The 115,343-nt window shown below is 72.4% G+C and carries 96 protein-coding genes and 1 pseudogene (1 of these 97 running past the window's edge); 49 read left to right on the forward strand and 48 right to left on the reverse strand.

Going from position 1 to position 115,343, the window contains the following annotated elements; translation table 11 throughout:
- Both J3486_RS29840 and J3486_RS29845 read right to left on the reverse strand, forming a co-directional pair.
- Positions 1-325, reverse strand: a pseudogene (locus J3486_RS29840) (hypothetical protein); the annotation flags it as partial.
- Positions 326-725: 400 nt separating this feature from the next.
- Positions 726-1,865, reverse strand: coding sequence for a nuclear transport factor 2 family protein (locus tag J3486_RS29845; RefSeq protein WP_207825853.1), 1,140 nt, complete (start codon positions 1,863-1,865; stop codon positions 726-728).
- Between the two features lie 105 nt (positions 1,866-1,970).
- Here J3486_RS29845 and J3486_RS29850 point away from each other — a divergent pair, with 105 nt between their 5' ends.
- Complete coding sequence (locus J3486_RS29850) at positions 1,971-2,870, forward strand: LysR family transcriptional regulator (protein WP_207825855.1); 900 nt, start codon at positions 1,971-1,973, stop codon at positions 2,868-2,870.
- Between the two features lie 812 nt (positions 2,871-3,682).
- Here J3486_RS29850 and J3486_RS29855 read toward each other — a convergent pair.
- Positions 3,683-5,131, reverse strand: a complete 1,449-nt coding sequence (locus J3486_RS29855; RefSeq protein WP_207825857.1) for an MFS transporter — start codon at positions 5,129-5,131, stop codon at positions 3,683-3,685.
- A 107-nt stretch (positions 5,132-5,238) separates the two neighbouring features.
- Between J3486_RS29855 and J3486_RS29860 the strand changes: the two genes are divergently transcribed.
- Entirely contained in the window at positions 5,239-5,805 is a 567-nt protein-coding gene (locus tag J3486_RS29860) for a TetR/AcrR family transcriptional regulator (protein WP_207825859.1), read from the forward strand.
- Between the two features lie 13 nt (positions 5,806-5,818).
- On the opposite strand, the gene J3486_RS29865 is transcribed toward J3486_RS29860, so the two are convergent.
- A complete protein-coding gene (locus J3486_RS29865; RefSeq protein ID WP_207825861.1) occupies positions 5,819-6,418 on the reverse strand; it encodes a DUF6461 domain-containing protein in 600 nt (199 codons plus the stop codon).
- Complete coding sequence (locus J3486_RS29870) at positions 6,415-7,290, reverse strand: MerR family transcriptional regulator (protein ID WP_207825862.1); 876 nt, start codon at positions 7,288-7,290, stop codon at positions 6,415-6,417. The genes J3486_RS29865 and J3486_RS29870 overlap by 4 nt, the downstream gene beginning before the upstream one ends.
- A gap of 447 nt (positions 7,291-7,737) precedes the next feature.
- On the opposite strand from J3486_RS29870, the gene J3486_RS29875 reads away from it, so the two are divergent.
- Both J3486_RS29875 and J3486_RS29880 read left to right on the forward strand, forming a co-directional pair.
- Positions 7,738-9,798 (forward strand): NAD(+) synthase, encoded by a 2,061-nt coding sequence (locus J3486_RS29875; RefSeq protein ID WP_207825863.1) that lies wholly within the window; start codon positions 7,738-7,740, stop codon positions 9,796-9,798.
- Between the two features lie 63 nt (positions 9,799-9,861).
- Positions 9,862-10,071, forward strand: coding sequence for a hypothetical protein (locus tag J3486_RS29880; protein WP_207825864.1), 210 nt, complete (start codon positions 9,862-9,864; stop codon positions 10,069-10,071).
- 142 nt (positions 10,072-10,213) lie between these two features.
- Here J3486_RS29880 and J3486_RS29885 read toward each other — a convergent pair whose 3' ends face one another.
- A complete protein-coding gene (locus J3486_RS29885) occupies positions 10,214-11,107 on the reverse strand; it encodes a GlxA family transcriptional regulator (RefSeq protein WP_229378860.1) in 894 nt (297 codons plus the stop codon).
- A gap of 252 nt (positions 11,108-11,359) precedes the next feature.
- Between J3486_RS29885 and J3486_RS29890 the strand changes: the two genes are divergently transcribed.
- The gene (locus J3486_RS29890) at positions 11,360-12,337 is read left to right on the forward strand and encodes an NADP-dependent oxidoreductase (RefSeq protein ID WP_207825866.1); all 978 of its coding nucleotides are present in this window, start codon (positions 11,360-11,362) and stop codon (positions 12,335-12,337) included.
- Between the two features lie 140 nt (positions 12,338-12,477).
- Positions 12,478-13,359: an SAM-dependent methyltransferase gene (locus J3486_RS29895; RefSeq protein WP_207825867.1), complete on the forward strand. Its 882-nt coding sequence runs from the start codon at positions 12,478-12,480 to the stop codon at positions 13,357-13,359.
- 3 nt (positions 13,360-13,362) lie between these two features.
- Here the strand turns inward: J3486_RS29895 and J3486_RS29900 are convergent, their stop codons facing one another.
- Positions 13,363-14,424 (reverse strand): rhamnogalacturonan acetylesterase, encoded by a 1,062-nt coding sequence (locus tag J3486_RS29900; protein WP_207825868.1) that lies wholly within the window; start codon positions 14,422-14,424, stop codon positions 13,363-13,365.
- A gap of 228 nt (positions 14,425-14,652) precedes the next feature.
- On the opposite strand from J3486_RS29900, the gene J3486_RS29905 reads away from it, so the two are divergent.
- Positions 14,653-16,317: a rhamnogalacturonan lyase B N-terminal domain-containing protein gene (locus J3486_RS29905; RefSeq protein ID WP_207826238.1), complete on the forward strand. Its 1,665-nt coding sequence runs from the start codon at positions 14,653-14,655 to the stop codon at positions 16,315-16,317.
- A 15-nt stretch (positions 16,318-16,332) separates the two neighbouring features.
- Here the strand turns inward: J3486_RS29905 and J3486_RS29910 are convergent, their stop codons facing one another.
- The 3 genes from J3486_RS29910 to J3486_RS29920 all read right to left on the reverse strand — a co-directional run bounded on the left by J3486_RS29910 (position 16,333) and on the right by J3486_RS29920 (position 20,358).
- Positions 16,333-17,763, reverse strand: a complete 1,431-nt coding sequence (locus tag J3486_RS29910; RefSeq protein WP_207825870.1) for an RICIN domain-containing protein — start codon at positions 17,761-17,763, stop codon at positions 16,333-16,335.
- Between the two features lie 220 nt (positions 17,764-17,983).
- Entirely contained in the window at positions 17,984-19,039 is a 1,056-nt protein-coding gene (locus J3486_RS29915) for a family 43 glycosylhydrolase (RefSeq protein ID WP_207825872.1), read from the reverse strand.
- A complete protein-coding gene (locus tag J3486_RS29920) occupies positions 19,036-20,358 on the reverse strand; it encodes an MFS transporter (protein WP_207825873.1) in 1,323 nt (440 codons plus the stop codon). Before J3486_RS29920 ends, J3486_RS29915 begins: the two co-directional genes overlap by 4 nt.
- Before the next feature lie 254 nt (positions 20,359-20,612).
- On the opposite strand from J3486_RS29920, the gene J3486_RS29925 reads away from it, so the two are divergent.
- Complete coding sequence (locus tag J3486_RS29925; protein WP_207826239.1) at positions 20,613-21,440, forward strand: oxidoreductase; 828 nt, start codon at positions 20,613-20,615, stop codon at positions 21,438-21,440.
- 77 nt (positions 21,441-21,517) lie between these two features.
- On the forward strand, positions 21,518-22,513 hold the full coding sequence (gene mmuM, locus J3486_RS29930; protein WP_207825874.1) for a homocysteine S-methyltransferase: 996 nt from the start codon (positions 21,518-21,520) through the stop codon (positions 22,511-22,513).
- A gap of 55 nt (positions 22,514-22,568) precedes the next feature.
- Here mmuM and J3486_RS29935 read toward each other — a convergent pair whose 3' ends face one another.
- A complete protein-coding gene (locus tag J3486_RS29935; RefSeq protein ID WP_207825875.1) occupies positions 22,569-23,234 on the reverse strand; it encodes a DUF4389 domain-containing protein in 666 nt (221 codons plus the stop codon).
- A gap of 99 nt (positions 23,235-23,333) precedes the next feature.
- Here J3486_RS29935 and J3486_RS29940 point away from each other — a divergent pair, with 99 nt between their 5' ends.
- Positions 23,334-23,702, forward strand: coding sequence for a VOC family protein (locus J3486_RS29940; protein ID WP_207825876.1), 369 nt, complete (start codon positions 23,334-23,336; stop codon positions 23,700-23,702).
- Between the two features lie 66 nt (positions 23,703-23,768).
- Here the strand turns inward: J3486_RS29940 and J3486_RS29945 are convergent, their stop codons facing one another.
- The 3 genes from J3486_RS29945 to J3486_RS29955 form a co-directional block, all read right to left on the reverse strand.
- On the reverse strand, positions 23,769-24,485 hold the full coding sequence (locus tag J3486_RS29945) for a DUF6250 domain-containing protein (protein ID WP_207825877.1): 717 nt from the start codon (positions 24,483-24,485) through the stop codon (positions 23,769-23,771).
- A 184-nt stretch (positions 24,486-24,669) separates the two neighbouring features.
- A complete protein-coding gene (locus J3486_RS29950) occupies positions 24,670-25,371 on the reverse strand; it encodes a helix-turn-helix domain-containing protein (protein WP_207825878.1) in 702 nt (233 codons plus the stop codon).
- Entirely contained in the window at positions 25,368-26,318 is a 951-nt protein-coding gene (locus J3486_RS29955) for an AraC family transcriptional regulator (RefSeq protein WP_207825879.1), read from the reverse strand. Before J3486_RS29955 ends, J3486_RS29950 begins: the two co-directional genes overlap by 4 nt.
- 80 nt (positions 26,319-26,398) lie before the next feature.
- Between J3486_RS29955 and J3486_RS29960 the strand changes: the two genes are divergently transcribed.
- On the forward strand, positions 26,399-27,283 hold the full coding sequence (locus J3486_RS29960; RefSeq protein WP_207825880.1) for an NAD(P)H-binding protein: 885 nt from the start codon (positions 26,399-26,401) through the stop codon (positions 27,281-27,283).
- Positions 27,284-27,856: 573 nt separating this feature from the next.
- Here the strand turns inward: J3486_RS29960 and J3486_RS29965 are convergent.
- Positions 27,857-29,008 (reverse strand): YihY/virulence factor BrkB family protein, encoded by a 1,152-nt coding sequence (locus J3486_RS29965; protein ID WP_207825882.1) that lies wholly within the window; start codon positions 29,006-29,008, stop codon positions 27,857-27,859.
- 432 nt (positions 29,009-29,440) lie between these two features.
- Between J3486_RS29965 and J3486_RS29970 the strand changes: the two genes are divergently transcribed.
- The 7 genes from J3486_RS29970 to J3486_RS30000 all read left to right on the forward strand — a co-directional run bounded on the left by J3486_RS29970 (position 29,441) and on the right by J3486_RS30000 (position 40,138).
- Positions 29,441-31,864 carry a Pls/PosA family non-ribosomal peptide synthetase gene (locus J3486_RS29970; RefSeq protein WP_207825883.1) on the forward strand — a complete coding sequence of 808 codons (2,424 nt, stop codon included), beginning with the start codon at positions 29,441-29,443 and terminating at the stop codon, positions 31,862-31,864.
- A gap of 5 nt (positions 31,865-31,869) precedes the next feature.
- Positions 31,870-33,879: an amino acid adenylation domain-containing protein gene (locus J3486_RS29975; RefSeq protein WP_374194788.1), complete on the forward strand. Its 2,010-nt coding sequence runs from the start codon at positions 31,870-31,872 to the stop codon at positions 33,877-33,879.
- Between the two features lie 13 nt (positions 33,880-33,892).
- Entirely contained in the window at positions 33,893-34,891 is a 999-nt protein-coding gene (locus J3486_RS29980; protein WP_207825886.1) for a TauD/TfdA family dioxygenase, read from the forward strand.
- Positions 34,888-35,907 carry a 2,3-diaminopropionate biosynthesis protein SbnB gene (gene sbnB, locus J3486_RS29985; RefSeq protein ID WP_207825887.1) on the forward strand — a complete coding sequence of 340 codons (1,020 nt, stop codon included), beginning with the start codon at positions 34,888-34,890 and terminating at the stop codon, positions 35,905-35,907. Before J3486_RS29980 ends, sbnB begins: the two co-directional genes overlap by 4 nt.
- A 41-nt stretch (positions 35,908-35,948) precedes the next feature.
- The gene (gene sbnA / locus J3486_RS29990) at positions 35,949-36,923 is read left to right on the forward strand and encodes a 2,3-diaminopropionate biosynthesis protein SbnA (protein ID WP_207825888.1); all 975 of its coding nucleotides are present in this window, start codon (positions 35,949-35,951) and stop codon (positions 36,921-36,923) included.
- A gap of 28 nt (positions 36,924-36,951) precedes the next feature.
- Positions 36,952-38,580 carry an acyl-CoA dehydrogenase family protein gene (locus tag J3486_RS29995; protein WP_207825889.1) on the forward strand — a complete coding sequence of 543 codons (1,629 nt, stop codon included), beginning with the start codon at positions 36,952-36,954 and terminating at the stop codon, positions 38,578-38,580.
- Positions 38,581-38,830: 250 nt separating this feature from the next.
- The gene (locus J3486_RS30000; protein ID WP_207825894.1) at positions 38,831-40,138 is read left to right on the forward strand and encodes a helix-turn-helix domain-containing protein; all 1,308 of its coding nucleotides are present in this window, start codon (positions 38,831-38,833) and stop codon (positions 40,136-40,138) included.
- Between the two features lie 4 nt (positions 40,139-40,142).
- On the opposite strand, the gene J3486_RS30005 is transcribed toward J3486_RS30000, so the two are convergent.
- A complete protein-coding gene (locus tag J3486_RS30005; RefSeq protein WP_207825896.1) occupies positions 40,143-40,757 on the reverse strand; it encodes a LysE family translocator in 615 nt (204 codons plus the stop codon).
- Between the two features lie 198 nt (positions 40,758-40,955).
- Between J3486_RS30005 and J3486_RS30010 the strand changes: the two genes are divergently transcribed.
- On the forward strand, positions 40,956-41,624 hold the full coding sequence (locus J3486_RS30010) for a DUF1266 domain-containing protein (protein ID WP_229378844.1): 669 nt from the start codon (positions 40,956-40,958) through the stop codon (positions 41,622-41,624).
- A gap of 33 nt (positions 41,625-41,657) precedes the next feature.
- On the opposite strand, the gene J3486_RS30015 is transcribed toward J3486_RS30010, so the two are convergent.
- A complete protein-coding gene (locus J3486_RS30015) occupies positions 41,658-42,710 on the reverse strand; it encodes a M4 family metallopeptidase (protein WP_207825898.1) in 1,053 nt (350 codons plus the stop codon).
- A 200-nt stretch (positions 42,711-42,910) separates the two neighbouring features.
- Here J3486_RS30015 and J3486_RS30020 point away from each other — a divergent pair, with 200 nt between their 5' ends.
- From J3486_RS30020 to J3486_RS30065, 10 genes are all read left to right on the forward strand, one after another.
- Positions 42,911-43,477 (forward strand): GNAT family N-acetyltransferase, encoded by a 567-nt coding sequence (locus J3486_RS30020; RefSeq protein ID WP_207825899.1) that lies wholly within the window; start codon positions 42,911-42,913, stop codon positions 43,475-43,477.
- Entirely contained in the window at positions 43,462-43,887 is a 426-nt protein-coding gene (locus tag J3486_RS30025) for a hypothetical protein (RefSeq protein WP_207825901.1), read from the forward strand. The genes J3486_RS30020 and J3486_RS30025 overlap by 16 nt, the downstream gene beginning before the upstream one ends.
- Positions 43,888-44,278: 391 nt before the next feature.
- Positions 44,279-45,976 carry a nitrite/sulfite reductase gene (locus tag J3486_RS30030; RefSeq protein WP_207825904.1) on the forward strand — a complete coding sequence of 566 codons (1,698 nt, stop codon included), beginning with the start codon at positions 44,279-44,281 and terminating at the stop codon, positions 45,974-45,976.
- Positions 45,973-46,152 carry a hypothetical protein gene (locus tag J3486_RS30035; RefSeq protein WP_207825906.1) on the forward strand — a complete coding sequence of 60 codons (180 nt, stop codon included), beginning with the start codon at positions 45,973-45,975 and terminating at the stop codon, positions 46,150-46,152. Before J3486_RS30030 ends, J3486_RS30035 begins: the two co-directional genes overlap by 4 nt.
- Positions 46,149-46,859, forward strand: coding sequence for a phosphoadenylyl-sulfate reductase (locus tag J3486_RS30040; protein WP_207825908.1), 711 nt, complete (start codon positions 46,149-46,151; stop codon positions 46,857-46,859). Before J3486_RS30035 ends, J3486_RS30040 begins: the two co-directional genes overlap by 4 nt.
- Positions 46,860-46,863: 4 nt before the next feature.
- Entirely contained in the window at positions 46,864-47,430 is a 567-nt protein-coding gene (gene cysC, locus J3486_RS30045; RefSeq protein ID WP_207825910.1) for an adenylyl-sulfate kinase, read from the forward strand.
- Positions 47,427-48,362: a sulfate adenylyltransferase subunit CysD gene (cysD, locus tag J3486_RS30050; RefSeq protein ID WP_207825912.1), complete on the forward strand. Its 936-nt coding sequence runs from the start codon at positions 47,427-47,429 to the stop codon at positions 48,360-48,362. The genes cysC and cysD overlap by 4 nt, the downstream gene beginning before the upstream one ends.
- A 2-nt stretch (positions 48,363-48,364) precedes the next feature.
- Positions 48,365-49,726 carry a sulfate adenylyltransferase subunit 1 gene (locus J3486_RS30055; protein WP_207825922.1) on the forward strand — a complete coding sequence of 454 codons (1,362 nt, stop codon included), beginning with the start codon at positions 48,365-48,367 and terminating at the stop codon, positions 49,724-49,726.
- 43 nt (positions 49,727-49,769) lie between these two features.
- A complete protein-coding gene (locus J3486_RS30060) occupies positions 49,770-50,540 on the forward strand; it encodes a sirohydrochlorin chelatase (protein WP_207825924.1) in 771 nt (256 codons plus the stop codon).
- A 122-nt stretch (positions 50,541-50,662) separates the two neighbouring features.
- Positions 50,663-53,020 carry a GTPase-associated protein 1-related protein gene (locus tag J3486_RS30065; RefSeq protein ID WP_207825928.1) on the forward strand — a complete coding sequence of 786 codons (2,358 nt, stop codon included), beginning with the start codon at positions 50,663-50,665 and terminating at the stop codon, positions 53,018-53,020.
- Positions 53,021-53,065: 45 nt separating this feature from the next.
- Here J3486_RS30065 and J3486_RS30070 read toward each other — a convergent pair whose 3' ends face one another.
- Both J3486_RS30070 and J3486_RS30075 read right to left on the reverse strand, forming a co-directional pair.
- Positions 53,066-55,297 (reverse strand): DUF4132 domain-containing protein, encoded by a 2,232-nt coding sequence (locus tag J3486_RS30070; protein ID WP_207825931.1) that lies wholly within the window; start codon positions 55,295-55,297, stop codon positions 53,066-53,068.
- A 69-nt stretch (positions 55,298-55,366) separates the two neighbouring features.
- A complete protein-coding gene (locus J3486_RS30075) occupies positions 55,367-56,353 on the reverse strand; it encodes a DUF5937 family protein (RefSeq protein WP_207825932.1) in 987 nt (328 codons plus the stop codon).
- Between the two features lie 98 nt (positions 56,354-56,451).
- Between J3486_RS30075 and J3486_RS30080 the strand changes: the two genes are divergently transcribed.
- Positions 56,452-57,723: an MFS transporter gene (locus J3486_RS30080; RefSeq protein WP_207825935.1), complete on the forward strand. Its 1,272-nt coding sequence runs from the start codon at positions 56,452-56,454 to the stop codon at positions 57,721-57,723.
- A gap of 9 nt (positions 57,724-57,732) precedes the next feature.
- Here J3486_RS30080 and J3486_RS30085 read toward each other — a convergent pair whose 3' ends face one another.
- The 3 genes from J3486_RS30085 to J3486_RS30095 all read right to left on the reverse strand — a co-directional run bounded on the left by J3486_RS30085 (position 57,733) and on the right by J3486_RS30095 (position 60,091).
- Positions 57,733-58,338 (reverse strand): DsbA family protein, encoded by a 606-nt coding sequence (locus tag J3486_RS30085; RefSeq protein WP_207825944.1) that lies wholly within the window; start codon positions 58,336-58,338, stop codon positions 57,733-57,735.
- An 88-nt stretch (positions 58,339-58,426) separates the two neighbouring features.
- A complete protein-coding gene (locus tag J3486_RS30090; protein WP_229378845.1) occupies positions 58,427-59,008 on the reverse strand; it encodes a TIGR03086 family metal-binding protein in 582 nt (193 codons plus the stop codon).
- A 69-nt stretch (positions 59,009-59,077) separates the two neighbouring features.
- A complete protein-coding gene (locus J3486_RS30095) occupies positions 59,078-60,091 on the reverse strand; it encodes a ketopantoate reductase family protein (RefSeq protein WP_207825946.1) in 1,014 nt (337 codons plus the stop codon).
- Between the two features lie 109 nt (positions 60,092-60,200).
- Between J3486_RS30095 and J3486_RS30100 the strand changes: the two genes are divergently transcribed.
- On the forward strand, positions 60,201-61,070 hold the full coding sequence (locus tag J3486_RS30100; RefSeq protein ID WP_207825948.1) for an aldo/keto reductase: 870 nt from the start codon (positions 60,201-60,203) through the stop codon (positions 61,068-61,070).
- On the opposite strand, the gene J3486_RS30105 is transcribed toward J3486_RS30100, so the two are convergent.
- Both J3486_RS30105 and J3486_RS30110 read right to left on the reverse strand, forming a co-directional pair.
- Positions 61,051-61,617, reverse strand: a complete 567-nt coding sequence (locus tag J3486_RS30105) for a DUF1697 domain-containing protein (protein ID WP_207825950.1) — start codon at positions 61,615-61,617, stop codon at positions 61,051-61,053. The two genes, J3486_RS30100 and J3486_RS30105, sit on opposite strands and share 20 nt — an antisense overlap.
- 75 nt (positions 61,618-61,692) lie before the next feature.
- Positions 61,693-62,898 carry a S8 family peptidase gene (locus tag J3486_RS30110; RefSeq protein WP_207825952.1) on the reverse strand — a complete coding sequence of 402 codons (1,206 nt, stop codon included), beginning with the start codon at positions 62,896-62,898 and terminating at the stop codon, positions 61,693-61,695.
- Between the two features lie 323 nt (positions 62,899-63,221).
- On the opposite strand from J3486_RS30110, the gene J3486_RS30115 reads away from it, so the two are divergent.
- A complete protein-coding gene (locus J3486_RS30115; RefSeq protein ID WP_207825954.1) occupies positions 63,222-65,522 on the forward strand; it encodes an MMPL family transporter in 2,301 nt (766 codons plus the stop codon).
- Between the two features lie 48 nt (positions 65,523-65,570).
- Here the strand turns inward: J3486_RS30115 and J3486_RS30120 are convergent, their stop codons facing one another.
- The 6 genes from J3486_RS30120 to J3486_RS30145 all read right to left on the reverse strand — a co-directional run bounded on the left by J3486_RS30120 (position 65,571) and on the right by J3486_RS30145 (position 72,253).
- A complete protein-coding gene (locus tag J3486_RS30120) occupies positions 65,571-66,575 on the reverse strand; it encodes a CDP-alcohol phosphatidyltransferase family protein (protein WP_207825955.1) in 1,005 nt (334 codons plus the stop codon).
- Between the two features lie 236 nt (positions 66,576-66,811).
- Positions 66,812-68,047, reverse strand: a complete 1,236-nt coding sequence (mgt, locus tag J3486_RS30125; RefSeq protein WP_207825957.1) for a macrolide-inactivating glycosyltransferase — start codon at positions 68,045-68,047, stop codon at positions 66,812-66,814.
- Between the two features lie 39 nt (positions 68,048-68,086).
- Entirely contained in the window at positions 68,087-68,935 is an 849-nt protein-coding gene (gene erm / locus J3486_RS30130) for an ErmE/ErmH/ErmO/ErmR family 23S rRNA (adenine(2058)-N(6))-methyltransferase (protein ID WP_207825959.1), read from the reverse strand.
- A 266-nt stretch (positions 68,936-69,201) separates the two neighbouring features.
- Positions 69,202-70,473, reverse strand: coding sequence for an ABC transporter substrate-binding protein (locus tag J3486_RS30135; protein ID WP_229378846.1), 1,272 nt, complete (start codon positions 70,471-70,473; stop codon positions 69,202-69,204).
- 20 nt (positions 70,474-70,493) lie between these two features.
- Positions 70,494-71,327 (reverse strand): carbohydrate ABC transporter permease, encoded by an 834-nt coding sequence (locus J3486_RS30140; RefSeq protein WP_207825963.1) that lies wholly within the window; start codon positions 71,325-71,327, stop codon positions 70,494-70,496.
- Positions 71,324-72,253: a carbohydrate ABC transporter permease gene (locus J3486_RS30145; RefSeq protein ID WP_374194789.1), complete on the reverse strand. Its 930-nt coding sequence runs from the start codon at positions 72,251-72,253 to the stop codon at positions 71,324-71,326. The genes J3486_RS30140 and J3486_RS30145 overlap by 4 nt, the downstream gene beginning before the upstream one ends.
- A 216-nt stretch (positions 72,254-72,469) precedes the next feature.
- Here J3486_RS30145 and J3486_RS30150 point away from each other — a divergent pair, with 216 nt between their 5' ends.
- The gene (locus J3486_RS30150; protein ID WP_207825965.1) at positions 72,470-73,345 is read left to right on the forward strand and encodes a phosphotransferase enzyme family protein; all 876 of its coding nucleotides are present in this window, start codon (positions 72,470-72,472) and stop codon (positions 73,343-73,345) included.
- Positions 73,346-73,370: 25 nt separating this feature from the next.
- Here the strand turns inward: J3486_RS30150 and J3486_RS30155 are convergent, their stop codons facing one another.
- From J3486_RS30155 to J3486_RS30170, 4 genes are all read right to left on the reverse strand, one after another.
- Positions 73,371-74,096 (reverse strand): 3'-5' exonuclease, encoded by a 726-nt coding sequence (locus J3486_RS30155; protein ID WP_207825966.1) that lies wholly within the window; start codon positions 74,094-74,096, stop codon positions 73,371-73,373.
- Positions 74,097-74,196: 100 nt separating this feature from the next.
- Positions 74,197-75,465, reverse strand: a complete 1,269-nt coding sequence (locus J3486_RS30160; protein ID WP_207825968.1) for an SAV2148 family HEPN domain-containing protein — start codon at positions 75,463-75,465, stop codon at positions 74,197-74,199.
- A gap of 115 nt (positions 75,466-75,580) precedes the next feature.
- The gene (locus tag J3486_RS30165; RefSeq protein ID WP_207825970.1) at positions 75,581-76,909 is read right to left on the reverse strand and encodes a copper amine oxidase; all 1,329 of its coding nucleotides are present in this window, start codon (positions 76,907-76,909) and stop codon (positions 75,581-75,583) included.
- Between the two features lie 61 nt (positions 76,910-76,970).
- Entirely contained in the window at positions 76,971-77,720 is a 750-nt protein-coding gene (locus tag J3486_RS30170) for a Tat pathway signal sequence domain protein (RefSeq protein WP_307804994.1), read from the reverse strand.
- A gap of 204 nt (positions 77,721-77,924) precedes the next feature.
- Between J3486_RS30170 and glgX the strand changes: the two genes are divergently transcribed.
- Positions 77,925-80,045 carry a glycogen debranching protein GlgX gene (gene glgX, locus J3486_RS30175; RefSeq protein ID WP_207825974.1) on the forward strand — a complete coding sequence of 707 codons (2,121 nt, stop codon included), beginning with the start codon at positions 77,925-77,927 and terminating at the stop codon, positions 80,043-80,045.
- Here glgX and J3486_RS30180 read toward each other — a convergent pair.
- Positions 80,020-81,282, reverse strand: coding sequence for an MFS transporter (locus J3486_RS30180; protein ID WP_207825976.1), 1,263 nt, complete (start codon positions 81,280-81,282; stop codon positions 80,020-80,022). The genes glgX and J3486_RS30180 overlap by 26 nt on opposite strands.
- Positions 81,283-81,363: 81 nt before the next feature.
- On the opposite strand from J3486_RS30180, the gene treY reads away from it, so the two are divergent.
- On the forward strand, positions 81,364-83,748 hold the full coding sequence (gene treY / locus J3486_RS30185; protein WP_207825977.1) for a malto-oligosyltrehalose synthase: 2,385 nt from the start codon (positions 81,364-81,366) through the stop codon (positions 83,746-83,748).
- 81 nt (positions 83,749-83,829) lie between these two features.
- Positions 83,830-84,174 carry a DUF5713 family protein gene (locus tag J3486_RS30190; RefSeq protein ID WP_207825978.1) on the forward strand — a complete coding sequence of 115 codons (345 nt, stop codon included), beginning with the start codon at positions 83,830-83,832 and terminating at the stop codon, positions 84,172-84,174.
- On the opposite strand, the gene J3486_RS30195 is transcribed toward J3486_RS30190, so the two are convergent.
- Positions 84,120-85,355, reverse strand: a complete 1,236-nt coding sequence (locus J3486_RS30195) for a cytochrome P450 (protein WP_207825979.1) — start codon at positions 85,353-85,355, stop codon at positions 84,120-84,122. The two genes, J3486_RS30190 and J3486_RS30195, sit on opposite strands and share 55 nt — an antisense overlap.
- 321 nt (positions 85,356-85,676) lie before the next feature.
- Here J3486_RS30195 and J3486_RS30200 point away from each other — a divergent pair, with 321 nt between their 5' ends.
- Together J3486_RS30200 and J3486_RS30205 are read left to right on the forward strand one after the other, a co-directional pair.
- Positions 85,677-85,892: a hypothetical protein gene (locus J3486_RS30200; RefSeq protein ID WP_307804995.1), complete on the forward strand. Its 216-nt coding sequence runs from the start codon at positions 85,677-85,679 to the stop codon at positions 85,890-85,892.
- Positions 85,893-85,993: 101 nt separating this feature from the next.
- Entirely contained in the window at positions 85,994-87,235 is a 1,242-nt protein-coding gene (locus J3486_RS30205; protein WP_207825980.1) for a M14 family zinc carboxypeptidase, read from the forward strand.
- Between the two features lie 27 nt (positions 87,236-87,262).
- Here J3486_RS30205 and J3486_RS30210 read toward each other — a convergent pair whose 3' ends face one another.
- Together J3486_RS30210 and J3486_RS30215 are read right to left on the reverse strand one after the other, a co-directional pair.
- Positions 87,263-87,691: an SSI family serine proteinase inhibitor gene (locus J3486_RS30210; RefSeq protein ID WP_207825981.1), complete on the reverse strand. Its 429-nt coding sequence runs from the start codon at positions 87,689-87,691 to the stop codon at positions 87,263-87,265.
- Between the two features lie 141 nt (positions 87,692-87,832).
- Complete coding sequence (locus J3486_RS30215) at positions 87,833-88,384, reverse strand: DUF1707 and FHA domain-containing protein (RefSeq protein WP_207825982.1); 552 nt, start codon at positions 88,382-88,384, stop codon at positions 87,833-87,835.
- A 119-nt stretch (positions 88,385-88,503) separates the two neighbouring features.
- Between J3486_RS30215 and J3486_RS30220 the strand changes: the two genes are divergently transcribed.
- Together J3486_RS30220 and treZ are read left to right on the forward strand one after the other, a co-directional pair.
- A complete protein-coding gene (locus J3486_RS30220; RefSeq protein WP_207825983.1) occupies positions 88,504-89,445 on the forward strand; it encodes a GNAT family N-acetyltransferase in 942 nt (313 codons plus the stop codon).
- A 143-nt stretch (positions 89,446-89,588) separates the two neighbouring features.
- Positions 89,589-91,334, forward strand: a complete 1,746-nt coding sequence (gene treZ / locus J3486_RS30225; protein ID WP_207825984.1) for a malto-oligosyltrehalose trehalohydrolase — start codon at positions 89,589-89,591, stop codon at positions 91,332-91,334.
- 97 nt (positions 91,335-91,431) lie between these two features.
- On the opposite strand, the gene J3486_RS30230 is transcribed toward treZ, so the two are convergent.
- The 5 genes from J3486_RS30230 to J3486_RS30250 all read right to left on the reverse strand — a co-directional run bounded on the left by J3486_RS30230 (position 91,432) and on the right by J3486_RS30250 (position 95,972).
- Complete coding sequence (locus J3486_RS30230) at positions 91,432-92,319, reverse strand: phosphotransferase family protein (protein WP_207825985.1); 888 nt, start codon at positions 92,317-92,319, stop codon at positions 91,432-91,434.
- A 5-nt stretch (positions 92,320-92,324) separates the two neighbouring features.
- Complete coding sequence (locus J3486_RS30235; protein ID WP_207825986.1) at positions 92,325-93,452, reverse strand: Xaa-Pro peptidase family protein; 1,128 nt, start codon at positions 93,450-93,452, stop codon at positions 92,325-92,327.
- A gap of 115 nt (positions 93,453-93,567) precedes the next feature.
- Complete coding sequence (locus J3486_RS30240; protein ID WP_207825988.1) at positions 93,568-94,194, reverse strand: LysE family translocator; 627 nt, start codon at positions 94,192-94,194, stop codon at positions 93,568-93,570.
- A gap of 239 nt (positions 94,195-94,433) precedes the next feature.
- Positions 94,434-95,027, reverse strand: a complete 594-nt coding sequence (locus J3486_RS30245) for a PDZ domain-containing protein (protein ID WP_207825990.1) — start codon at positions 95,025-95,027, stop codon at positions 94,434-94,436.
- Between the two features lie 84 nt (positions 95,028-95,111).
- The gene (locus J3486_RS30250) at positions 95,112-95,972 is read right to left on the reverse strand and encodes a LysR family transcriptional regulator (RefSeq protein WP_207825992.1); all 861 of its coding nucleotides are present in this window, start codon (positions 95,970-95,972) and stop codon (positions 95,112-95,114) included.
- A 96-nt stretch (positions 95,973-96,068) separates the two neighbouring features.
- Here J3486_RS30250 and J3486_RS30255 point away from each other — a divergent pair, with 96 nt between their 5' ends.
- On the forward strand, positions 96,069-96,863 hold the full coding sequence (locus J3486_RS30255) for a hypothetical protein (protein WP_207825994.1): 795 nt from the start codon (positions 96,069-96,071) through the stop codon (positions 96,861-96,863).
- 20 nt (positions 96,864-96,883) lie between these two features.
- On the opposite strand, the gene phsA is transcribed toward J3486_RS30255, so the two are convergent.
- Complete coding sequence (gene phsA, locus J3486_RS30260) at positions 96,884-98,758, reverse strand: O-aminophenol oxidase PhsA (protein ID WP_207826254.1); 1,875 nt, start codon at positions 98,756-98,758, stop codon at positions 96,884-96,886.
- Between the two features lie 185 nt (positions 98,759-98,943).
- Positions 98,944-101,208, reverse strand: coding sequence for a germacradienol/geosmin synthase Cyc2 (cyc2, locus tag J3486_RS30265; protein WP_207825995.1), 2,265 nt, complete (start codon positions 101,206-101,208; stop codon positions 98,944-98,946).
- Positions 101,209-101,368: 160 nt separating this feature from the next.
- Here cyc2 and J3486_RS30270 point away from each other — a divergent pair, with 160 nt between their 5' ends.
- Together J3486_RS30270 and J3486_RS30275 are read left to right on the forward strand one after the other, a co-directional pair.
- Positions 101,369-101,803, forward strand: coding sequence for a hypothetical protein (locus J3486_RS30270; protein WP_207825997.1), 435 nt, complete (start codon positions 101,369-101,371; stop codon positions 101,801-101,803).
- A gap of 94 nt (positions 101,804-101,897) precedes the next feature.
- On the forward strand, positions 101,898-102,296 hold the full coding sequence (locus J3486_RS30275; RefSeq protein ID WP_374194794.1) for a chorismate mutase: 399 nt from the start codon (positions 101,898-101,900) through the stop codon (positions 102,294-102,296).
- A 3-nt stretch (positions 102,297-102,299) separates the two neighbouring features.
- Here J3486_RS30275 and J3486_RS30280 read toward each other — a convergent pair whose 3' ends face one another.
- The gene (locus J3486_RS30280) at positions 102,300-103,145 is read right to left on the reverse strand and encodes a pentapeptide repeat-containing protein (protein ID WP_207826274.1); all 846 of its coding nucleotides are present in this window, start codon (positions 103,143-103,145) and stop codon (positions 102,300-102,302) included.
- Positions 103,146-103,244: 99 nt separating this feature from the next.
- Here J3486_RS30280 and J3486_RS30285 point away from each other — a divergent pair, with 99 nt between their 5' ends.
- Positions 103,245-104,030: an alpha/beta hydrolase gene (locus tag J3486_RS30285; protein ID WP_307804996.1), complete on the forward strand. Its 786-nt coding sequence runs from the start codon at positions 103,245-103,247 to the stop codon at positions 104,028-104,030.
- On the forward strand, positions 104,027-105,295 hold the full coding sequence (locus J3486_RS30290) for a cytochrome P450 (RefSeq protein ID WP_307804997.1): 1,269 nt from the start codon (positions 104,027-104,029) through the stop codon (positions 105,293-105,295). Before J3486_RS30285 ends, J3486_RS30290 begins: the two co-directional genes overlap by 4 nt.
- On the opposite strand, the gene J3486_RS30295 is transcribed toward J3486_RS30290, so the two are convergent.
- Both J3486_RS30295 and J3486_RS44780 read right to left on the reverse strand, forming a co-directional pair.
- Complete coding sequence (locus J3486_RS30295; protein WP_207825998.1) at positions 105,290-106,390, reverse strand: LacI family DNA-binding transcriptional regulator; 1,101 nt, start codon at positions 106,388-106,390, stop codon at positions 105,290-105,292. The genes J3486_RS30290 and J3486_RS30295 overlap by 6 nt on opposite strands.
- Entirely contained in the window at positions 106,387-110,829 is a 4,443-nt protein-coding gene (locus J3486_RS44780) for a glycoside hydrolase (protein WP_207826000.1), read from the reverse strand. The genes J3486_RS30295 and J3486_RS44780 overlap by 4 nt, the downstream gene beginning before the upstream one ends.
- A 265-nt stretch (positions 110,830-111,094) precedes the next feature.
- On the opposite strand from J3486_RS44780, the gene J3486_RS30305 reads away from it, so the two are divergent.
- The 4 genes in view from J3486_RS30305 to J3486_RS30320 are tightly spaced (at most 49 nt apart) and all read left to right on the forward strand, a layout consistent with a single transcriptional unit that may run on beyond the window.
- Positions 111,095-112,402 (forward strand): sugar ABC transporter substrate-binding protein, encoded by a 1,308-nt coding sequence (locus tag J3486_RS30305; RefSeq protein ID WP_207826004.1) that lies wholly within the window; start codon positions 111,095-111,097, stop codon positions 112,400-112,402.
- 4 nt (positions 112,403-112,406) lie between these two features.
- On the forward strand, positions 112,407-113,378 hold the full coding sequence (locus J3486_RS30310; RefSeq protein WP_207826006.1) for a carbohydrate ABC transporter permease: 972 nt from the start codon (positions 112,407-112,409) through the stop codon (positions 113,376-113,378).
- 23 nt (positions 113,379-113,401) lie between these two features.
- On the forward strand, positions 113,402-114,256 hold the full coding sequence (locus tag J3486_RS30315) for a carbohydrate ABC transporter permease (protein WP_229378876.1): 855 nt from the start codon (positions 113,402-113,404) through the stop codon (positions 114,254-114,256).
- Between the two features lie 49 nt (positions 114,257-114,305).
- Positions 114,306-115,343 carry the 5' portion of a glycosyl hydrolase gene (locus tag J3486_RS30320; protein WP_207826011.1) on the forward strand. 225 nt of this gene lie beyond the right edge of the window, so 1,038 of the gene's 1,263 nt are visible here — the first part of the coding sequence; its start codon is at positions 114,306-114,308; the stop codon falls past the right edge of the window.

The following is a 115,343-nucleotide window of genomic DNA, read 5'->3' on the forward strand; positions in this document are numbered from 1 at the left end:
TGGGGGGGGGGCGTGGAGTCGGCGCACGCGGCGGGGGTGTGGTGCGGCCGGGGGGTGACGGCCGCGGCCCCACCACCCGCAGCGTCCTCACCTTCGGCGACGCGCCGGTCAGCGCCGTCGTGCAGGACGGGGCGACGGGCGCGTACGCCCCCACCAGATCGCCGCCCGCGAGGACGGCGATGTCACCGGCGACGCGCGCCTTCACCACCGTGTCCTTGGACGTGGCGACGCCGTTCCCGTCGACGAGCCGGAGGTGGGTGCCCGTGAAGGTGCCGGTGCAGGTCCCGTTCGCGCGTGTGGCCTGCGCGAGACCCTCCCGGGACACCAGTCAGCCGGTTCTCTCCGTACGGGCCACGTGCACGTCGGCGTGTTCGGCGCCCGGGGCGTGCGTTCGCCAGGTGCACGGGCTTGCGCTCACGGCGCCGCGGCTCTAACGGACTCGACCCGCCCGCTCGCCGAGGTCCGGGCGGCACTGGGGCTCCGCGACGCCTCCGCCGATAAAGCCGCCGAACTCGACTGCTCAGAGACGGAGTTGACGGCCGGGGCGACGGTCCCGTACGCCGCCCCGGCCACCATGACGAGCGCGGCGGCGATCCCTGCCCTGCGCCGCCCGGGCGAGGGGTGTCCGCGGCGGTTCGGGCGGTGGGGATCACGGTGCTGCGCGTGCGTCGTACGAGGCGGTCGTCACCGGCGGGCGAAAGGTTGCCGGTGGCGGCACCGCTGGTTCACGTGTGCCGGTGATACGCCTTGTCGGCGATGTGCCACCGGTCGGCGGCGGGGTCCGTGCGCACGAGCAGGAAGACGTCGGTGAAGGTGTCCGCGCCGTGCCGCAGGGTCATGGTCGCGGTGGCGACGGTGCCGTGGACGGAGACGGTGTCGAGGCGCCGGGTGCGGGCCGCCTCGTCGGGGGCCGGCCGGCCGGGGAAGAGCCCGCAGTACTGGTCGAGGCTCCAGGAGACGAACGCGCCCTCCCGCATCCCTTGGATGTGCGCGCCCGGCAGGAACGCGGCTCGGAAGTGGGCGGGGTCGCCCGTGGCGTGGCCGCGGACGTAGGCACGGAGGGGTGCGAGGACGGCGGCGCGCACGGCGGGGGTGAGTGCGGCGACGGCGATGTCGCTGTCCCGGCCCACGTCGCCGGTGCCGGAGACGTCACGCAGCGGGACGTCCGTGGCGGCGGCCAGCAGGTCCGTGTCCTTGGCGAGCGCGCCCAGCGTGAAGTCGGCCGTCGCGGGCGGGAGTCGGCCTTCGAGCACGGCTCGTTTCCCGGCGACGAGGCCGCCCAGCCGGCCGAGTTCGAGCACGTCGAGGACGAGCCCGCGCGGCAGCCCGAGGGCGTCGGCCTGGCGCAGGGTGTCACGCAGGGCGAGCACGGCTCCGGACAGGCTGTGGTTGGCGACGAGTTTGAGCGCGGCGGCGGTGGCGGCGTCGCCGACGGGCCGTACGGTGCCCAGCGCGTCCAGGGCGGGGCGGGCCAGGTTGAGCGCGGCCGGGTCGCAGGCGGCGGCGAGGATCCGCAGGGTGCCTGCGCGCACGGCGGGCACCGAGCCGAGTACCGGCGCGTGGACGTAGCGGGAGCCCGACTCCTGGGCCAGTTCGGCGGCTTCGGCGGGGGCGACGGTGGCGAGGTTCACCACCACACTGTCCGGGCGCAGTTCGGCGCGGGCCGCGTCGAGCACCTCCCGGCAGGCGGGTCCGTCGAACAGGGCGAGGAGGACGAGACCGGCCTCGGCCACGGCGCCGCCCGGCGGTGAGCCGGTGGCCCGGTTCCAGCCGACGACGTCGAAGCCCTGCGCGGTGAGCCGTTCGGTGACGGCGCGGCCCATGCGGCCGAGCCCGAGGACGGCGATGGTGTGCGGTGCGTTCATGCGGGCCACGGTGGGCCAGGACCCCGTCCTGCGACAAGCGCAGATCCGGCGGACGAGCTCTGCGCACGGCGCATACCTGCTGCTCGCAGCGGTGATACTGGCGCCATGGATCTTCAGGTGTGGCGAACGTTCGTGACCGTGTGCCGGCTGGGATCACTGTCGGCGGCCGCGGCCGAGCTGCACCACACGCAGTCGGCGGTCTCCCGGCAGATCGCGGGGCTCGAACGGCAGCTGGGGGCACGGCTGGTGGAGCGGCACGCCCGTGGTGTGCGCCCGTCGCCCGCGGGTGAGGTGTTCCTGCGGCACGCACGGGCCGCCCTCGACGAGGCCGACCGCGCCGTGCGGGCGGTCCGGGACATGCGGGACGGCGCGACCGAGCGGCCGCTGCTCGTCGGGGCGACACCGTCGCTCGCGGCGGGCGTCGTCCCGGAGGCGATCCGCGCGCTGCTCACGGAGGCGGGACCGCTGCGCTGGAGCCTACGCCCCGGCCTCAGCCCCCGGCTGCACCACGGGGTGATCGGCGGGGACCTCGATGTCGCCGTGGTCACGGACGCGCCGCCCGGACTGCCCGACGACGACCGCGTCGACCGGCGCTTCCTCGCTCTGGACGAGATGGTGGTCGTACTGCCGGCCGGCCACCGGCTGGCCGCGGGCTCCGGCTCGGTGTCCGTCCGGGAGCTGGCCGACGAGGTGTGGGCCGAGGACAACGACGGTTCGGCGGCCCTGCTGCGCGGCCACGCCGCCCGCGCCGGGGTCGTCGCCCGTGTCGATCTCACCGCCGCCGACCTGCTCGGCAAACTGGCGCTGGTCGCGACCGGGCACGCCGTCGCGCTGATCCCCCGGGTCCTGACCCGCGCGCTGCGCACCGACGTGACGACGGTCCGGCTGGTCGACCCACCGACCCGGGGCCTCTACACGATCACTCCGCGCCGTGACCCGCACCCGCGGGCGGCGGCGCTCCTGGAGCGGCTCGCGGCGGTGTGCGCCGCCGACCGGGACGGCTGAGGGGATCGCGCGCCGCGCGGGCGCCGTGCGCCCGCACGGCGGGGCGGACGCGAGGGGCACGATGGACGGCACGGCACCCGGGAACGGCTCACCGATGCGCCGGCCGCGGCGGGTGTCGCCCGCGAGGACGTGCTCGTCCGTGAGGAGCTGGGCGGCAAGACCTTCGACACGGTGTGCCGGGTGCGGAGTTCGGGCGCGGACCAGGGCCCCGTGGTGAAGCTGGCCCCGAGGCGTCGCCACCTGCCCTCACGTACGAGCAGGTCGTCCTCAGGACGGAGGCCCGCTTCTACGAGCCGGCGTGGGAGGCGACCGCGGTCCCGCCGCGCGCCGAGTCGGGGCGGTACGTCGCCGAGCCGCACACCGTCAAGGGGACGCCTGCGGGTACCCGGCGCAGTCCGTCGGCCCGCTGCGGAGCACATGGCGTGAAGCCTTCCTCGCCATGGCCGGCGCCGCGCTGGGCGACGCCGACCGGTTGGGGTCCCGCTCCCCCGGCCGACGGACGAGATCCGTGAACTCTTCGCCGCGCAGGGCGATGCGCTCGACGCGGTGACCGTTCCGCACCTCGTCCCCTTCGATGTGTGGGGCGGCGACATCCTCGTCGACGGCGGGCACGTCAGCGCGCTCATCGACGCCGAACGGGCTGTGTAGGGCGGCCTGTTGGCCGCTCGGCCGCGTTCGTGTCGCTCGCCCTCTTCCACGGCGTCGAGCGGGACGCCGCGTTCCCGGACCCTACCGGGAGGCGGGCGGACCGGCCGTCCTGGACGACCCGGGCCGGTCCCGCCTCACGTTCTGCCGCGCGTATCTGCGCCTGATCATGAGGCCGGAGGCGACACCTCGACGGTTCGGTCCGCAACGGGCCGGTCGGCTTCGGAGGTACGCGCTGGAGCCGTTGGGGGTGCTGTGCGACGCGTGGTCGTCAGCCACAGGCCGGTGAGCACGGCACCGGCCAGGGTGACGACACCCGCCACGACGAAGGCGCTGTCGAGGCCCGCCTCGAAGGTGGCGCCGCCGGACTGCCGGGAGCGGACCACGGCCCCGAGGAGCGCGACGCCGAGCACTGCCCCGATCTGCCGGGTGGTGCTGCTGACGCCGGAGGCGAGGCCGCTCTCGCGGTGGCTGACGGCCAGGACGGCGGCGCCGGTCAGCGGGGACATGGTCAGCGCGAAGCCGGTGCCGACGACGGCGAGCCGCCACCACACGTGCGCGTAGCCGGTGTCGGCGTGCACCAGGCCGAGGGCGAGCAGTCCGGCTCCGGCCAGCGCCAGGCCGCTTGTGACCACGGCCCGGAATCCGTACCGGGCGGCGAGCCGGCCCGCGAACGGGCTGACGACCACCATGGCGAGCGACATCGGCAGGGTCTGCACGCCGGCCCGCAGCAGGGAGCTGCCCTGGACGTATACGAAGAACTGCGAGAAGAAGAACGACGACCCCATGAGCGCGAACCCGACCATGACCATGGCGGTGTTGGAGACGCTGAACAGCCGCCGGCGGAACAGGCGCGGCGGCAGCATCGGCGCGGAGCGGCGCCCCTCGACGGCGACGAAGGCGGCGAGGAGCACGGCCGCGACGGCGAAGCCGCCCAGGATCACCGGTGAGGTCCAGCCGCGCGCTCCGCCCTCGATCAGCGCGTAGGTCAGCGCGCCCACACCGAGGACGGACAGGACCGTGCCCGGGACGTCGAGCGCGGGCGCGTCCGGGTTGCGGGACTCGCCGAGCACGCGCAGACCGGCCGTCAGCAGGGCGATGCCGATGGGCACATTGACCAGGAAGATCGCGGGCCAGCCGTAGACCTGCGTCAGCACACCGCCGGCCACCGGCCCGGCGGCGAGGCCGATGCCGCTGAGCCCGGCCCACAGCCCGATCGCCCTGACCCGTTCGCGCGGCTCCGGATGGGCGGCCACCAGCAGCGCCAGCGAGGCGGGGCTCATCGCCGCGGCGCCGATCCCCTGCAGTACGCGGCCGGTCACCAGCATGCCGACGGAGTCGGCGGCGCTGCACATCAGCGACGCGGCCGTGAACACGGCGACGCCCGTCAGGTACACGCGCTTGCGGCCGAAGCGGTCGGCGAACACTCCGCCCGACAGCAGCAGCATGGCGACGAGCAGCACGTACGCGTCGACGATCCACTGGAGTCCGGTCAGTTCCGTGTGCAGACGGCGCTGCATGTCGGGCAGGGCCGCGCCGACGATCGTGTTGTCCAGCAGCACCATGAACTGCCCCAGGCAGGTCACCGTGAGCAAAGTGGCCCGGTTCGACGCCATGATTCCCCCTCCACATCTAAACGCAGTCGTCGACTGCATTAGGCGAGGGGGACTGTAGAGCACCCCCGCACCCAAACGCAAGTACCGACTGCGTTAAGGTGGCTGCCATGGAGGAAAAAGAACGATCCCGGCGCCCCGGCGGACGCAGCGCACGAGTCGGCGCGGCGGTGCATCAGGCCGTCACCGACCTGGTGGGCGAGCGGGGGTACGGCGGCTTCACCGTCGGCGACGTCGCGGCGCGCGCGGGTGTCGCCGACACCACCGTCTACCGCCGCTGGGGCAGCCTGGAGACGCTGCTCACCGATGTGACGCTGACCCGCCTCAACACGCGGTCGCCGATGCCCGACACCGGCAGCGTGGCCGACGACCTGCGCAGGTACGCGGCGCAGGTGGCCCGGGAGATCACCGGCCCCGACGGCCTGGCGCTGCTCCAGCTGGCCGTCGCCCTGTCCGCCAGGGGCGAGGAGGGCACCCGGGCCCGCGACGGCCTCCTCGCCGAACGCCGCCGCCAGTTCGAGTCCATGCTCGACCGCGCCCGGGCCCGCGGCGAACACCCGCCCGCGGCCGATGAGTTCTTCGACCACGTCATGGCCCCCATGTACATCCGCGTCCTGTTCGGCATGGGCCCGCTCACCGAGGAGTACGTCGACGGGCTGGTCGACCGGATGTTTTAGGACGACGGACGCTTCAGGGCGCGGCGAGTTCGACGGTGCGCACGGGTGTGGCCAGCCAGCGCGGGTCGAAGGCGACGCCCATGGTGCGCTCCATCAGCGCGAAGGACTCGGCGTTCAGGGTTCCCATGTGGAAGTCGACCCCTTGCGCCCAGGCGGGCACCTCGGGCCGCGGGTCCATCCAGTCCGCGTCCTCCAGCTCGAAGGGATCGAAGCTGCCGTCCAAGCGGCCGTCGCGGGCGCGCATGATCCCGTACCGCGCGTTCACGCTCGCGTACACGCTGAAGAAGTCACCGCCGCCCGCGGACACCCGCATGGCGATTTCCGGGACGGTCCCGTGGTATCCCCCGGCCTCCATGGTGACGACGTGCCGGCCGACGCCGAGGACGTGGAGGAGGCCGTAGACCTCGTGGAGCGAGGACGTCTGCTCTTCCTGGGCCCCGGTGAACGCCGCCGGGCGGGACGCCCCGGGATCGCCGCCGAAGGCCCGGATCACCTCGTCCTCCGTCTTCCCCGCGGTCACCGAGACGGTGTACGCGTCGAACTCGTCGGCATCGGCCCACGCGTACCGGGCGACCATGTCGTCCCAGCGCGCCCGGGATGCGGCGGCCGTCACGCGGTCGCCGCGAGCGCCCGTACCGCCCAGTCCAGGAACGGGACCGGGCTCTCCGGCTGGGGCCAGCCGTTGACCACCGCCAGGAGGCTCAGGTAGCGGGCCCTGCGGGGGTCGTTCATGGATTCCAGGCGAGGCAGGGGGTCGACGGTGCGGGCGCGGAGGGCAGTGATGATCGGGCGGGCCTCGGGGGACTCGGGGGTGATGCCGGCCGTCAGGGCCGGGGTCACCAGGCGGTGGACCTCCTCCGCCAGGGAGCGGGCGGCCGGGGACGCCAGGTCGGCGGCCAGGTCCGTCGCCAGGGTGCGCATCGCCGCGCGGAAGGCCTCGTCCTGGAGCAGTTCGGCCAGTTCCGCCCAGGCCTGGAGCTGCTCGGTCGTGGGGTCGGCGGGCAGTTCCGGGGTCAGGGAGCGGGCGATGCCGGGGAAGGCCGGGTGGGGTTCGGGGATGTCGAAGACCGCCGTCAGGAAGTCGTCGGTCAGGCGGCGTCGCTCCGCCTCGGAAAGTACGGTCAGCCGGTGCATGAGGTTCAGTTCCTCCGGTGTCGAGCCGCGCCGGGCCGCCGCCGCGAGCAGCGACTGCCTCAGCCGCAGGGTGCGGATCTGTACGTCGATGGCCTCGGCGTGGGCCGCCGCGACCTGGGCCATGGAAAGCTCCCGGTCCACGACGACCCGTCGGACGGTGGGCAGGTCGATGCCGAGTTCGCGCAGCGTGCGCACGAGGGCGAGCCGGGCCACGGCGTCGGTGTCGTAGAGCCGGTAGCCGGACGGGGTACGGCCGGCCGGGGTGACGATCCCGGTGTCGGAGTAGAACCGGATCGCCTTCACCGTGAGGCCGGTACGGCGGGCCAGCTCACCGATCGGGAAGGGCGTCATGCGGTCATCGTGGCGTCTCCCCCTGCAGGAGACTCAACCGGGTCCTCAGCCGCGTACGGGAACAGCAGCACCCCCGCCGGGGTCAGCCTCACACGCCGCTCCCGGTCAGCCGGTCCGTGCTGTTCCGTGCTGTCCATTCATTGGTCGGTCGAACCCGTCAATGGGAGCTCGCGCAGGGCAGGTTCGGTGAGCGTCCCGGCGAGCGCCCGCGCGTAGCGGCCCGTGTGCAGGACCAGGAAGGGGCGGCTGTGGTACGGCCTGCGGGCGAGGTCGAGGGGGCCGCGAGGCCCGTCTCGTTCTGCACGCCCACGCCACGGCGACGGGCACCTTCGCCCTGTACCGCAGAGCCGCGGGGGCGCTGTCGCCGCCGGACGGCTTCCTGCCTCCGGCGGCGGCCGCGCCGTTCCCACCGGGCCCGCCGCGCAGCCGTCCGGGCCGGTTGACATCATGGGAGGCGTGAACTTCCGGTCGATCTACAGTCAGGGCTTCGCGCGGGTCGCCGCATGCACCGGCCACGCCGCCATCGCCGACCCCCATGCCAACGCCGAGGCGATCCTGCGTCAGGCCCGCCGGTGCGCCGAGGACGGGGTGGCCGTCGCGGTCTTCCCCGAGCTGGGCCTGTGCGGGTACTCCATCGAGGACCTGCTGCTCCAGGACGTCGTGCTCGACGAGGTGGAGCAGGCGCTCGCCACCGTCGTGGCGGGCTCGGCCGAGCTGCTGCCGGTGCTCGTCGTCGGCGCGCCGCTGCGCCACAAGGACCGGGTCTACAACTGCGCGGTCGTCGTGCACCGCGGCCGGATCCTCGGCGTCGCCCCGAAGTCGTACCTGCCGAACTACCGCGAGTTCTACGAGCGCCGCCAGATCGCCGCCGGTGACGCGGAGCGCGGTGGCAGCATCCGGCTCGGCGGGGCCGAGGTGCCCTTCGGCGTGGATCTGCTGTTCGCCGCCGAGGACGTCACCGGGCTCGTCCTGCACGTCGAGATCTGCGAGGACATGTGGGTGCCGGTGCCGCCCGCCGCGGAGGCCGCCCTCGCCGGCGCGACCGTGATCGCGAACCTCTCCGGCAGCCCGATCACGGTCGGCCGCGCCGAGGACCGCAAGCTGCTGTGCCGCTCGGCGTCGTCCCGCTATCTCGCCGCCTACGTGTACGCGGCGGCCGGGCTCGGCGAATCGACCACCGATCTGGCGTGGGACGGCCAGACGATGATCTACGAGAACGGCGCGCTGCTCGACGAGACCGAGCGCTTCCCGCTGGGCGACCGGGCCGCCGTCGCCGACGTCGACCTCGACCTGCTGCGCCAGGAGCGGCAGCGGCAGGGCACCTTCGACGACAACCGCCGTACGCACGCGGCCCGCACCGCCGACTTCCGGCGGGTCTCCTTCCGACTCGACGCGCCCGCGACCGACTTCGGCCTCAAGCGCAAGCTCGAACGGTTCCCGTTCGTGCCGGCCGACGCCGAGCGGCTCGCGCAGGACTGCTACGAGGCGTACAACATCCAGGTCGCGGGTCTGGTGCAGCGGCTCGGCGCGATCGGGAACCCGAAGATCGTCATCGGGGTGTCCGGCGGGCTCGACTCCACGCACGCGCTGATCGTGGCCGCGCACGCGATGGACCGGGCGGGGCGGCCGCGCTCCGACATCCTCGCGTTCACCATGCCGGGCTTCGCAACCGGCGAGCACACCAGGTCCAACGCGCACGCGCTGATGAAGTCGCTCGGCGTCACCGCCGCCGAGCTGGACATCACCGACACGGCGCGGCTGATGCTGAAGGAGATGGACCACCCGTTCGCGGGCGGCGACCCGGTCTACGACGTCACGTTCGAGAACGTGCAGGCGGGGCTGCGCACGGACTACCTCTTCCGGCTCGCGAACCAGCGCGGCGGCATCGTCCTCGGCACCGGCGACCTGTCCGAGCTGGCGCTCGGCTGGTGCACGTACGGCGTCGGCGACCAGATGAGCCACTACAACGTCAACAGCGGTGTGCCGAAGACGCTGATCCAGCATCTGATCCGGTGGGTGGTCAGCAGCGGGCAGTTCGGGGACGAGGCCGGGGAGGTCCTCACCGCGATCCTCGACACCGAGATCAGCCCCGAGCTGGTGCCCGGCGAGGAGCTCCAGTCGACCGAGGACAAGATCGGTCCGTACGCGCTGCACGACTTCACCCTCTTCTACGTGCTGCGGTACGGGTTCCGGCCCACGAAGATCGCGTTCATGGCGTGGCACGCGTGGCGGGACGTCGCGGCGGGCGCGTGGCCGCCCGGCTTCCCGGACGCCGACCACAAGGCGTACGACCTCGCGGAGATCCGGCACTGGCTGGAGTACTTCTGCCGCCGCTTCTTCCAGTTCGCCCAGTTCAAGCGGTCCGCGATGCCGAACGGGCCGAAGGTGTCGGCCGGCGGTTCGCTCTCGCCGCGCGGTGACTGGCGGATGCCGTCGGACAGTTCGGCGCGGGCGTGGCTGCGGGACCTGGAGCGCTGGGACCCGGCCGAGGCCGACGACAGGGCCTAGGCCCTCTTTGCGCGGGCGGCGGCCACTCGGGGGTGACACATCCGTCACCTCCGAGGAGCCGCCATGTCCCGCGCCCGCAGAGCCCGAGCCCGTCTGCCGCGTCCGCTTCCCCTCGCCGTCGCGGCGGCCGTGACGGTCGCGGCCGGGGTCACGGCCCCGCGGCTGAGCTCCGACGCGCAGGCCGCCACCGCGCTGCGCGGCTGCGCCGACGCGCGCGGCACGAAGATCGGTGCCGCGGTCGGCGACTCGGCGCTGACGTCCGACGCGACGTAAGTGACCGCCCTGGACCGGGAGTTCAACTCGGGCACGGCGGAGAACGCGATGAAGTGGGACGCCGTCGAAGCCCGCCTGCACCGGACTCTCCGACGGCATCACCATCAACGCCTGACCGGGCCCGGCGGCCGTCGGCACCGCCTCAGCGCTGCCCCGCACCGTGGAACGTCCTGCGGTAGGCGCGCGGCGACACCCCGATGGCCGCCTGGAGGTGCTGCCGCAGCGAGGTGCCGGTGGCGAAGCCGACCTCCGCCGCGATCCGGTCGACGGACAGCTCGCTGGTCTCCAGGAGCTGGCGGGCCCGGTGCACACGCTGCTGGATGAGCCAGCGGCCGGGACTCGTGCCGGTCTCCTCCTGGAAGCGGCGCGCGAAGGTGCGCTGGCTCATCCGGGCGTGATCGGCCAACTCCCGCAGGGACAGGGGCTGTTCGAGGTGTTCCAGGGCCCAGGCGCGGGTCGCGGCGGTGCCGGCGTCCGGCTCGTCGGGCACCGGCTGCTCGATGTACTGGGCCTGGCCGCCCTCCCGCCACGGCGGCACGACACAGTGCCTGGCGACCCGGTTGGCGACCGCGCTGCCGTGGTCGGAGCGGACCACGTGCAGACAGACGTCGACGCCGGACGCGGCGCCCGCCGACGTGAGGATGTCGCCGTCGTCGACGAACAACACGTCCGGATCCAGGGCCACTTGGGGATGCAGGCGGCGGAAGAGATCCGCGAGCGCCCAGTGCGTCGTGGCGGGCCGGCCGTCGAGCAGGCCCACCGACGCCAGGGTGAACGCGCCCGTGCAGATGGAGACGATCCGGGTGCCCGGCCTGATGCGGCCGAGCGCGGCGCGCACCGGGCCGGGCGTCCCGGCCGTGATGAAGCGCAGGTCGTAGGGCGGCACGATCACCGTGTCCGCCGTCTCCAGGGCCTCGGGCCCGTGCGCCACGGTGATCGTGAAGTCGGCGTTCGTCGCCACCGTGCGGTCGTCCGCCACGGCGCAGGTCACCACCTCGTACGCGTCCGGAACCAGCGAGAAGATCCGATTCGGCATGCCCAGCTCGAAGGGGTACACCCCGTCGAGCGCGAGAACGACGATCCGGTGCGGGCGGGACGGGCGGAGGGCGACGGAGCGAGCGGTCCGGGGGGCGTCGGAGGAGTCAGAGGAGCGGGAGGAGCGGGAGGAGCGGGAGGAGCGGGAGGAGCGGGAGGAGCGGGAGGACTGGACGGCGGCCATGGCACGATCCTATCGGTTAATGACCATCTTGCCATTGCCCCGCCCTCGCCCCCGGCACAGGCTTGACCCATGACCAAGCACAGCAGCAGCACCAGCACCAGCCCCGACCTCATGAGGGCCGTACGCCAGGACGTCCTCGGCGAACCCGATGTGCTCCATCTGACCGAGACCGAGCGGCCCCGGCCCGGTGTCGGCCAGATCCTCGTCGCCGTGCACGCGGCCGGGGTCAACCCCACCGACTGGAAGCACCGTCGGCACGGCATCTTCCTCGGCGAGCCGCCGTTCACGCTCGGCTGGGACGTGTCCGGCGTCGTCGAGGCGGTCGGCTTGGGCGTCTCGCTGCACCAGCCGGGTGACGAGGTCTTCGGCATGCTGCCGTACCCGTACGGCGCCGGTTCGCACGCCGAGTACGTGGCCGGGCCCGCCCGCGCCTTCGTGCCGAAGCCGGCCGCGCTCGGCCACACCGAGGCGGCGGCGCTGCCGCTCGTCTCGCTGACCGCCTGGCAGACCCTCGTCGACACGGCGCGAGTGCGGCCGGGGCAGCGGGTGCTCGTGCACGCCGCGGCCGGGGGCGTGGGCCATGTCGCGGTGCAGATCGCGAAGGCGCGCGGCGCGTACGTGATCGGCACGGCGTCCGCGCCCAAGCACGACTTCGTGCGGAGCCTCGGTGCCGACGAGGTCATCGACTACCGGTCCCAGGACTTCGTGGCCGAGGCACGGGACGTCGACGTCGTCCTCGACACCCTGGGCGACGAGACGCGGCTGCGCTCGCTGGAGGCGCTCAGGCCGGGCGGCCGCCTCGTCTCGATTCTGCCGAGCGGGATCGAGGAAGTGAAGGACCGCGCCGCGGAGTTGGGGGTGCGGGCCGCATTCGTTCTCGTCGAGCACGATCAGGCCGGGATGGCGGCCGTCGCCGAGCTGGTGGAGTCGGGGGCGCTGCGAGCCCATGTCTCCGGGGTGTACGGGCTCGCCGAGGCCGCGAAGGCCCACGCCGAAGGAGAGACCGGGCGGGTCACCGGAAAGCTGGTCCTGGAGGTGCGCGGCTAGGGCGCCACGCCTTCCGTTCGACGGTCGCCGGGTGCGGGCCGATGGGGCTTCTCACGCGTGCCCCGCGCCCCTGGGGGTGCGCACAACGAGCGTGCCGGAAAGGGCCGTTGCCCCGACCGGCACCGGGCTACCGTGGCCCGATGACAGACTCCGGGACCGCAGCGCGCATACGTGACCGCATCGACACCACCCGCCCCCACCCGGCCCGCGTCTACGACGCCCTGCTCGGCGGCAGGAACCACTATCCCGTGGACCGCGCCGTCACCCTCAAGGCCCTGGAACGCAACCCGCGCGGTTACCTCGACGTGCGGCACAACCGCGACTTCATCCGGCGGGCGGTGCTGCACCTGACCCGCGAGCAGGGAGTGCACCAGTTCCTCGACATCGGCACGGGCCTGCCCACCTCGCCGAACGTGCACGAGATCGCCCAGTCCGTCGTCCCCGGGGCCCGGGTCGTGTACGTCGACCACGACCCGGTGGTCCTCGCCCACGCCCGCGCCCTGCTGAACGGCGGGCCCGAGGGCCGTACCGCCTACCTGGACGCGGATCTGCGCGATCCGGCCACGATCCTGGCGGGCGCCCGCGCGACCCTCGACATGGAACGGCCCGTGGCGCTGGGGCTCGCGGCGATCCTGCACTTCGTCGAGGACGCGGCGGCGTACGGGATCGTGGCGGAGCTGGTGGCCGCGCTGGCACCCGGCAGCGCCGTGTTCCTGAGCCATCTCACCGCGGACCTCAACCCGGAGCAGGTGCTGCCCGGCCTGAAGGCGACGGGGCTGGACTTCACGCTCCGCTCGCGCGAGGAGTTCCTGCGGTTCTTCACGGACAACGGCCTCGCACCGGTCGACCCGGGTGTGACCCCCGTCCACCGGTGGCGGCCGGACGGCTCGTGGAGCGGTACCGCGCTGGAGCCGGAGGACGTCGAGGGCCAGGACGCCCTGGAGGTGGCCGCCCGGCGCGGCATCGGCGACGTACGGGACGAGGACATCAACCTCTACGGGGCCGTGGCGCTCAAGGCGTGACGGTCAGCGCACCAGCCCCGGCGGAACCAGGCCCTGGGCCCGCAGGGCGTCCCGCACGAACTGCGCGTACTCGGTGGCGCCCCGGACCGAGGTGTGGGTGTTGTCCTTCTTCTCGTTGTAGAGGTAGAGGGCCTTGGAGCCCTCGGGGCCCAGCTCCTCCACCCGCGCCTTGGTCAGCGCGGTGAGGTCGATCAGCGGCACGTCCTCGGTCGCGGCCAACTCCCTGATGACCGCGGGATGGTTGACGCCGAGGCCGTTGACGAGGAGTGCGATGTCGTTGTTCAGGGTGCCGTCCGCGTTGAACCAGCGCCGGACGATCGGGGTGACCAGGACCGGGCGGCCGCCCTGGGCCCGCACCCCGTCGACGAGGGTCTTGAGGTCGGCCCGATAGGTCGCCTCGTCGGTCGTCTTGTCGTTGTGGGCGAGCTGGATGAGGACGAGGTCACCGCGCCCGATCAGCGGCTGCACGGTGGGGAACAGCGCCGGGTTCTCCAGGTACGTCACCGAACTCTCGCCGGAGTCGGCGTAGTTGGCGACGGAGACGCCCTTCTTGAGGAACTGCGGCAGCTCCTGGCCCCAGCCCGTGTAGGGCTCGGCCGGCTGGTCGCAGACCGTGGAGTCGCCGATGAGGAGGATCCGGCGCGTCCCGGCCGTCGAAGGACGCGCGGGCTTGACCTGAATCGATGCAAGCTCGGGGGCGGATCCGCCGAAGGTGAGGTCGAGCCCGTCGCTCCCCTCGGCGCCGGTCGGCTCGCCTTCCGGAGTGCGGACGTTCACCGTGAACGAGCGGTGCACGGTCCGTCCGGCCTCCGTCGCCGTCTCGGCGAGCAGCGCCCGCCGGGTCTCACCTCTCACCGACGTGCTGCCCGCCGTGGCACCGCCCAGTTCGACCCGGACGTCGTAGTCGCCGGGCGGGACATCGAAGTGACAGGTCAGGGGCGCGGCCGTGGTGCAGTTGGCGAGCCCGTCGAGCGCAGAGGCGGCGGGCGCGGCGGACACCGGGGTCAGCGCTCCCGCACCGGCGACAGCGACGACGGCGAGGGCCACGGCGGCGGCACGTCTCATGACAGGGGTACTCCTCACAGCTGGGGCAGGCGACGGCGCAGGACCCTAGCCGAGACGGCAAGCGCTTACTAGTCTTCTTGCAACGATTCAAAAATTCCGCCGGAAATCTCAAGTCGCTTTCGCCGCAGGGGCTTTCGCGAACGCCGTTCGACTGCCACGCTGCCGAATCATCCGCACCACCCACCCCACCCTCAGGAGGGCACGCCCATGCCCGCACACCCCTTCCGCATGCCCGAAGGCATGGTCGCCCGGCGCTCCGTGCTCGCCGGGACGGCAGCCGCCGCCGTCGCCCTCGCGGGCCCGCTCTCCACGCCGGCGTCCGCCGCGACGTTCGGCTACACCGACGACGGCGCCAACTACGTCGTGGACACCGGCGCCGGCCTCGTCTTCAAGGTCAGCAAGACCAACGGCGACCTCTCCTCGCTGGTCTACAAGGGCACCGAGTACCAGGGCTACGGCGGCAAGAACTCGCACATCGAGTCCGGCCTCGGCACCTCCACCGTGACCATCGCGCAGTCCGGCCCGACGATCCTGATCTCGGTCACGTACGGCACGCTGAAGCTGTACTACGCGGCCCGCAGCGGCGAGAACAACGTCTACATCTGGACCAACAAGGCCGACACCTCGGTCAGCGCCACGCGCTACATCCTGCGCGTCAAGGCGGGCCTGTTCCTCAACGACGAGCCGGACTCCTACACGTACACGACCAGCACCATCGAGGCGTCCGACGTCTTCGCCAAGAGCGACGGGCAGACCCGCTCCAAGCACTACTCGAAGCTGCGCGTCATGGACTACGACTACATCGGCTGGACGACCGGCAGCGTCGGTCTGTGGATGGTCCGCTCGAACCACGAGAAGGCGTCCGGCGGCCCGTTCTACCGGTCGCTGCTGCGCCACCAGAGCACGGACGGCGGCGGCCTGTACGAGATCCTGTACTACGGCGAGAACCAGACGGAGGACCAGCGTTTCGGCCTCCAGGGCCCGTACGTCATCGCCCTCACCGACGGCGGCGCGCCTTCGTCGTCGCTCTACCACGGGAACATCGACACCTCCTGGGCTGACTCGCTCGGCCTCTTGGGGTACGTCGCGGCGAGCGGCCGCGGCCGGGTCGCCGGGGTCGGCATCAGCGGGCGCGACACGTCGTACGCGTACACGGTCGGACTCGCCAACTCAGCCGCCCAGTACTGGGGTTCGGCGCGTGCGTCGGACGGCTACTTCTCGATCACCGGGGTGCTGCCGGGCACGTACACGCTGACCGTCTTCAAGGAGGAGCTGGCCGTCGCGACCCAGTCGGTGACGGTCACGGCGGGCGGTACGACGACCCTGAACACGATCGCGATCGCGTCGACGAACGATCCGTCCAACGCCTCGGCGATCTGGCGGATCAACGACTGGACGGGCTCGCCGAGCGGCTTCAAGAACGCCGATCTGATGACGTACGCGCACCCGTCCGACGTCCGCGCGGCGGCCTGGACCGGCAACGTCGTCATCGGCAGCGGCACCGAGACCTCGGGGTTCCCCTGCTATCTCTGGAAGGACGTCAACAGCGGCATCATCGTCTACTTCCGGCTGACGGCGGCCCAGTCGGCGGCGGCGCACACCCTCCGCATCGGCGTGACGACGGCGTACGCGAACGGCCGGCCGCAGATCAGCGTCAACGACACCTACACCTCGGCCGTGCCGTCCCCGCCGGCCCAGCCGAGCACCCGCTCGCTGACGGTCGGGTCGTACCGAGGCAACAACAACACGTTCACCTACAGCATCCCGGCGTCCGCCTGGGCGACGGACCCGAGCACGTACAACCAGCTGAAGATCTACGTGGCGAGCGGCTCCGGTACGACCTCCTATCTCAGCGCCGGCACGTCGATCGACGCGATCGACCTGCTGGCCTGAGCGTTCGAGGAGCGATCAACTACCCCTGGTCCACTGCTGGTTGGTTGCCCCGCTGCAGGTGTACGTGATGAGCGACGCGGAGTTGGCTGTGGACGCGCCGTTCACATCGAGGCACTCGCCGGTGGTGCGGGCCTTGAGGGTCCAGTAACCGCCGGACGCCGTCGCCGTCCACTGCTGGTCGGCCGCGCCGGTGCAGTTCTCCTGCGTCACGTTCGTGGCGTTCTCCGTCAGGCACAGGGAGCTCTGCCGGCCGACCAGCGCGGAGTAGCCGCCGCCGACGTCCTTGAACCAGAACTTCTGGTTGTTCCCTCCGTTGCAGGTGTACTGGGAGACGGCGACGCCCGCGAGGAGGGACTGGTTCGGGACGTCGGCGCACTTGGCGCTGTGCCGGGCGATCAGGGTGTTGTACGTGGCGCTGGTGCCGGTGACGGTTCCCGTGGCCGTGTCGACGGTGATCTCCGGGGACCAGCTCATGCTCATGGTCGTGGAGTCGCTGAAGGTGAGCGGCAGCCACACGTACCGGGAGCCGTTGACGTTCGTGCCGAAGGAATTGCCCCAGCGGTCGCCCATGTAGAGGTACGAGGTCCCCGAACTGCCCTGCACGGGAAGGACGTACGCGGTCTGCGAGCCGTACGCCGTCGAGTCGCCGACGTTCTTCATCGCGCTCCACGAGCCGGCGAGCGAGGTGGCGGTGGCGTACTGCTGCTGGTTGGGGCTCCAGCCGGTGGCGCCGGAGGTCAGCATGAAGTAGACACCGCCGCGCTTGAAGAGGGCCGGGGCCTCGCGGTGGCCGCCGGGCCACGGGTTGGCGACGAGGCTGTCGATGCCGGTGTAGTCGGCGGTGAGCTTGTAGACGTGCAGGTCGTAGTTCTCGTTGGCGGCCGAGACCATGTAGCCGGTGCCGTCGGTGTCGGTGAAGACGGTGATGTCGCGGGACATGTACTGGCCGAGCGGCTGGAAGCTGCCCCGGTACGTGTAGTTCCCGTCGACGGTGTCGGAGACGGCGACGGCGGCGCGGGCCTCGCTGTAGTCGCTGCCGTTCTCCTTGTGCATCCACATGACGAACGTGCCGGTGGCCGCGTTGTACATGACCTTCGGGCGTTCGATGTTCGCGGAGGCCAGCTCAGTCGCGCTGGAGCGGGTCAGGACGTGGTTCCTGAACTCCCAGTTCTTCAGGTCGGTGGAGCGGTACGCGTCGACGTACTGGAAGGTGTTGTCGTCGGCCCGGTGCTCGCCGAACCAGTAGTAGTACGACCCCACCTTGATGACGCCGCCGCCGTGGGCGTGCAGGGCGTCACCCGAACTCGTGGTGAACTGGGTGCCGTTGGGGATCGTCTGCGCGGCGGCCTGGGCGGTGCCGGCGGTGAGGAGGAGCCCGGCCGACGACAGGGCCAGGGCCAGGGCGATCAGGAAGAAGCGGAAGCTGCGGGGGCGGTTGCGGCTCATGCGGTCTCCGGGGCTCTGTCGGCGCACGCCACCCCTGACGGAGCGTGCGGTAGGTCGAACAACGGGTGAGATCGCGAACGCCAAGACCGTACGAGGGTGCCTCAGGGAGGTCAATGGGACGGGAAGGCACGCGTGCGACCCGCGAAGAGTGCCGCCGCCGCGCTCGGTTCGTGCGGTCACGAGCGCGGCGGCGGCCGACCGGGGGGGGCGGCGGACCCGCTCAGGAGTCCGTCGGTGCGTCGGCGACCGGGATGCCGAAGTCGGGGGTGCCGTCGGGCTTCCAGCCGAGGCGCTGGATGCGGGTGTGCCGGTTCGGGTCGTGCAGCGGGTCGCCCTCGATCTCCTTGTACTGGCGGGCGTGGTAGACGAGGACGTCGGTGCGGCCGTCCTCGGCGACGGTGAAGCAGTTGTGGCCCGGACCGTACTGCCGGGTGGTGTCGTTGCTGGTGAAGACGGGGGTCGGCGACTTGGCCCAGGACGCCGGGTCCATCAGGTCGGCGTGCGCGTCGGCGGTGAGCAGGCCCATGCAGTAGTGGTGGTCGGTGGCGCTGGCCGAGTAGGACAGGAAGACGCGTCCGTTGCGGGCGATGACGGACGGGCCCTCGTTGACCTTGTAGCCGATGCACTCCCAGTCGAACTCCGGCGTGGACAGCCGGACCTGAGGTCCCGTCAGGGTCCATGGGTTCGCCATCCGGGACAGCCACAGACCGGTGTTGTTGTCCAGGCCGGGCTCGTGCTGCGCCCAGGCGAGATAGCGCTCGCCGCGATGGGTGAAGGTGGTGGCGTCGAGGGAGAACGTCTCCCAGGCCGTCTTGATCTGCCCCTTCTCCGTCCAACTCCCCTCGAAGGGGTCGGCGTTGGCGTTCTCCAGGACCCAGATGCGGATGTCCCACACGCTCTCGGCGGGCGCGGACGCGAAGTAGATGTACCACTTGCCGTCGATGGGGTGGATCTCCGGCGCCCAGATGTGCGCGCCCATGTTCCCGGTGGCGTGCTTGGTCCAGATGACCGACTCGTCGGCGGTCGTCAGGCCCTGAAGGGCGCGGGAGCGGCGCAGGACGATCCGGTCGTACTCCGGGGCCGTGGCGGTGAAGTAGTAGAAGCCGTCGGTGTGCCGGTGGATGTGCGGGTCGGCGCGCCGCTCGACGAGCGGGTTGCGCCAGGTCCGGCCGTGGCCGGGCGCGGCGTGCGCGGTCCCGGGCAGCGCGGCGAGCGCGCCGGCCGCGGCCGTGCCCATCAACAGACCTCTGCGGGAGGGGAGTTCGGGGGGCGTCATGCGGACTGCCTTTCCTGGGACGCAGTGGCGGTGGCGACGGAATCGGCGGAGACGGACGGCTCGGCGGTCAGGGCGCGGCGCAGCAGCGGGACGGCGAGCAGGCCGAGGACGGCGACCGCGAGCAGGAACAGCAGGCCGGTGAGGGCGGATCCGGTGGAGTCGACGACGGCGGCGATGCCGAGCGGCCCGAAGCCGCCGCCGAGGTTGCCGACGGCGTTGACCGCGGCGATGCCCGCGGCCGCCGCGGCGCCGGTGAGGAAGCGCGGGATGAGCGCCCAGAACGCGGGCTGGGCGGCGTATCCGCCGACGGCGGCCGCGCACAGGCCGAGCATCTGGACGACGGGCGAGGAGAACAGCGCGGCGACCGTGAACCCGGCGACGGTCAGGGCGAGCATCACGGCGGTCCACAGGTACGGGGTGTCGCGGCGGGCCACGAGCCGCGGTACGACGACAAGCCCGACGGCCACGCACACGTACGGGATCGCGGACACGAAACCGACTTGAGTGGTCGTCAGATCACCGAAGCCGTCGATGATGGTCGGCAGCCAGAAGGAGAGCCCGTACGTGGAGAGCGGGAAGGCGAGGAAGAACACGGCGGCGGTCAGCACACGCCGGTCGCGCAGCACGCCGAGGGTGCGGTGCGGCTGGTCGCCGGCGCCGGCCCGGTCGGCGTCGAGGGCGCGGGCGAGCCACTGCTTCTCCTGCCCCGACAGCCACGTGACGTTCTCGGGTCCGGCCGGGAGCAGGGCGAGGACGAGCGGGGAGACGAGGACGGCGGGGACGCCGGTGGCGAGGAAGACCCACTGCCAGCCGTCGAGCCCCCACGTTCCGTGCAGGTCCATGAGGGCGCCCATGACGGGGTTGCCGATGATGAACGAGACCGGCGCGGCGAGCATGAACGCCCCGATGGCCCGCCCGCGATGACTTCCGGGGAACCAGCGGGAGAGGTAGTAGAGCACCCCGGGGAAGAACCCGGCCTCCGCGGCGCCCAGCGCGAACCGGGCGAGATAGAACTGCCAGGTCGTCTGCACGAGGCAGGTCGCGATCGTCACCAGGCCCCAGGTGAACAGGATCCGGGCGATCCAGCGGTGGGCGCCGACCTTGTGCAGCATCAGGTTGCTGGGCACTTCGAGCAGGGCGTACGCGGTGAAGAAGAAGACCTGTCCGAGGGTGAACGCCGTGGCGCCGACGCCCAGTTCGTCCTGGAGCTCCAGTTTCGCGAAGCCGACGTTGGACCGGTCGATGTAGGCGATCACATACAACAGCCCGAGGAGCGGCAGCAACCGCCCCGCCACCCTGGCCAAGACCCGGCGCTCCATCGCGCTTCTCCCCTCACCGATCCGTTCGATATCCCGAACGTCAATCGTCATTACGAACACGGAGACCGTAAGGGCGTGTTACGAGGAGGTCAACGGGTCCGACGGAACTGCCGGGTCCGCCGGGGCGCGCACCGCACCCGCCATAACCGACCGTCATGAGAGAAGGACTTGGACGGCCGCCCGGTGACTGCGCGAGCCTGGAAGCGGCGCGGGCACCGAAGTCCCGCCGCACATCGACGAGTTGGGGATGGACGATGGACAAGGTCTGGCTGATCACCGGCGCCAACAGCGGCTTCGGCCGCGCCTTCGTCACGGCGGCCGTCGCGGAGGGCGATCTGGTCGTCGCCACCGCCCGCAGGCCCGAGACGCTGACGGATCTGGCCGAGGCGCACCCGGGGCGGGTCGAGGCGCTGCCGCTGGACATGACGGACCCGGCCGCGATCGACGCCACGGTCGCCGAGGTCGTGGCCCGGCACGGCCGGATCGACGTGCTGGTGAACAACGCGGGCCGCGGGCACGTCGGTTCGGCCGAGGCGACCACCGACGCGGAGCTGCGCGACCTGTTCGAGGTGCACTTCTTCGGCCCCGCCGCACTGGTCCGCGCGGCCCTTCCGCACCTGCGTGCGCGGCGCTCCGGCGCGATCGTGCAGATGAGCAGCATGGGCGGGCAGGGATCGTTCCCCGGGGTGTCGGCGTACAGCGCGACGAAGTTCGCCCTGGAGGGCTTCTCCGAGGCACTGGCGCAGGAGGTCGCGCCGCTCGGCATCAAGGTCCTGGTGGTGGAGCCCGGCGCGTTCCGCACGAATCTGATGCACAGCACCACGTGGAGCACGGACCTGCCCGACTACGAGCCGACGGTCGGCGCGAGCCGCGCCGCGATGGCCGAGGCCACCGGCAAGGAGCCGGGCGACCCGGCCAAGGCGGCGCGGGCCGTCATCGCGGCGCTGGCGGCGGACGTGACACCGCTGCACCTGCCGCTCGGCAACGAGGGGGTGGACGCGGTCCTCGCCCACCTCGACGCGGTGCGCGCGGACGTCGCCGCCTGGGAGAAGGTCACCCGGGACACGGCCCTCGACACCTGAGCCGGAACCGTCGGATCCGGGATTCACATGGCGGACGCCCACGGTGGTTCCTGGTGTCTCTCGGTTAGCGTCGACCCATGTCCACCAGCGCCGCCCCGCCCGCCTCCGCCCCGTCACTCCGCGCCGCCCTCGCCGCGGGACCCGTCGTCCTCGACGGCGGCATGTCGAACCAGCTCGAAGCCGCGGGGCACGACCTGAGCGACGAGCTGTGGTCGGCACGGCTGCTCGCCGAGGAGCCCGAGGCGATCGTCGCGGCGCACCGGGCCTACTACACGGCGGGGGCGAGCGTCGCCATCACCGCCAGTTATCAGGCGACCTTCGAGGGGTTCGGCAGGCGCGGCATCGGCCGTGCGGAGGCCGCCCGGCTCATGGCGTCCAGCGTGGAGCTGGCACGCGAGGCGGCCCGCCGCACGGACACCGGCCGGCCGCTGTGGGTGGCCGCGTCCGTCGGCCCGTACGGGGCGATGCTCGCCGACGGGTCCGAGTACCGAGGCCGCTACGGGCTGAGCGTCGACGAACTCGTCGCGTTCCACCGGCCGCGCCTGCAGGTGCTCGCCGCCGCCGAGGCCGATGTGCTCGCCCTGGAGACGGTGCCGGACGCCGAAGAGGCGCGGGCCCTGCTCACGCTCGTCCGGGAACTCGCCGTGCCGGCCTGGCTGTCCTACTCCGTCGAGGGCGGGCGCACCCGCGCCGGGCAGCCGCTCGCCGAGGCGTTCGCGCTCGCCGCCGACGTCGAGGAGATCGTGGCCGTCGGCGTCAACTGCTGCGCACCGCGGGACGCCGACGACGCGGTGCGGATCGCGGCCGAGGTCACCGGGAAGCCCGTCGTCGTCTACCCCAACAGCGGGGAGCGGTGGGACGCGCGGGCGCGGGCCTGGAAGGGCGGGTCGGCGTTCAGCGCGGGGCAGGTCGGCGCGTGGGCCGGGCAGGGGGCGCGGCTGATCGGCGGCTGCTGCCGGGTCGGGCCCGAGGGCATCGCGGCGATCGCCCGGGAGCTCACCGCGGAGCGGGCCCGGTCCGCGCCTCGTACGTCACCGTCCGGCCCTGGTCCACGGCGCTCCCCCGGCAGGTGACCGCCGGGGGCGAGTCGGGCCGGTGCGTCGGATTCCGGTACTGTTCCGGTGCGCGTCAGAGCGCTGTGCGGGCGGGCTCCCGGCCACCCTGGTCGAGCCGGAACGGCGGGTAGACGTCCGTCATCAGAGCGGAGTACGCGGTGACCCGGGCGGCGTACCGGTGCAGCCCGACGTTGAAGTCGTACATGCCGCGCGGGTAGCCGCCGGTGAACAGCAGCGCGACGCCGGCGTAGAAGACCAGCAGTCCGGCGACGCCGCCCGCCCAGCTGGTGCCGCCCACCATCATCGACACCAGCAGCGCCTGCGGCAGCACGAGCAGCCACCACTTGACGAGGACGAGCCCGCGCGAGAGCCGCTGCGGGTAGGCGATGTCGAGCCGGGCCGGATAGTCGGGGGCCGGGCCCAGGGTGAAGGGCGGATAGCGGTCGGTGCCGAGCGAGCCGTACGTGTAGTACGTGACGCGCCAGGCCCAGCGCAGCACCCCGAGGTTGTAGTCGAAGAGGACGCGCGGGAAGCGGGCCGTGAAGAGGATCGCGAACAGGGCGATCACCCACACGACGGCGAACCCGACGAACAGGAGGGCGAGGACGAGGTAGTGAGGTAGGGCGAGGAGCCACTTGACGAGCCACAGCCACCGGGACAGCGCGGGGTCGTAATCCGCTTCCACGGTCACCGGGCCGATCGGCCGATCTGTCGCTGAGGACACCGGTGCAGAGGTCATACGCATCCGTGTACGAGCGTCGGCGGCGGTGCGCAAGGAGACGGTACGCGTCCGTTTCGTACAAGACGGGTCACGAGCCGCGCCCCTACGGTCGGCGTCATGAACGACATCAGCATCCGCATGGACGCCATCGGCGTCGGCACCTCCGATCTGGCCGCCTCGCTCGCCTTCTACCGTCTCCTCGGCCTCGTGTTTCCCGACGGCGCCGAGCAACTGCCGCACGTGGAGACGGCGCCGGCCGACGGGATCCGGTTGATGTTCGACCCGGACGGGGACGCGGCGGACCGCGGCCGCGGCCGGATCGCGCTCGCCTTCCACTGCAGTGACGCCGCCGGCGTCGACGCGGCGTACGAGAAGGTGACCGCGGCCGGGCACCACGGGGAGAGCGAGCCGTTCGACGCGCCCTGGGGGCAGCGGTACGCGGTCGTGCACGATCCGGACGGCAATCAGGTCGACCTGTTCGCCTGACAGCCCGCGCACAGCGATCCATGGGTGGCGCACAGGTGCGGGGCAGGGGGAAAGTGAGGACCGGCCCTAGCGGAGGCGGCGTACCTCGAAGTCGGCGAGGCGGAAGTGGCTCCACGTCGTGCGGAACGCGAAGTGGCCGCCGGTGTACGGCTCCGGGTCGGTGTAGTCGAAGACGAGCCGTCCGTTGTTCCACCACTGCACCGTGGAGCCGTCGGAGACGATCCGGACGCGGTTCGGCTCGTTCGCGGTGAGCAGCGGCTCCGTGTAGTCGTAGATCAGCGGGCGCACCCCGCTCTCGCCGACGTAGCGGCGCAGCCGCGTCGTGGTGTTGTAGTTGGCGCCGAAGCCCGAGTAGTAGGTCTTCAGGCAGTCGTAGTCGGCGAGGGCGCCGGTGCGGGCGGTGGCGAAGAGGTCGTCGGGCGAGCGGACGTCGGTCGCGTTCCAGAAGTTGTTGAGGTCGGAGACGCGGTCGTTGACGCCGCCCTCGTCGACGGCGGTGGCCGTGTACGTGATGACGTACGGGCCCGACAGACGCTGCCGGAACCAGATGCTGGCACCGGCCGGTACGTCGATGTCGAGGACGCCGCCCGAGGCCGTCACGCTGCCGCCCTTCTCCAGCTCGACGGCCCAATTCCGCAGTCCGTGCCGGAAGGTGTCACGGGCGATGAGCCGGCCTGCGCGCGGCTGCGCCGAGGCCAGGCCCGCGGGCAGCAGTGCCCCCGTGGCGGCGCCCGCGAGGAGGGCGCCGAAGGTACGGCGGGAGGGGACGGGGAGGCTGGACATGCGGGCTCCTTGACGGGGGCGGCTGGGCGCGGCACGGCGCGGTGGTCCACGATGGCCGTCGAAGCGCATCGACACCAGATCCTCACGGAACACGCCACACAACCGCAACACTCCGCACACGAACGCACAGCCCTCCGCGGAGTTCGCCCCAGATCTTCCACGGGGGTGGCCCGCCGGGCTTGCTTCAGAGCAGGCGAGTGAGCGTGCTGCCCGTCAAGTCCCGCACGTCGCGGGCGAGATGGGCCTGGTCCGTGTACCCGGCGCGGACGGCGGTCTCGGCCAGGGGGGTGCCCGCGCGGGCCAGGGCGAGGGCGCGCTGGAGGCGGAGGATGCGGGCCAGGGTCTTGGGGCCGTAGCCGAAGGCGGTGAGGGAACGGCGGTGCAGGAGGCGGGGGTTGAGGCCGGAGCGGCGGGCCGTCTCGGCGACGGTGGCGCCCTCGCGCAGGGTGCGTACGACACCGGAGAGCAGGGGGTCGGGCGGGCCGGTCGCCCGGACCAGGCGCAGGGCCACGGCCTCCAGCTCCGCAGCCCGGTCGGGAGACTCGGTGATGCGCTCGGCGAGGCGGCGCACCCGGGCGGCCGGCCACAGGTCGGCCAGGGCGACACCCTGGTCGCGCAGTTCATGGGCGGGGACGCCGAGGTAGGTGGGGGCGGCGCCCGGGGCGAACCGGATGCCCGCGTACTCGGTGACGGCGTCCGGTGCCGGGTGGTGGGCCCGGGTGTCGGGTCCCGCGACCCGCAACTCCCCCGCCACCCACAGCAGATCCATGCAGCCGTCGGGCAGCACGGGCGCGGCGGGCCCGGCGGCCGGGTCGACGGTGCGTGTCCACACGACGGCGCCGGGCAGCCGCGCGGGCCGCTCACGGTAGCCGCCGGGCCCGGTCATGTCCGGTACTCCTGCGGGCTCACCCCGTACACCCGCTTGAACGCGCTGGACAGGGCGAACGCGCTGCCGTACCCGACGCGGCGGGCTATCGCGGCGACCGTCGCCTCGGCTCCTGCGTCGCCGTCGCGCAGGGCGTCGGCGGCGAGCGCGAGGCGCCAGTTCGTCAGGTACGTCATCGGGGGCTCGCCGACGAGTTCGGTGAAGCGGCGGGCGAGCGCGGCCCTCGACACCCCTGATTTCTCGGCGAGTTCGGTGACGCTCCACGGATGGGCGGGATCGTCCTGGATCAGCCGCAGGGCCCGGCCGACGACCGGGTCGCCGAGCGCCCGGTACCAGGCGGGCGCGTCGGCCTCGGGGCGGGCGAACCAGGCCCGCAGCGACGCGATCAGCAGCAGGTCGAGGAGGCGGTCGAGGACGACCTCCTGGCCCGGCTCGTCCTTCACGAGTTCCTCGGCGACGAGCGGGGTCAGCGGGCACTGCCACACCTCGGTCGGCAGCACGAGCAGCGGCGGCAGGGCGTCGAGCAGCCGGGCCGTGATCTCGCCGCGCATCTGGTACGTCCCGATGAGCATCTGCGCCGGCCCGTCCGGCGCCTCGCCCCACTCGCGCACCCCGAGGTCCTTGTAGCGGCCGACGTGCGCGGGGCCGAGCGGCCGGCAGACCTGTCCGGGACCGATCTCGGCGCGCGGCGCGGTCGCCGGGGCGTCGCAGCAGACGTACGGGTCAGGGCCGCGGGCGATGGCGATGTCGCCGGGGCGGATGTGCACGGGGTCGCCGTCGCCGGCCGGGCCCTGCGGCACGATCCACGCGTCGCCGCGGTCCATGACCATGACGGTGAGCGGCGCCTCGTCGGCGATCCGCACCGACCACGGCACCTCGAACGAGGCCCGGATCATGAAGGCACCACGGGCTCGCGGTCCCTCCAGGAGCCCTGCGAATACGTCCATGCGGCCAGCGTAGACGGACGCGTATGGGGGTGAGCGGTTCGGCGATGTTCCGGGGCGGTGCCCGGCGGTTGAGTGAAGGCATGACGAACACGACACAGAACACGACGCAGAACACGAAACAGAACACGACACAGCACATCACCGAGGACACGATGACCGTGGTGGTGACCGGGGCGACGGGGCGGACCGGGAGCCGGGTCGCAAAGGCGGCGCGGGCCGCGGGGCTCACCGTGCGGGCGGCCTCGCGCTCGGGCGAGGTCCGGTTCGACTGGGCGGACCCGGGGACGTGGGACGCCGTGCTGCGCGGCGCCGACGGGGCGTATCTGGCGTATCCGTCGGACGTCGGGGCGCCCGGCGCCGCCGAGGCGGTGGGGGCGGTGGCGCGGCGGGCGGTGGCGCTCGGGGTGCGCCGGCTCGTGCTGCTCTCGGCGCGCGGGGAGGATCAGGCGCTGCCCACGGAGGAGGCGCTGCGGGGTGCGGGCGCGGAGTGGACGGTGCTGCGGTGCGCGTGGTTCGACCAGAACTTCAGCGAGGGGCCGCTGGCGGAGCAGGTGCGGGGGTCCGAGCTGGCGTTCGCGGCGCCGGACGCGCTGCGGGAGCCGTTCATCGACGTGCGGGACATCGCGGAGGTGGCGGTCGCCGCGCTGCGGGAGCCCGCGGGGGTGCTGGAGCTGACCGGGCCCGAGTTGCTGACGTGGGGCGAGGCGCTCGGGGTCGTCGCTCGGGCGGCCGGGGCCGGGGGCGGGAAGCGGTATGTGGCGGTGCCGGTGCGGGAGTACGGGGGCGCGCTGCTGGAGTTCGGGGTGCCGGAGGCCGAGGTCGGATTTCTGGTGGACCTCTTCTCGGTGCTGCTCGACGGGCGCAACGCGTCGCTGACCGGGGACGTGGAACGGGTTCTCGGGCGGGCTCCGCGCTCCTTCGCCCGGTTCGCGCGGGATGCGGCGGCGGAGGGCGCCTGGAAGTAGGCCCCATGCCCGAGCCCCGCCAGGGACGCGGGGCTGCCTCGAAATGCGGCCTTGGTCGTGCCCCGCAGGGGCGCGGGGCTGTATCGATCTGCGGCTCCGCCGCGCGGGCCCGACCGGCAGTGGTCGTGCCCCGCAGGGGCGCGGGGCTATGTCGATCTGCGGCTCCGCCGCGCGGGCGCGACCGACGGTGGTCGTGCCCCGCAGGGGCGCGGGGAACTGCGCGACCAGCCCCCACCGGAGCCGCACCCGGCAAGACCGCGACCGGGACCGAGCTGGACGCCGGTGGGAACGCTCACCCCGCGCCGGGGCGCCGCCTTGCCCACCCTGCCGCCCAAGGCGGCAGATTGCCCAAGGCGGCGCGGCAGCCGACCGGGACGGGAAAGCCCAAGGCGGCCGTGGCGGGCGGCAGATTGCCCAAGGCGGCGCGGCCCGCGGCGGCGAATCGCCCAAGGCGGCGGAGGCACGCGGCAGATGGCCCAAGGCGGCGGAGGCACGCGGCGGATGGCCCGAGGCGGCGGGGGCACGCGACAGGTTGCCCGAGGCGGGGGGACCGAGCAGGGCCGGGGCGGTGGGCTACGGGGTTGCGTCCTCGTCTTCGCTTTGTGGGGGGTCCCGGCGGGTGTGGGACGTGCGGAGGCGGGACGTGACGTCTTCCGGAGGGAGGAACTTGGACCAGCGTTCGGGGAACTCGGACGGCATGTCCGGGTCGTCGGGATCCGGCGGCGCGGTCGACCGCGCCGCCGCCGACCGGGCGACGAGCTCGGCGGCGGCAGCGGTGCGGACCCGATCGTTGGCGGCCCGCGCCGCGGCGGTGGCCACCGACGGCCACACCCGGTCGATCGCGGCGTTCACCGCGGCCCCGACCAGGACCGCGAACGCCGAGACGCCGATCCACAGCAGCACGGCGACGGGTGCGGCCAGGGAGCCGTAGATGGTGGGGCCCTCGATGGTGTTCGTGAGGTAGAGGCGCAGCAGGAAACTGCCGGGGATCCACATGGCGAGAGCGACGAGCGCCCCCGGCACGTCCTCGATCCAGGGCGAACGGACCGGCACGGACACGTGGTACAGCGTCGTCAGGAACGCGATGGAGAGGATGAGCACGACCGGCCAGTACAGGATCTGGACCAGCGTCTCCGACCACGGCACGAGGCCGATCACCGCGTCCGGCCCCGCGATCATCAGCGGCAGCGCCACCGAGCCGACCACCAGGCCGACCAGGAACAGCAGGAACGCGAGCAGCCTCGTCTTCACGATGCCGCGCACCCCGTCCAGGCCGTACATCACCGTGACCGTGTCCACGAACGTGGAGACCGCGCGGGAGCCCGACCAGAGGGAGATGAGGAAACCGATCGAGATGACGTCCGGCCGGCCGCCCTTGATGACGTCGTCCAGGATCGGTTCCGCGATCTCCTTCACGCCCTGGTCGGTGAGGACGGTGCGGGAGGCCTCCAGGATGTTGTCGCGGACGCCCTCGATGGTGTTGGCGCCGGTCCACGCGTCCACGTACGCGAGCAGCCCGACCAGCGACAGCAGCAGCGGCGGCACCGAGAGCAGCGTGAAGAACGCGGCCTCGGCGGCGAGGCCCAGGATGCGGTACTCCATGCAGGAGTTGACGGTGTCCTTGAGCAGCAGCCATGCGGTCCTGCGCTTGGAGACGTTCTGATAGAGCACACGCGCCCGGTGGAGACGGCCCTGCGGCTGGGGGGATTCACTTGCTGGCTGCACGACCTAAAGGTATCCGTCACACGCGGCGGCACCCATCCCCGGTGCCGGGCCCCCGCGCGCCGGTCGCCGTCCGATCCGCGCTGGCCGAATTTCCGGGGCGCGTGCCGGGAACCGTTCCGCGTTCTTACACCGTCTTCCGAGTGAGTTCCCCGGCGGGACGCGCCGCATAAAGACGGAACGGCATGAGCGCGTCAGAGCCGGGGCACCGAAAAGCGCCAAACGTTGAATCCGGGTTGAACCGTTCATGAAATTCCAGAAAGAATCCGGATTGTATTCGTTGCGACCGGCGGGGGGCCGTGCGAGCGCAGCGGACCTGGGGGGACATCGGGGGTTTCGGGCCATGCCCGTTGCAGAGGCGCGCCGTTCGTGGCGCGCATTTCACCGTTTGCTCCTGCTTTTCAGCAACAACAGCTATAACCACGAGGAGCACCAGTGGCGAACGGCACCGAACGTGTTCTCGCTGAAGTTCTGGCAGGCGTCGTGCGGCAGGATCACGTACCGCCCGACAGCCATTTCTTCGACGACTTGTGCGCCAATTCCCTTGTCATGGCGCACTTCTGTGCACGGGTCCGCAAGCGCGCCGACCTGCCGTCGGTGTCCATGAAGGACGTGTACGGCCATCCCACGATCCGCAGCCTGGCCGCCGCGCTCGACGCGGCCCCGGCCTTCCGGCCGGCCACCGCGGTACCGCCCGAACCGCCGGCGCCGCCCGCCTCCACGGCCCGCCATGTGCTCTGTGGCGTGCTGCAGTTCCTGGTCTTCGCCGGGTACTGCGCGGCCGCGGGACTCGTGACCGCGCGCGGCTACGACTGGATCGCGGCGGGCTCCGGCGCCGTCGCCGTGTACGGGCGCTCGGTGGTGTTCGGCGCGTCCCTGTTCACCGGTGCGTGCCTGCTGCCCGTCGCCCTGAAGTGGCTGCTGGTGGGCCGGTGGCGGGAGACCGAGTTCCCGGTGTGGTCGCTCGCGTACGTCCGTTTCTGGATGGTGAAGGCGCTGCTGCACGCGAACCCGATGGTGCTGTTCGTCGGCAACCCGCTCTACAACGGCTATCTGCGGATGCTCGGCGCGCGCATCGGTCCCGGGGTCACGATCCTGTCGCGCGCCGTGCCGGTCTGCACGGACCTGCTGACGATCGGCGCGGGCACGGTGGTCCGCAAGGAGGCGCACTTCCTCGGCTACCGCGCGCACGCGGGACGGATCCGCACCGGCCCGGTGACCATCGGCCGGGGTGCGTACGTCGGTGAGAAGACCGTCCTCGACATCGGTACGTCGATGGGGGACGGCACCCAACTCGGTCATGCCTCCGCCCTGTACGACGGGGCGGCCGTCCCGACGGGCGAGCACTGGCACGGCTCCCCCGCGCGCCGTACGGACGTCGACTACGTGCGCGTACCGCCCGCCCGTACGTCGGCCCGACGCCGCGCCGGATACGCGTGCGGCGCGCTGGCGCAGATGCTCCTGCTGTACGTGCCGTTCGCGGTCGGCGGTACGTATCTGCTGCTGACCGAGGTGCCGGCGCTCGACGCGCTGCTCTCGCCCGGCGAGAGCAACCTGGTGTCACCGGCCTTCTACGCCGAGGCGCTCGGCCTGTCGCTCGCCGGTTTCGCCGCGTTCCTGGTGCTCGGCTTCGCCGCCGTGTCGCTGGTGCCGCGCGCGCTGCGGCCACTGCTGCGCGAGGACCGGACCTATCCGCTGTACGGCTTCCACTACGCGGTGCAGCGCGCGATCGCCCGCATGACGAACATCAAGTTCTTCAAGTGGCTGTGCGGCGACAGCTCGTACATCGTCGGCTATCTGAAGTCCATCGGGTACGACCTGTCGCACGTCGAGCAGACCGGCTCCAACTTCGGTACGGAGGTGCAGCACGAGACGCCGTACCTGGCCACGGTCGGCAGCGGCACGATGGTCGCCGACGGGCTCTCGGTGCTCAACGCGGACTTCTCCGGCACCTCGTTCCGCGTCGCGCGCGCCACCATCGGGGCGCGCAACTTCCTCGGCAACCACATCGCGTACCCGGCGGGCGCACGCACGGGCGAGAACTGTCTGCTCGCGACGAAGGTGCTCGTGCCGCTCGACGGCGAGGTGCGCGAGGGCGTGGGGCTGCTCGGTTCCCCCGCGTTCGAGATCCCGCGCTCGGTGGAGCGCGACAGCCGTTTCGACCATCTGCGGGAGGGCCCCGAGCTGCGGCGCAGGCTCGCCGCGAAGAACCGGTTCAACCTCCGTTCGATGGTGCTGTTCCTCGGGGTGCGCTGGCTGCACTGGTTCGTGCTCTGCCTCCTCGGGCTCGTCGCGTTCGACCTGTACGACACGTACGGCGGGGCGACCGGTCTGCTGGTCGGGGCGGCGATGGTCGCCGGGCTCGCGTTCAGCACCGGCTACTACGTGCTCGTGGAGCGGCTGCTGTGCCGGTTCCGGCCGCTGCAGCCGCGGTTGTGCTCGATCTACGACCCGTACTTCTGGTGGCACGAGCGGCTGTGGAAGGTGCCGGACAACCATCTGGTGGTCTTCAACGGGACGCCCTTCAAGGCTCTGGTGTGGCGGGCGCTCGGGGTGCGGATCGGCCGCCGGGTCTTCGACGACGGCGCGAACATCACCGAGCGGACCCTGGTGACGATCGGCGACGACTGCACGCTCGGCGCGCACACCAAGGTGCAGGCGCACTCGCAGGAGGACGGCACGTTCAAGTCCGACCGCATCGTGCTCGGTGCGGGCTGCACGCTCGGGACGGGCGCGCTCGTGCACTACGGCGTCGTGATGGGCGACGGGGCCGTGCTCGGCCCCGACTCCTTCCTGATGAAGGGCGAACAGATGCCGGCCGGGGCGCGCTGGGGCGGAAATCCGGCGGTGGAGAGGTGAGCGACGTGACGACGATCGAGACGGATGTGTGTGAAGTCCCGCTTCCCGAGGGCCTGTCGGCGACGGCGGCGGCGCTCGACGCGGCCCACGGACGGGTGCTCGCCGCGCTGTCGGCCGAGCGCGACGAGAGCGCCCTGCACGTGGCGGTCACCGCGCGCCGCACGCTGCGGCTGCGCTACCGCCCGGACCGCTACGACCGTGCGGCGGCCGAGCGCATCGCGGGCTATCACATCGCCGCGCTGACCGGCCCGCTGCGCCGCAGCCTGCTCTCCGAGCGTGAACTCCACCACCAGCTGGCGGAGTTGGCGGGCCCGGTCCGCGCGCTCCCCGACCGGCGGGTGCACGAGTTGTTCGAGGAGCAGGCGGCCGCGCGCCCCGGGGACATCGCCGTCGAGTGCGGCGAGCGGCGGTGGACGTACGCCGAACTCGACTCCCGTGCCAACCAGGTGGGCCGGGCGCTGCTGGCCCGCGGGCTGCGGCCCGAAGGGGTCGTCGCCGTGGTGATGGAGCGCGGCCCGGAGTGGGCGGCCGCGGTGCTCGGCGTCCTCAAGGCGGGCGGCGTGTATCTCCCCGTCGAGCCGCACTTCCCCGAGGAACGAATCGCGGGGATGCTGCGGCGGGCGGACTGCTCGCTCGTGGTCGCCGACGAGGGCGGCACGCTGTCGGTCGCGGACGCCTTGGCCGAGGGCCATCCCGGCACCGGTACCGGCGTGTCCGTCGCCGCGGACCAGCTCGCCTACATCTACTTCACGTCCGGCTCCACCGGCGAGCCCAAGGGGGCGATGTGCGAGCACGCCGGGTTCCTCAACCACGTGCTCGCCAAGATCGCGGACCTGGGTGTGGGACCGGGTGACGTGGTGGCGCAGACCGCGCCGCAGTGCTTCGACATCTCGCTGTGGCAGCTGGTGGCCGGTCTCGTCGCCGGCGGGCGCACGTGCGTCGTCGGGCAGGACACGATCCTGGACGTGCCGCGGTTCGTGGAGACGGTGGAGCGGTGCCGGGTGAACGTGCTGCAGGTGGTGCCCTCCTACCTGGAGGCCGTGCTCGCCGAACTCGACGCCCGCCCACGGGAGTTGCCGGATCTGCGGTGCGTGTCGGTGACCGGGGAGGCGGTCAGGGCGGAGCTGGTGCGGCGTTGGTTCGCCGCCCGTCCCGGTGTCCGGCTCGTCAACGCGTACGGGCTGACCGAGACCTCGGACGACACCAACCACGAGGTGATGGACCGGGCGCCGGACGGTGACCGGGTGCCGCTCGGGCGGCCCGTCGCCAATGTGCGGATCTACGTCGTCGACGAGGACCTGCTGCCGGTTCCGCTCGGCGCCCCCGGCGAGATCGTCTTCTCCGGGGTGTGCGTCGGGCGCGGCTACGTCAACGATCCGGAGCGCACGAAGGCGGCGTTCGGCGAGGACCCGTACCGGCCGGGCGAGCGCCTGTACCGCAGCGGCGACCAAGGGCGCTGGCGTCCCGACGGGAAGCTGGAGTTCCTGGGCCGGCGCGACAGTCAGGTGAAGATCCGCGGCTTCCGGGTGGAGCTCGGCGAGATCGAGAACGCGCTGCTGCGGGTGGCGGGCGTGCGGGACGCGGCGGTGGTCGTGGTGCGCGGGACGCACCTGGCCGCGTTCTGCACGGGGCGTCGACGCAGCGACGTACGCGCGGAGTTGGCAGGTTTCCTGCCGCCCTACATGGTGCCGTACACCGTGCACTGGCGGGAGCGGCTGCCGCTGACCGGCAACGGCAAGGTCGACCGCCGCGCCCTGACCGCGCTCGCCGAGCGGCTCGACGAGGCGGCGGCGGACCCGCCGCGCACGGCCGCCGAACGCCAAGTCGCCGGCGCCTGGGCCGAGGTGCTCGGGGTACCCGTGGCCCGCATCGGTCGCCACGACCAGTTCTTCGACCTCGGCGGCAGCTCGCTGGCCGCCGTGAAACTGGTGATCGCCCTCGACCGGGCCATCACCCTCAAGGACGTCGTCCGCCATCCGGTCCTCGCGGACCTGGCCCGCCTTCTCAACGGTTAGGAGCCGCACCCGCATGCCGCTCTCCAGTCCGTCCCCAGACATCCAGCTGTCACCCGACAGCCCTCCGTTGCTGGCCGCCGACGGCGCCGGCGACCCGGAGGGCTGGACGGCCCGGCACCGCGACACGCTGCGGGCCGCCGTCGCCGCGCACGGCGCGCTGCTCGTGCGCGGGCTCGCGCTCGCCGATCCCGGCGCCGCGGCGGCCGTCTTCCGGTGCTGCGCCGACGCCCTGATGCCCGACCGGGAGCCCTTCGCGCCCCGGCGCACGTACGGGAACGGCGTGTACTCGGCGACCAAGTGGCCGCCGAACCAGCAGATGTGCATGCACCACGAGGTCAGCTACGCCCTGGAGTTCCCGGGGCTGATGCTCTTCGCCTGCCTGGAGGCACCGGCGAGCGGCGGCGCCACCGGGCTCGCCGACGCGGGCGCCGTCCTCGACGCGCTCCCCGCGGGGCTGACGAAACGGTTCGAGCAGGAGGGGTGGCTGCTCACCCGGGCGTACCACGAGGAGATCGGGGCGTCGGTCGCCGAGGCGTTCGGCACCGACGACCGGGCCGCCGTCACCGCGTACTGCCGCGCGCACGCCATCGACTGCGCCTGGCGCGGCGACGGTTCGCTGCACACCCGGCAGCACCGGTCCGCCGTGGTCGGCCACCCCGTGGACGGGCGGCGCGTCTGGTTCAACCAGATCGCGTTCCTCAGCGAGTGGACGATGGAGCCGGAGGTGCGCGCGTACCTGACGGAGGAGTACGGGCCCGACGGGCTGCCCTTCAACACCCGGTACGGCAACGGCGATCCGATCGACGAGGACGTCGTACGCCTCCTGAACGAGGTGTACGAGCAGCACACCGTGCGCACCCGCTGGGCCGCCGGCGATCTGCTGCTCGTCGACAACGTCCGTACCGCGCACAGCCGGGACCCGTTCGACGGGCCGCGCGAGGTGCTCGCCGCGCTCGCGGAACCGGTCCGGCTCGCCGACTGCGCGCCGACGATCGAGGTGGGCGCCGTATGACCCCCACCTTCGCGGTGATCCCCGGCGAGCAGGTCCAACAGGTCCTGGAGGGGCGGGAGCAGGAGATCGGGGAGCTGGTCGAGGCGGTGTACCGGCTGCACGACGCGGGCGGGACCGTGAACCCGCCGTCGTACTTCCTGCGCTTTCCGGACCGGCCCCGGGACCGCATCATCGCGCTGCCGGCCTCGCTCGGCGGGGCACTGCGCGTCGACGGACTGAAATGGATCTCCAGTTTCCCGGAGAACACCGCGTCGGGTCTGCCGCGGGCCTCCGCCGTGCTGATCCTCAACGATCCCGACACCGGCTATCCGTATGCCTGTCTGGAGAGTTCGGTGATCAGCGCCACCCGCACGGCGGCCTCCGCGGCGCTCGCGGCGGACCGGCTCAGCCGTACCCGGACGCGTCCGACCCGGGTCGGCTTCATCGGCACCGGCCTGATCGCCCGCTACATCCACTCCCATCTCGCCGCCGCCGGCTGGGAGTTCGAGGAGACGGGTGTGTACGACGTGGCGCCGGACAGCGCGGCGGGGTTCCGCGCCTATCTGGAGCGGGCGGGCACGAAGGGGACGGTGACGGTGCACGCGTCCCCCGAACCGCTCGTCCGCGACTGCGATCTGATCGTGTTCGCCACCGTGGCGGCGCGGCCGCATGTCCATGAACCGGACTGGTTCGGCCACCATCCGCTGGTGCTGCACGTCTCGCTGCGCGATCTCGCGCCGCGGATCCTGTTGGCGTCCGCCAACTACGTCGACGACGTCGAGCACTGTCTGAAGGCGGACACCTCGCCGCATCTGGCCGAACAGCTCACCGGGGGGAGGGAGTTCGTCGACGGCACGCTCGCCGACGTACTGGCGGGGCGTAGCCGTGTCCCGGACGACCGGACGGTGGTGTTCTCGCCGTTCGGACTGGGGGTACTCGATCTGGCCGTCGGCCGGTTCGTCCACGACGAGGTGGCCCGAAGGGGGCGGCTGCACGTGGTGGACGGGTTCTTCCACGAGCTGCGCCGACACGGCTGACCGAGAAGAACGTCACTGAGGAGAGGGGGGCGGGACGAACCATGCCAGTCATCGACGATCCCGCGCAGTTCAACGAGGAGGAGCTCTACGTCGACCTTCGGGCGACGGTCGGTCTGCCGCTCTTCCTCAAGTGCGAGGGGTTCAACTTCGCCGGGTCCATCAAGATGAAGGCGGCCACCGAGATGGTCGACGCAGCCGAGCGCGACGGGCTGCTGCGGCCGGGCTCGGTCCTGGTCGAATCGTCGTCGGGGAACCTGGGGGTGGCCCTGAGCATCATCGCGGCCCACCGCGGCCACCGGTTCCTGTGCATCACCGACGTGCGCTGCAACCAGCCGACGATCCGGATGATGCGGGCGCTCGGCAGTCAGGTCCACGTGGTGCGCGAACCGACCGCGCACGGTGGCCTGTTGGGGGCCAGGCTCGCGTACGTACGGAGGCTGTGCGCGGCCGACGACCGGTACGTCTGGCTCGACCAGCACAGCAACCGCGGCAACTGGCGGGCACACTTCCGCACCACGGCCCCGGCCGTCGCCCGGCGCTTCCCCGACCTGGACGTGCTGTTCGTGGGGGCCGGCACCACGGGGACGCTGATGGGGTGCGCCCGCTGGTTCTGGCAGTGGCGGCGCCGGGTGCGCATCGTCGCCGTCGACAGCGTCGGCTCGGTGACGTTCGGGGGGCCGGCCGGGCCCCGGCTGATCCCCGGGCTCGGGGCCGGGGTCCGGCCGCCGCTGCTCGACACCTCGTACATCGACGACGTCGTCCATGTCCGGGAGAGCGACGCGGTGGAGGTGTGCCGCAGGCTGGCGCGCCGCGGCTTCCTGTTCGGCGGGTCGACGGGCACGGTGGTCAGCGGCGCCGACCAGTGGCTGGCCCGGCACGGGCGGCGCGGTCTCACCGCGGTGGCCATCGCCCCCGACCTCGGGGAGCGGTATCTCGACACGGTGTACCGCGACGGCTGGCCACCGTCGGAACAGACGGCCCACGAGCCCATGGCGGTGATGGCGCGCACCGGTTGAACCGGCCCGGCGCAGGTAGGTTCCAGGCATGGCAGGCAGCACGCACACTGTGGGGAACCAGCCCCCGCCCCTGACGGGGCACGACGTCTTCACCACCGACCGGGCGCTCACCGAGGGTGTGGCCCGGCACCTGGCACCCGGTCTTCTGGACGAGGCGCGCACGGAGCTCGGACTGCTCGGCCGCACGGCCGGTTCGGCCCAGGCCCAGGAGTGGGGCCGGCTGGCGAACGAGCACCCGCCGACCCTGCGCACGCACGACCGCTACGGCCACCGGATCGACGAGGTGGAGTTCCATCCGGCCTGGCACCGGCTGCTCGGCAAGGGCGTCTCCGCCGGGTTCACCTCCGCGTGGCACCGGCCGGGCGGTCATGTCCGGCGCGCGGCCGCGTTCCTGGTCTGGGCGCAGGTCGAGGCGGGCCATCTGTGCCCGCTGTCGATGACGCACGCCGCGGTGCCGGCACTGCGCGCACAGCCGGACCTCGCCGAGGTGTGGGAGCCGCTGCTCACCTCGACGGTCTACGACGCCGGGCTGCGCCCCGCCCGGCAGAAGGCCGGAGTGCTGTTCGGCATGGGGATGACGGAGAAACAGGGCGGCAGTGACGTACGGAGCGCCACGACGCGGGCGCGGGAGACCGGCGACGGCGGGTACGAGCTCACCGGCCACAAGTGGTTCTGCAGCGCGCCGATGTCGGACGGGTTCCTGGTCCTCGCGCAGGCCGACGCGGGTCCGACGTGTTTCCTGGTGCCGCGGGTGCTGGACGACGGCGGCCGCAACCCGTTCGCCCTCCAGCGGCTCAAGGACAAGCTCGGCAACCGCTCGAACGCCTCCGCCGAGGTCGAGTTCGACGGGACGCGGGCGCTCCGGGTCGGCGACGAGGGGCACGGGCTGCGCGTCATCATGGAGATGGTCGCGGTGACCCGCCTCGACTGCGTGCTCGGCTCCGCGGCGCTGATGCGGCAGGCGGTGGCGCAGGCGGTGCACCACTGCACGTACCGCGAGGCGTTCGGCGGCCGGCTGCTCGACAAGCCACTGATGACGAACGTGCTGGCCGATCTGGCGCTCGAATCGGAGGCGGCGACGGCGCTGGCGCTGCGGCTCGCGGCGGCGTACGACGCCGGGGACCCTCAGGAACGCGCCTTCCTGCGGATCGCGGTGCCCGCCGCCAAGTACTGGGTCACCAAGCGCTGTACGCCGCTGGTGGCGGAGGCCCTCGAATGCCTCGGCGGCAACGGGTACGTGGAGGAGTCGGGCATGCCGCGGCTGCTGCGCGAGTCGCCGCTGAACTCGATCTGGGAGGGCTCGGGGAACGTACAGGCCCTGGACGTGCTGCGGACGTTGCAGCGCGAGCCGCAGGCGTTCAACGCGTTCCTCGTGGAGATCGGCAGGGCGCGCGGCGCGGACCATCGTCTCGACGCGGCGGTGAAGAGTCTGCTGACGGAACTCGGCGACCTGGACGGCATCGAGGCGCGGGCGCGGCGGCTCGCGGAGCGGATCGCGCTCGTGCTGCAGGGGTCGCTGCTGGTGCGGTTCGCGCCGGCCAAGGTCGCGGACGTGTTCTGCGCCGCGCGGCTGGGCGGGGACGGCGGCGCGGCGTTCGGCACGCTGCCGCACTCGCTGGACCTGGCCGAACTCGTGGAGCGGGCGCGGCCCGTCTGACGTCCGTGCCCGGATGACTGGTGCGGGGATGGTGCTGCGCCGACACGGCACCATCCCCGCATTCAGAGGCCCCTTGAGAGGCTTGAGCGCCGTCCAGGCGGCGTTGCTCCCAGTTTCAAACGCCGCACGGCTGTTCGCCAGGGTTGCAGGGGGTTGCAACGTTCCTTCATACGTCCGAACCTTGGCGTGGCCGGGAGCCCGCGCCGCGGTGCGGCCCCCGGCACACCTCCCGCAGACCGAGGATTCAGGGATGAACAACGACTCGACGATCGATCTGGCGCGTCTGTCCGCGATGGACACGGCCCTCGCGTCCCGGCTGCTCAAGGGCGTGCGCGAGGCCACGCTCTCGGGCCGGCGGCCACAGGTGCTGCCGCGGACGGTGATCGGTGAGTCCTGGGGGCGGATGCTGCGGGACGGCGTCGATCCGGAACAGGACTTCCGCTCGGGGATTTTGAGTGTGGACGAGGTGGAGGAACGGCGCCAGTCGTCCCCGCTCCTCCCGGTGCTGCCGGTGCTGCGCGAGGCCCTTGTGGAGGGCGCGGCGGGCGCGGCGGTCGCGGAGGCCGCGCAGCACATCATGGTGATCAGCGACGCGGACGGCCGGATCCTGTGGCGCGAGGGGCATCCGGCGGTGCTGCGCAAGGGCGACCGGCACGGCTATCTGGTGGGCGCGCACTGGGCGGAGAGCGTCGTCGGCACGAACGGGGTGGGGACGCCGCTGGTGACCCGCCGCCCGATCCAGGTGTTCTCCGCGGAGCACTTCGTGCGCTCGCACCACCAGTGGACCTGTACGGGCGCACCGCTCACGGACCCGCGCGACGGGCGGCTGATCGGCGCCGTCACCGTCAGCGGGCCGCTGGAGACGATGCACCCGGCGACGCTGTCCTGGGTCACGTCGGTGGCGCGGCTGGCCGAGGCCCGGCTGCGCGAGCAGCACATGGGCGGTCTGGAGCGGCTGCGCGCGGTGGCCGCCCCGCTGCTGGCCCGGATGGGCGGCCGGGCGCTCGCCGTCGACCGGCACGGCTGGCCCGCCGCGGTCACCGGGATGCCGCTGCCGGAGCGGGTGGCGCTGCCCAGGTCCCTTGCGGAGGGCGCCTGTTGGATCCCCTCGCTCGGCACCTGCCGGGCGACGCCGCTGCCCGGCGGCTGGCTGCTGATCCCGGCGGAGGACGTCCCCGAACCGCTGGCCACGACGCGCATCACCCTGGACCTGGGCCGGCCGCGCCGCCCGGTCCTACAGGTGACGGGCGGCGCCGCCTCCTGGTGCCACGAACTCAGCCCGCGCCACGCCGAGTTGCTCTATCTCCTGGCCCGGCATCCGCACGGGCGGACCGCGGCGGACCTGGCCGACGACCTGTTCGGCGACCCGCGGCGCACGGTGACGGTGCGCGCGGAGATGTCCCGGGTTCGCCGCTATCTCGGCACCCTGCTGGCGCACCGCCCGTACCGCTTCGCGGAGGAGGCGGAGGTCGACGTGGTGCTGCCGGGCGACCCGTTGGACCTGCTGCCGCACTCGGCGGCGCCCGCCGTGGTCAGGGCCAGGTCGCCGCTGCCCTGATGTCTCAGGCGGACACGAAGATCAGGGAGAGCCCGAGCGCCACCAGGACGGAGCCGATGGTGCGGTTCAGGCCGCGCTGCCGGTCCAGCATGCGGGTGCGCAGCGCGGGCACGGAGAACAGGCAGGCGGCCAGGGTGAACCAGATCAGGTGCGCCAGGGACATGAACAGGCCGTAGCCGATCTGCTGGGCCAGGGGCGTGTCGTGGTGGACGACCTGGCTGAAGGTGCTGAGGACGAACAGCATGGTCTTCGGGTTGAGCGCGTTGGTCAGGAACCCGGTGCGCAGCGACTGCAGCCGGCTCAGTCCCGCGGCGGTCCCGTCCGGGCCGGATCCGCTCTGGGCGCGGGCCGAGAAGGTCTTGTGGCCGATCCAGATCAGGTAGCAGGCGCCGACCACCTTGACGACGGTGAACAGCACCGGGGTCCTCGTCAGCACGAGCCCCACACCGAGGATGGTGTAGGTGACGTGGACCAGGACGCCCAGGCTGATCCCCAGCGCCGCGAAGACCCCCGCGCCGCGTCCGTAGAGATAGCTGTTGCGCGTGATCATGGCGAAGTCGGCGCCGGGGCTGATGACGGCCAGGACCGTGATGACGGCGACGGCGACGATCTGACCCATCGGGCGGTCTCCTTGTGTGCGTCATGGTGGCCCTCACGGTCGAGGGCGGAGTCGATCGTGCCCGGCGCGGTGAACCGGCCCCGGGCGCCTGCTGATCGTATGACCGGAAACCGTGCGGGATGTGGCCGAAGGACGACTCCGCGGGGGGGGGCGGCGAGCGGCCGGGCGGGCGGCGCCCTCCGGGTACGCTCCGCCCCCATGGCGAACCTCTCACTGTCCACACTCTTCACTCGTGTCACAGGAAAGATCCTCACCGGCAGAACGCGGGCCGAGCGGAAGTACCCCACCCCGCTCACGCTCCACCAGCTCTGGATGGTCTCGCTGAGCGCCCCGGTCAGCCGCGACCGCGACGCGTCGCGCACCACGCTCTACCCCTTCACGCACCTGGCCGACGACAAGGCCCGGCACTGGCTGGCGCAGGAGTGGGAGATACACACCCGCGAGCAGCTGATCGGCCGCCTCGGCGATCTGGCCCGCTCCGGCTACCGCGCCGCGGCCCGCGCCCGCCTCGGCGTCGAGCCGCTGGCCTGGGACATCGCCCTGTACACCGACCTCACGCGGCGCGGTTTCGGCTGCGGTCTGCTGACGGAGGCGGACGCCTGGAACCTGCTCAAGAACGTGGTCCCGCAGGTCGCGCGCACGTACAACTCCTGGCAGGAGTACGCGGATCACTATCTGCTCGGCCGGATGGTGTGGCGCGACGATCTGGGGCGCCGCGCCGACCCGCGCGACGCCTCGTTCCCCGCGCCGCAGGCCACGGCCGACGCCCATCTGCGCCGTCTCCTGGACCCGGCCGAGGCGAAGAGCCCGTGGAATCTGGCCCCCTGGGACACGATCCGCCGGCCGGACGGCGTCCGTACCGGCTGAACCGCTCCCGGGGAGCCGTCCGTCGCGCCCTCGTCAGACCCCGGGAATCCCCCGGTCCGCGAACGCCTTGCGCACCGTCCTCGCGGCGGCGGACCCGTACATGTCCTGGGCCGTCGCGATCGTCTGCGTCGCGGCCGCGGAGAAGCTGGTGTCCGGCGCGAAGCCGAACTGGGCGTTGACGATGATGCGGTCGGCCGCCTTCGGCCCCAGGGCGGTACGGATGTCGAACAGGGCCCGCGACCAGATCTCGCCGTCCGCGTGCACCTCCCCGGCCTTGTCCGCGTACGTCTTGTCGGTGTCGAGCCGGCGCAGACAGTGCGGTGTCGTGTTCGTGTACGAGACCGAGTCCCAGTCGGCGACGCACGCGAGATCCGTCCTCATCGGCCAGCCGTACTTGGCGTCGGCGGCCGCGCCGACCTCGACGGCCAGATAGTCGCCGAACGCCTCACCGATCGAGCCGGCCTCCTCCGACGTGCCGAAGCCGGGGACCTGGGCGTTGTGCACGGCGTGGCCGTACTCGTGGACGATCACCTCGGCGTCCTCGGCGTCGTCGACACCGCCCTTGCCGAAGCGGATCTCGGCCTTCTTGTCGGTGAAGAAGGAGTTGTCGGCGCCCCACTGGTCGATCCGGACGGGCTGGGCGCGGTCGTTGGCGCCGGGCAGTTCGGTGCCGAAGCCGAGGGACTGCAGGTACTCCTGCGCCTCGTTGACCCAGAAGTACGCCATGACCTGCTCGAACTGGTCGTCGTGGCGGGTGTACGAGGCGGCGTCCGCGACCTTCGCCGCGGAGCCCGTGTTCGATCTGACGTCGGCCCATGTGCCGGACAGACCGCCGCCGGCGTCGAGGTTGCGCAGCGTCGCGAGGGCGTACGCGGTGTCGGGGACCGCCGACGCCGCGTCCTTGGCGTCGGTGAGGGTCTGGTCGCCCGAGGACTGGACCGGGTTGACCATGAAGATGCGGGCCTGCGCGTCGGCCGGCGCCGCCAGGGCGGGCGAGGCGAGCGTGGCCAGGGACACGGTGAGAGTGGCCGCGGCGAGCAGCAGGCCGCGGGGTGTGCGGCGGGAGCGGTTCAACTGGCGTGACATCGGGACATCCTCCGGATCGGCGGTGGGATGTGGGGGGTGGCCAGGTGCTGAGGTGCTGAGGTGCCGGGGGCTCGCGCGCCCGGTCGCCCGAGCGCTGCGCGATCTTCCCGCACCCCTGCCCCGTTTGACCAGAGCGCGTCATGTTCGCCCATCCCGAACACCCCTGGTCCGCTCCGGCGCGCCGTGATCCGATGAGGCACATGAGCACCGTCACCGTCACCACCTGGTCCCTCGAACAGACCGCGCCGTCCGATCTGACCCCCGCGACCCCGCCCCCGGGCGACGACGTCCGGATCGTGCGGGCCGAGGTCCCCTCGCCCGAGTTCAGCCGTTTCCTGTACGCGTCCGTGGGCGGCGACATCAAGTGGATCGACCGGCTCGGGTGGACGTACGCCCAGTGGCAGGAGCAGCTCGGCAGGCCGGGCGCCGAGACCTGGGTCGCGTACGAGAAGGGGACGCCGGCCGGGTACGTGGAGCTGGACGCGCAGGACGACGGGGCCGTGGAGATCGTCTACTTCGGCCTGATCCCGGCCTTCCGCGGGCGGCGGATCGGCGGGCATCTGCTCTCGTACGGGATCGCGCGGGCCTGGGACCTCGCCGAGCGGTGGCCCGAGCGGACCCCGACGAAGCGGGTGTGGCTGCACACGTGCAGCCTCGACGGGGAGCACGCGATGGCCAACTACCAGCGGCGCGGGTTCCGGCTGTTCAAGACGGAGACGACGCAGGAGCCGGACGTCGCGGCTCCGGGGCCATGGCCCGGGGCCTGACGCCGCCGCCCCCGCCCGCCCCGGCCGCGGCGCCGGGGTGCGGCCGGTACGCGCTCGCGCCCGCACTCGCCGCGGTCGGTGCGTACGGCGGGACGGCGTGGGTCGTCCGGTCGTGGGCGAGCTGCCCGCTGGGCAATGACGCGGGCGGCAACGTCGGGCTGAAATTCCTGATGCTTGTCATGTGGTGCGGCCTGACCGTGGCGCTGCTCCTGCTGCAACTCGTCCTGCGCCGATGGCCCCTGCCCGGCGGCCGCGCCGTCGCATGGCTCGCCCCGGCCGCCGCCGCCCTGGTGCTGACCCTGCTGTACCGATGGGGGATGGAGTGGCCGCGGCACACGCCGGGGGTGCCGTGCACGGATGGGTATCCCGTGTTTCCGTTCACGGGGAAGACGGGGCCGGGCGCCGGATAGCGGATTCCGGCGGTCGGCGGCCGCCTCCACCCGCGCCCATTTCCCGGCATTCCGGGGCACCTCTCACCACCCCGAAGTGACCCGGACCACACTTGTCCGTCATTCGAGACACTTTCGTCCACATCGCGGACAATGGTGGACCGGGCCCAAAGTCCCATGACACGCTTCCGTCATGTCTACAGCTGGAATCGCCTTGGTGAGTCGGCGGCACGTCGACTTCGGCCGCATGTCCAGCGCCATCTGTCCGGCGCGCTGATCGAACCAGCACTGCCGACTTCTCCGCTTCACCGGATCCCTTTGATCTCCCTGCGCACCGCCGCGCCCTCGCGCGAAGTGTGCTGGTCAGAGCCGCCCCAAGCCGCCCTAAGCCTGCCTTGAAGGACGTACATCCATGGCTGCCACCCCTGAAAAGCCCACCACGGCCGCGCCCCGCCGCAAGGTGAGCCGTCACCGCGGCGAGGGTCAGTGGGCCGTGGGCCACTTCACTCCGCTCAACGGCAACGAGCAGTTCAAGAAGGACGACGACGGTCTCAATGTGCGGACACGCATTGAGACGGTTTACAGCAAGCGTGGCTTCGACTCCATCGACCCCAACGATCTGCGCGGCCGCATGCGCTGGTGGGGCCTGTACACCCAGCGCAAGCCCGGGATCGACGGCGGCAAGACCGCCGTGCTTGAGCCGGAGGAGCTGGACGACGAGTACTTCATGCTCCGCGTGCGCATCGACGGCGGCCGGCTGACCACCGAGCAGCTGCGCGTCATCGGTGAGATCTCGCAGGAGTTCGCGCGCGGCACCGCCGACATCACCGACCGGCAGAACATCCAGTACCACTGGATCCGGATCGAGGACGTGCCCGAGATCTGGGAGCGGCTGGAGGCCGTCGGGCTGTCCACCACCGAGGCCTGCGGTGACACCCCGCGTGTCATCCTCGGCTCGCCGGTCGCCGGTATCGCCGCGGACGAGATCATCGACGGCACCCCCGCCATCGAGGAGATCCAGCGCCGGATCATCGGCAACCCGGACTTCTCCAACCTGCCGCGCAAGTTCAAGTCGGCCATCTCCGGATCGCCGCTGCTCGACGTGGTGCACGAGATCAACGACATCGCGTTCGTCGGCGTCGAGCACCCCGAGCACGGGCCCGGCTTCGACCTGTGGGTCGGCGGCGGTCTGTCCACCAACCCGAAGATCGGGCAGCGGCTCGGTGCCTGGGTGCCGCTGGACGAGGTGCCGGACGTCTACGAGGGCGTCATCTCGATCTTCCGTGACTACGGCTACCGCCGCCTGCGCACCCGCGCCCGCCTGAAGTTCCTGCTCGCCGACTGGGGCACGGAGAAGTTCCGCCAGGTCCTGGAGGACGAGTACCTCAAGCGCAAGCTGGTCGACGGCCCGGCGCCGGCCCAGCCCGTCGAGCGGTGGCGCGACCACGTCGGTGTGCACCGGCAGAAGGACGGCAGGTTCTACGTCGGCTTCGCCCCGCGCGTCGGCCGCGTGGACGGCGCCACGCTCACCAAGATCTCCGAGGTCGCCGCCGCCCACGGCTCGGACCGGCTGCGCACCACCGCCGAGCAGAAGATGATCGTGCTCGACGTCGAGGAGGCGCAGGTCGACTCGCTCGTCACGGCGCTTGAGGCCCTCGACCTGCGGGTCAACCCATCGCCGTTCCGGCGCGGCACGATGGCCTGCACCGGCATCGAGTTCTGCAAGCTCGCCATCGTCGAGACGAAGGCGCGCGGCGCCTCCCTCATCGACGAACTGGAGCGCCGCATCCCGGACTTCGACGAGCCGATCACCATCAACCTCAACGGCTGCCCGAACGCCTGCGCCCGTATCCAGGTCGCGGACATCGGTCTCAAGGGCCAGCTCGTCCTCGACAAGGACGGCAACCAGGTCGAGGGCTACCAGGTGCACCTCGGCGGCGCGCTCGGTCTGGAGGCCGGGTTCGGCCGCAAGGTCCGCGGCCTGAAGGTCACCGCCACCGAACTGCCGGACTACGTCGAGCGGGTCCTCACGCGCTTCCAGGAGCAGCGCGAGGACGGCGAGCGGTTCGCCACCTGGGCGGCCCGTGCTTCCGAGGAGGCCCTGTCGTGAGCGAGCGTGCCGCCCCGTTCTACTGCCCTTACTGCGGCGACGAGGACCTCCGGCCCAGCGAAGAGGGTCACGGCGCCTGGGAGTGCGCCGCCTGCAATCGAGCCTTCCAGTTGAAGTTCCTCGGGCTGCTCGCCCGCGGCCTTCAGCACCACGACGGTGGAGGGGAACAGATATGACGACCGCTCAAGCCACGTCCGACACAGCGAAGTTGAAGGCGCTCGCCGAGCAGGCCGGGCGCGACCTCGAGGACGCCTCCGCCCTGGAGATCCTCCAGTGGGCGGTCACGACCTTCGGCAAGAAGTTCTGCGTGACCTCGTCCATGGAGGACGCGGTCGTCGCCCACCTCGCCTCCCGTGCCATGCCCGGCGTCGACGTCGTGTTCCTCGACACCGGCTACCACTTCGAGGAGACCATCGGCACCCGGGACGCCGTCGAGGCCGTGATGGACGTCAACGTCATCACTTTGACGCCCCGCCAGACGGTCGCCGAGCAGGACGCCGAGTTCGGCCCGAAGCTGCACGACCGCAACCCCGACCTGTGCTGCGCGATGCGGAAGGTCAAGCCCCTGGAAGAGGGGCTCGCCCACTACGCCGCGTGGGCCACGGGGCTGCGCCGCGACGAGTCCCCGACCCGCGCGAACACGCCGGTCGTCGGCTGGGACGAGAAGCGGCAGAAGGTCAAGATCTCGCCGATCGCCCGCTGGACGCAGGACGACGTCGACGCCTATGTCACCGAGCACGGCGTGCTGACCAACCCGCTCCTGATGGACGGCTACGGGTCCGTCGGCTGCGCCCCGTGCACCCGCCGCCTCCTGGCGGGCGAGGACGCACGCGCGGGCCGCTGGGCCGGCCGGGCGAAGACCGAGTGCGGGATCCACGGCTGAACCCATGAGCCCCATACAGACTTTGGAGAAGCAAGTGACCGGAGCCACCATCTGGCTCACGGGTCTGCCGAGCGCCGGCAAGACCACCATCGCGTACGAGCTGGCGGACACGCTGCGCGCCGAGGGCCGGCAGGTCGAGGTGCTGGACGGCGACGAGATCCGCGAGTACCTCTCGGCGGGCCTCGGCTTCAGCCGCGAGGACCGGCACACGAACGTGCAGCGCATCGGCTTCCTGGCCGAACTCCTCGCCCGCAACGGCGTGTTGGCGCTCGTCCCGGTCATCGCCCCGTACGCGGACAGCCGCGAGGCCGTACGCAAGCGCCACCAGACGGGTGGCACCGCCTACCTGGAGGTGCACGTCGCGACGCCCGTCGACGTGTGCTCCGTACGCGACGTGAAGGGCCTGTACGCGAAGCAGGCCGCCGGTGAACTGACCGGCCTCACCGGGGTGGACGACCCCTACGAGGCCCCGGAAACGCCCGACCTGCGCATCGAGTCGCAGAACCAGACCGTGCAGGAGTCCGCGGCCGCCGTGCGCGCGCTGCTCACCGAGAGGGGTCTCGCCGCATGACGACCGTAGCCAGTGTCTCCGAGGAGACCGACAGCCCTTACGCACTCAGCCACCTGGACGCTCTGGAGTCCGAGGCGGTGCACATCTTCCGCGAGGTGGCGGGCGAGTTCGAGAAGCCGGTGATCCTGTTCTCCGGCGGCAAGGACTCCATCGTCATGCTGCACCTGGCGCTGAAGGCGTTCGCCCCGGCGGCGGTCCCCTTCTCGCTGCTGCACGTCGACACGGGGCACAACTTCCCCGAGGTCATCGAGTACCGGGACCGCGCGGTGGCGAAGCACGGCCTGCGCCTGCACGTCGCGTCCGTGCAGGACTACATCGACGCCGGCAAGCTCAAGGAGCGCCCGGACGGCACCCGTAATCCGCTCCAGACCGTCCCGCTGACGGAGAAGATCCAGTCGGAGAAGTTCGACGCGGTCTTCGGTGGTGGCCGCCGCGACGAGGAGAAGGCACGCGCCAAGGAGCGCGTCTTCTCCCTGCGCGACGAGTTCTCCCAGTGGGACCCGCGGCGTCAGCGCCCCGAGCTGTGGCAGCTGTACAACGGCCGCCACGCCCCCGGCGAGCACGTCCGCGTCTTCCCGCTGTCCAACTGGACCGAGCTGGACGTCTGGCAGTACATCGCCCGCGAGAACATCGAGCTCCCCGAGATCTACTACGCCCACGAGCGCCCGGTGTTCAAGCGCAGCGGCATGTGGTTGACCGCGGGCGAGTGGGGCGGCCCGAAGGACGACGAGACGGTCGAGACGCGGCTGATCCGCTACCGCACCGTCGGCGACATGTCCTGCACCGGCGCCGTCGACTCGGACGCCACGACCATCGAGAAGGTCATCGCGGAGATCGCCGCGTCCCGGCTCACCGAGCGGGGCGCCACCCGCGCCGACGACAAGCTGTCCGAGGCCGCGATGGAAGACCGCAAGCGCGAAGGGTACTTCTAGACATGAGCACCACCCCCGCTGTTGAAGAGCTGGCCGGGCTCTCGGCCACCACCCTGCTGCGGTTCGCCACGGCCGGTTCCGTCGACGACGGCAAGTCCACGCTCGTGGGCCGCCTCCTTCACGACTCGAAGTCGGTCCTCGCCGACCAGCTGGAGGCCGTCGAGCACGCCTCCCGCAACCGCGGCCAGGAGGCCCCCGACCTGGCGCTGCTCACCGACGGTCTGCGGGCCGAGCGCGAGCAGGGCATCACCATCGACGTCGCGTACCGCTACTTCGCGACGCCGCGCCGCCGTTTCATCCTCGCGGACACCCCGGGGCACGTGCAGTACACGCGGAACATGGTGACGGGCGCGTCGACCGCCGAGCTGACGGTGATCCTCGTCGACGCCCGCAACGGTGTCGTCGAACAGACCCGCCGGCACGCCGCCATCGCCGCGCTGCTGCGCGTCCCGCACGTCGTGCTCGCCGTCAACAAGATGGACCTCGTCGGCTACGAGGAGCGGGTCTTCGCGCGGATCGCCGAGGAGTTCACCGCGTACGCCAGCGAGTTGGGTGTCCCGGAGATCACCGCGATTCCGATCTCGGCGCTCGCCGGCGACAACGTCGTGGAGCCGTCCGCGAACATGGACTGGTACGGCGGCCCGACGGTCCTCGAACACCTGGAGACGGTGCCGGTCAGCCACGACCTCACCGGCTGCCACGCGCGCCTTCCCGTGCAGTACGTGATCCGGCCGCAGACCGCCGACCACCCCGACTACCGCGGTTACGCGGGACAGATCGCCGCGGGCACCTTCCGCGTCGGCGAGTCCGTGACCGTGCTGCCGTCGGGCCGCACGTCGAAGGTGGCCGGGATCGACCTGCTGGGCACGTCGGTCGACATCGCCTGGACGCCGCAGTCGATCACCCTCCTGCTGGAGGACGACATCGACATCTCGCGCGGCGACCTGATCGTGCCGAGCCACGACGCGCCCGCCACCTCGCAGGACGTCGAGGCCACGGTGTGCCACGTCGCCGACACGCCGCTCACCGTGGGCCAGCGGGTGCTGCTCAAGCACACGACCCGCACGGTGAAGGCGATCGTCAAGGAGATCCCGTCGCGGCTCACGCTCGACGACCTCTCCCAGCACCCGGCCCCCGGGCAGCTCGTCGCCAACGACATCGGCCGGGTGAAGGTCCGCCTCGCCGAGGCGCTCGCCATCGACACGTACGCGGACTCGCGGCGCACCGGCTCGTTCCTGCTGATCGACCCGGCGGACGGCACGACGCTCGCGGCCGGCATGGCGGGCGAGGCGTTCGCGGAGACCTCCGCCACCGCCGAGGCGCAGCCCGACGCCGCCGCCGACGAGGACGGCTGGGACTTCTGACCCCCGCCAGGATCTGACTCCCACCAGGAACCGAGCCACCACCATGTATCCCTGCTCCCCCGGCCCCGCCCACCCGGTCCTTGTGGTCGTCGCCCACGGCAGCCGCGACCCGCGGCACGCCGCGACGGTGCACGCCCTGGTGCGCGAGGTCCGGGCGCAGCGGCCCGACGTCCGGGTGGAGACGGCGTTCCTCGACTTCAACATCCCTGCGGTGCACGGGGTGTTGGAGTCCCTGGCGGCGGAGGGCGTGCGCGATGTCGTGGCGCTCCCGCTGCTGCTCACCCGCGCCTTCCACGCGAAGGCGGACATCCCGGCGGTGCTGCGCGAGGCGCCGCGCGGGATGCGGGTACGGCAGGCGGACGTCCTCGGGCCCGACCCGCTCCTGGTGTCGGCGCTCGAACGCCGCCTGTACGAGGCGGGCCTGACGCCCGCCGACAAGCCCACGACCGGGGTCGTGCTGGCCGCGGCGGGCTCCACCGACCCGGAGGCGGGCGCAGTGATCGCTGAAATCGCGCGGGAGTGGCGGCACACCGGTTGGTGCGCCGTGCGGCCTGCGTTCGCCTCCGCCACTTCTCCCGCGGGGTTCCCCCGTACCGAGGACGCCGTACGGGAACTGCGCGCCCTGGGCTGCGCCCGGGTGGCCGTCGCCCCCTACGTCCTGGCTCCCGGCCGTCTCCCGGACCGGATCGCGCGGGGCGCGGCGGACGCCGACGTCCTCGGCGAGGTGCTCGGCGCGGCTCCCGAGGTGGCCCGGGTGCTCGTGCGGCGCTACGAGGCAGTGGCCGTACGGGAGTTGGTGGCGGTCGGGGCCTGACCGGCACCCTGCCACCCGCCTCCCCCGGGCCGTCGCCGACCTGGTTGGATTCCGCCAAAGGCGACGCCCCTCCTGTGATTGTCTGCTGGGATGGCGCGCGACCGGTGGAGGGGAGAGCCGAAGTGACGTTGGCCCAACTGCACTGCACCGCCGTGCCGCCGGGGTCCGACGGTCCTGCGTTCCGGTTCGCCGCGGTCAGCGAGGAGCTGCCCGACGAGGTGCGCAAGGAGGCCGAGCGGCTCTTCGGCGACACGGCGCCACCATCCGGCTCCTCCCCGCGCGCCGCCCAGCCGGCCGCACCGTCGGGGTCGTTCAGCTGTTCCGCGCTCTTCGACGGCGGTCGTCTCGTCGGCCGCACCGTCCACACCCCCACGCACAGCCGCACCCACGCCGTGCATCTGCCCGCCGGCACGCGCCTTCCGGACGGGGCGCTGCCCATCACCGTGTGGGAGTCGCCCAGTTGGGCCGTGGTCCCGCCGGACGACGGCCGGCCCGCGCCGCTGGAGCGGCTCCAGCCGTCGCGACTGCTGCAGCCGGACGGGCTGGTGGCCTTCGCCGCGGAGCGCGCCGCGCACCTCGGCCCGTTCTTCGCGGACGTACGAGCCGCCGTCGCCGACCCGGACGCGGCCCGGCTGGTCGTCGTGGAGCGGGACAGCGCCGACGTCGCCCGCTGGATCGCGCTGGCCTGCGCGGTGCTGCCGCGCGAGCAGGCGCACCGGCTGACGTTCACCACGTACGCGCGCAGTCCGCACCGGGCCGGGCAGCAGATCGTCGGGGCGCTTCCCGGGACCGAACTGCCCGTCGACGACCCGCGCTACCGGGTGCACGACCGGACCGCCGCCACGGCGCCCGGGGCGACCGCCGACACCTGGGCGGATCTGTGCGCCCGGATCTGGATCGCGGGGGCTCCCCGGCTGTTCGTGGACGCCGCACACGACCTGGGCACGCTCGCGGCGCGGGCCCTCGCCGCCGGGATCGGTCTGCGCACGGATGCCCGGGTAGCGGCGGCCGACTGGCTGTGCGAGGAGGCCGGTTCGCTCTCCGCCGACGCGCTGCACACCATGGTGACGGCGCTGTGCGCGGCTCCTCCGGCCGCCGAGCCGTCGGCCGAGCACGCGCACGCCGCCGCTCTCGCCGCGCTGTTCACCGCGCTGGACGGCCGGGTCCCCGCGCGCACCTCCGGGCCGCTGGCCGCGCGTGTGCTGCGTGCCGCCCTGCGCGACGGCGCGCTTCCGGTGCCGCGGGTGGCGGCGGCCGGGCTGCCCGGCGAGGAGCGGCAGCGGCTCCGGTACGAGCTGGCCCGTCCGCTGCGGGAGGGCATCGGCGACCCCGAACTCGCCTCGCCCGAGCGGGCGTTGACGCTGCTGCGCATCGCCGACCAGCTGGACGTCGACTGTGCCCATCTGCTGCCCGAGCTGGCCGGGCGGCTCGCCGTCGAGCTGACGGGCGGGGCCGCGGGCGCCGCGCTCGACGTGCGGGACGCCGTCGCCGGGCACCCGACGCTGCGGACCGCCCTGTTCGGCGCCCTCGACGCACAGGCCGCCGCCCAGCCGGCCGCCGTGGCCGGGGCGCTCATCGGGCGCGGTCTGCCCGTCGACGACGAGCGCGGGTTCCCGCATCTGCGGATGTGCGCGGCCCCGCTGCCGCCCGGCACCGATCGGCTCGACGTCTTCCACGCACTGATCCGGGGCGCGGGTGTCTCGCCGCACGCCGAGCCCCCGGTGCTGCGCACCGCCTGCGCCCTGGTGTGGCCGGCGCAGTTGCCCGACGGCCGGGACGCCGGGCTGCTGCTGAGCGAGTTCGGCTCCGACACGCACCGCGCGGCCGGCACCCGCGATCTGCTCGTCGACGCGGCACTCGCGGCCCCGGCCGACGACCCGCACGCACCGGCTCTCGCGGAACACCTGCTGCGCTCGTTCGCCGGAGAACTGTCACCGCGGCGGCGCGCCGGGCTGCTGCTCCTCCAGTTCACGGGGCTGCTCGGCACGGACGGCGAGGGTGGCGACTGGGTCGGGCGGATCCTGGCGCTGCGCGCCGACGCCGACCCGGCGCCGCCCGCCGTCGTGGACCGCGCCTTCCGGGCCGTCGCCCGCCGCCTCCTCGACGGGCCCGCGCCGCCCGGCGAGCTGTACGACCTGATCCGCTCCGGCGAACCGGAGCTCCTGGAGGCGTACCGGCGCGCGGCCGGCGACCGGACCGTGGCCGACCGGCTGCGGGCCTCGCCCCCGTACATCGCGTACTGCTTCAGCGAGTGGAGCTCGCACAGCGGCACCGACCCGTCCTGGGACGACACCCGCACCGCCCTCCTCGGCAAGGTGCTGCGCCCGGTCGTGAAGGGACTGCCCGCAGCGGACCTGGCCCAGGTGCGCACCTCCCTCGACGCGGCGGGGCGCGGCAAGCTCGACGCCTTCGACGAGTGGCAGCGCCCGGGAAAGCTGGGCCGCTTCGCGGGCCGGCTGACCGGACGGGGGCGGCGCTGAGCCGGTGCGACCCGCGCCGATGTCACCGGCGCCGGGGTGCGCGGCTCAGGCCGAGGCGGCCCTGACCACCTCCACCGTCCGCACGATCCGCTCCAGCAACTGCTCGTCATAGGGCAGGAACGGCAGGGCCCGCGCCTTCGGTCCGCCGTCCGGCAGGGCGATCTCGACCGGTTCGCCGTCGCGGCTGACGCGGCCCGTGGCCAGGTGGACGGTGTGGTCGCCCACGGTCAGGTGGCGGTCGGCGACGTGCACGCCCTCGGTGCCGGCGAGGATGCGGCGCAGGGCGTCGCGGCGCATCCGGGCCTGGGCGCCCAGGGGTTGGGCGTGCACCTGGCGCAGCCGCTGCCACCGGTCCTGGCCGACGTCGTCGGCGTCCCACCAGGCGAACGTGCCGACGGCGACCAGCAGATCGACCGCGCGCAGCGCCTCGGAGCGGACCACCGGGTCGAGCGCGCCGAGGGGCGGGTCGAGGCGGACGCCGCACACGCCGAGCCAGCCCGTCATCCCGGGGTAGACCTTCGCGCCGAGGTGGACGGAGACCCGGGCCGGGCCGAACTCCCTTACCAGCTGGTCGTATTCGATGGACCAGCCCTCGCGCGCCGCGAGGCCGAGGACGGTGCCCGCGTCGAGCAGCGGGCCTTCGAAGAGCGCCGTCTCGGCGCCGGTCTCCCGGGGCGCGTACTGCTCCCGGAAGACCTGGCGCAGGGGCTGGCGCAGGGCGAGGGTCATGATGCGGTCGCGCCAGGCGGAGCGCTCGGCGGGGTCGGTGGTGCGGGCGGGGTGCCAGAGCCGGACCGCGGCGGAGGGGTCGGCGTCGGGCAGCCCGTCCCCGTCGGCGGGCAGGAAGGCGTGCCAGACGCCCGGGGTCCGCTCGATCTCCCAGACGAGGCGCCGGGTCACGGCGCGGGCCACCGGGTGCTCGGCCAGCTCGGCGCGCCAACGCCCGTACCGGTACGTGGTGTCGAGGACGAAGCCGGACTCCAGGGCGAGGGTCAGCGTGCGCCGCTGGGTGCGGAGCTGTCCGACGAGGGCGCGGGCCGCCGCCAGCTCGTCGGGGTGGTCGCGGCGGGCCACGGCCGGGGTGCCGCGCAGGGCGGTGCCGTCGTCGGCGCGCTCCCAGGTGAGGACGGGGCCCTCGTCGGCGGTGACGTCGACCACGGCCACGTACGGTCCGACGGGCAGGCGCCTGCGGCCCGTCGAAACGTCGATGCCCAGGTCCGGGAGGCGCAGCGCCACCTCGGGGCGCTTGCCGAGGTTCTTCTCGGCGCGGCGCAGGATGCGGTCCAGCTTCTTGGTGACGCCGGCGTGCCGGACGAGGCGGCGGGCCTCGCGCAGGGCGTCCACCGCCTCCGGGGTGGGCAGTTCCTCCACGGTCTGGGCGAGCGCGATGCAGACGCTCTGCGAGGGGAGGGTTTTGGCGGGTGTGGGAGCGACGGTCACCTTGGGGAGGATCTCGGCGAGGAGGCCGCCCGCCCAGGGTTCGTCGCGGCGCAGGGCGAGGCAGGTCGCGCGGCGCAGGGTCTCGGCGTCCGGGCCCGCGAACGTCGTGTCCGCCGCGTACTCCACCTCCCCGCGGTGCAGCGCGGCGAGGTGCGCCGCCGCCTCGGTCATGACGCGGCGGGCGCCCTCCACGTACCACGCCTGGTCGTCCGCGGCCTGCGCGCTGTCCGGCAGCCGGGGCCAGGCCGACAGATGCGTCCAGCGCAGGTCCTCGGCGAGCAGGGCCCGCTCCCGCACCCCCGTGGCGATGAGCGCTTCGCAGGCGATTCGGGTGAGCGGCCGGTCGGCGAGGGCCGCGCGCAGGGTCGCCGCCGCCTCCGCCTCGCTCGCCGGTCCCGCGAGACCGGCGACGGCGAGCAGCTCCGCCTCGCGCCCGAGCGCCGCACCGCCGTCGAGCGCGGCGCGCACGAGCACGGTGGCGGGCCCGGCGAGCGCGGAGACGTCCCACGGCTCGGCGCAGCGCAGCAGCGCGGCGGCGGCGAGGGTCACATCGGTCCGCTTGGGCCGCTCGGCGAGGACGGCGAACAGCTCGGCGCAGGTCGCGGCCGTGAACTCGGGTGCGCCGCCCTCCTGTTGCACGGCGCGCGCGAGCCAGTGCAGCGGGTCCGGGCTCTCCTCGTCCGCGATCACCCGGTGCACCAGCGGCAGCAGCGCCCCGAGCTCCGCCGGGGTGAGCCGGCGGATCTCGTCGAGTCCGGGCAGGAACCGCCGGTCGGACGGCGGCGGTCCGGTCAGCGCGGCCCGCAGCCTGCGGACGTGGGGCGTCGGTTCGGTCATGGTCCCGAAGGTAACGGGAGGGTCTGACAACGCGCCTGACCCGCGATCACGTCTCCCCGCGCGCCCGTCTCAGCCGCACAGCCGCTCCCCCAGTGCACTGCGGGCGTACCGGACGCTGCGCCCGCTGCGGGTGCGGGTCAGCAGTCCGGCGTCGTAGAGGATCGACAGGTGCTGGCTGACGGCGCCCGGCGTGACGTCGAGGCGGTGCGCGAGCTCCGTCGTGGAGGCGGGCTCGGCGAGCAGCCTCAGCAGCCGGGCGCGGGCGGCGCCGAGGAGGCGGGTGAGGGAGGCGTCGGAGGCCGGGGGCGGGGTCTCGGAGATCGTGGCGCGACCGCGGGCCGGATAGCTGAGCAGCGGCGGCAGTCCGGGGTCGATCATGGTGTGGGCGCCGTGGCAGAACACCGTCGGCACGAGGACCAGGCCCCGGCCGCCGATGCGGATGTCGGCCGCGGGCCACGGGTGGCAGTTGTCCGACGCGACGAGGGTGAGCACCTCGCCGTCCCAGCTCAGACGTCCGTCGAGGCTGGTGAACAGGCCGCCCACGCCGTGCTCGGCGAGCACCTTGCCGCGGTGGGTGAGGTCCGCTTCGAGGACCGACTGGACGCGCGGCCACCAGTCGTCGGCCAGGCACTCGTGCCAGTACGCGTCGAGGGCCTCGGCGATGCGGTGCCGGAACGCCGCCGGGTGGGCGAGCCCCGCGCGCACCACCGGCGGCAGCCGGTCCGGTGTCGTGTCGTAGGCGGCCGTGAAGTCGGCTTCCAGGAGGTGCGGCGGGACGTCGCGGATCCGGTCCAGCTGCTGCGCGAAGGTGGGGCGCGGGCGGTCGGGGCGCGGGGTGAGGTAGTCGGGGATCCACAGGTGCGGGCTGATCAGCGCGCGGAGGAGTTCGGTGTCCTGACGACGGAAGGCCGGGCCGAGGCGGCGCAGCCAGGGCCGCTGGTGCGGGTAGCGCGCGGGTTCGCGCCAGGCGCGCAGCGAGTACACGGCCTCCTGGAGCGGCGAGTACGCGAACGACGTACGGGCCAGGTCCCCCATGACGAAGCGGAACTCGATCACGGCGCCCCCTCCGCCTCCACCCGGCTCACATACTGGTCTCCCTTTAGCCGCACGCTAAAGGAATGCCGCGACGACCGGAACCGCGTTTCGCTATGGCCATGACCACATCACCCGCCGTCACCCCGGCGGCGCCCGCGCCCGCCACCACCCGGTTCGCGGGTCTGCTCCCGACGGACGACCTGCTGCGCAGGCTGTCCCTGTTCACGCTGCTCAACGCCTTCGGGCGCGGTCTCTTCTTCCCTGTCAGCGTGCTGTACTTCACTCGGGTCATCGGCCTCAGCGCCACGTCGGTGGGGCTCGGGCTCACCGTGGCCGGGCTCTTCGGCATCGCGGCGGGCGTCCCTGCCGGACGTGCCTCGGACCTGTGGGGGCGACGGCCGGTCCTCGGCGTGCTGTGGGTCGGGTGCGGCGCGGCTCTGGCGGCGTACACGGTGATCGGTTCGTACGCCGCGTTCCTCGTCACGGCGATCGCCTACGCGGCGCTGTGCCAGGGCAGCATGGGGGTGCGCAACGCCTTGTACGCCGATGTGCTTCCCGCCGGGGCCCGCGTCGAGGGCCGCGCGCATCTGCGCATGGTGACGAACGTGGGCATGGGCGTCGGCGGTGTCTTCGGCGCGCTGGCCCTGCAGGTGGACAGCAGGGCCGGGTACACGGTGCTGATCCTGGTGGACGCCGTGATGTTCATGGCCTCCGCCGCGCTGGTGCTGCGGCTGCCCGAAAGCACCGGGCGCAGCAGCACCGTCGCCGCCCCGGCGGGCAGTCGCTGGCGTGCGGTGCGGGATCTGCCGTTCCTCGCCGTGACCTTCCTCAACGCCGTACTCGCCCTGCAGTACAGCCTGTTGGAGGTGGGTCTGCCGCTGTGGATCGCCCAGCACACCGAGGCGCCCCGCTGGTCGGCGGCCCTGATCATGGTCCTCAACTGTGTGCTCGTGGCGCTGTTCCAGGTGCGGGCGACCCGGGGGGTGGAGGATCTGCCGGGTGCGGTGCGGGCGATGCGCCGGGCGGGTCTGCTGCTCGCGCTGTCGTGCGCGGTGTTCGCGGCGACCGCGGGGCTCTCGCCCTGGTGGGCACTGGGTGTCCTGGTGGTCGGTGCCGTGGTGCAGGTGCTCGCCGAGGTGCTGTCGGCCGCGGGCGGCTGGACCGTCGGGTACGGGCTCGCCGACTCCCGTGCGCAGGGCGTGTACCAGGGCGTGTTCAACTCCGGCCAGGCCGCGGCCACCATGGCCGCCCCGGCGCTGGTCACCGCCACCGCCATCCGGCACGGCGCCACCGGCTGGGTGATCCTCGCCGCCCTGTTCGTGGTGGCCGGTCTGGGCGTCGGCCCCGCCGTGCGCTGGGCGCGGCGGGACGGCGAGTGGCGCGGCGAGTGACCGCCCGGGTCAGCTGAAGTCGAGGCCCCCGGTGCGGGTCCGCTTCAGTTCGAAGAAGTCGGGCTCTGCGGCGAGCACCCGGAAACTGTCGAAGAGCCGGACGGCCCGCTCACCGCGCGGGACGGCCCGCAGCACGGGCCCGAACCACACCGTCCCGTCGACGTGGAGGGTGGGCGTGCCGACGTAGCCGTCCGAGTCGGGCTCCTTGCCGGCGTCGTGGCTGCGGCGCACCGCGTCGTCGTACGAGGCGTCGTGCGCGGCGGCGGCGAGTTCGGCGGGCAGTTTGAGTTCGGCGAGGGCTTCGGCGATCACGGCGTCGAAGTCCTCCGTCTTCTTCTCGTGGATGCGGGTGCCGAACGCGGTGTAGAGGTCGCGCAGCACCCCGTCGCCGTGCTGCTCGGCGGCGGCCACGGCGACCCGCACCGGGCCGATCGACTTGTCGACGAGTTCCCGGTACCAGTCCGGGAGTTCGTTGCCGATGTTGTGCAGGTACAGGCTCATGGGCCGGAAGCGGAGGTCGAGCGGGCGTTCGCGCTCGACCTCCAGGATCCAGCGGGAGGTGATCCAGGCGAAGGGACAGGCGGGGTCGAAGTAGAAGTCGACGCGAGGTGTCATGCCTGAGAAGGTAGCCGCCAGGTGGCCCTGGGTCCTGGTCCATTTCCGGGCGGTTCCCCTGGGCCAATCAGCGGGTCGGCCTCGGCCCTCACCGGGGGTCCCGTCCGCTGAGCGCCAGCGCCCGCTCGTACACCGAAGCGCCGTCGTCGAGCGCGACGGGGTCGGCGAAGCCCTCGTACTGCCGGTACAGCTCGGCGTTCTTCCCGACGACGTGCAGGAGCAGTGCGGCGGCGCCGTCCGAGACGCGGAACTCCTCGCCGACGGCGTGGGCCACGTCCCAGCCGTGCAGGACGAGTTCGGCCCACAGCAGCGTGGCGACCTCGGGTGCGGGCTGCCGGGCGAACCCGAGGTCGATCTCGCCGTCCCAGACGGCCGGCCGGGACCAGGCGGCGACGCCCTGCTCCAGCTGGGCGGCGTACCGGTCGGCCCAGTCGGCCTCGGCGGTGAAGTCGCGGGTGGCGAGGTCGTCCGGGTACGCCTCGCGGCGGGCCCGGTGGACCATGCCGTGCGCGGTGTAGGCGACCCAGTGGTTGACGAGGGTGCGCACGTCCCAGTCGCCGCAGCCGGACGCCGCGTCGAGCCGGTCGGGCTTGACGGCCGCCGCGACACGGGCCGCCTCGCCGGCGCATTCGGTCAGGTACGGATACACGGTGTCCATGCGTTCTTCCATGGCCACGACGGTACGAGCCGGCGCACCCGTCCTTCTTGAAGAAACGCGACAGGCCGGCGCTTCGCCCGGCTACCGCCCCGCCACACGCGCGTCGACGGCCGCCACCAGGTCCGCGATCGGGGTCGCGCCCGCCGGACGGCCCTGCGCGGCCGCCGCGTTGGCCCGTTCCTGGAGGACGTCGTTGACCGGGGTCGGCACTCCGTGGAGCCGCCCGAGCAGGCCGATCTCACCGTTGAGGTAGTCGACCTCGACGCTGCCCGCGCCCCGGTCGAGGGACTGCCAGGTGGAGCCGCCGCCGCGCGGTGAGCCGTCGAAGGGCTCGAAGCGGATGCGGTCGGCGCGCTCCTTCTTCTCCTCCTCCTGGCCGGTGTACGCGATCCCGGCGGCGGCGAGCACGGCCTCGCCCTCGGCGCGGGCCCGGCGGAACAGGGCGATGCCCTGCTCGTCGGTGAGCACGCCGGAGATCGCCTCGACGGCGTTGGCGAGGTTCGCGAGGAGTTTGGCGTACTTCCAGCGCAGCACGTCGTCGACGACGGGCGCGGCGAGCGGCCCGCGCTCCAGGTCGGCGCCGATCGCGCGGGCCGTGTCGTCGCTTCCGGCCGGGTAGCGGCCGAGGTGCAGGATGCCGGTGAGCGGGGTGCCGGCGGCGCGCACGACGCCGGGTTCGACGAAGGTGGCGGGCAGCCAGACACACATCGCGTACACACGCTGGAAGGTGCGCAGCGCGATCCGCTCGCTCTCGACGCCGTTCTGCGCGCACACCAGCGGCAGCCGCCGCGCCGCGGTGCCGCCGCCCTCGACGGCGGCGGCGCCCCAGGCGGCCAGGGCCGCAGCGCTGTCCTGGGTCTTCACGCAGAGCACGAGGACGTCGTCGGCGCGCAGGGTGCCGAGCGCGCCGGGCCCGTCGGCCACGGGCAGCCGGTGCACGTACGTGCCGTCCGGCGCCTCGAACCTGAGCCCGTTGTCGCGCAGCGCCGCGTACTGCTTGCCCCGCGCCACGAGGACGACGTCCTGTCCGGACTGCGCGAGCCGGGCCCCGATGGCGCCCCCGACCGCTCCTGCTCCGATGATGAGATAGCGCATGCCGTCGAGCCTTTCACGAAAGCGTGCAGTGGCCATCGACCGTCCCGTTGCGATCCTGCAAACTCTCCCCTCACGCGGCGGTGTCGGTGCCATCGGTTACGGTCACCCCATGAGCCACCCCGCGCCGCAGCCGGCCTTCGCCATCGGATCCGACCTGCCCGTGCGCCGTCTCGGGTACGGCACCGTGCATCTGACGGGGCACGGCGCCTGGGGCCCGCGCGGCACCGACGCGGACGCGAGCAGCGTGCTGCGCCGGGCCGTCGAGCTCGGGGTGACACTGATCGACACGGCCGACAACTACGGTCCGGGGATCGCGGAGGAGCGGGTCGCCGCGGCCCTGCACCCGTACGCCGAGGGTCTGGTGATCGCCACCAAGGGCGGTGTCGTACGCACGTCGGCCGACGCCTGGCACATCGAGGGGCGGCCCGACCGGCTGCGGGCGATGTGCGAGGCGAGCCTGCGCCGGCTGCGGGTCGACCGGATCGACCTGTACCAGCTGCACCGCTTCGATCCGGACGTGCCGGCGGCCGAACAGCTGGGGGCGCTGCGGGAGTTGCGGGACGAGGGGAAGATCCGGCACGTGGGGCTCGACTCGGTGCGGGCCGAGCAGCTCCAGGAGGCCCTGGATCTCGGCATCGTGCCGATCGTCTCGGTCCAGAACCGCTACAACGTCCTGGACCGGGTCTCGGAGCCGCTGTTGAAGCTGTGCGAGGCGCACGGGATCGCGTTCCTGCCCTGGTTCCCGCTGGGCAACGGCACGCTGACCGGCCATCCGGCGCTCACGGAGATCGCGGCGGCGCACGGGGCGACCCCGTCGCAGGTCGCGCTCGCCTGGCTGCTGCACCACTCCCCCGTGCTGTGCCCGACGCCGGGCACGGGGTCGGTGGCGCATCTGGAGGAGAACGTGGCGGCGGCGCGACTCCGGCTGACGGACGAGGACTTGGTCCGGCTCGACGCGCTCACGGCCGCGGACGTGTGAGCTCCACCAGTTTGACGACGGTGTTCCAGTTGCGGCTCGTCGCGATCAGCCCCTTGTTGACGCCGGAGCGGGACAGCTGCTCGGCGAGCTTGGAGCGGCCGAGTCCGTCGGGGACGTAGAGGTAGAGGGCGCGGTCGCCGATGCGGAAGTCCTCGGGGGCGTACGCGGGCAGGTCGATGTGCGCGTACCGCTCCGCGTCGACCTGCCGCGACAGGTACGTGACGTGCAGCTGCTTGCCCTCCAGCTCGGCGGCGGGGAACGGGCAGGCGTCCATGACCGCCTTCAGGTAGGCGTGGTCGCGCACGAGGACGTCGACGGCGAAGCCGAAGGTGTCGGCGATGGCCCGCTCGACGGCGGCGGCGTGCCCGGCCTCGTCGCCTCCGTCGGCGGCGAAGGTGACGTTGCCGCTCTGCAGGTACGTCGTCACGTCGGCGTACCCCAAGTCCTCGACGAGAGAACGCAGTTGCGCCATGGGGACCTTCTTGTTGCCGCCCACGTTGATGCCGCGCAGCAAGGCTGCGAACCTCACGTATCGGGTGATCGTCATGCGGACACGATAAGGCGGCCGTCGTGCCCCGTGGGGGTGGGCACGACGGCCGCCGGTCGAGGCGACCCCGGGGGTCTATTCGACGATCTTGAGGAGCTTGTTCGGGGTGCCGTCGGACGCGTTCTTGATGGCGTCGGCGGTGGCCCCGTCGGTGAGCGCCTTGGCGACGTCGGCCGGGGCCGCGTCCGGGTGCCCGCCCAGGTAGACGGCGGCGGCGCCGACGACGTGCGGGGTCGCCATCGACGTACCGGAGATGGTGTTGGTGGCGTCGTCGCCGGTGTTCCAGTCGGACGTGATGTCCGAGCCGGGGGCGTAGAGGTCCACCAGTGAGCCGTAGTTGGAGAAGTCGGACTGCTCGTCGTCCTTGGTGGAGGAGGCGACGGTGATGGCCTCGGGGACGCGGGCGGGGCTGGACTGGGAGGCGTCCGCCGACTCGTTGCCCGCCGCGACCGCGTAGGTGACGCCGGAGGCTATGGACTTCTTGACCGCCGCATCCAGCGCCTCGTCCACGCCGCCGCCGAGCGACATGTTGGCGACGGAGGGGCCCGAGTGGTGCTCGGTGACCCAGTCGATGCCCGCGACGACCTGCTCGGTGGTGCCGGAGCCCTGGTCGTCGAGGACGCGGACGGCGACGATCTTCGCCTTCTTGGCGACGCCGTGCGCCGTACCGGCGATGGTGCCGGCGACGTGTGTGCCGTGCCCGTTGCCGTCGTCGGCGCTGTCGTCGTTGTCGACGGCGTCGAAGCCGTAGGAGGCACGGCCGCCGAAGTCGCTGTGGCTGATGCGGACGCCGGTGTCGATGACGTACGCGGTCACGCCCTCGCCCGCGCTGTCGGGGTAGGTGTACGTGCCGTCGCCGGCGGTCTCGGTCTGGTCGATGCGGTCCAGGCCCCATGACGGCGGGTCGGCCTGGGTGGCGTCGATGTGGAACTTCTTGTTCTGGACGACCTTCGCGACGGAGGTGTCGGCGGCGAGCCGCTTGGCCTCGGTCTCCGAAAGGCCGTTCACCGAGAAGCCGTTGACGGCCGAGGTGTAGTTCCGCCTGAGGGTGCCGCCGTACTCCTTGGCCAGGTCCTTCTTGGCGGTGGTGTTCGCCTTCTGGTCGAGCAGCACGATGTAGCTGCCGGAGACGGCGCCCTTGGCGTCGAGTCCGTAGACCGTGCCTTCGGTGGGGGCGGCGTCGGCGAAGCCGCCGGTGAGAACGGTGACGCCGACGGCGGTCACCGCCGTGGCTGTCGCGGCGGTCAGTTTCATCGAGCGCGCACGCTTGTGGAGTGCCATGAAGAGTGAACTCCTCGTGGTTCATGTGTGGGGGGATTTACTGCGCCCCCCGTCGATCTCCGGAAGATGTCCGGGGGTTGAGACGAAACCCTGACCGATTGACGCGACCAGATCAAGGTCTACATACAGCTGTGACTTGTTCAACAAGGTTTCGTAATAACAAATCCGGCAGAACACCACACTCGCCCCCGCACGGCTCAACCCCTCATAGATGTAAGGGGCTTCGGTCATCCTCGATGCCGACCTCGCGCCCGCCCACTTCACCGGGCAGCACGACGACCCGTCCTTATCCCGCCCCTACCTTCGAATCCGGAGGTGACCTCATGGCGAGGAACGGGGAACGGCAGGGGGCCCGGGTACGCGGCTTCGCGGCGCGGGCCGGCGGATGGAGCGCCCGGCACCGATGGGCGGCGGTGGGAATCTGGGTGCTGTTCGTCGTGCTGGCGATGGGCATCGGGAACGCGGCGGGACGCGTCGACGTCAAGGACAGCGACCAGCTCAGCGGCGAGACCAGCCAGGCCGCACGGATCATCGACGACGCGGGCATCGACGAACCCGCGGGCGAGACCGTTCTCGTCCAGGCCAGGAACGGTGAACTCCCCGCCACTGCACCGGAGTTCAAGAAGGCGGTCGCGGACGTCATCCAGGCCGTCGAGGGCACCGGCGCGGTGACGAACGTGCGCTCGCCGTACGCCGCGCAGGCCCAGACGGTCTCGAAGGACGGCCGCACCGCGCTCGTCCAGTTCGACATGCGCGGCGACCCCGAAACGGCGGCCGACCGGGTCGCACCGGTCCAGAAGGCCGTCGAGGGTGTCGCCCGTGACCACGGCTCGCTGCGGATCGAGGAGATCGGCGCGGCGAGCATGAACAAGACGTTCGACGACGCGTTCGGCGACGACTTCCAGCGCGCCGAGTACTCGGCCGTCCCGGTGGCGCTCGGCATCCTGCTGATCGCGTTCGGCGCGCTCGTCGCGGCGCTGCTCCCGGTGGCCCTGGCCGTCACCGCGATCATGGCGACGATGGGCCTGATGGGCATCGTCAGCCACCTCCAGCCGATGAGCGACACCGCCAACTCGGTGATGCTGCTGGTGGGGTTGGCGGTCGGCGTCGACTACTGCCTCTTCTATCTGCGCCGTGAGCGCGAGGAGCGGATGAAGGGCCGTGACGCGCGCTCCGCGCTGCAGATCGCGGCGGCCACCAGCGGCCGGGCGATCATCGTCTCCGGTGTCACGGTGTGCGTGGCGATGGCGGGCATGCTCTTCACCGGGCTCGCCGAGTTCCAGGCGATGGGGCTCGCCTCCCTGATGGTGGTGGCGGTCGCGATGGTCGGCTCGGTGACCGTGCTGCCCGCTCTGCTCTCGCTGCTCGGCGAGCGGGTGGAGAAGGGCCGCATCCCGTTCCTGCACCCGGACAAGCGGCGCGGCGCCAAGAACGGCGGCCGGGCGAACGGTGACGTGGATCGGGGCAGCCGGTTCTGGAGCCGGGTGCTGTCCGTCGTGCTGAAGCGGCCCGGCGTCTCGGTGGCCGTCGCGGTCGTCGCGCTGCTCGCGGTCGCCTCGCCCGCGCTCGGCATGAAGACCCAGAACCTCACCCTGGACCAGGAGTTCGGGAACTCGCTGCCGATCGTGGCGACGTACGACCGGGTCAACGAGGCGTTCCCGGGCGGTTCCGAGCCGGCCGAGGTCGTCGTCAAGGCCCACGACATCAACGCGGCCGACGTGCGCTCCGCGATCGCCGACTTCCGTGCGCAGGCGGTGCGTTCGGGTGCCTCGCGCGGCCCGGTCGAGGTGACGGTGCACGCGCAGCAGAACGTCGCGTTCATCGACGTACCGCTCGTCGGCGGCTCCGACCAGGGCAAGGCGGAGAAGAGCCTCGCACTGCTGCGCGACCACGTGCGGCCGGACACGCTCGGCAAGGTCGACGGGGTCGAGGCGCCGGTCACCGGTCAGGTCGCGGGGTCGAAGGACTTCAACGACCAGATCGTCGGCTCCGTCGTCCCGGTCTTCGCCTTCGTCGTCGTCTTCGCGTTCCTGCTGATGCTGCTCTCGTTCCGCTCGCTGACCGTGGCGATCACCTCGATCGTCCTCAACCTGCTCTCGGTGGGCGCCGCCTACGGGATTCTCGTCGCCGTCTTCCAGCACGGCTGGGGCGCGTCGCTGGTCGGCGCTGAGGGGGTCGGCGCGATCATCTCCTGGCTGCCGCTGTTCCTCTTCGTGATCCTGTTCGGGCTCTCGATGGACTACCACGTGTTCGTGGTGTCGCGGATCAAGGAGGCGCGGCTTCAGGGACGTACGAACACGGACGCGATCCGGCACGGTGTCGTCACGACCGCGGGCGTGGTCACCAGCGCCGCCGTGATCATGGTCGCCGTCTTCTCGATCTTCGGGACGCTGTCCATGCAGTCGATGAAGCAGATGGGCGTGGGTCTGGCCGCCGCCGTCCTGATCGACGCCACCGTCATCCGGGGCGTGCTGCTCCCGGCCGTGATGGCGCTGCTCGGCGAGCGCAACTGGTACCTGCCGACGTGGCTGCGCCGGATGCCGGACCTCACGCACGACGAGGCGGTGCTGCCGGAGCCCGCCCCGTCGCAGGAACCCAAGGGGGGCGAGGAGCTGCGCGTCTGACGGCTCCTCACCCCTGGCAGGCCCGGGTCGGCCTGTCCGCCGGTCGCGTCACGCGGCGGTGGACAGGCCTTCCCTCTGCTGCTCGTCCGCCTCGAAGGCGTCGAGCGTGCGGCCGAAGTCACGCGTGGACAGCAGCAGCTTGTAGACGATGGCGAGCTCGAAGACGAGCAGCAGCGCGCCCGCCACGACGGTGGCGCCGATCACCTGGTCGAGCAGGGGCCCGACGATGAAGACGGCCATCTGGAACTCGATGCCGCTCACCAGGTGGGTACGGATCCGGTGGCGCAGCAGGAAGGAGCGCAGCCGCAGATAGACCGGGAAGCGGCTGCGGAACTCCTGGTGCAGGTCGACGACCTGGGGGCGCTTCTCCGTCTCGGAGGCCGTCTCGGGACCCTCCTCGGCGGTGACGTCCTCCTCCGCCGTCGCGGCTGCCGCCGCTCCGCCCAAATCCTGCTCGATGTCGGCGGACGGGTTGGCCCGCAGCAGGTCCTCCATGAACGCGATGCTCTCGGCGTCCTGCGCGCGCCGGGCCGCCCGCACCCTGGCCTTGATCTGCTTGCGCATGGTGTGCCGGGTCTTGAAGATCTCCAGCGAGTTGATGTAGCGCAGCCCGTCGAGGAAGACGACGACCACCGCGAGCCAGATGTAGCGCTCGTCGCCGGTGCGGTGGTACTGCCCGCCCATCAGGGCCACGGCGCACGCCATGACGCGGACGCGGTCGAAGATGTAGTCGAGCCAGGCGCCGAACACGGACCCCTGGCCGGTGAGCCGGGCGACCTTGCCGTCCATGCAGTCGAGGATGAAGCTCAGGTGGTAGACGACGGCTCCGGCGATCAGCCAGCGCCAGTCCCCCATGGCGAAGCAGCCGGCCGCGCCCAGGCCCAGCACGAGGGCGCCCCAGGTGATCTGGTTCGGCGTGATACGCGTCCACCGGGCCGTCAGCCGCACGAGGGGCGTGGCGACCGGGTCGACGAGCAGCACGGTCCACCACGCATCGCGTTTCTTCTGCGTGATCCGGCGTACGTCGGACAACGGCGGTATGTCTCTGGGCATCGGGCGCGCCAACTTTCCGTGGGGCAGAGCATGTTCACCTCACGCTAAGAAAGTGTTCTCACCAAGTTCAAGAAGAGGCCGGCGCAACCTTTGTCCAGGGGTAACGGTCGTACGAGGTAGCCGGGTCAACGGGTATTTCCCGACAACCCGGCGTTACCCGAGCGTTATTCAATTCCCCGCTCGTTATCTCATGCGCACATCTCTTTCACGGTTGCGTGGAACCGATTGCCGCCGCATCACATCAGGGTGGGCAGTTCCGCCTCGATGAGGTCGGCCGCCCTCGGGGTGCCGCCCTCGCCGGCCATCTCCTGCTGGACCGCGGCGAGGCGCCGCGCCACCTCGGGGTCGTCGACGAGCGCGAGCACGGCCTCGCGCAGGACGTCCGCCGTGGCCTCCTCCGTGGGAATGTGCCGGGCGACTCCCAGCGCCTGAAGCATGTCGGCGTTGCCGAACTGGTCGACGGCCTGGGGCACGGCGACCATCGGGGTGGCGGTGGCGAGCCCTTCCTGGCTGCCGCCCGCGCCGGCGTGCGTGATGAAGGCGTCGGCCTGCTTGAGGACCGCGAGCTGCGGGACCCAGTCGCGCACCTCGATGTTGCCGGGGACCGTCCCGAGGTCCTCGGCGGTGACATGCCGGCCGACCTGGAGCACGACGTGCCAGCCCGGCAGGTCGCCGAAAGCCTTGACGCACTCGCGGTAGAACTCCGGCCGGTTGGTGAACGACGAGCCGAGCGAGACGAGCAGCACCCGCTCGGCGCCCTCGGGGCGCTGCCAGTCGCCCTGCGCGGAGCGGTCGCCCTGGCAGGCGCCGACGAAGGTGTACCGCGTCCTGTCCACGCGGTCGGCATTCGGCTGCAGGGCCTCGGGGATGAGCACGAGGGAGCGGGGCGGGCGCCCGACGAAGGGGTCCGGGTGCTCCTCGATCCCGTTGCTCCTGAGCCAGTCGGTGAACTTCGCGTAGTACGCCCGACCGCGCTCGGTCTTCTTCGGCTCCGCCCACAGGGGCTCGGCGACCTCCTCCTCGTAGCCGTCCCAGGCCACGAGGTTCGGCGAGAGGGAGACCGCGGGGACGCCCCAGCGGCGGGCGAGGACGATCGCCGGATACGAGGTGATGTCGTGGATGACCAGGTCGGGCACCCCGACCCCGCCGTCCCCCTCGTACGCGTCGATGAGCTGCGGCAGGGTCTGGATCGCGTCGTCCAGGAAGATCTCGACGTGGTCGAGCAGTTCGCTGCCCCACGCCGACGGGTCGTCGTCGGGGCCCGGCAGCGAGGTGCGGTAGAGGACCGGCTCGGCGCCGGTCTCGGCGACCTTCCCCTCGAAGAGGTGCGGGATCGCGTACGTGACGCGGTGCCCACGGGCGACGAGCTCCCGGATCACTTCCAGACTCGGGTTCACGTGCCCGTGGGCCGCGATGGAGAACATGGCGATGTGGGCACGGCGGCCCTGCTGGGGGGTTTCCGGGTGCGTCATGCCCTCACCGTAAACGAGACGAGACGTCTCGTGCAACTTTTATTCGGGTGCTGTCGGCCCCTTTCCTTCGAGCACGGCGTGGATCGTCAGCCACTGCTGCGGGGTCGGCTCACCCGCGAGCGCGGTGGGTGCCACGCCGGCCGTGCGCAGCGCCGCGTCGACCCGCCGCCGCGGATGGGCGCGGCGCAACGAGGCACGCACGCTGCCGCCGACACCGGAGAAGCCGAGTGCGACGAGGCTCTGGTACGTGGCGTGGTGGGCGGGCGCGAGGAGCGGTACGGGCCTGCGCTCGATCCGCAGCACGCCCGCGTCGACGCGCGGCACCGGCCTGAAGGCGGTGCGCGGCACCCGGCCGAGCAGCCGCCACGAGAAGAGCGGCCAGGTCAGCACGGTCAGCCGGGTCCAACTCCCGTAGTCGCCCGTGCGTTTGCGGGCGTACTCGAGCTGGGTGAGGAACGTGGCGTCGGTGAGCGCCGGAGCGCGCAGACACCACTCGACGACGGCGGAGGTGCGTGAGAAGGGCACGTTCCCGGCCACCGCGAAGGGGGCCCGGGGCGGGGCGGCCGCGAGGAAGTCGCCCTGGTGGACGCGGACTTGGGCGAGCCCGGCGGCGTCGAGGCGGCGGCGCAGCCCGGGGACGAGACGGGCGTCGAGCTCGTACGCCACCAGGGTTGCGGCCCGGCGGGCGAGCGGGACGGTCAGCGCGCCCCGGCCCGCCCCCACTTCGAGGAGCCGCGCGCCGGGGGCGGGCTCGGGGACGGCGAGCCGTGCGAAGCGCCGGGCGACGGCGCGGTCGGCGAGGAAGTTCTGCGAGAGCTGCCGCTGGGTGCGGTGCTGCTGCTGGGTGCGGGCACGCGTGACGTGCGTGCCGGTGGAGCGGGCGGTCATGGCCTGCGGTCCTTGTCATCCGTACGGAAAGAGGGCGGATGAGGGCCCTGACCGGGAACCGGCGTGATGCGTGCGAAAAGGGGCGCCACCGAGGGGGCGCGGAAGGTCCGGTCCGGTCAGAGCGCCGGGCCGACGCGCAGCCGAGCGGCGTGCGCGCAGCCCAGAACCTGGCGGGTCACCGAGACGGCCATCATGGCGGCGCTGCACATGCCGCCCATGGTGGACGGGGCCGCCCGGCCCCGTCCAGCGGGTTTTCGCCCGCTTGGCTACCGCTGGTACCGGGCGAGCACCAGGTTCCCGTCGTCTACCAGGCGTGTGCGCAGCTCGGCGAGGCCGATCGCGCCGCTGTAGTACTCCTGGAACGCGGGGGTGGCCACCTTGTCCTTCCACTCCGGGTAGCCGCGCACGGACTGGGCGGGGGCCGAGCGGAGGTGGGAGGCGAGGGCGGTGCCGGTCGCCCAGTCGTTCTTCGCCGTGTGCAACGCCGGGTCCTTCAGGGCCTGGGTGCCGGTGGGCAGCATCCAGTCGCCGCGGGCGAGGCGCACCATGTTGCGCGGCTGGAGCAGGAAGTCGATGAACTGCGCGGCTTCCTTCTTGTGCGGACTGTCCTCAGCTATGGACAGGGTCTGCGGGCTGACGCCCTGGGTGAGTCCGTCGGCGCCCGCCGGCGCGGGCAGCACCTGCCAGTCGAAGCCCTTGGGCGCCTGCTGCGCGATCTGCTGCCGGTAGGAGAAGCCGAGCGGCACCATCGCGTACTTGCCCGCGAAGAAGCCGGGGAGGGTGTCGGAGCCGCCCATGCCGAGGGTGGCGTCGGAGGCGCTGCCGTCGACGTTCACCTGGTCGTGGACGGTACGGGGCATCACGGCGTCGGCCGCGTCGAAGCGGATGGTCACCTTGTCGTCGCCGCCGCGGTGGAAGAGCAGGCCGCCGGTGGACAACGACAGGTTCAGGGTCGCGGAGACAGGCTCCTTGAGCGGCCAGGCGACCCCGTACTTTCCTTGGCCGCTGAGCTCCTTGGTGATCCGCCGGAACTCGTCCCAGGTCCACGGGGCGTCCGGCGTCGGAATGCGCACCCCTGACTTCTTGAGCCAGGTCGCGTTGGCGATGAGGACGCGCGGCTCCTGGAGGAAGGGCACGCCGTAGACGCCCTCACCGAAGGTCGCCGTCTCCCAACTGCGCTGCGGGATGTCGGACTTGAGCCGGGAGGGCAGATAGTCGCGCAGGTCGGCGAGGTAGCCGCCGTACGCGAAGTCGGCGAGGTCGTCGGAGGCGTCGTGGATGATGTCGGGCGCCTCACCGCCCTCGAAGGAGGTTAGCAGCTGGTCGTGGACGCTGTCCCAGCTGCCCTGCACGTACGTGACCTGGATGTCGGGGTGCTGCGCGTTCCACTCCTTCACCAATTGCCTGTTGGCGTCGACGGACTCCTTCTGCCAGGCGAGGGACTGGAACTCCAGGGTGACGCGCCCGTCGCTCGACGTGTCCGAACCGCCGGAGCACCCGGCGAGCAGCAGGGCGGCCGTCGCGGCGAACGCCGTCATCACCTTCCTTGCCCTGCGCATCACTTCACCGCCCCGGCGAGCATGCCGCCCGTGATCCGCTTCTGGATCAGGGCGAAGATCAGCAGGGACGGCAGCGTGGCGAGGAACGCCCCGGCGGCGAGCGGGCCGAGGTCGGCGACGCCCTCGGCGCCCAGGAAGTGGGTGAGGATCACGGGCAGCGTCTGTCGCTCGGGCGTTTTCATGAGGACCAGCGCGAAGAAGAACTCGTTCCAGGCGGTGATGAACGCGAACAGGCCCGTCGCCACGATCCCGGGTGCGAGCAGCGGCGCCGTGACCGACACCAGGGTGCGCAGCCGCCCCGCGCCGTCGACCGCCGCCGCTTCCTCCAACTCCCTCGGTACGGACCGGACATAGCCGATCAGCATCCACAGGGCGAACGGCAGCGCCCACACCACGTACACCAGGGTCAGCCCCACCAGCGAGTTGATCAGGTGGAGGTTCTTGAGGATCAGGAACAGCGGGATGATCAGCAGGACGAAGGGGAACGCCTGGCTGATCACCACCCACCCGGTCGCTCCCCGCGCCGGCAGCCCGCGGTGGCGTGCCATGACGTACGCCATCGGGGTCGCTAGGACGATCGCGACGACGGCGGCGCAGACGGCGACGAGCAGCGAGTTCCCCGCGGCCCGCAGCAGGGGCTGTTCGTCGAAGGCCTGCCGGAAGTTGTCGAGGGTGGGGTTCTTGGGGATCCAGGTGGGGTGCAGGCTCGCCAGCTCGCGCGGCGGCTTGAACGCCGTGGAGATCAGCCACAGGAACGGGAAGACGAGGAAGACGAGATAGGCGAGGAGTGCGAGGTACTGGCCCGCGCGGGCGGGCTTGCCGGTCTTGGTCACTGCGCGTCGCCTCCCTTCAGTCGGCCCACCAGATAGAGGGCGAGGAGGATCGAGATCACGGCGACCATGGCGCAGCCCATCGCCGCCGCGTAGCCGAACTGGCCGTAGCGGAACGCCTCTTCGTACGCGAACAGCATCGGCAGCCGGGTCTTCCCGCCCGGCCCGCCGTTCGTGAGCACATAGACCAGGGCGAACGAGTTGAAGTTCCAGATGAAGTTGAGCGCGCTGATGGCGAGCGCGACGGGCCGGATCGCCGGCCAGGTCACGGTGCAGAACCGGCGCCAGGCCCCGGCCCCGTCCATCGCCGCCGCCTCGTGCAGCTCGCCCGGGGTGTTCTGCAGCCCGGCGAGCAGCGCGACCGTGGTCTGCGGCATGCCCGCCCAGATGCCCACGACGATCACGGCGGGCAGCGCCGTGGACAGACCGGTGAGCCAGTCCCGACCGTCGCCGAGGCCCAGGTTCCTGATCGTCTCGTTGAGGATGCCCGCGTCCGGGTGGTAGACGAGGCGCCACATGATGCCGACGACGACCTCCGGCATGGCCCACGGGATGATCGCGAGCGCCCGCGCCAGCCACCGGAACCGCAGGTTCTGGTTGAGCAGCAGCGCGAGGCCGAGGGCGAGCAGGAACTGCGGCACGGTCACTCCGACCGCCCACACGAGGCCGATCCTGAACGACTCCCAGAACAGGGTGTCGTGCAGCAGATCCCGGAAGTTGAGCGTGCCGACCCACTGCGTGGACGCGGTGCGCCCCGACTGGGAGTCGGTGAACGCGAGCCCGATGCCGTACAGGAGCGGGCCGACGCTCAGCACCAGGATCGGGATCAGCGCCGGCAGTACCAGGAACCAGGCACCGCGCTGCCGGGCGGCGGCTGCTGTCGCGCCCCCGGTCTGCTGCGGCGTACGTGTCACGGTCGCCGAGGTCACTTCAAACGGCTCCTTCGGGCGGTTCGAATGGCGCGGCTCGACAGTCGGGGTGGTGATGACGCACACGGCTTCCGGCCGCCCGGGCGGCCTCCGCCATGGTCCTGACACGGCCGTACACCGTCAAGACATCAGGTCGGGTCACGCGGTCGGGTACGGGGACGGTCGCGCACGGGTGCGAGACTGGGCCGGTACCAGCTGGAACGCGGGAGGCACGGGATGGACGAGGCACGGGCACGGGACGTCCTTGCACAGGCGGACGTCGGCGGCGCGGCGAGCGGCGCGGAGCTGCTGGCCCTCGGGGAGAACGCGGTGTTCGCCCTCGGCGACCTCGTGGTCAAGGTCGGCCGCAGCGCCGAGCAGGCACCCGAGCTCCTGGACCGGGCCCGCCGTGAGCTGGGCATCGCCTCCTATCTCGCCGAGCACGGCGTCCCCGCGGTCCGCGCGGCCAAGGCCGAACCGCTCCTGGTCGACGGGCACCCGGTGACGCTCTGGCACCGGGTCCCGGCCGCCGTGCGCCCTGCGCAGCCGCGCGACCTCGCCGGGCTCCTGAAGCTGGTGCACGCCCTGCCCGCACCGACCGGGCTCGACCTGCCCCGCCGGGAACTGCTCGGCGGCGTCGAGCGGTGGCTGCGGCTCGCGGGCGACGCGATCGACCCGGCGGACGCGGCGTATCTGCGCGAGCGGCGCGACGGGTTCGCGACGGCCGCCGGCGTGCTCACCCCGCACCTGCCGCTCGGTCCGATCCACGGCGACGCCCTGCCCCGCAATGTGCACATCGGGCCCGAAGGGGCCGTCCTCGTAGACCTGGAGACGTTCTCCTCGGACTTCCGGGAGCACGATCTGGTGGTCATGGCCTTGTCGCGGGACCGCTACGGGCTGCCCGACGCGGCCTATGACGGGTTTGTCGACGCGTACGGCTGGGATGTGCGCGAGTGGGAGGGGTGCGCCGTGCTGCGCGGCGCGCGGGAGACCGCGTCCTGCGCGTGGGTGGCGCAGCACGCCCCGAGCAATCCGAAGGCGCTGGCGGAGTTCGAGCGGCGGGTGGCGTCCTTGCGGGACGGGGACGCCGAGGTGCGCTGGTACCCGTTCTGACCGATGGCTTCCTCCGGTCCGCCTCTCAGACCGCCGACGAGCTGGTGAGGGCCCGCATGGGCCAGGCCGGATCGACCACGGCCTGTGCGTCCCCCTTTCTGCGCAGGAAACTCTGGAAGTCAGCCGCCCACTCCGCGTACCACTCGATCTGGCGGCGGTGCAGTTCGGCGGCGCCCAGGGACGCGACCTTCGCGTGCCGCTCGCCTATCGCGCGGGCGAGCAGCGCCGCGGCCAGGGCGTCCGCCGAGGCGTCGTGCGCGGCGTCGAGCGTGACCCCGTACTCGGTGCAGACCGCTTCGAGGTTGCGCTTGCCGCGGCGGTAACGGTCCACGCTGCGGTCGATGGTGTACGGGTCGACGACCGGGCCCGGCTCGGCGCCGCCCAGGCGCTCGCGCAGCGAGGGCAGTCCGTGGCGGGCCAACTCGGCGGAGAGCAGCGTCAGATCGAACGCCGCGTTGTACGCGACCACCGGAACCCCGGTGCGCCAGTACCCGACGATGGCCTCGGCGATGGCGTCCGCGACCCGGTCGGCGGGCTCGCCCTCGGCCGCCGCTCTCTCGTTGCTGATCCCGTGCACCGCGACCGCCTCGTCCGGGATCGGGACTCCGGGGTCGGCGAGCCACTGCCGGTGGCCGAGGACCGTGCCGTCCCTGACCTCTATGACGGCGCCCGTGACGATGCGCGCCTCACGCGGATCCGTCCCGGTCGTCTCCAGGTCGAAGCCGATCAACAGCTCCCGGTGCCAGCTCATGGCTGCCCCCTTCTCATGGTGCGTTCCCCCAATGACCACCACGATCGCATGCGCCACTGACAATCGGTCCCCGGCCCGGTGCCGCAAGGAATCCGGCGCGCTACGACACCGGCCTGCCGTCCGCCCACGCCTGCTCGAACTCATCGCGGTACGTCACGAAAAGTCCGTTCTCCCCGATGTCGTCGGAGGTTCCGGCCCGCACCACCCGTCCGCCGCCGCGCAGCACGAGGACCGGTGCCTCCATGCCCCGGCTGCGGCGCAGGTACGACTGCACGACGGCGACCCCGTCCGAGCCGTCGCCGTCGACGAGGTAGGCGGTGAAGCGCGGGGTCTCGTCGAAGACCTGGATCTCGAAGGCGCCCGGGTCCTTGAGCCGGGCCCGGACCCGGCGCATGTGCAGGATGTTCATCTCGACGGCGCGGCTCAGTTCGCCGCGCTTGAGTCCGAGTTCCCGCTCGCGGCGCTTGACGGCGCTGGAGGCGGGGTTGAGGAACAGCAGCCGGACGCGGCAGCCGGATTCGGCCAGCCGCACGAGCCGCCGCCCGGAGAAGTTCTGCACCAGCAGATTGAGGCCTATCCCGATCGCGTCGAGCCGCCGGGCGCCGCCGAAGAGGTCCTCGGCGGGGAACTGGCGCAGCAGCCGCACCCGGTCCGGGTGCACGCCGACCACGTCCGCGTACCGGTCGCCGACCATCTCCTCGACGGCGTCGACGGGCAGCCGGCGGGCGGAGGGGACGTCGGATCCGGCGCCGAGCATCTCCAGCAGGCGGGCCGAGGCGCGCTCGGCCTGGGCGAGGACCGTCTCGGACAGGGCGCGGTTGCGGGAGACGACGTTCCGGGTGACCTCCAGCTCGTCCAGGGCGAGTTCGACGTCGCGCCGGTCGTCGAAGTACGGCTCGAAGCACGGCCAGTGCTGGACCATCAGCTCGCGCAGTTGCGGAAGCGTCAGGAACGACAGGACGTTGTCGTCGGCCGGGTCGAGGAGGTAGCCCTTGCGGCGGCTGACCTCCCGTACGGCGACGGCCCGCTGCACCCACTCCTGGCCCGCGGGTCCGGCGGCGGCGACGACCCAGTCGTCGCCGTGCACGGGCTCGTAGATGGGGCGCAGGACGGCGGCGACGACGGCGCGCAGCCGCTGCTCGACCAGGTTCAGCCAGATGTAGGCGCGACCGGCTCGCTGGGCACGCGTACGGACCTCGCGCCAGGCGTCGGCGCCCCAGTCCAGTTCGGGTCCGATCTGCGATCCGACATCCATGGGACGGGCCAGCGACACCGCTCCGGGCGGGATGTCCGACGAGGCTGCCCCTTGCCCTTCTTGTCCCTCGTGACCGTCGTCACCAGGGGGCAGCTCCAGACCACCCGAGCTCACCCGCTCCGCACCGCCTTCCGCTCCCCCGAGCTATGTCGAGCACTCCCCCAGCAACGATCAAGGAAGGGTACTCCGGGAGCGGCGAGCGGTGCAGCCGGATGGAGATGCGAGTTTCTCAACTACCGTTTCGGGGAACGCCGTTCTGCCCGGCCAGGTCGGCGGGAGTGAGCGGATTCATAGCGGTCACGTCCCTGGGGGCCAGTGAGAAGCCCTGCCAGTGCACCGGCATGGGCTGCTGGTCCTCGTCCCGGGCGATGTGGTGGAACCCGATGTTGACCCAGGTGATCGGATGCGTCAGCGTCTGTCCGTCGACCCACTTGTCCACACTTGTGCCGCTGCAGTGCGCCGACGGGTTGTCGCTCGCGTACTGCTCGCACTTCTTGTACTCGGTGAAGTACACGTCGTGCCGGGTGAAGGAGCGGCCGGGGAAGGCGCTGGAGCGGCCGGGCACGAACTCGTAGGACCTGGGGTGCCCGTCCTGGTTCTTGCCCGCCGTCGACACCACGCGCCACCACCGCATGTCCTGCACGTCACCGGCGAGTTCCTTGGTGACGGGGGTGCGGGTGGTCCTGGTCGTGGGCGAGCCGCTGCCGTGCGGCGCGGTCACCTTGGAGTCGTACTGCTCGACCTTGGCCTTCGGAGAGCCGTCGAGGCCGAAATTGAGCCGCCAGAAGACGTTGTGGCTGTGGCTCTCCGCGTAGGCGGTCGCGCCCTTGCCGAGGGGCCAGCCCTTGCCGTCGGTGCCCTTGTAGTCGTACGGGGAGAGGCTGCCGGTGGCGCCCACGTTCGAGGTGATGGTGCCGTCGGAGGTGAAGCGCCACTCGGTGATGTACTCGTACCAGGACGCCTTGTTGACCGTGTAGACGAGCAGGTCCTTGCCCTGGGCGCTGTAGACCTTGCCGCTGCCGCCGGTCGATCCGTCGTCGTTGAGCCGGTACGCGTGCCCGCGTGCGCGCGTGGTCGTGCACAGGCCCTGGATGTCACCCATGTCGGGGACCTTGACGGTCTTGATGGTGCCGCCGGGGCACTCGGCCGGCTTCAGGTTCTGCAGAGCGAGGCCGAAGTCGGTGCCGGTGATGTCGTCGTACTCGTTCTCCCCGTCGTCGTACGGGACATGGACCTGCGCGAGGCGGGCACTGGTGAGGACGGGGATCGGTTTCGGTTCGCTCTTGGGCTGGTAACTGATGTCGTCCAGGACGAGCCCGGACAGCGTGTTGTAGTGCCAGCACATGCGCCAGGTGGTGCCGCCGTCGAGGGTCTGCTCGATGCGGTACGCGGCCGAACAGGCGGGCGCCGCGGCGGCGGGCTCCTTCCGGGGCGCAGCGGTGGCGGCCGGGGCGGTGGCGAGTGCGGTGCCGAGCAGCGCGGTGACCGCGAGGTCCGAGAGCAGCAGGGCGGGCCGTTTGCGGGCGCGCCGGACTCTGTTGAGGTGCGTGACGTGCATACGGAAGGGCTCCCTTGTGCAGGAGAAGCAGGAGAGGCCGAACAGGCGGTCGGCCGGACGGTCAGGAGAGCCGGCCGACGCTGCGGTCGCTGAGGTCGACGACGAGCGCGCGGGTGTCGATCCACGGCCCGTTCGTGACCTTGGCGACGACGCGCAGGCAGCGGTGCTTGCCGCAGGGGGCGAGGTCGGAGGGGACCTCCGCGACGGTCTCCTTGCGGAAGACCATGCCGCTGAGCTGCAGCTGGTCCGCCTTGGTGAGGGGCTTGTCGGTGGCGTCCTCGTAGTCGGCCCTGAGGTCGGAGCCGAGCGGGCTGTCGATCAACAGCTGGGCGGCCTGCGCCAGTTCGTCCTTGCCGGGCGGTGGCTGGACGCCCTGGTCCGTCCGGGTGTCCTCGACCTTGCCCGTGTCGAGGTTCACGGTCTTGGTCACGACCGCGTCGCTCTTGTAGTCGTAGAAGACGACGTCGGCGCGGCGCTGGGCCGCGGCGGCGCCGCTGAGGTCCGGGTCGATCTCCGCCAGGTTCGTCGACAGGTGCTGGGGGCCGCGGTCGCCCTCCACGTCCCTGGCGTTCATCCGCAGGCCGTTGCTCGCTGCCGCGAGGCGCTCGGCGCGGGCCGTCTCGGCCTCGGTGAGGGGATCGCGGCCGACGCCCTTGTCGCCCTCCTGGGGCGCGGCCTCGACCTTGCCCTCGGGCGCCACGGCGTCCTGCTGCGCCTTGGCCGCGTCGGCGGCGTCGACCCGGTCGCCTCCGCCGTCGACCGGCAGGCTCACGCCGACCGCGACGGCGGCCCCGGCGACCGCGAGGGCCACTCCCGCCACCAGTTTCCCGAGATGGCGTCTTGCTAGCGCGCGCACATCTTCCCCCTGTGTCACCGGCAGCCCCACGCGTGGGCATACCGGAATTACGTGGTCTTCCTGTAAGAGGGACGCAACTCCCGGCAGGTTCCGCCACGTTCGGGGGAGACTGTCCGATGTCGCCCGGAACACCGGGCCGGAAGTGGAAGAGTCGTCAGCATGCAGGTCTGGCCTGGACAGGCATATCCGCTGGGTGCCACGTACGACGGCGCCGGAACGAACTTCGCGGTCTTCTCGGAGGCCGCCGATCGCATCGAACTGTGCCTGTTGCACGACGACGGGTCGGAGACCGCGGTCGAACTGCGCGAGTCCGACGCGTTCGTACGGCACGCCTATCTCCCGGGCATCATGCCGGGCCAGCGGTACGGATACCGCGCGCACGGCCCGTACGAGCCCGAGCACGGCCTGCGCTGCAACTCGGCGAAGCTCCTTCTCGACCCGTACGCGCGCGCCATCAGCGGGCGGATCGAGTGGAACGAGTCGGTGTACGGCTATCCGTTCGACTCCCCCGACGAGCGCAACGACCAGGACTCGGCGCCGCACATGATGGCGTCGGTGGTCGTCAACCCGTACTTCGACTGGGGCGACGACCGGCTGCCGCGCACCGAGTACCACGAGACGGTGATCTACGAGGCCCATGTGAAGGGCCTGACGATGCGGCACCCGGCGCTCCCGGACGAGCTGCGCGGCACCTATGCGGCGCTCGCCCATCCGGCGATCATCGACCATCTCACCGAACTGGGCGTCACGGCACTCGAGTTGATGCCGGTCCATCAGTTCGTCAACGACCACCGGCTGGTCGAGATGGGTCTGAACAACTACTGGGGCTACAACACGATCGGTTTCTTCGCGCCGCACAACACGTATGCGTCGTGGGGCGACCGGGGCGAGCAGGTCCTGGAGTTCAAGTCGGCGGTCCGCGCGCTGCACCAGGCGGGCATCGAGGTCATCCTGGACGTGGTCTACAACCACACGGCCGAGGGCAACCACCTGGGTCCGACGCTCTCCTTCAAGGGGCTCGACAATCAGTCGTACTACCGGCTGATGGACGACCGGCGCTACTACATGGACACCACGGGGACGGGCAACTCGCTGCTGATGCGGTCGCCGCACGTCCTCCAGATGATCATGGATTCACTGCGCTACTGGGTCGAGGAGATGCACGTCGACGGGTTCCGTTTCGACCTCGCGGCCACGCTGGCACGGCAGTTCCACGAGGTGGACCGGCTGTCGTCGTTCTTCGACCTGGTGCAGCAGGACCCGGTGATCTCCCGGGTGAAGCTGATCGCGGAGCCGTGGGACGTCGGCGAGGGCGGCTATCAGGTGGGCAACTTCCCGGCGCTGTGGACCGAGTGGAACGGCAAGTACCGGGACACCGTGCGGGACCTGTGGCGGGGTGAGCCGCGCACGCTCGCCGAGTTCGCGGGCCGGATCACCGGGTCGTCGGACCTGTACCAGGGCGACGGGCGCCGACCGCTGGCCTCCATCAACTTCGTCACCTGCCACGACGGTTTCACCCTGCACGACCTGGTGGCGTACAACGAGAAGCACAACGAGGCCAACGGCGAGGGCAACCGCGACGGCGAGTCCCACAACCGGTCGTGGAACTGCGGCGCGGAGGGCGACACGGACGACACCGGGGTGCTCGACCTGCGGGCGCGCCAGATGCGCAACTTCGTCGCCACGCTGATGCTGTCGCAGGGCGTGCCGATGCTCAGTCACGGCGACGAGCTGGGCCGCACCCAGGGCGGCAACAACAACGCCTACTGCCAGGACAACGAGCTGGCGTGGGTGGACTGGGGCGACGGCGAGGACGACGGCGACGACCCGTTCCTGACGTTCACGCGCGCGATGGTGCGGCTGCGCAGGGAGCACCCGGTGTTCCGCAGGCGGCGCTTCTTCCACGGCCGCCCCGTGGAGGGCACGCACGACGAGCTGTCGGACATCGCCTGGTTCACTCCGGAGGGCGAGGAGATGACGCAGCAGGACTGGGGCGAGGCGCAGGCCCGCGCGCTGTCGGTGTTCCTGAACGGAAACGCGATCTCGGAGCCGGGGCAGCGCGGCGAGCGCATCACGGACGACTCGTTCCTGTTGTTGTTCAACGCCGATCCGCAGGCGCAGGAGTTCGTGGTGCCGGTCAATCACGGCCGGCAGTGGCACACGGTGGTCGACACGGCGCTGCCCGACGGGCTCCCGGCCGACGAGGGCCCCAAGGTGCAGGCGGGCGACCGGCTGACGCTGGCGGGCCGCAGCCTCACGGTGCTGCGACGGCCGGCGTGACGGTCTGCGCGGGCGCCTGAAGGCCGCGTACGCGCAGTGCGACGAGGAAGGCGAGGCCCGCTGCCGCGCTGCCCACCGCGAACGCGGCGGCGGGCCCGTGGGCCTGCGCGAGACGCCCCGCCACGGCGAGCGTGACGGCCTGTCCCCCGACGAACGCGCTCACGGCGGCCGTCATGCCCTCGGCGAGGCGTTCGCGCGGCACGGCCTGTTCGGTGAGCCCGAAGCCGGTGATCAGGTTCGGGGCGAACAGGGCGCCGAAGACGATCACGACGGCGTACAGGAGCGGCATGGTGTCCGTGACGATCAGCGGGAGCGAGAGCAGCGCGGCGGCGGCCGTGGCGACGCGCCAGCGGACCGGAAGAGTGAACCGGGCGGGCACGGCCGCCATGGACAGGCCGACGGCGGCGCTCATGACGCCCATCGCGGCGTACACGAGGCCCGCCTGGTCCTCGTGCCCCAGTTCCTGGGTGAGCGCGGTGATCCCGGCACCGCAGCCGCCGAGCAGGATGCCCAGGAGGGCGAGTCCGACGCGGACCAGGTGGACCTGGCGCGGCATGCGCGACCCCTTCGGGGACGCGGTGGTCCGCACGGACCTGGGCACCGCGCCGGCCGTCGGGTGCAGGGCGAATCCGGTGCCGCAGCAGGCGACCAGGAGGGCGGCCGTGCCGAACGCGTACGCGGGGTGGGTGATCACGGAGGCGACGCCGATGAGGGCGGGCCCGAGGACGAAGGAGAGTTCGTCCATCGTGGACTCCAGGGACAGCACGGCGTTCACGACGCGTTCGTCGGCGCCCTCACGGCGCACGAGCGCGACCCCGCGGGCGCGCGCGAGGGGGCCGATCCCGGGCACGGTGGCGCCCGCCAGGATCCCCAGGGCGACCAGGGCGGCGAGGGGCAGCCCGTACAGCGCGCCCAACGTGTAGGCGGCTATGGCCGCGGAGTTGAGGAGGCTGAGGACGAGCAGGACCGGGCGCTGGCCGCGCCGGTCGGCGAGCCGCCCCACGAAGGGGCCCATGGCGACCTGGCCGAGCGCGAGCGCGCAGGCGACCGTGCCGCCGGTGGCCAGCGAGCCGCTGGTGCGGGTCACCAGGAGGACGCTGCCGAACTGGATCACGGCGACGGGCAGCCGTCCCAGGAACGAGACGACGGGCAGCCAGAGACCGGTCACCGCGAGGACCCGGCGGTAGGCGTCGAGCGTGCCGCCGGGGGCGCTGGTGTCCACAGAGGTGCCGGTCATCGTCCGAAACTAGCGACGTGCGCCCCGGCCCGTGCATGCGGCGATGACACGAAAGCCGCCCTTACGGGTACGTAGGTTCACATGACGCCTCAGCATCCGACGACGCCGTCAGCCACCTACCGGCTCCAGCTGCAGCCGGACTTCGGATTCGGCGCGGCCGCGGCGGCCGTCCCTTACCTGGCCTCCCTGGGGGTCTCGCATCTGCATCTGTCGCCCGTTCTGGAGGCCGTGCCGGGATCGACGCACGGCTACGACGTCGTCGACCACGCGCGCGTCCGCGCGGAGCTGGGCGGCGAGGACGGGCTGCGGTCCCTGGCGCGCACGGCCCACGAGCACGGGCTGGGGCTCGTCGTGGACATCGTGCCCAACCACATGGCCGCGTCCGTGCGCCACAACGGCCCGTTCCGCGCGGTGCTGCGGGACGGCCCCTCGTCCCCGTACGCGCGGTGGTTCGACATCGACTGGGACGCGCAGGGCGGCCGTGTCCTGCTGCCGGTCCTGGGCCACCGTCTGGGTGAGGAACTGCCCCACCTGAAGGTGGACGGCGACGTACTGCGCTACTACGACCACGCGTTCCCTCTGCGGCCCGGGACGCGCACCCTGCCGCTGCCCGAGCTCCTGGACGCCCAGTGGTACCGGCTGTCCTGGTGGCGGCTGGCCCGCACGGAGCTCAACTACCGGCGTTTCTTCACCATTTCGGACCTGATCGCGGTGCGGGTGGAGGACCCGGAGGTCTTCGACGCGACCCACGCGACGGTGCTGCGGCTGCTGCGCGAGGGAGTCGTCGACGGGCTGCGCATCGACCATCCGGACGGCCTCGCCGATCCGGGCGCCTATCTGCAGCGTCTCAGTGACGCGACGGGCGGCCGGTGGACCGTGGTCGAGAAGATCCTGGAGGAGGGCGAGCAGCTGCCCGCGGCGTGGCCGGTGTCCGGCACCACGGGCTACGACGCGCTGCGCCAGGTGGACGGTCTGTTCGTCGACCCGGCCGGCGCCGATCAGCTCCTCGGTCTCTTCCGGCGCTTCACCGGCGTCGCGGCGGACGCGGGCGGCCGGTGGGCGGACACGGTACGCCGCTCCGCCCACCGGGTCGTCACGTACGGCCTCGCGACCGAGCTGGACCGTCTGACGCGCGAGGCGGCTGCCCTGTGCGCCCTGGACCCGCAGCTTCGCGACCACGCGCCGTGGGCGCTGCGCACGGCCCTGTGCGAGCTTCTGGTGCGCGTCCCCGTCTACCGGCCGTACGTGACCGGTGGTGTCGCTCCCGAGACGGTCCTGACGGCCTCGGACGCGGCCGCCGCGAAGACGGCGTTCGCGGTGGCCGAGGAGGCGGGCGCGGTCGACGCCGTACGGGAACTGGCGCTCGGCCGGCACGGCGCGGGGCCGCGGCACGCGGCGTTCCGGGCCCGGTTCGCCCAGGTGTCGTCGGCGCTGCGGGCCAAGTCGGTCGAGGACGCGGCGTTCTACCGGTACACGCCGCTGCTGTCGGCCCTGGAGGTCGGCGGCTGCCCGCACGATCCCGCGGTGACCGTCGCGGCGTTCCACGGGTACTGCGCGCGCGTGCAGCGCGACTGGCCCTACACGTCGACGGTGCTGTCCACCCACGACACGAAGCGCAGCGCGGACGTGCGGGCGGCCGTCTCGGTCCTCACCCAGTGCCCGGACCGGTGGGAGGAGCTGCTCGCCGACGTCACCGAGCGCACCGCGCACGGCGGTGGCGCGAGTGCGCCGGATCCGCAGATCGCCTGGGCGGCCTGGCAGATGGTGGCCGGTCTCGGCCCGGCCGAACCGGAGCGGCTGCAGTCGGCCATGCTCAAGCACGCGCGCGAGGCGGGGCTCTACACGACCTGGACGGAACCGAACGCGGCCTACGAGGAGGCGGTACGGGACTTCGTGGCGTCCGGGCCGTGCGGCCCTCCGGGCCATGAGGTGCTGCGCTTCATGGACGCCCTGCTCTCCCATGTGCGGGCGAACGTCCTGGGCGCGGCCCTGGTACAGCTGACGATGCCCGGGGTGCCCGACCTGTACCAGGGCAGCGAGCGCGAGTACCGCGCCCTGGTGGACCCGGACAACCGGGGGCCGGCCCTTTTCGACGAGAAGGCGGGCAGTCCGCTGTCGGCGGAGAAGGAGGCGCTCACCGCGGCGGCGCTGCGGCTGCGGCGCGCGCATCCGGACCGGTTCGGCGGGGCGGCGACCTACGAACCGCTGACCGCGGAGGGGCCCGGCGAGGCGCACTGCGTGTCCTACGTCCGCTCGGGCCACGTGGTCGTGGCGGCGACCCGGCTGTCGCTGCGGCTCGCCGAGGCGGGCGGCTGGCAGGACACCCGGCTCGCGCTGCCCGACGGCGAGTGGACCGAACTCCTGGATCCCGGACGCCGGTTCAGCGGCCGCGCGCGCGTGGCGGAGCTCTTCGGGCGGCTGCCGGTGGCGCTGCTGGTGCGGTCCGACGAGGGCGGGGCCGGCTGAGCCGGGATTGTCAGTGGCGTGGTGCAGGATCGACGCGAGGTGTCCGGGAACGCGGACGGGTGGGGAAAGGGCCGGGGACGCATGGCGACGATCACGAACAGGCAGGTGGCGGAGCACGCCTTCCTGCGACCGCTGTACCAGGACGGGTACTACCCCGATCACGTGGTCGACCGGGGCGGGGCCGCCCTGTTGCGGCTGTGCGGTCGCATCGAGGCGGAGCGCCCGCAGGACCTCGCGTCGCTCTACGCCCTGACGCGGTCGGCGACGGAGGAGTTCAACGTGTTGCAGGACGCGTTCGAGGAGGCCGGGAGCGAGATCGAGACGGTCGCGCGGGAGGCGATAGGCGACGAGTTCTGGTTCGTGGCCGCCGCCTACGGGTTCGCGGACGCCGACGCCGAGGAGCTGATCGCCGCCCGGGACTGGTGACCCGCGGGCGTCGGCGCGGCGGGTCGGCCGAGGCGGACGAGCAGGGTGGCGGGGGCGCGTGCGTCCAGGCCCTCGGGCACGGGGCGGAAGCCGGGTGCCCAGGCCAGTGCGGGCAGTGCCTCCAGCAGGGCGCGCAGTCCCGTCCCCGCGATCATGCGGGCGAGCGGGACGCCCAGGCAGCGGTGTCGGCCGGTGCCGAAGGCCAGTTGGCCGGGGTCCGTGCGGAAGAGGTCGTAGCGGTCGGGGTCGGTGAAGCGTGCGGCGTCCCGGCCCGCCGAGCCGACCAGACAGGCCACGGTGGCGCCGGCGGGTATCGTGCCGCCGCTGGTGGCGACGGGGGCGAGGGCGCGGCGCCGGACGAGATGCACGGCCGGGTCGCGGCGCAGCGACTCCGCCCAGGCCGCGTCGGTCAGGTCGGGTCTCGCCCGGACCAGGGCCAGCTGCGCGGGGTGGTCGAGCAGGTTGGCGAGGAAGCCGGCCAGGGCCCGGCCCGTGGCCTCGCCGCCCGCGCCGAGCAGGGTCGCCACGATCCCGACGACGGCCTCGTCGGGCAGAGGCCGGCCGCCGGGCCGCGCGGTGCACAGGACCGACAGGAGGTCGGTGCCCGGGTGGGCGCGGCGGCGTGTGACATGGGGGTGCAGGGCGGCCTCGACGTCGGCGGGCGCCGCGCCCAGGTGGGTCAGCTCCGTGCGGCTCCACGCGGTGACGCGGACGGTCTCGTCGTGCGGCAGGCCGAGCGCTGCGACGACGGCCGCCGTGGGCAGCCAGCGGCAGAACTCCTCGACGAGGTCGACCTCTTCGCGGCGCGTGAGGCGGCGTGCGAGCACGTAGGCACTGCGTTCCACCCCCGCCTTCAGGGCGGCCAGGGCCCGCCCTTGCAGGGCCGGGGAGACGAGCGCCCGCTGGGCGGCGTGCATGCCTTGTTCGAGGTGGGCGAAGGTTCGGCCCGGGGGCGGGGCGACCAGCCGGGGGTCGGCGAGCGCCGCGCGCACGTCGGCATGGCGGCTCAGCAGCCAGGCGCCGAACGGCTCGTCGTGCAGGAGCGGGTGGCGGTCGCGGAGCATGCGGTAGAGCGGGTACGGGTCCCGGGCGACGTCCGGTTCGGCCAGGCTCGGGGGTGTCCACGATCCGCGCGGCGCCACGCTCTCCGCTCGCACGACAGGACCCAGGGGGCACAGCACCGCGAGGCTCCCTCTCTGCGCCGGTGCGCGGGGCCCGCGCACGCATGCTCCCAGGCCACCATCACGCGGGCGGGCCCGCAGCCCCGTGCGGCCGTACGGGTGACGAGGGCCGGGTGACGGGACCGGGCCGGGACCCGCAGACCGTGTCCGTCGGTCTCAGCGAGTCCGACCCACGCGCGTGTGGGTATGAGACACGGAGCGCCAGGGTCTCGCCGCTCGACATCGTCCGAGGCACGCGCGCGTGGGTATTGAGATCGGCATGAACACCCTGCCGTAGACCGCCGTGACGAAGGGCACGGTGCTTGGGTAGGACGGTGTGTCGTGAAGACGCTCGCCGGGCGGGACGGGGGGCGGATTCTCGGGACCCGCCTCATGGGACCGAACGTTTCCGGGATGATGCCGGAGGGCCAGCTCGTCGTCGGCCGGAATGCGGAGCCGGTCGACGTGGCCCGCCACCGTCACGCGCATTCCACGCTCCGCGAGGCCGTCGGCGAGACGTACCTCACCCTCGCGGGGCGTGGCCTGCATCAGCGATGAGCAAGCGGCGACCAAGCAACGAGCGTCGGCAGAGGCCTTCTTGACAGAGGCCGCAGAGCGTGGGGTACTGCGGATTGCTGACGGCGGGAGCACCAACGGGGGTGAGTCACCTGACGGACCAGCGGTACCCCACGGCGGCCCAACTGGCCCGGTCAGCGCGGGAGCTGACGACTGTACGTCCTGACCTGTGCCGACTACGACAGGTCGGCACGTCACGTGGGGGACGTCCCCTGCATCTGCTGTCCGTGGGCCACGACCGGCGCACGGTCCTGATCGTCGCGGGCGCCCACGCCAACGAGCCCACGGGCGGCGCCACGGTGCTGCACCTGGCTCAGAGAGCGCTGCTCGAACCGCTGCTCAGATCCGACCGCTCGTGGCACTTCCTGCTGTGCGCGGATCCGGACGGCGCGGCCCTGCACCGCACCCCGGCGCCCCGGACGCTGCTCGACTACCACAGACATTTCTTCCGCCCGGCGGGCCCCGAGCAGCCGGAGTGGTCCCCCTCGGTGCTTCCGGCGGACCGGCTGCCCCCGGAGACGACGACGCTCACCGGCGTCATCGACGAACTGCGCCCCTACCTCCAGGTGTCGCTGCACGGCACCGAACTGGGCGGCAGCTGGGTGCAGTTGACCCGGGACATCCCGGGGCTCGCCGAGCCGTTCGCCAAATCGGCGGCGGAACTGCACATACCGGTGGAGACGGGCGCGTCGGACGCGGCGGGCTGGCCCGCGTCGGGCCCCGGTGTCCATGTGATGCCGGATCCGGACGTGCAGGCCGCGTTCCCGAGCCTGCCCGACGACGCCCGGCACTCCACCTGGCACCACGCGCACCGCTACGGCGGCTCCACGGCGATCGTGGAGGTGCCGATGTGGGCCAGCGACCTGGTGGACGACCCGGCGCCGCACCCCGCCCCCGAGCGGGCCCTGCGGCGGCTCTCGTCGCGGCTGAGCCGCGACACCCGGCTCGTGGAGGAGATCCTCGCGGAGGCGCTGCCCCGGCTGCCCGACACGCGCGGTCCGCTGCTGCGGGCGGCGCGCTGGGCGCTGAGTCTGGTGCCCGGCCTCGCGGACGACTGGGTGCAACCGCCGCCGCCGGACGCGACGATGGCGTACGTCGGCAGCATCGACGCGTTCGCCCGGCGGCTGCCGCTGCGGGCCGCCGCGATGCTGCTGCGGGTCCTGGAGGAGGCCGAGGACCGGGCCGCGCCCCGGCTCGACCTGCTCGTCACCCGCTGGTGCGAGGTGTACGCGGACCGGTTCGGGGCGCGGTGGGTGCCGGTGCCGCATCAGGTCGAGCACCAGGCACGGACGACGATCGCGGCGGTCCGGCACGCGCAGGGCTGAGCCGGGCCGGCCGCGGCGGCTCCGGGGTCAGCCGTCGAGGGCGAAGACCGATCCCGTGGTGGTGCGGAGCACGCACGCGTTGGAGAAGTCGCGCGCGTAGGCGAAGCTCCGGCCGTCCCACACGCCGTGGGCGGCCGCCCTGACCGGCTGGTAGATCATGGGGCAGGCGGTGCCCGCGGTGGGGAGGCGGTCGATGTCGCCGCCGGCCTGGGCGAGTTCACGGCAGGCCAGGTCCGCGTGCGGGTGGTCGGCGCCCGGCTCGGCGGGACAGGTCAGCAGCACGTCCCGCACGGGGCCCGGCGCGCCCTCTCCCCGCATGACCGTCACCTGGACCCAGTTGCCGGGCAGCGGCCCGGTGGGGGCCGCCTGCGCGGCGCCCGCGGGCACCGCGGCGAGCAGCACCGCCGCGGCACCCGCCGCGACCAGACTCGTACGACGCTTCGTCCTCACTGCCATGGGTGTCACCGTTCCTCGCGTCCGGAAGGCGCGGGCGCTCGCCCGTGCCGCTGCATGCATCGACACGGAAGGGCCCGCACCGCACCCGGCGCGCGGCGTCATCCACTCGAAGTGGCCACCGGAACGGGCCACCTGGCGGGGTCAGTCGGCGGACAGCCGGAACGACATGCGGCCGAACGCGACCTGGTCGCCGTCCTGGACGACGGCGGCGCCGATCACCCTGCGCCCGTTCACGGACGTGCCATTGGTGGAGCCGAGGTCGCGCAACACCCACAGGCCGCCCTGCCGGCTCAGCTCGGCGTGCACCCGGGAGACGGTCTCGTGGCTGAGCCTGAGCCCGTTGGCCGGGTCTCGGCCGATGCGCAGCGGGTACGGGTGGGCGGCCGAGGGCAGCAGCAGCTTCGGCAGCCGCTCCAGGGTCCAGGCCCTGCGCATCTTGACGGTGAACCCGGAGACTGCGCCCACGGCCCCGGTCAGGGCGCGCACCCAGCGGTTCTCGTGCTGGAGATCGGCGGTGAGCACCGCGAGCTCGTCGGGTCTGCGGGCGGTGAGGGCGAGCTCCATACGGCGGATGAACGTGTCGTGCGAGAGCCGGCCGAGCGCGACGCCGTCCCTGAGCACCTTCAGCGCACGCTCCCGCTCGGCGTCGGAGAGCCGCGCCGGGTACGTGTGGTGTTCAAAAGAGGACGTCACAGACGCGATTGTCCGGCAGTGACGGCCGAGGTGTCCAGAAAACCAGAAGCGCCGGACACGGACCGTTGTTACCTTCGTCCGGCCGCGGCCGCCAACGGGCCGCCCTTCAAGGAGATTTCTTGCCCTCTGCAGCAGACCTCACGACCGGCTCCGCCCACGAGCTCACCTTCCGCGCGCTCACCGAGGAGGACGCGGATCTGTTCCACACGCTGGACGACCCCGGCCTGGTCGGCCGGGCCCTCATCGGGGCCCCGTACCGCACTGTCGCCCAGGGCGGCCAGTACCGGCCCGACTGGACGTGGGTGGCGCTGCGCGGCGACCGCGTCGTGGCGCGGGCCGCGTGGTGGGCGGGGCCCGGCGACGAGAAGCCCATCGCCCTGGACTGGTTCGACCTGGCCGACGGCGAGGAGGAGGCGGCCGCCGAACTGTTGCGGCGGGCCCCCTTCCGGGCCGAGTACGATCTGCCGCTGCCGCCGGACTGGCGGGAGCGGCCGGAGACGAAGGCCGCGGCCGACGTGCGGATGCGCGCGGTCGAGGCGGCGGGCATGCGGCTGCTCGTGGAGCGGTTCCGCTACCGCTGGACCCCGGCCGACGGGCTCCCCGAGCGCCCCGGCCGGCTGGAGTTCCGCCCCGAGCCCGACGACGAGGCGATCCTGGACGTGCTGCGCCGCGTGCACTCGGTGACGCTGGACGCGCACGCGATCAAGGCCGTCGAGGAGGGTGGCCTCGACCAGGCCGCGCAGGAGGAGCTGGACTTCTTCCACTGGTGCCCCTCGCCGCGCGAATGGTGGCAGCTGGCGTACACGAAGGACGGCGACCTGGTCGGCATCCACGTCCCGGCGCACAATCCGTCGGGCCCCTGCATCGGCTTCATCGGGGTGGTGCCCGAGCAGCGCGGTCACGGGTACGCGTACGACCTGCTGGTGGAGTGCACGCATTTCCTGGTGGAGCGGGGCGCCGAGTTCATCGCGGCCGCGACCGACGACGGGAACTTCCCGATGGCGGGGAACTTCGCGCGCGCGGGCTACCCGGTGGAGCAGAAACGCATCAATTACGTGTGACCGTTCGCGTGTGATCTTCGTGTGACGCGGAACCCACCTCGGCGATCCGGCCTCGCGGGCGATCATCTCTGGCGCACCATGGGACACGTCGTCACCGTGAGCAGACAACCTGTCACGCCTGTTGCGTACGAGGGGGAACGTCCGTGCAGTTCGAGGTGTGGGCACCAGAGGCAGAGCGCGTGGAACTCCGGCTGGAGGACACCACGCGCGCGTTGGAACGCGATCCGGAGCGCACGGGATGGTGGGTCGTGACGGCGGACGCCGCGGACGGGGACCGTTACGGGTTCACGGTCGACGGCGGTCCGCTGCTGCCCGACCCGCGCTCGCGCCGGCAGCCCGACGGGCCCGACGGCCGCAGCGCGGTCGTCGACCACCGGCGGTACGCGTGGCGGGGCGACTGGGCCGGGCGGGATCTGTCGGGTGCGGTCCTGTACGAGCTGCACATCGGTACGTACACGAGGGAGGGCACGCTCGACGCGGCCGCCACCCGCCTCGACCACCTGGTCGAACTGGGCGTCACGCACGTCGAGTTGATGCCGCTGTGTCCGGTGCCGGGGCGGCACGGCTGGGGGTACGACGGGGTCAGCCTGTGGGCGGTGCACGAGCCGTACGGCGGCCCCGAGGGGCTGAAACGGTTCGTCGACGCGGCGCACGAGAAGGGGCTCGGCGTCGTCCTCGACGTGGTCCACAACCACCTCGGCCCCTCGGGCAACTATCTGCCCTCCTTCGGCCCGTACTTCACGGACACCCACCACACGCCCTGGGGCAGCGCGGTCAATCTGGACGCACCCGGCTCCGACGAGGTCCGCGCGTATCTGATCGGCAGCGCGCTCGCCTGGCTGCGGGACTACCGGATCGACGGCCTGCGCCTGGACGCGATCCACGAGCTGCACGACCGCCGCGCCCTGCCGTTCCTGGAGGAACTGTCGGCAGCGGTGGACGAGTTGGCAGGGCGGCTGGACCGCCCGCTGTTCCTGATCGGCGAGTCCGATCTCGGCGACCCGCGCGTCATCACGCCCCGCGCCCAGGGCGGCCTCGGGCTGCACGCGCAGTGGAACGACGACGTGCACCACGCCGTGCACGCCGCCGTCACGCGTGAACAGCAGGGCTACTACGCGGACTTCGCGCGTGAGCCGATGGCCGCGCTCGCCAAGACGCTCACGCACGGCTTCTTCCACGACGGCACGTACTCGACGTTCCGCGGCCGCCGGCACGGTCGCCCTCTGGACCGCTCGCGCACCCCCGCGCACCGTCTCCTCGCCTACACCCAGACCCACGACCAGGTCGGCAACCGCGCGCAGGGCGACCGGCTGTCCGCCACCGTCTCCCCCGGCCTCCTGGCCTGCGCGGCGACGCTCGTCCTCACCGGTCCTTTCACGCCGATGCTCTTCATGGGTGAGGAGTGGGCGGCGAGCACGCCCTGGCAGTTCTTCACCGATCACACCGATCCCGCGCTCGCCGAGGCCGTGCGCAAGGGCAGGCGACGGGAGTTCGCCGCCCACGGCTGGTCCGAGGCGGACATCCCCGACCCGCAGGACCCGGCCACCCGCGAACGCTCCTGCCTGGAGTGGCCCGAACGCGAAACGGGCCACCACGCGCGCGTACTCGCCTGGTACCGCACCCTGATCGCCCTGCGGCACACCCGTACGGACCTTCGGGACCCGGATCTGGCCGCGGTGCGGGTCGCCTTCGACGAGGGGGCGCGATGGGTCGCGTACCGGCGCGGGGACGTCCGCGTGGCGGTGAATCTGTCGCAGGCGCCGGTGTCCATCCCGCTGGGCCGCCCGGTGACGCGACTGCTGGCCGCGTGGGAGCCCATCGAACTCCCGGGCTCGGACGGCCTGTTGACGGTTCCGGCGGAGTCGTGCGTGGTGGTGGAGGCCCCGTAGCTCCCCCTGTGCGTCGGGGGGATGCCGCTGGGCAGTTGCGGTATCGCCCGTCGCACCGTTCCCGACGGGGGCCGGTGAGCGGTGCGCGCAGACCGTCCTAGCCGTCCGACACCAGTTCCAGCAGAATCGGCTCCCACGCCCGCTCCAGCTGCACCCGCAGCACCGCCGCGGGCCGCCCCTCGTCACCGTGGAGCCGCGCGGCGAGCCGCAGCAGCGCGTCGCAGCGCGCCAGCCACAGCCCCCGCAGACAGACCCGCGCCCCGTACCCCGCCAGGGTCGCGGAGCGCACCGCCGCGCGTGCCCCCACCGCGACCGCGAGCCCCGCGATGTCCTCCGCGGGGTCGCCCACCACGGCGGCGGCCCAGTCCAGGACGCCGCGCACCCGCCCGTCCGCGGAGACGATCAGGTGCTCCCCCTTCAGGTCGTGGTGGACGAGGACCGCGTCGGGCTGCGGCCCGAGCTGCGCCACGGCCTGGGCCGTGAGCTGCTTGAGCCGTACGGCCTCGAACTCCCCGTCCTCGTCGAGGCGTTGCACGACCCCGCCCGCGTCCCGGCGCAGCTGGTCGAGGGAGCGGGGCGGTGCCTTCGGCACCCCGAGCGGCGCGACGCGTGCGACCGGCACCGCGTGCAGCCCGGTGAGCAGCCCCGCGAGGTCCTCCTCGCCGCCCGCGGTGACGTCCCGGGTCTCGGCGGACGCGCCGGGCAGCCGGGTGTCCAGGGTGTAGGCGAGTCCAGGCGCCCACTCCCCGGCCGTGACACAGGCGGCGACGGCCACGGGAACGTACGGACGGACGAGGTCCCGCAGCCGTACCTCGCGCCGCAGCCCGCGCGCGGCAGGTGCGTCGGGCGCGAGGCGCAGCACGTGCTTGCTCCCCACCCACCAGGTGGCGGCCGTCCCCTCGACGGGGCGCAGCTCGGTGACGCCGTTCGGAAGGATGGTCTTCAGAAGGCGGCGCACACGGTCTTCGTCCGGCGGCTCCTGCATGGCGGTCAGCCGACGATCGCCATGTCCCGCGCGGTGGCGTTGAGACGCCGGCCGCCGTCCTCGGTGACGGTCACGATGTCCTCGATGCGGACACCGAAGCGGCCGGGCAGGTAGATGCCGGGCTCCACGGAGAAGCACATGCCGGGCAGCAGCTCCTGCTCCTCGCCCTCGATCATGTACGGGGGTTCGTGCGTGGTGACGCCGATGCCGTGCCCGGTGCGGTGGATGAAGTACTCGCCGTACCCGGCGTCGGTGATGACCTTGCGGGCGACGCGGTCCACCTCCTGGCAGGCGATGCCGGGGCGCACGGCCTCGCAGGCGGCGGTCTGCGCCTCGCGCACGATGTCGTGGACCTTGCGCTCCTCGTCGGTCGGCTCGCCGACGTGCACGGTGCGGGAGGTGTCGGATCCATAGCCGTACCTGAGGCCGCCGAAGTCGAGGACGATCATGTCGCCGTCCTGGACGACGCGGTCGCCGGGCGAGTGGTGCGGATTGGCCCCGTTGGGCCCCGAGCAGACGAGCGCGAAGTCGACCTGCTCGTGCCCGAACCGGCCGAGCAGGTCAGTGATCTCACGGGAGATGTCGATCTCCGTGCGCCCCGCGAAGGCGACCTTCTTGATCTCCTCGTACGTGGCGTCGGCCGCGGCACCGGCCGCCGCGAGCCGCTGCAGCTCGGCGGCGTCCTTCACGGCGCGCAGCATGGGCAGCGCCTCGGTGAGCGAGACGTACGACGTCTCGGGCAGGGTCTTCTGCAGGCCGAGCAGATGCATCGCCCAGGCGTTGTCACTGACGCCGAAGCGGCCGGAGACGTCCATCAGCGGGGCCGTGACGCCGTACGGGTCGACGCCGTCGGTCCAGTCGCGCAGCGTCATGGCGTCGGCGCCCACGGCCTTCGCCGCGTCGGGCGCCTCCAGCTTCGGCACGACGAGGGTCGGCTCCTGCCCGGCGGCCAGCACCAGGAGGGTGAGCCGCTCGGTGTCGGCCGGTACGTGGTAGCCGGTGAGCCAGACCAGGTCGGGGCCCGGCGCCACCAGCACTCCGGCGAGCCCGGCGTCGGCGGCTGACTGCGCGGCACGGTCCATGCGGGCCTTGTAGTCGGCTGCGGTGAAGGGCGCAGTAGTGCCGGTCGTCATGTCCGGGCCTCCGTGGGTACGTGCGGGTTTCTTACGCTGTCGGTGCTACGGCAGCATCCTGCCCGCCCGCGCGGGTCGGCGCGAGTGGGCCCCCTGGCCGGAGCCGCGCGCCCCGTCAGCCCTCCAGGGCGAGCCGCACGCCGAGCAGCAGCAGGACCCCGCCGGAGACCTGCTCCAGGCGGCGCCGCACCCCGGCCTTCGACAGCACGCGCCGCAGCCGGCCCACGCACCACACGTAGACGCCGTAGTAGCCGACCTCGTAGACGGCCCAGAGGGCGGCGAGGCCCACCATGGCCGGCAGGTGCGGTGCGCCCTCCGGCACGAACTGCGGCAGGAAGGACATCGCGAAGACGGCCGCCTTGGGGTTGGCGAGATTGAGCAGCAGGCCGCCGCGGTAGGAGGCGAAGCCGGTCTTCGCGGGCGTCTGCGCCGGGTCGTCGAGCCCGGCCTCGCCCTTGGTCCTGCGGGCCGCCCGCAGGGTCTGCACCCCGAAGACGACGAGGACGAGGGCGCCGACCACGCGCGTCACGGTGTACGCGGCCTCGGACGCGGCGAGCAGCGCGCTCAGCCCGAACGCGGCGCACACGCCCCAGACGAACACGCCCGTCTCGTTGCCGAGCACGGTCAGGAAGCCGGAGCGGCGGCTGCGCAGCGACTCCTTGATGATGAGGACGGTGCTGGGCCCCGGTGACGCGGCGATGAGCGTGCAGGCGCCGAGGAAGGCCAGGAGGGTGCTGAGCATGGGGCTCATGGTGCGGGCCCCCTGGTCCGTGACGCCACCACTTTTCTCCTTGACGCCGCCCCTTTGCCACGTACCGATTGTCGACAAGTAGTCACGGGCGCCCGGAGCCGGGCGGGATCGGGGTGGATGACGGATCGCGGATCGCGGATCACGGATCACGGATCACGACTGACGGCTGACGGCTGACGACTGACGGATCACGGATCACGGATCACGGATCACGGATCACGGCTGACGGCTCAGGTGACGACCCCCGGCACGACCGTCAGCTTCTGGCGCGCGCCGCTCTCGTGCCGTACCTCCATCGTCAGCTCGTGCCCCGGCCGCGCGTCGGCGACGACCGCCGCGAGGTCGCTCGCCGAGCCGATCCGGTCGTCGCCGAGGCTGACCAGGACGTCGCCGCGGACCAGGCCCGCCGTGTACCCGGGCCCCGGTACGTGCACGGCGACGACGAGCGCGCCGGGCCCGCGCGGCGCGTCGACGGCCTCGACGCCGAGGCTGCCCCGCGCCGCGGCGGGCCTCGGGGACGGCTTCCACGAAGGCTTCGCCGACGGGGTCCCAGGCGCCGCGGGCGGGCGCGGAACGGCGCGCTGCTGCATCTCCGCCATCCTGCTCAGGCCGATCACGGCGGCGCCGACCGTGCCGATGCCCACCCCGGCGAGGACCAGGACGACCGCGCACAGGACGCCGAGGAGCCGGCCCAGCAGGCGCCTGCCGCGGCGGTGCGCGCCGTGCGGGCGGGGCTTTCGCTGCGCGGCCGGGTCCTGGCCCGCGCCCGGGTCGGCCCCCGCGGCGCCCGGCAGGGACTTGGGCCGCAACGCAGTCTGTTCCATGGCCGCAGCTCTACCCTCGGCGACGGCGCGCCACGATCCCCGAACGAGTGAGAGTGCCCGGGCCCGCTCGATTTCGCCGCCCTCTCACCCGGCGAGCGCCGCCACGAACCGCTCGGCGGGGCCCCGCAGCGTGCCCGTGTGCACCAGCTCCGTGCGGTGCACGAGGCGCGGCGCGACGAGCGGCACGGCGACCGTGCCGGGCGCGTCGGCGGCCAGCGACGCGGGCAGCACGGTCAGGCCGTGCCCGGCCGCGGCGAGGGTGAGCAGGGTGCGGACGTCGGTGCCGTCGCAGCGCAGCGCGGCGCCGAAGCCCCCGCCGCCGTGCGCCGCGCGCAGCTGCTCCAGCGGGACACCGGCGCCGGGTGCGTCGAGCCAGCGGGCGTCGACGAGGTCGCCGAGGCGCAGCCCGGACCGGCTCGCCAGCGGGTGCCCGGCCGGGAGGACCACGTCCACCGGCTCCTCGGCGATGCCGCGCGTGGTGAGCGGGGCGACGTCGGGCAGCCGCAGCGGATCGTTGGGCGCCGCGACCCCGTCCACGAGCCCCAGGTCGGCGGCGCCGGTGGCGACCTCGGCGGGAATCTCCGCGCGGGCCAGGACCCGCACCCGCACGCCGGTGTGCGGCAGCAGCGCGGCCGCGCGGCCGCGCAGCGCGGTCGGAGTGACGGCGAGGTGGAGGCCCGCCTCGGGCGCGGCCGCCGTGCGGCGGACGTCGGCGCGGGCCGCGTCCAGGCGCAGCAGCAGCGGCCCGGCGTGCTCCAGGAGTCGCTCGCCGGCGGGGGTCGGCGCGACCGGCCGTCGGGTCAGCAACGGGGCACCGAGGTCCTGCTCCAGGGCCGCGATGTGCTGCGAGACGGCGGACTGGGTGTAGCCCAGCTCCTGCGCGGCGGCCGAGAAGGAGGCGAGCCGGGCGACCGTCACGTACGTGCGCAGCAGATGCGGATCCATGCCGACCAGTGTCCCCGGCCTGCATCAGGATCGCTTATGGAGGGTGCAGTTTTCATCGTTGGACGTGAACCACCGCCACTGCCCACGATGGTGCGCATGACCTCCTCAGCCCCCTCTTCGGCGGACTCGTCGGCGGACTTCTCCGCGCCCCGTCCGCACGCCCCCGCCCGTGTCGCCCTCGTCGGCGACCGCTCCCCGAACGTCGTCGCCCACACCCGTGTACCGCTGCTCCTGGAGGCCCTCGCCACGCGCGAGCACCTCGTCCTCGACGCGTACTGGATCTCCAGCGAGGACGCCGAACTGCCGGACGCCGTGCGGGACTTCGACGCGGTCTGGGTGCTGCCCGGCAGCCCGTACCGCAGCGAGGCGGGCGTGCTCGCCGCGATCCGGACGGCCCGCGAGCAGGGCATCCCGTTCCTCGGCACGTGCGGCGGCTTCCAGCACACGCTCCTGGAGTTCGCCCGTACCGTCTGCGGGCTCGCGCACGTCGCGCACGCCGAGAACGACCCCGAGGCCGCGGCGGACGACCACCTCATCGCCCCGCTCGCCTGTTCGCTCGTCGGCCACGAGGGCACGGTGACGCTGACCGCGGGCTCGCTCGCCGAGTCGGTGCTCGGCGCGGACCGCACGGTCGAGCGCTACCACTGCCAGTACGGCCCGGCCGCGCACCTGGACACGCTGCGCGCCCACGGTCTGCGGTTCACCGGCGCGGACGAGGAGGGCCAGGTACGGATCGCCGAACTGCCCGCCGAGCAGCACCCGTTCTTCCTCGCCACCCTGTTCCAGCCGGAGCTGCACGGGGACGGCAGCCGCCCGCACCCGATCGTGCAGGCGCTGGCCCGCGCGGCGGTCGAGCACGCGCGGACGGCCGCCGTCACCGCATCCGCCTAGGGCGACACACGCCCCAGGACTCAGCCGGCGTGCCCGCCGTGCTCACCTCCATGTCCGTCCCCGCCGTGCCCGTGCTCGAACTTCATGGCCTCCTTCGGCATCACGACGAACGGCCGCATCATGCCCATGTCCTCGTGCTCCAGCAGATGGCAGTGGTACATGAACCGCCCGTACGCCCCGTCGAACCTGCCCATGACCCGCAGCATCTGGCCCGGCAGGGCCCGGAACACGTCCTTGTACCCGTGCTCGTTGGGCGGCAGCGGGACGACGGTGCTCGCGTCGTACGTGACCGGCTTGGCCGTGCCGCCGACCGTCGTGTCGAACCCCGACGCGTCGTAGGCGTCACGGCCGAGGATCTGGAAGTCGGCGAGGTGGATGTGCATGGGATGGGTCACCGGCGGGTTCACCGCGAGGTTCAGGAAGCTCCACTGCTCGAAGCTGCCCTCGGCGACGGTGAAGCCGAGTCCGTCGTTGAAGGTCCGGGAGATCCGCCGGTAGGTCTTCGACTCCCCCTTGTCGTTGACGAGTTGGATGATGCCGTCGGCCGGCAGCCGGAGCCCCGCCGCCTCGTCGGCCGGGACCTCGGTCATCTCCCAGATCTCCGGGTGTCCGCCGCCGCCCTTGGTCGCGGGCGGGGTCAGCACGATCAGCCGGTGCCCGTGCTCGATGTCGTGCGTCAGCTTGCGGAAGGAGCCGGAGAGCACCTCGGGCAGCGTGAACCCGTCGGGCTCGGCACACTCGCGCACCCGGAACTCCATGACGTGCGGATAGCGCACGTCGCCCGGCACGTCGGGCACCCCCGCCGGCTGATTGCGCCCCTTGTTGACCAGGCGCACCCGCTTCCCGGCGAGCGCCGCGAAGTCGATCAGCAGGTCCATCCGCTCGGCCGGGGCGATCGTCAGCGTGGGCAGCGCGCCCTCGAAGTCGACCGGCACCGGCCGCGGCAGCAGCCCGCCGTCGCTGCCGATCTGTCGCAGCACGCCCGGCACCGGGTCGCCGTCCTCGTCGATGAGCACGAGGTCGTAGATCCGGGCGTTCGACGCGTTCACGAGGCGGAAGCGGTACCACGCCGCGTCCACGTCCGCGTACGGCCAGATCTGGCCGTTCACCGTCGTGTACGGGCCGGTGAACGGCAGCGAGACGGGCTTGCCCGTCTCCGGGTTGGACTCCTGGATCTTGACGGTCTTGTGCAGCAGCCGCCCGGTCAGCCTGCCGTCCTCGTCCGTGTCCAGGTTCCGGTCCGCGAGGAGCAGCGGGATCTCCCGCTGCCCGGACGGCAGCCGGAGCGCGTCCTCCTCGTCGTCACGGACGAGGTACGTGCCGTACAGGCCCGTCTGCACGTTCCACCGCGTCACATTCATGGCGTGGTCGTGGTACCACCACTGCACCGCCTGGTGGTCGTTCGGATACTCGGCGAGCTGGGCGTCGCCGAAGCCGACCGCGTTGTCCGCCCAGCCGTCGTTGCCCCCGCCCGTCTGGGCGCCGTGCAGGTGTGTGACGAGCCAGGCGGGCAGCGCCGCCACGTCCGCGTTCGGCGGGACCGGGTCCTTGCCGCGGCCCGGTTCGGTGCCGGGGCTCGGTGTCGCGATCGGCACCTCCACCGCCGTCACCGGGTACTCGCTGCCCCGGGGCACGTGGTTGGTCCAGGCGATGCGGACGCGCTGTCCGCGCCGCACCTCCACGGTCGGGCCCGGGACCGATCCCGCGTACCCCCACATGAGGGTCGGCGGGAGCTGCGGGTGCAGCCGCTGCCACACCGGCCGGACCGCGATCTCGGTCTCCTTCAGGACGTCGTCGGAGGCGGGCCGCAGCACCGGCGGCACCGTCAACGGTGCGACATAGGGCGCCAGTTCACCCACGGCCGCCGCGGCGATCTCGCTCGCCGCCTCCTCCACGCCGCTCGCTCCTTCCGCGCCTGCGTCCGTGAGGTCATGGATGCCGTGCGCGACGCGCTCGAAGATTTCGCTCAAGGTAAGAACACCCCCGTGTGTTCCCGTGAAGTCCCCCGGTTCGTACGGCCGGTCAGTGGCCGTCTCACCCCATAAGACGACCGGCGTCCCGGCAAAGTTCCATGAAGTACTTATTCCGGACGAGAAGGTTCGGAAACCGGAACCGGAACCCGCCATGCGAAGGGCAGTGCGGACAGCGACCGCACGGGCGCCGCCGGGATCCGGTCCGGCACGAAGCCGTGGGTGCGGGACGCCAGGTGCCCGGCGCGGTAACGGTCCACATGCCGGTGCCAGTTGACGATGCCCGCCGTCCAGTTCCGCAACTGCTCGACATGGCCCTCGATCGCGGCACGCGCCTCCCGGTCGAGCCCGAAGTCCTCGTACAGGACCGGCAGTTCGTGCGCGACGACGTGCTCGAACTGTTCCATGCGCTGCGTCAGCAGGTCCTGCACGATGCGCAGCGCGGTCGGGTAGTCGATGCCGAAGAAGTTCTGCACGACGAGGATCGCGTTGTGGATCTCGCCCTCGTACTCGATCTCCTTCTGGTACGAGAAGACGTCGTTGACCAGCATCGCGTAGTCGGTCGCCGCGTTCTCCAGGGAGCGGAAGGGGCCGCTGCGGTACACCTCGGGCGGCACGGCCGGGCCGTGGCCGAGCCGGCACAGGCACATGGTCAGGTCGGAGCCGAAGGTGGCGCGGCGCATCTCCAGGTAGTCGACGGGGTCGGGGATCCGGTGCTGGATCCGGTTGGCCAGCTCCCACAGCCAGCTCTCCGTCATGACCTCGACGGTGCCCCTGAGAGTGCGCCGCAGGTCCGGGGACATGTCCCCCGTCGTGCGCAGCCACAGGTCGGTGAGGCCGCGTTCCATGGCGTTGACGGGCACGGGCGCCGCCTCCCCCTCGACCGGCATGCAGGCCGACAGACGCTCCGTACACAGCCGGGCGGAGGCCATGTCGTGGCGGTGTCCGAAGACGAGCGGGTAGTAGTCGTCGGCGTACGTCCCCCAGGCGAGCCACTGCGCGCCCAGGTCGAGCGCCTCGGGTGGGCCGTCGGGGTCGAGCCCCGCCGCGCACAGTGCGAGATCGGCGGCGGCGAGCCTGTCCTCGTCCCAGACGCCCTCCGAGAGGATGCCCATGCGGTGCGCCCACGCGACGAGGCGGGCGCGGGCGCCTTCCAGGCCGCCGTTGAGCCGCACCTGGAACGGCATCGGGATCTCGGGGATCAGCGAGGGGCCCACCTTCTGGTACGGCACGTGCCGGTACGCGCGCAGCCGCTCGGCCCCCACGGCGTCGAGCAGGGCCTTCACGTCGGCGGCCCCCGTGCCGAGCCCGGTCGGCCCGCCGAACCGCAGCGGGTCGGCCGGTGCGGCCTCCTTGTTCATGTAGCGGCTGGAGCGCAGGTGCCACTCGTGCCCGCCGGACTGCCAGTCCTGAAGCCCCCGGGTGTACGCGGCGACGGCCGCGAGCTGGTCCGGGGTGAGCCCCTTGTCGGCGGCGAGCACGGGCACTTCGGTCGACGCGGTGTGCTCGAACTGGTGCAGCCGGGAGGTGAGCACGTCGTTGACGGCCTCCGCCGCCTCCTGGGTCGTACAGCCGAAGAAGGTCTCCAGGACCAGGACCCCGTTGGAGAGTTCGCCCTCGTCGCGGACCTCCCGCTCGTACGAGAAGAGGTCGTTGCGCAGGTGGACGGCGTCGGAGAACGTCTCCATGAGGACGCGCAGCGGCCTCGACCCCGCGACGCACGCGGGCACTTCGGCGGTGGCGTACTCGACGAGCCCGGCCGACCAGGGGGCGCCGCCCACCTTGCGGCGCATCTCGATGTACTCGACCGGGTTGGAGATCCGTCCCTCGTCGATGTTGGACAGCTCCCACATCGACTCGTTGAGCAGGTGCTCGGTCGACTCGGCGAAGCGGCGGCGCCAGTCCATGGACATGGCGGGCACGGTGCGCCGCCACAGGTCGGCGAGTCCGGCCTCGACCGGGTTCTCCGGCTCCGGCACGGGGGCGGCCGGGTCCGCCGGGTCTTCCACGTGCATCGGCATGAACAGCGGCAACCGGTCGAGGTGGGCCTTGCCGGCCGCGCGGTCGTTGGTGCGCTTGAACATGTCGAGGAAGTGGTCGTCGAAGAAGAAGACCCAGACGTACCAGTCGGTGATCAGGGAGAGCGCGGGACCGTCGCAGTCGGGATGGGTGTACGCGCACAGCAGTCCGTAGTCGTGCGCGTCGAGGTCGCTCTGCTCCCAGACCCCCGATCCCTCCAGCATCCCCATCCGGCGCGCCCAGCCGGTGGAGTGGGCCCGCGCCTCGTCGAGGTGCGGATTGAGCCGCGCCTTGTACGGCATGTAGAAGCGCGGCAGACGGAACGGCTGCGAGGACGATACGGACTGCTCAGTCATGTGCGCGGCCCTACCCGTGGCCGTCAACCGCCATCCACGGGGCGGGACATGATCGCACTATCGCGTGAACCAGGACTGGTTCCGGCCCCCGGAGGGAAGCGGCCACGCGCGCGGGGTACGCTGCTCCACACTTGAACACGTTCAAAACCTGGGGGGTCTCGTGTTCCGTACCGCTGTGCTCGCCTGCGCGCTCACCCTGCTGGCCATGTCCGCGGCCGGTTGCATGGCGCGCTACGGCTACTGCGGCCCCGAGGGCCCGACGCCCTCCGGCCTGACCGCCTCCGACCTCGTCGGACGCTGGCACGGAGACCCGTCCGGCGAGCTGCTGCTGCGCGCCGGGGGCACGTTCACCGCCGACTGGTCCGACCTCGACCGCGTCACCGACGCCCCGAAGGCCGGCGGCTCGCCGACCGTGACCGGCACCTGGTCGCTCGAACACGGCCCGGGCAGCGGCGACGAGGACTCCAGGCAACTCGAACTGGTCTTCCCGAAGGCCCTCTACGACTACGACATCAGCGGCACCCGCGCCGCCCCCGTCGTGTACACGTACACGGACGACCCCGATCTGTGCGCCTTCCACACGCTGCGCCGCTGAGCCGGGAGGGCCGGGTGTTGCTACACAGGAGAGCCAACGCCCGTACCGCACAGCGGACAAGGTCGCGGCCGCCAAGTACGGCACCGACAAGCCCATCGACGATCCCGCGCGGGAGCGGCAGATCCTCGACGACGTGGCGGCGCGTTCGGTGGGGCTCGGGCTCGACCCGGGCTTCGCGCAGGCCGTCTTCCGCGACCAGATCGAGGCCAACAAGGTGGTGCAGCGCGGCCTGTACGCCCGCTGGGACGCGCACCCGGAGGAACGGCCCACCGAGCGGCCCGACCTGGCGACCGAGGTCAGGCCGGCGCTCGACCGCATCACGACCCAGGCCGTGAGCAGCGGCGTGCAGGCCGCCGACGCGCGGCCCGGCTGGAGCGCCGTGAGCGCGTCGAGCAGGGCGGCGCTGCGGGACGCCCACGCGCGCGGGTTCGACGTACTGCACCTGAAGGGACTCGCGCGGGCGCTGCCGTCCGTGTGCGCGCTGCGCTCCTGATCGTTACGCGGACCAGTGCGCGGGGCGCGCCAGGCCCGGCGGGATCCTGGTGGCGGCATTGCCGCGCGCGGCGTTCAGCTGGGCCTGGGTGAGGAAGAGGGCGCCGGTCAGGTCGGCGTCCTCGATACGCGCGTCGCGCAGGTCCGCGCCGATCAGGTCGGCGCTGCGCAGATCGGCGTCGGTCAGGTCGGCGGCGACCAGGAGGGCGCCACGCAGGCACGCGCCCCGCAGGTCGGCCTTGCCGAGCCGGGCACCGACCAGGTCCGCGCCGCGGTGGTTCTTCTTGCGCCCCGGGACGGCGGCGCGCTCCAGTTCGCTCGCCTTCAGGAGCAGCGCGTTGACGTCGGCCCGGATCGCGGGGACGTCGGCGGCGAGCAGTTCCTGCGCACCCGCGCGCGTGAGGCGCTCGATGTCGGTCCTGGCGCGGCGCGCGTCGCGGTGCACGGGTTTCGCGCGCGGCAGCTCCAGGACGTCGCTCAAGTACCAGAGCAGCTCGTGCAGTTGCCGCATGACGGGGAAGACCTCGTACATGGCCCGCGCGCTCTTGGGCCGCTCGCGCCAGCTGACGCCCTCGAAGGTGACCTGGGAGACCTTCTGCCCGGCGCCGAAGCAGTCGAAGACGGTGCAGCCCGGGTAGCCCTCGTCGCGCAGCCGCGCGTGGATGCCGCAGCGGAAGTCCTCCTGGAGGTTGCGGCACGGCGTCCCCGCGTTCTTGTTCGCCGCGAAGTCGTGGGACTTGGCGAACGGCAGCGCGACGCAGCACAGTCCGAAGCAGGAACCGCAGTCGGCCAGCAGTTCGGGGCGGGGCGGGGTCGCGGGGGCGGCGTCGGAGGAGGTCACGCCCCCCATTGTCACCGATCGACGGTGTACGCCCCCTTGTGGGTGGCGGGACCACGCGCCACCGTGGACTCGACCGGCACCCCCATCGGCGCACCCCCGGGAGTCGACGTGCCCCCTGCTCCGCTTTCCTCGCACCTCCCCCACACCCTGCACGGCGAAGGCCCGCACAAGGTGATCGCGGTGCACGGCTGGTTCGCCGACCGTGCCGCGTACGCGCCGATCGTGCCCGATCTCGACCGGGACGCGTTCCAGTACGCGTTCGTGGACCTGCGCGGCTACGGCGAGGCGAAGGAGGTGCCCGGCGCGTACACGACGGCCGAGGGCGCGGCGGACGTCCTCGATCTCGCGGACCGTCTTGGCTGGGACCGGTTCTCGCTGATCGGGCACTCGATGGGCGGGAGCGTGGCGCAGCGCGTGGTGGCGCGGGCGGCCGGCCGGGTGCGGCGCCTCGTGGGGGTGTCGCCGGTCCCGGCGTCCGGGCTGCCGCTCCCGCCCGAGCAGTGGGAGCTGTTCTCGACGGCGGACACGAAGCCGGAGCACCGGCGCGCCATCCTCGACGTGACGACGGGCGGCGTCCGCCCGGCGGCCTGGCTGGACCGGATGGTACGGCGCTCCCTGGAGTGCAGTGACGCCAAGGCGTTCCGGGCCTGGCTCGACTCGTGGTCGGGGGACGACTTCCACGCGGACGTCGAGGGCTCGACGGTCCCTGCGCTCGCCGTGACCGGGCAGCTCGACCCGGCGCTGTCGGCGGACCTGATGCGCGCGACGTGGCTGCGCTGGTTCGTCCGGGGCGAGCTGGTCGACCTGCCGGTGTGCGGGCACTACGCGATGGACGAGGCGCCGCTCGCGCTGATCCGGGTGGCGGAGGACTTCCTGCGTGCGGACGCCGAGTGAGCGACACGGTGCCCGGCGCCCCGCCCGTCCCCGACGTCTTCGACCCCCGTCTGTACGGCCATGAGGTACCGCACGACCGCTACCGCGTCCTGCGCGACCACCACCCGGTGGCGTGGCAGCGCGAACCCGCGGTGCTGGGCTGGCCGGAGGGGCCCGGCTTCTGGGCGGTGACCCGGCACGCGGACGTGGTGCGGGTCCTGAAGGACGCGTCGGCGTACTCCTCGCATGCGGGCGCGACCCAGATCCGCGATCCCGACCCGGCGGACCTGCCGTTCATCCGCGGCATGATGCTCAACCAGGACCCTCCCGCCCACGGCCGTCTGCGCCGCCTGGTGAGCCGGGCGTTCACGCCGCGCCGCGTGGAGCGGTTCGAGCGGGCGGCCCGCGAGCGCGCGACCTCCCTGCTCCACACGGCGCTTCAGGCCGCGGGGCCGACCGTGGACCTGGTGTCGGCGGTCACCGACGACTACGCCCTGCTCAACCTCACCGATCTCCTCGGCGTCCCCGAGTCCGACCGCACCCTGATGCTGCACTGGACGCGCCGCGTCATCGGCTACCAGGACCCGGACGAGGCCGCCGATGCCGCCGATGCGCCCACCGCGGGTTCGCGCGTCGATCCGCGCTCCCCCGCCGCACTGGCCGACATGTTCGCGTACGCCGACGAACTGACCGCCCACAAGCGCGCCCACCCCGCCGACGACGTCATGACGACGCTCGCCCTCGACCCCGAACTCACCCCGCCCGAACGGCAGATGTTCTTCTTCCTGCTGACGATCGCGGGCAACGACACGGTACGCAGCGCGGCCCCGGGCGCACTGGCCCTGCTGGCCGAGCACCCGTCCACGTACGCCCGACTGCGCACCGGACAGCTGGACTTGACGACAACGGTGGACGAACTGCTGCGCCGCCACCCACCCGTCCTGACCTTCCGCCGCACGGCGAACGAGGACACGACGCTGTCCGGCACCCGCATCGCGAAGGGCGACAAAGTGGTGGTCCTCCACGCGTCCGCGAACCACGACGAACGCGTCTTCCCCGACCCGTTCCGCCTCGACCCGGCCCGCTCTCCCAACCCCCACGTCTCGTTCGGCGACGGCCCGCACGTCTGCCTGGGCGCGCACTTCGCGCGGCTCCAACTCCGCGTGCTGTACGAGGAGGTGGGCCGGGCCCTGCCGACGCTGACGCTCGCGGGACCGCCACGGCGTCTCGTGTCGAACTTCATCAACGGGATCAAGGAGCTCCGGGTCGTCGCCCCTCGCTCATGAGCGGCGCTCCCCCGGCGGTCCCGTGCTCTCACGCGGCTCCAGATGCGGGAGTTCCGCCTGAAGGCTGCGGACCGGGCCGCCGTCGAGCCGGTCCAGCAGCTCCTGCGCCGCGAGCCGGCCGAAGCCGGAAGTGTCGCGCACCAGGGCGGTGAGCGAGGGATGGGTGAGCCGGCACAGGGCCGAGTCGTCCCAGGCGACGAGTGACAGCTGCCGCGGCACCTGGATGCCGCGCTCGGCGGCGACGGACGCGCCCGCGACGGCCATCACGTCGTTGTCGAAGACGATCGCCGTCGGCGGCTCCGGCTCGTCCAGGATGCGGCGGGTCGCCTCGGCGCCCTCCGCGTCGGAGTAGTCGGTCGTCACCGACCGGACATCGGTGTCGGTGAGCCCGAGCCGCTCGGCCTCGGTGCGCAGGGAACGGATGCGCCGCTCGGTGTGGGCCAGCCCGGGCAGGCCCGCCACGTGCACGATGCGCCGGTGCCCGAGGCCGTGCAGATGCGCGAGGACCGACGCCATCGCGGCCGAGTCGTCGGCCCACACCGTCGAGACGTGCGGGGCGTCGGCGCCGAGGGCGGGCGCGCCGATGACGACGGTGGGCAGCCCCAGCTCGCCCAGGAGTTCGGGGCGCGGGTCGTCCGTGCGCGGGTCGACGACGAGCAGCCCGTCGACCCGGTTCTCGGCCCACCAGCGGCGGTACACGGCGCATTCGGCGTCGATGTCCTCGACGACCTGGAACAGCAGCGCGACCTTGCGGGCGGCGAGCACTTCCTGGACGCCGGAGACGAGTTGCAGGAAGAACGACTCGACGCCGAGGGTGTGCGCGGGCCGGGCGAGGACCAGGCCGACACTGCCCGAACGTTCCCCGGACAGGGCGCGGGCGGCGCTGTTGGGCTGCCAGCCGAGTTCCTCCGCGACCCGGTGGACACGGTCGCGGGTCCCCGCCGACACGCCGGGCCTGCCGTTCAGGGCGAAGGAGACGGCGCTCTCCGAGACACCCGCGCGGCGGGCGATGTCCTTGATGGTGGGGCGGCGCGCGGGAGTCGTCCTGGCACCGTCACCCTGCGTCGGCGGTGGCGGTGGCGGTGGCGGTGTCATCGGGATGCCCCCTCGTGTGCGGCGTGCGGTGCGTCGGCTCCGTCGACAGTGACGGCGACTGCGGTTCCATAGGCGGAGCGACCCAGGCACACGGCCTTGATCAACACCCAGTACACACCGGGTGGCGTGTCCGGCAGGGGCCTGACACGGAACACGACCTCCGTCTCGCCCCGGTCCGGTACCCGCAGCGGGACGGTGCGTTCGACGATCATCCCCCAACTTCCGTACGGAGAGACAGCGATGGCCTCGCCGTGCACGGGACTGTGCAGGGCGTTGCGCACGACCGCGTGGATCTCGGCCACGCCGCCGGGCGCCACCCGTACGCGCGACCGCGGCATGTGGACGTCGAGTCCTGGCGGCGGCCCGTCGGTGCCGGGAACGGTCACGGTGAGGCAGTCCTGCACGTCGGCCGCCTCGACGAGGACCAGGTGATCGCCCGACGACGCGTCGTGCGGCACGTCGACGACGAGCGGCAGGGCGACGTGACCGCCCGCGGGGAACCGTACGTCGTCGCGGGTCCAGGAGGCACGCCAGCCGTCGGGAAGGCGCACGGTCACCGGATACTCCTGGACACCTTCCCCCGCGGGCGTGTTGGAGGTCAGCACGACCTCGGTGCGCAGCGACCCGCCGTCGGCGGCGGTGAGCGCCGACGGGGACACGGTCAGCGAGTGCGGGGCGTTCCCGAGCGGCGAGGTGCCCGTGTTGTGCAGCCAATAGCGACTGAACCGGGGCCGCACCTCCTCCTGCCGGGGTGCGCACGGCGGCAGCGGGCCGCCGGTGTCGAGCCGCACGGTGGTGTACGCGTGTCCCGGCAGCGCCAGCGGCTGCGCGTCCGCCCGTGGGGCGTCGAGCAGGTCGGCGGCGGCGATGCCGCGCACCGGCACCACCGTGGTCAGCGCGGCCCCGGCGTCCCGGCCGTGGGTCTCGCGCAGCCGCACGGCCAGGGCCTGCCCGTCGGCCCGCTTGACGGTCTCCACGAGCACGCGGTCCGCGGGTTCGACCGTGAGGAGGGAGCGCGCGGCCGGGGCCGTGCCGGGGTGCGGAGCGCCGCTCACCACGGTCAGGGGCTGGTTGAACTCCCGTCCCCTGCGCACGAGATCGGCCCGCCGCCAGTCGCCGGGCGAGGCGACCAGAGCGTGCTCGAAGACGTGGGTCCAGTGCTGGAGCTGGAAGGAACTCCCGTCGGGCGCGGTGCGCCGGGGCGGGTCCATCCACGCACCGGACGGCCGCCCGCTGCAGGACCGCAGCAGAGAACTGTGCAGCCGTCCCCGGGTGTCGACGGCGAACCCCGGTGTGCCGCGCACGAGCAGGGCGACGGTGCGGTCCTCGAACGCCTCCGGCGCGCCGGGCGCCGGGTCCAGCGCGCCCACGCGCCCCTCGCCCGCGACGTCCAGGGCGAGCGCGGCCAGCGCGGCGGGCAGATCGTCCCCGGTCAGAACGGCCACCGGCAGATCCCGTACGCCGGTCAGGTCGCACCCGGGAACCCACGCCTCGCGCAGCCCGGTGCGCGCCGGCACCCACACGAGCGGCGCCCGCGCGGCCCGCACGGCGTCGGCGTACGCGGGCCCGGCGTCGTCGAGCACCGCGGCCGTGAAGGCGTTGACCTCGGGGCCGCCGATCGCGATGCGGAAGTCCGGAAGGCTGCTGTCCACGGCGAGATCACCCCAGCGGGGCCCCCGGGCGCGCGTCGGCGTCGTGGTGACGCCCTGCCGGACGAGGGCGGTGACCAGGTCGCGCAGCGGGTCGGGGGCCGTCTCGGCGGGGCCGTCCAGCGGCGCGCCGTACCCGGGCAGCCCGCCGTCCGGCAGCACGATCTCCCCGGCGCCCAGGGCCCGTTCGCCCGCCGGCGCGCCGTCCGGCCCCGTCAGCGTCGCCCGGAGCGTCGAGGACAGGGCGAACCAGTTCAGGCACGGGCTGTCGAGCGTCCACGGGGCGCGGGTGTGATCGGTGCCGGTGTCGGTCTCCGGGAAGGCGAAGCCCCGGCCCACCGCGGCGGCCGCGGTCTCCGCGACGGGCAGCGCGCCGGGCACGTCGACCGGGACGCGAAGGCGCATCAGCTGGTCGCTGCCGGTGAACTCGTCGACCCGGGTGGTCAGTTCGACGCGGTCGAGACCGTTCCAGAGCGTGGTCGTACGGGTCCAGCGGGCCGGTCCCGTACGGCCCGTCGCGACGATCCGGGCGCCGAGCGGGCTGCGCTCGACGACGCAGGTGTCGGCGGGCGCGGACCCGGATCCGGTGCCGGGCCCCTTGGGCAGCAGGTGCCAGGGCCCCTCCTCGAAGAAGGGGTGGGCGGCGTACTCGTCCTGCACGACCAGTTCGTCGACCTCGCCGGGCGTGAGCAGCTCGTGCCCGCCGCGCAGGTCGGTGACCCGGCTCAGGCCTCCGCCGCGCGCCGGGTCGGCCTCGATCAGGAACGTCTCGTTGGCGGCCGTGGTACCGGCCTCGGGTTCCCAGCCGCCGGACAGCGGCGCGTCGGCCGCCACCAGCCACCACGTACGGTGCCCGAGCGGCGGCAGGTCGGTGGCGAGGAAGGCGAGCGCCACCTCGTCCGCGCCCACGTGCTCGACCAGGACGGGCGCGAGCCCTCCCGCGTCGTCGCGCACACCGATCCGCGAGACGTCCAGGTCCGCCCCGCCCGCCTGGCCCGCCAGATCCGCCCGCTCCGCCACGCCCGCCAGATCCGCCAGGTCCGCCAGATCCGCCAGCGCTACCCGAGTCCGCACGACGTCCGTACGCGTCCACGAGACCGGGTTGAAGACGGTCATCGCCACCGCCCCCGCCCCCGCCCCCGCGGGCCCCGAGGTGTCGGCGACCGAGGTCAGCGCGGCGAGCGCCGACTCCCGTACCTCCGCGGCGAGTTCGGCCGCCTCGCGCCAGGTCGGCAGCAGGTCGAGATACACCTGATCGGAGAAGGTCCCGGTCACCGCGTCGTGGTGCGCCGCGTGCAGCAGGTGCCGCCACGCCTTGTCGAGGGCGTCGTCCGGGTAGGGGGTCAGCCCCAGTCCGTGGGCGAGCGCCGCGAACGTCTCCGCTTCCTGGACCAGGTTCTCCGCCGCGCGGTGCGCCTGCTTCACGTCCGCGTACGTGACGTCCTTGCCGGTGTAGACCGGTCCCATCTCCCGGGTGACGGGCAGCGGGCGCTCGCCGCGCGCCGCCAGCTCGGCCCGCACGGCGGCGAAGTGCTCGCGCGGTCCGGCGTGTTCGAGGCGCGGCCAGGTGTAGCGGCGATTCCAGGCGTGCTGGACGTCGAGCCCCCAGGGGTGCGGCCAGGAGAAGTCGGTGCCCATGGGGATGAGGACGTTGCGGGTCGCGGCGCCGGTGCGCAACAGCTCGTACAGCGCGAGGAGTTGCTCGGCCGCGGCGTCGGCCGACGGCGCCTTGTGGGAGAACCAGCCGGCCGAGTAGTGCGCGGGCAGGTAGTGCAGCAGCAGGCCGGTGCCGTCTGGACCCAACCAGTCGTACTCCGCCGGGAGTTGCATGGCGGTCGGCGGGCGCAGCGCCTCGCCCCAGGTGTCCATCATGGGACCCCACTGGTGGTGCGGGCCGCGCGCGAGCACCGCCGAGTCGAGCCCGGCGTCCCGCATCAGCGCGGGGAACGACGGGTCGTGCCCGAAGACGTCGAGCTGCCAGGCGGTGCGCGGCGCGGCGCCGAGGACCCCGCGGTGGAAGCCGAGCCCGTGCACGGCGCTGCGGGCGGTGGTCTCGGCGGAGGTCAGGTTGGTGGACGGCTCGTTGTAGGTGCCGCCGACGATCTCCAGACGCCCCTCGGCGATCAACTGCCGTATCTCGTCGCGATGTTCGGGATGCGTGTCCCAGAAGGGCTTCAGGTAGTCGATCTCGGACAGGACGAAGCGGTACGCGGGGTCGTCGCGGGCCTGCTGCAGGTGCAGCGGTACGAGCGTGAAGGCCGGGACGCCCGTGTACTCCCAGCCCTTCTCCGCCTCACCGGTGCGCGGCGGGGTGTCCCACAGGGCGGTGTAGGCGGCCTGGGTGTTCCACCACATGGGGTCGTAGTGGAAGTGCGGGACGAGCCGCACGGTCCAGCCCGGTTCGGCGACGGGGAGCGTGAAGGCGTACGCGCACAGCTCGCGGCCGTCCGGCGCGGCGACCAGGGCACGTACGGGCAGCAGCGTGCCGGGCGCCGCGCCGCTCACCCGCACGGCGACCTCGACGACGGACTCGATCGCCGACTCCCCCTCGGCCGCAGCCAGTTCGGCCTTGGCGTCGACGCCCGCGTACGCCTCGGCGGTGTCGGCCCGCACGAACCTGGGGCGCGGGGTGGCGACCGAGGGCCCGGACACGGACACGGCGAACGGGCCGACCGGACGCGTGCGCCGCACCCGCACGCGCACCACCTGCAGCGGCTCACGCTCGGGTCCCGCGAAGAGGGCGGGCGTCATGACGCCGGCGACCTGGATGCCGGAATCCTGCACGTCCACGGGCATATCCATTCTGTGCGACCTGGCTGCGCCCTGGCACTAAAGCGCAATAGTTGCACACAGCTTTACGGCCGCTCGCCGCACCTGTCAAACGTCTGTCACGCGTGTCTACATCGGCTCTGACCTGCCTAGATGTCTCGATCCGCGGCCAACCATTGACACGAACTAAAACGCATTAGTACCGTCAGCGCCGCAACGCGGAGGTCTGTGCCGCGCCACTGTCTTTTACTTCTCTGTATTCGGTCCGAGCAAAGGAGCCCCGGCCATGCGGATATCGCGCCCGTCTCGTCGTGGAGTCACAGCCACCGCGATCGCGGTCACCTCAGCCCTGGTCATGACCGCCTGCGGGGGCTCGGGGGACTCGGGCTCGGGCGGGGGTGACGCGTCCGGGAAGATCGAGGGGACCGTCACGTTCCAGACCTGGAACCTGAAGACGAACTTCAAGGACTACTTCGACGGCGTCATCGCCGGTTTCGAGAAGAAGTACCCGGACGTCCAGGTCAAGTGGGTCGACCAGCCCGCGGAGGGCTACGCGGACAAGCTCAGCTCGCAGGCCACCGGCAACACCCTGCCCGACGTCGTCAACGTCTCCCCCGACCTCGCGACCCCGCTCGCCAAGGCCGGGCTCGCGCTCAACCTCGACGAGGCCGCCGCCAAGTACAAGGACGAGTACCTGCCGGGTGCCTGGACGAGCCACCAGATGCCGGGCAAGGAGGGCACGTACGCCTTCCCGTGGTATCTGAACACCGGCCCGATGTTCTACAACAAGAAGCTCTTCAAGGACGCGGGGCTCGACCCCGAGAAGCCGCCGACGACGTACGACCAGCTGTTCAAGGACTCGCTGCAGATGGCGAAGAACAGCAAGGGCAAGATCGCCATGCTGGCCAACGCCCCGGCCGTCGAGGACTTCGGCCGCTACGGCGTCAAGATGATGAACGACGACATGACCAAGTTCACCTTCAACGACGCCAAGGGTGTCGAACTGGTCAAGAAGTACAAGGAGTTGTACGACGCGAAGGCGCTGGACTCGCAGGCGCTGACCGCGGTCGCGGAGTCCGCGGGCCGCAAGTTCCAGCAGCAGTCGATCGCCATGAACCCGGGTGGCGCGAACGACTTGACGACGTACAAGAAGGAGGCCCCGAGCCTCTACAAGAACATCGGTGTCACGCCCGCGGTGAACAACACGGGCAAGGACAACATGTACGTCCAGGGCCTGATGGTGAACGCGCAGTCGAAGGTGAAGCCGGCCGCCGTCGCGTTCGCGCACTGGGTGACCGACGCGAAGAACCAGGAGGCGTTCGGCCGCGAGGTCGCGATCTTCCCGTCGACCAAGGGCAGCCTCGACAAGCCGTACTACACCAAGGACGACGGCACCGACGAGGGCCGCATCCGGGTCACCGCCGCCAAGGCCCTGAAGACGGCGGTGAACTACACCCCGGCGGTCTTCACCGAGCAGATGAAGACGGTCCTCAAGAACGAGGTCGCCAAGGCGCTGCAGGGCAAGCAGTCCGCCCAGCAGGCCATGGACGACGCCGTCGCCGAGTGCGACAAGCTGCTGCAGCAGGCCGGCTGACCTCATGACCGCCGCACTGTCGAGCACGAAGAGCGGGGGGCCGGCCACCACGGCCGCCCCCGGCTCCCCGGCCGCCGCCAAGAAGGCCAAGAAGAACGCCCGCCGGATCAGGACCCATCTGCCGTCCACGCCCTGGCTGTTCCTGCTGCCGGGACTGCTGGTCAACGGCGCGTTCGTCATCTACCCGTTCGTCTCGACGGTGACGAACTCCTTCACCGACCGGCGCACCCTCATCGGCGGCGACTGGATCGGCGGCGCCAACTACACGGAACTGTTCCACGACGAGCGGTTCTGGACGGCGCTGCGCAACAGCGTCCTCTACATGGTCGGCGTCGTGCCGCTCCTGGTGATCCTGCCGCTGCTGCTCGCGATGCTGGTGCAGCGGTATCTGCCCGGCATCACCTTCTTCCGGTCCGCGTTCTACACGCCGGTCGTCGCCTCCGTCGTCGTGGTCGGCCTGATCTGGGTGTGGATGCTCGACGACCGGGGCCTGGTCAACGCCGTGCTCGGCGCGATCGGGATCGGCCCCGTGCACTTCCTGAGCGACCAGTGGCTGCTGCTGATCAGCGCGATGCTGGTGACGGTCTGGAAGGGCCTCGGCTACTACATGATCGTTTACATGGCCGCGCTGGGGAACGTCCCGCGCGAGCTGCACGAGGCCGCGGCCGTGGACGGAGCGGGAGCGGTGCGCCGGTTCCTCAGCGTGACCGTGCCGGCCGTGCGCCCCACGATGGTCCTGGTCGCCGCCCTGTCCTGCGTGAACGCCTTCAAGGTGTTCTCCGAGGTCTATCTGATGGCGGGCCCGACCGGCGGCCCCGGCGGCGAGGACACCACGCTCGTCATGCTGATCCAGCAGGTCGGCACCGGGCTCTCCGGCCGGGTCGGCTACGCCTCGGCGATCTCGGTCGTGGTCTTCGTGATCACGCTCGGCCTGATGCTGCTCGTGCTGCGCGCCGACCGTAAGGAGGACGCGTGAGCGCCCACACTCCCTCCAGGACCCTGGAGAAGTTCACGGCCGACGGCGGCCGCCGCCCGCCCCTGTGGAAGCTGGCCCTGCGCTACCTTCTGCTCCTCGCCGTCTTCGCGATCCTCGTCGGCCCGTTCCTGTGGCAGCTGTCCACGTCGCTGAAGGGCCCCACCGAGGACATCTACAGCTATCCGCCGAAGCTGCTGCCCTCGCACCCGACGTTCGACAACTTCAAGAAGGTCGCCGACCTCATCCCGGTCTGGGACTTCGCGCTCAACTCGCTGAAGGTCGCGGTCGCCAACGTCCTCACCAACTGCTTGGGCGCGGCGCTCGCCGGATACGCGCTGGCCCGGCTCCGCTTCGGCGGGCGCAAGCTGACCGCGGTCGCGTTCGTCATGGCGATGCTGGTGCCGGTCGAGTCGATCATCATCGCCCAGTTCATGACGATGCGGGACCTCCAGCTCAACAACACCCTGATCGCCGTGGTGCTGCCCGGCTGCGTCGGCGCCCTGAACGTGCTGCTGATGCGCAACGCCTTCGCCAACCTCCCGTACGAGATCGAGGAGGCGGCCTACTGCGACGGTGCCAACGCCTGGCAGCGCTTCACCAGGATCGCGCTGCCCTCGGTGAAGGGCACCCTCGCCGTCGTCGCGATCTTCTCGTTCATGGGGGCCTGGGACGACTTCCTGTGGCCGCTGATCGTGCTGAGCGACCAGGCGAACTTCACGCTCACCATCGGCCTGAACTATCTGCACGGCACGTTCGCCAACAACCAGCGTCTGGTCGCCGCCGGCACCGTCATCGCCGTGGCCCCGCTGATCGCCTTGTTCGCGTGTCTGCAGCGCTACTTCTTCCGCGGGGTCGGCGAGGGCGCGGTCAAGGGCTGAGCCCGGACCCGTCCCCCGCACCCCACGTACGTACTCCGAGGAACTCCGCATGCCCGAAACGGCCGCCCGCCCGCTGCGCTTCGGCGCCAACTACACGCCCACGCAGGGGTGGTTCCACCACTGGCTCGACTTCGACCTCGACGCGGTCCGCGCCGACCTCGACTCGATCGCGGCGCTCGGCCTCGACCACGTCCGGGTCTTCCCGCTGTGGCCGCTGTTCCAGCCGAACCGGACGCTGATCCGGCCGCGGGCGGTCGAGCAGTTGGTGCGGCTCGCGGACGCCGCCGCCGAGCGGGGCCTCGACGTCAACGTCGACGGCCTGCAGGGGCACCTGTCGAGCTTCGACTTCCTGCCCGCCTGGACGCAGACCTGGCACCGCCGCAACATCTTCGCCGACCCCGAGGTGGTCGCGGGCCAGGAGGAGTACCTGCGCACGCTGGCCGCGGCCCTCGCCGACCGGCCGAACTTCCTCGGCATGACCATCGGCAACGAGATCAACCAGTTCTCCGGCGACCCGCACCCCGACCCGGACCGCATCTCCCATGAGCAGGCGGGCCGTTGGCTGGAGCGGATGCTCGCCGCGTGCGAGGCGGGCGCGCCGGGGAAGTTCCATCTGCACGCCGAGTACGACGCCGCCTGGTACCTGGACGGGCACCCGTTCACGCCCGCGCAGGCCGCCCGGCTCGGCGGGGCGACGGCCGTGCACTCGTGGGTGTTCAACGGCACCGCCCAGCGGCACGGGCGTACCGGCGTGGCGACCGAGCACCACGCCGCATACCTGATCGAACTGGCCCGCGCCTGGCACACCGACCCCGAGCGGCCCGTGTGGCTTCAGGAGGTCGGGGCGCCGGCCCCGCACATCCCGGCCGAGCACGCCGCGCACTTCACCGAGGCCACCATCGCGAACGCGCTGGACTGCGAGAACGTGTGGGGCGTCACCTGGTGGTGCTCGCACGACGTCTCCCGCGACCTCGCCGATTTCCCCGAACTCGAGTACAGCCTGGGCCTGTTGACGAACGACCGCACGGTCAAGCCCGCGGGCGCGGCCATCGCGCGGGTCGTCGAGCAGTGGCGCGGCCGCGACCAC

The organism is Streptomyces sp. VRA16 Mangrove soil, from assembly GCF_017377775.1.
Taxonomy (GTDB): Bacteria; Actinomycetota; Actinomycetes; order Streptomycetales; family Streptomycetaceae; genus Streptomyces.

Coding starts and splice junctions, on each gene's coding strand:
- sbnB (WP_207825887.1), top strand. CDS start 34,888: ATGACCCCCACCTTCGCGGTGATCCCCGGCGAGCAGGTCCAACAGGTC.
- J3486_RS29900 (WP_207825868.1), bottom strand. CDS start 14,424: ATGAGACGTGCCGCCGCCGTGGCCCTCGCCGTCGTCGCTGTCGCCGGT.
- J3486_RS30095 (WP_207825946.1), bottom strand. CDS start 60,091: ATGCGCTATCTCATCATCGGAGCAGGAGCGGTCGGGGGCGCCATCGGG.
- cysD (WP_207825912.1), top strand. CDS start 47,427: ATGACGACCGTAGCCAGTGTCTCCGAGGAGACCGACAGCCCTTACGCA.
- J3486_RS29925 (WP_207826239.1), top strand. CDS start 20,613: ATGGACAAGGTCTGGCTGATCACCGGCGCCAACAGCGGCTTCGGCCGC.
- J3486_RS29950 (WP_207825878.1), bottom strand. CDS start 25,371: ATGACCGGGCCCGGCGGCTACCGTGAGCGGCCCGCGCGGCTGCCCGGC.
- J3486_RS29885 (WP_229378860.1), bottom strand. CDS start 11,107: ATGCCGAATCGGATCTTCTCGCTGGTTCCGGACGCGTACGAGGTGGTG.
- cysC (WP_207825910.1), top strand. CDS start 46,864: ATGAGCCCCATACAGACTTTGGAGAAGCAAGTGACCGGAGCCACCATC.
- J3486_RS30005 (WP_207825896.1), bottom strand. CDS start 40,757: ATGGGTCAGATCGTCGCCGTCGCCGTCATCACGGTCCTGGCCGTCATC.
- J3486_RS30255 (WP_207825994.1), top strand. CDS start 96,069: ATGACCTCCTCAGCCCCCTCTTCGGCGGACTCGTCGGCGGACTTCTCC.
- J3486_RS29915 (WP_207825872.1), bottom strand. CDS start 19,039: ATGACGCCCCCCGAACTCCCCTCCCGCAGAGGTCTGTTGATGGGCACG.
- J3486_RS30105 (WP_207825950.1), bottom strand. CDS start 61,617: ATGACGATCACCCGATACGTGAGGTTCGCAGCCTTGCTGCGCGGCATC.
- J3486_RS29890 (WP_207825866.1), top strand. CDS start 11,360: ATGACCAAGCACAGCAGCAGCACCAGCACCAGCCCCGACCTCATGAGG.
- J3486_RS30180 (WP_207825976.1), bottom strand. CDS start 81,282: ATGACCGGCACCTCTGTGGACACCAGCGCCCCCGGCGGCACGCTCGAC.
- J3486_RS29940 (WP_207825876.1), top strand. CDS start 23,334: ATGAACGACATCAGCATCCGCATGGACGCCATCGGCGTCGGCACCTCC.
- J3486_RS30240 (WP_207825988.1), bottom strand. CDS start 94,194: ATGCTCAGCACCCTCCTGGCCTTCCTCGGCGCCTGCACGCTCATCGCC.
- J3486_RS30245 (WP_207825990.1), bottom strand. CDS start 95,027: ATGGAACAGACTGCGTTGCGGCCCAAGTCCCTGCCGGGCGCCGCGGGG.
- J3486_RS30305 (WP_207826004.1), top strand. CDS start 111,095: ATGCGGATATCGCGCCCGTCTCGTCGTGGAGTCACAGCCACCGCGATC.
- J3486_RS30090 (WP_229378845.1), bottom strand. CDS start 59,008: ATGGAAGAACGCATGGACACCGTGTATCCGTACCTGACCGAATGCGCC.
- cyc2 (WP_207825995.1), bottom strand. CDS start 101,208: ATGACTGAGCAGTCCGTATCGTCCTCGCAGCCGTTCCGTCTGCCGCGC.
- J3486_RS30115 (WP_207825954.1), top strand. CDS start 63,222: ATGGCGAGGAACGGGGAACGGCAGGGGGCCCGGGTACGCGGCTTCGCG.
- J3486_RS29895 (WP_207825867.1), top strand. CDS start 12,478: ATGACAGACTCCGGGACCGCAGCGCGCATACGTGACCGCATCGACACC.
- J3486_RS29850 (WP_207825855.1), top strand. CDS start 1,971: ATGGATCTTCAGGTGTGGCGAACGTTCGTGACCGTGTGCCGGCTGGGA.
- J3486_RS29860 (WP_207825859.1), top strand. CDS start 5,239: ATGGAGGAAAAAGAACGATCCCGGCGCCCCGGCGGACGCAGCGCACGA.
- J3486_RS30015 (WP_207825898.1), bottom strand. CDS start 42,710: ATGTCACGCCAGTTGAACCGCTCCCGCCGCACACCCCGCGGCCTGCTG.
- J3486_RS30010 (WP_229378844.1), top strand. CDS start 40,956: ATGGCGAACCTCTCACTGTCCACACTCTTCACTCGTGTCACAGGAAAG.
- J3486_RS30020 (WP_207825899.1), top strand. CDS start 42,911: ATGAGCACCGTCACCGTCACCACCTGGTCCCTCGAACAGACCGCGCCG.
- J3486_RS30190 (WP_207825978.1), top strand. CDS start 83,830: ATGGCGACGATCACGAACAGGCAGGTGGCGGAGCACGCCTTCCTGCGA.
- J3486_RS29960 (WP_207825880.1), top strand. CDS start 26,399: ATGACGAACACGACACAGAACACGACGCAGAACACGAAACAGAACACG.
- J3486_RS30310 (WP_207826006.1), top strand. CDS start 112,407: ATGACCGCCGCACTGTCGAGCACGAAGAGCGGGGGGCCGGCCACCACG.
- J3486_RS30230 (WP_207825985.1), bottom strand. CDS start 92,319: ATGCAGGAGCCGCCGGACGAAGACCGTGTGCGCCGCCTTCTGAAGACC.
- J3486_RS30155 (WP_207825966.1), bottom strand. CDS start 74,096: ATGAGCTGGCACCGGGAGCTGTTGATCGGCTTCGACCTGGAGACGACC.
- J3486_RS30120 (WP_207825955.1), bottom strand. CDS start 66,575: ATGCCCAGAGACATACCGCCGTTGTCCGACGTACGCCGGATCACGCAG.
- J3486_RS29920 (WP_207825873.1), bottom strand. CDS start 20,358: ATGGAGCGCCGGGTCTTGGCCAGGGTGGCGGGGCGGTTGCTGCCGCTC.
- J3486_RS29870 (WP_207825862.1), bottom strand. CDS start 7,290: ATGACGCCCTTCCCGATCGGTGAGCTGGCCCGCCGTACCGGCCTCACG.
- J3486_RS29945 (WP_207825877.1), bottom strand. CDS start 24,485: ATGTCCAGCCTCCCCGTCCCCTCCCGCCGTACCTTCGGCGCCCTCCTC.
- J3486_RS30070 (WP_207825931.1), bottom strand. CDS start 55,297: ATGACCGAACCGACGCCCCACGTCCGCAGGCTGCGGGCCGCGCTGACC.
- J3486_RS30060 (WP_207825924.1), top strand. CDS start 49,770: ATGTATCCCTGCTCCCCCGGCCCCGCCCACCCGGTCCTTGTGGTCGTC.
- J3486_RS30110 (WP_207825952.1), bottom strand. CDS start 62,898: ATGGCACTCCACAAGCGTGCGCGCTCGATGAAACTGACCGCCGCGACA.
- J3486_RS29995 (WP_207825889.1), top strand. CDS start 36,952: ATGGCAGGCAGCACGCACACTGTGGGGAACCAGCCCCCGCCCCTGACG.
- J3486_RS29855 (WP_207825857.1), bottom strand. CDS start 5,131: ATGGCGTCGAACCGGGCCACTTTGCTCACGGTGACCTGCCTGGGGCAG.
- J3486_RS29935 (WP_207825875.1), bottom strand. CDS start 23,234: ATGACCTCTGCACCGGTGTCCTCAGCGACAGATCGGCCGATCGGCCCG.
- J3486_RS29955 (WP_207825879.1), bottom strand. CDS start 26,318: ATGGACGTATTCGCAGGGCTCCTGGAGGGACCGCGAGCCCGTGGTGCC.
- J3486_RS30080 (WP_207825935.1), top strand. CDS start 56,452: ATGACCACATCACCCGCCGTCACCCCGGCGGCGCCCGCGCCCGCCACC.
- treY (WP_207825977.1), top strand. CDS start 81,364: ATGACGCCTCAGCATCCGACGACGCCGTCAGCCACCTACCGGCTCCAG.
- J3486_RS30040 (WP_207825908.1), top strand. CDS start 46,149: ATGACGACCGCTCAAGCCACGTCCGACACAGCGAAGTTGAAGGCGCTC.
- J3486_RS30295 (WP_207825998.1), bottom strand. CDS start 106,390: ATGACACCGCCACCGCCACCGCCACCGCCGACGCAGGGTGACGGTGCC.
- J3486_RS29905 (WP_207826238.1), top strand. CDS start 14,653: ATGCCCGAAGGCATGGTCGCCCGGCGCTCCGTGCTCGCCGGGACGGCA.
- J3486_RS30165 (WP_207825970.1), bottom strand. CDS start 76,909: ATGCACGTCACGCACCTCAACAGAGTCCGGCGCGCCCGCAAACGGCCC.
- mmuM (WP_207825874.1), top strand. CDS start 21,518: ATGTCCACCAGCGCCGCCCCGCCCGCCTCCGCCCCGTCACTCCGCGCC.
- J3486_RS30135 (WP_229378846.1), bottom strand. CDS start 70,473: ATGACGGCGTTCGCCGCGACGGCCGCCCTGCTGCTCGCCGGGTGCTCC.
- J3486_RS29910 (WP_207825870.1), bottom strand. CDS start 17,763: ATGAGCCGCAACCGCCCCCGCAGCTTCCGCTTCTTCCTGATCGCCCTG.
- J3486_RS29880 (WP_207825864.1), top strand. CDS start 9,862: ATGTCCCGCGCCCGCAGAGCCCGAGCCCGTCTGCCGCGTCCGCTTCCC.
- glgX (WP_207825974.1), top strand. CDS start 77,925: ATGCAGGTCTGGCCTGGACAGGCATATCCGCTGGGTGCCACGTACGAC.
- J3486_RS29845 (WP_207825853.1), bottom strand. CDS start 1,865: ATGAACGCACCGCACACCATCGCCGTCCTCGGGCTCGGCCGCATGGGC.
- erm (WP_207825959.1), bottom strand. CDS start 68,935: ATGACCGCCCGCTCCACCGGCACGCACGTCACGCGTGCCCGCACCCAG.
- J3486_RS30100 (WP_207825948.1), top strand. CDS start 60,201: ATGAGCCACCCCGCGCCGCAGCCGGCCTTCGCCATCGGATCCGACCTG.
- J3486_RS29875 (WP_207825863.1), top strand. CDS start 7,738: ATGGGAGGCGTGAACTTCCGGTCGATCTACAGTCAGGGCTTCGCGCGG.
- J3486_RS30085 (WP_207825944.1), bottom strand. CDS start 58,338: ATGACACCTCGCGTCGACTTCTACTTCGACCCCGCCTGTCCCTTCGCC.
- sbnA (WP_207825888.1), top strand. CDS start 35,949: ATGCCAGTCATCGACGATCCCGCGCAGTTCAACGAGGAGGAGCTCTAC.
- J3486_RS29980 (WP_207825886.1), top strand. CDS start 33,893: ATGCCGCTCTCCAGTCCGTCCCCAGACATCCAGCTGTCACCCGACAGC.
- J3486_RS30025 (WP_207825901.1), top strand. CDS start 43,462: ATGGCCCGGGGCCTGACGCCGCCGCCCCCGCCCGCCCCGGCCGCGGCG.
- mgt (WP_207825957.1), bottom strand. CDS start 68,047: ATGACGCACCCGGAAACCCCCCAGCAGGGCCGCCGTGCCCACATCGCC.
- J3486_RS30055 (WP_207825922.1), top strand. CDS start 48,365: ATGAGCACCACCCCCGCTGTTGAAGAGCTGGCCGGGCTCTCGGCCACC.
- J3486_RS30150 (WP_207825965.1), top strand. CDS start 72,470: ATGGACGAGGCACGGGCACGGGACGTCCTTGCACAGGCGGACGTCGGC.
- J3486_RS30030 (WP_207825904.1), top strand. CDS start 44,279: ATGGCTGCCACCCCTGAAAAGCCCACCACGGCCGCGCCCCGCCGCAAG.
- J3486_RS30250 (WP_207825992.1), bottom strand. CDS start 95,972: ATGGATCCGCATCTGCTGCGCACGTACGTGACGGTCGCCCGGCTCGCC.
- J3486_RS30000 (WP_207825894.1), top strand. CDS start 38,831: ATGAACAACGACTCGACGATCGATCTGGCGCGTCTGTCCGCGATGGAC.
- J3486_RS30210 (WP_207825981.1), bottom strand. CDS start 87,691: ATGGCAGTGAGGACGAAGCGTCGTACGAGTCTGGTCGCGGCGGGTGCC.
- J3486_RS30235 (WP_207825986.1), bottom strand. CDS start 93,452: ATGACGACCGGCACTACTGCGCCCTTCACCGCAGCCGACTACAAGGCC.
- J3486_RS30280 (WP_207826274.1), bottom strand. CDS start 103,145: ATGGGGGGCGTGACCTCCTCCGACGCCGCCCCCGCGACCCCGCCCCGC.